The organism is Paenibacillus sp. FSL H7-0942 (genome assembly GCF_045040715.1).
In the GTDB taxonomy this organism is placed as follows: domain Bacteria; phylum Bacillota; class Bacilli; order Paenibacillales; family Paenibacillaceae; genus Paenibacillus; species Paenibacillus amylolyticus.
This window is the reverse complement of sequence record NZ_CP150279.1, coordinates 3,748,640-3,863,982: the sequence shown is the minus strand read 5'-3', so window position 1 is coordinate 3,863,982 and position 115,343 is coordinate 3,748,640. Positions and strand designations below refer to the sequence as shown.

Below are 115,343 nucleotides of genomic sequence, written 5' to 3'. Positions count from 1 at the left end.
ATCAGGTGAAAACGATTTTCTTCGAAACACTGGTTTCATCCAAAGTGTCTGAGACAATCGCAAGTGAAGTGGGGGCCAAGACGGCTGTATTGAATCCGATTGAGGGACTCACCGAGGAAGAAATTGCGGCGGGAATGGACTACATTAGCGTGATGAGACAGAATCTGGAGGCTCTGAAACTGGCACTAAACGAATAATTTAAAATCAGTTTGATGCCTGTCACCGAAAAAGGTACAATAATACAACATGCTGAGGAATGGATCGCCATTCCTTTGCCTTTTTGCAAAGCAGAGAGCACAGTGATGTGCTCTCTCTTTGTTGAATAAGGTGACCGGATCAAGGAGAACAGGAGGACGCATTGCATGAATTTAAATGAGGAACATGAAGTGCTGTTAAGTGAACAGCCTGCCCATCTGTGGAGACGGCGTAAGCTGGAGCTGATGCACTGGACGGAACGTGATAAACATACAGTATCCGCGAAGAAAACAGAGATTTGGAACGGTGTTGAAGTTGATGTCGAACTCGTGAAGGCATTGTCCATACTTCAGAGTGCGGGCGTGAGGACGGAATTTTCATGTGCAGGGGTGAGTCCGCTTGATGAACCTGTCGATCATTCCCTTTATGCTTATGTTACCCTGATACAAAGTGAGGTAGCAGATCAATTCGTGCACTATGCCCTCCGTCGGATGCGGAATCGACTGCTCGTTACGCTAGAGGCCGAAAAGGGCCGCTATGATCTATCTTCTTTTTTCATTGGACACAATCGGAGCTTCTGCTGGTGGATGGAGCACTGTGCCTTACAGTTCGGAAGCCGAAACGAATCGAGTGAAAAAAGCGTAGTATAAAGGATAGGCTTGTTTACTTGATTGTTTACTTTAAGGTAAAGGAGGTATACACGATTGAATAAGTGGGTCAAAACGATACTTTTTCTACTAGGCTCCGTCTTTCTTACACGATTCATCCCATTTTCGTCCTTGTTCCGTAACCTGGATACGATGATTCACGAATTCGGTCATGCACTAATGACACTGATATTGTCCGGTAAAGTGCTGCGCATTGAATTGTACGCTGATCATAGTGGTGTAACTTACTCTTCCATGCTGACGCCAGGCAGATCGATCCTGGTTTCTCTGGCGGGATATATCAGTGCATCACTGTTCGCCTTGCTGTTGTTTTACTTATACCGCAAAGGCTTGCACATGTGGGGACTTGGTATTATGACGGCTGTCGCTCTGGTGTCGCTCCTGTTATATGTAAGAGGAGAGTTCGGCATGTTATGGCTGACCGGGTTCATCGTACTGAACGTTGTCATTATGATTTTTGGTGCCAAGATCGTGAAGTACTATTATCTGTTACTGGCGTTTCTTACGCTGGAAGAGTCGGTTGTTAGTGCTGTATACGTTGGATTTATGTCCTGGACTCAGCCTTCACGGGCAGGGGATGCAGCGAATCTCGCTCAACAGACATTCCTTCCCGCGCTGTTTTGGGGCACGCTGTTTGCTTTGTTTGCACTGTGGTGTGCCAAGGGAGCACTCGGTCTCTTTTTCCGCAAAGAAGGTACTTCGGGATCGTCACGGTCTCGGGGATTACGAAGAGCGTAATGGATATAAAGTTATATCAAAGCAAAGAAGGCACTTCCTTTCTTCATAAAAGGATAGTGCCTTTTGTTGTTGGACTTACTTCTTATATTCAAGCCTGATATTAAAGATATTGAACCTAATCTCCAAGATTATCCCATAACACATAAAAGTAATAAATCTCTTCCATAATCGCCTTATCATCCTCTGCCGCAACGCCGCCCTTGATCCGAGCAAGCGTGCCCAGAATATCATATATCGTTTCACGTTCCACACTGAACTGAATGCGGTTGACGACTTTATCCCAGGCCTTCATTGCGTAATTAACTTGAGACTTGGCTTCAGTCCATTTTTTACCCTCAACCTGTTTCTCTAACGTTTGTATAGATTCAAGCAAGCGATCATCGTTGCCAAAGGGCTTTTTGAGAAAGGCTCCGCTAGCCATAATCGCAACGAATACAAGAATGAGGAAGATCGGAAGCACATATAACAGCCAGAAACGCGTTTTCATTCAACCGCCTCCTTGATGTAAAGAGTTTAGAAAGGCCCCTCATAATCGCCCATGTCGATTTTTTCGGTGATCTTATCCTTGAACAGATCAACATACAATTTGTCATTAGGCAATATGGCGGCAAAAGCAATATCCTGTATCGTGATCTTTTGTTTCTTAAGCTGTTCACTGAGCCAATTAATATCTTTGTGTCTTTCCTCCAGATTTTGCTTAATCAGCAGGCCATCAATGATAATCTCAGTCATCAGCTTACTCTTTGGAGGATGCATATGCATGTCTTTGGCGGTTACAGGCTGATTCTCAGGTTTCAAAACAACCGAGAGGCTGCCATCCGGTTCCAGAATCGCATAATCCAGCGTCGTAATATCAAATACATCCTTTTGCCGCAGCATCATGGTCAATTCGTCAAATTTGACTCGCATTTTACTCAGGTTCTGTTCGAGAATTTTACCGTTCTGGATGATCAATGTGGGGTCTGAGTCCATTAATTTGGAGATGGTGCGATTCTTCAGCGTAATATACTGAAAGATGATCGTAATGATTGTGAAAATGGTCAAGGCCACAAAATGAATCCACGCCTTGGACGAGAGATCGGTTGCAAACGTACCCGCAATGGAACCGATTGTAATACCGTTAATGTAATCAAAATACGTCAAGTTACCCATCTGCTGTTTGCCCAGCACCCTTGTATAGATGATCAGGGTCAGAAAGGCAATAATAGACCGTACGGCAACAACCCATGTTTCTTCCATCATATATGTATCACCTTCCTTTAGTTCACCGTAGCTGTATTAAGAGCTAGTTTGAAAAGTTTGCTTTGAACACGCATTATAACAAGCTTTTCCTACGCTGGAGGATCTTATGCTTGAACGCAAAAAACCGAAACCTGGGTATGTATCCCAAGCTTCGGTTTCATTAAATACCTATATTAGTTGAACTGATTCATTTACACGTTAATCGTTATACACCTGAATAGGCCATAAATCCGCCATCTACCGGAATGACTGTGCCAGTGACAAAGCCGGATTGTCTTTCATCCGCAAGCCACATTAATGTGCCAAGCAGGTCTTCCGGTTTGCCAAAGCGGCGCATGGGTGTATGAGCAATAATTTTACTGGAACGCTCCGTAGGTGAGCCGTCTGGTTGCAGTAATAGATTACGGTTCTGCTCGGTCAAGAAAAACCCGGGTGCAATAGCGTTGACACGAATACCGGATTCGGCCAGATGAACGGCGAGCCACTGCGTGAAGTTGTTAATGGCTGCCTTCGCAGCGCTGTACGCTGGAACTTTCGTCATGGGCGATGGGGCGCTCATGGAAGAAATGTTTATGACAGTAGCGGGAACATCACGCTCTATCATATGTTTTGCAAAGATTTGAGTAGGAATGAGAGAACCGACAAAATTCAAATCCATCACCTGACGAAATCCCTCTACACTTACATCGAAAAATGTAGTGACATCGCTCTTTTCCAGATCTTCCAATCTGAAAATTTCATTGGTGGTGTTGGCACTGGCGTTATTGCCACCGGCGCCATTGATCAGAATATCACATGGTCCGAGCTGTTCCAGCACCGCATCTGCCGCTGCTTGCACACTATCGGCCTGGGTTACGTCACAGGCAATAGCAATCGCTTTGCCACCGGCAGCTTCTATCGCAGATACAACTTCCTGTCCCTTGGACACCGTGCGGTTCAGGATGGCTACACTTGCACCGTGCCGAGCGAGTTCTTCCGCCATGGAGCGGCATAATACTCCAGCACCTCCGGTGATTACAGCCGTTCTGCCTTCGAGACGAGATGAGCGTTCATATTGGTGTTCACTCATGCTTTTGCCCTCCTTTGCAGGGAATCCCAGACGCCCCAGAGATACATGATCCCCAAAGCCCGGTCATAGAGTCCATAACCAGGTCGGCACTGTTCTCCCCAGAGGTGACGACCATGGTCGGGTCTTGCATAACCTTCATAACCGATATCGTGATAAGCCTCAACAACCCCCGCAATATCGACGCTTCCATCTTGACTGCGATGTGACGTTTCAATAAAGTCGCCGTTTTCGTAGATTTTTACATTACGAATGTGGGCAAATGGAATCCGATCCTTGAACTCGTGTATCATCCCGATAATGTCATTATCAGCATTCGCTCCCAAAGAGCCACTGCATAGTGTCACGCTGTTGTAAGGGCTATCATAAAGATTCAAATATTTCCGAACATTCTCCTGACTTGTAATAATCTTTGGTAATCCAAAGATTGGCCATGGCGGGTCATCCGGATGGATGGCCATTCGAATCCCCAGCCGTTCGGCTGTAGGCATAATCTCTTGCAGGAAATAACGTGCGTGCTCCCACATATGATCCTCGGTTACATCCTTGTAGGCTTCGAACAGACCTGTTAAATACTGCAATCGTTCCGGTTCCCAACCTGGCATGGTGAGTGCGGAGTTTTCCGTAATGCGTCGAACGAGTTCTAGAGGTTCTATATCTGCGAGTTTACTGTGCTCATAGAAGAGGGCAGTTGAGCCATCCTCCATTTCCTTGTGCATATCCGTGCGAAGCCAGTCGAAGATCGGCATAAAGTTGTAACAGATGACCTTCACACCAACTTGAGCCAGTTTCTCCATTGTTTTAATATAGTTCGCAATGTATTTATCCCTTGATGGCAGGCCCAACTTGATATCCTCATGGATGTTCACACTCTCAACGACATCCAGATGTAACCCGGCCTTGTCTGCTGCTGTTTTGACAGCGAGTATTTTGTCCATCGGCCATTCCTCGCCAGCAGGAACATCGTGCAGTGCCCACACAATACCTTCAACACCCGGAATCTGCCGGATATGATCCAGCGTTACCGTATCATTGCCTTCGCCGAACCAGCGAAAAACCATTCTCATCACGTTCACCTCATCATGAATAGTAGGAAAAAAATTCAGTCATTGAAAATAGGACGGATATGTATCCTGCAGGACGGCCAAATCGGTGACAGTTAAATGCAAATGTTCCTGCATCAGTCGCTCTGCTGTGTCGGCATCATGCTGCTGAATGGCCTTGACCATAGACCGGTGCTGTTCAATCAGGTGATCCCACTGGTGGTCCGAGGACAGGCGTAACATGCGACTTCGATTCAAATGTACATTCATCTGCTGGATAACAGTCCAGGTGTTGCTTTTGTTGCAGCCTGCAAAAAGAGTGCTATGGAATTCCTCATCCAATTGGAACATTCGTTCATCATCCGGTTTGACCCTGCATTCCTGTTGCCAAGCAAGGTTCTGTTCAAGAGCGATCATCTGTTCGTTCGGAAAGTTCTCGCAGGCGAGCCTGATTACGGCTCGTTCGAGCTGTTCACGCATGAACCGTGCTTCCTCAACGAGATCGACCTGAATCAGAGAGACGTATGTGCCACGCTGTGGATACACTTCCAGCAGACCTTCCTGTGCAAGCCTTACAAAACTTTCTCGAACAGGTGTCCGGCTTACCTGGAACTCCAGCGAAATTTCCTTCTCAGAAATAGCTGTTCCCGGAGGCATTTTCAGACTCAAAATGAGTTGTTTCAGCGTGAAGTAAACGACATCTCGCGTTGAGTAAGATTGCTTATTATTCATGGAAGACATATTGCTCGCAACAGGCAACAAACCGGCTCTGGATGATAACTTTGGGGTATATTCCACAACTTCAACTCCTTCAATGACATACTACCATACTTGTATGGTAGTATGGAAGCGCTTTATAAGCATTATATTAAATTTAGTTGATGGTTTACTTGCAGTTCAAGTGATTAAAGAGTACAATTCAATCATTAGGTTCGAATGTTTAAACCAACAGACATCAAATAGAGAAATATACGTAGAAATAATGAAGAAGAAATAGTATAGAGGTGAAACCATGGGACAAAAAGCAATTAGCGTTTTTCAAACCTGTATTCCGTTATTTCAGGTCTTAAGTGACAACCATCGTCAATCCATTTTGCTGACACTTACCGAGAAGGGCAGAATGACGGTGAATGAAATTACCGAACAATCCAGCCTATCCCGGCCAGCCATATCTCATCATCTCAAGCTGTTGTTAGAGAAAGGGCTTATATCTGTGGAACAGAAGGGGACGCAGCGTTATTATTCGGCTTCATTGAATGCATCGGTGGAATTGCTGAAGGAACTGGTAGCTGCTTTGGAAGAAGAGTGTCTGTAGAGTAATAGTGATCAAACATGCTTTTGCATGTGTCTTATAGGTTCGTAAGTTTAAACGCTTGATCAATAATGAATAGAGGAGTATGTATATATGACAACGACGATACAGGAAGTAACCAGTCATGAAGTTGAACAGATTTTGGAGCAGCAACGACAGTTCTTTCGTTCCGGGGCCACAAGATCGGCAGAAGCTCGAATTGCACGTCTGACCCAACTGAAGCAGGCCATTCAAAAGTACGAATCCAGACTGACAGAAGCTCTCTATCAGGATTTGGGCAAAAGTGAGTTCGAATCCTACACAACCGAGATCGGATTTATGATGGATAGCATCACACACACCATTCGTAAAGTGAATAAATGGGTGAAACCCGTTAAAGTGAAAACGCAAATGGCACTCCTTGGTTCGAAAAGTTATATCATACCCGAACCCTACGGGGCGGTTCTGATTATCGGACCGTTTAATTATCCTTTTCAACTCTTAATCGAACCATTGGTTGTTGCTATTGCAGCAGGTAATACAGCCGTGCTCAAAGCGTCAGAGAATACACCTGCGGTGTCCGCTGTTGTACGTGAAATGATTGCGAGTGTGTTCGAACCGGCATACGTACAAGTTCTTGATGGTGCAAAAGATACAACAACAGCGCTGATTAACGCGCCATTCGACTATATCTTTTTTACAGGCAGTGTACCGGTTGGCAAGATTGTGATGGAGGCAGCTGCCAAAAATCTCGTTCCCGTTACGTTAGAACTGGGAGGCAAAAGTCCGGTCATCGTGGATGAACAGGCGGATATCAAAGTAGCAGCTGAGCGCATTATATGGGGCAAACTGCTCAATACAGGACAGACCTGTATCGCACCAGATTATTTACTTGTGCATGAGCGCGTGAAGGAACCGTTAATTACAGAGATGAAGGCAGCAATCGTGTCTTTCTTTGGTTCGGATATCCAGCACAACAAGGACTATGGGCGAATCGTGAACAAGGGACATTTTAAACGTCTGACGACTTTGATTGAGCGGGATCAGGCCAAAGTGATATATGGGGGAGCTTCGGATGAGGAAGATCGCTTCATTGAACCTACACTGATTGATGCGGAGTCCTGGGATGCAGCAACGATGGAAGATGAGATTTTTGGACCGATTCTGCCGATCATTAGTTATCGTAACCTGGATGAAGCCATTGTAGAAATCGTAAAGCGGCCGAAACCGCTCGCCTTATATCTGTTTACTTCCGACACCCGGGTTCAGGACAAAGTGCTGCGCGAAGTTTCTTTTGGAGGCGGCTGCATTAACGATACCATCACGCATGTAGCGAATCCGCGTCTGCCGTTTGGCGGTGTTGGTCATTCCGGTGTTGGCTCGTATCATGGGCAGTACAGCTTCGAAACCTTCTCTCATCTCAAAAGTGTACTGAAAAAAAGCACCAAGTTGAATCTGCCGATTCTGTATCCACCTTATGATAACAAGCTGAAGTTGATTAAGCGTTTGTTGAAATGAAAAATAAGAAAGACAAACAGCCTGCTACTGGACTTCATTCCAGAGCAGGCTGTTCCTGTCGGTAACGGGAGGGTGACATGCCGGACCAGCGCTTGAATTGACGACTGAAATGGGCAATATCCTTATAACCAAGCATGACAGCAATATTTTGAACGGACAGCTTCGGGTTGCCCAGAAGAAGCTTCGCTTCATGCAAAACCAACTGGGATAATACAGCACGAGGAGACTGACCGAACACCTCCTTGAACACGCGATTACAGTGAGAAGAACTGATGCCCAGCTCTGCTGCAATATCATCAATGCCATAGTGACCGTTGGACTCGTGTCCCTGTTTGAATTGCTGACTCATCAGGCCTTGCAACCGATTACGAATCTGGTGGGCGAGTTCGATCTTCTCGTGTCCGTCGGTAAACCAGTGAGCTGCCTCTTTCGAGACCGCCTCCCACAGATGGCCAAATAGTTCAAATACCGCAGATTGCAGCTGCATACGCTGTACCATCGTATTTGCTGTTTCATCATCCGCAGATGACATCAATTTGCGCAAAACCGGCTCAATCTGCTGTGTAACCGGACTATCCGCACTGAATCGCACTTGTTTGATGCGCGCCAGCAACGATAGGAACAACTGATCATCAATGTCAAAATGCATGCAAAAATACGTGAATCCCTTGCCGTTATGGCTCTGGCTGGAATGAATGCTTCCCGGAGGAATCAGGAGCAGTTCGCCAGCCTTTTGAATGTATAGGGTACCATTCACCATCATGCGTTGCTCGCCTTCCGTGACATAATTCAATTCATATTGAGGGTGCTCATGTGCCGGATAATCCCAGTCCACACCTACACTTCGTAAATGAATGGCGAACAGATTGACCGTTGTTTGCACATCTGGATAAAAAACTTCATGGACACTTTCTCCCAAAGTAGGAGGCAAATACGTTGAAGACATGGAAGATCCTCCTTCATAAGAGGTTGTTCAAAAAATGTGATTTTGATTACGCACGTATATCAAATGGAATGTTTTTTTGTAACCGCTTTAATCTATTATAGTCTATCAGCTTGATTTGGGTAAATATCCGATTGATTTGATCATGGTCGGAGGTGGAACCACGTGTTAGGATGGGGCTAATGAAAACGTATGCAACCATTCTGAGAGGGGTTATGATTCATGAATACGTCCAAATCCATCTTTTATAATGCACATCACGCACCGATTGGTGCTTTTGCGAGTTTTACACTGGGTTACAAAGGAGCCAAAGGCGGGCTGGGTCTTGAACTCGGCAAGCCGGCTGACCAGAATGTATATATTGGATTACAATCTCGCGATGGCGACAATTATCAGGCGCTTCCTTTTTATGAAGCTTCCGAGGATGAGAGCAGCCGCTATGATGTAGAGAAGTTGGAGAATGGGGACACTGCGTCGACAACAGCGACCAAAGTTCCACAACCTCTTATTACGGCTTTTCGCGATGAAGATATTACCCGTGAATTTACCTCAGGTACGGATACGTGGACTGCTGGAGATCTGACGTTCCGTATCTACTCGCCTGTACGTCCAGTACCTGATCCAACGAATGGGGATCGTGAAGAATTAATGGATGCACTCGTACCTGCCGTATTGGTTGAGATGACGATTGACAATACGGAAGGTCAACAACCCCGCAAAGCCTACTTTGGCTATCAGGGCAATGATCCGTACTCTGCGATGCGTCTGATTGGAGGACCGGAAGGTGGCTCCATCACAGGTGTGGGACAAGGTCGACTTACAGCGATTATGTCAGCAGATGATGGACTGTGGCCCGCACGCGGATTTACGCTGGAGAAACTGTTGCAGGAGAAACATCGGGAGAATCTGGCATTTGGACTTGGCTCAACCGCTGCACTACTGATGGAGGTGCCGGCTGGAGAGAAACGTACGTATCAATTCGCAGTATGTTTCTATCGCGGGGGCATTGTGACGACCGGCATGGACACAACGTATTGGTATACGCGCTATTTCTCCGATATTCAGGCAGCAGGAGAGTATGCACTACAACGCTTTAGTGAGTTGACTGCATCCTGTGGAGAGGTTGAACAGCGCCTTGGATCGGCTGCTTTGACCGAAGATCAATCATTCATGCTTGCTCATTCCATTCACAGCTATTATGCGAGTACTCAACTGCTGGATGCCGATGGTGAGCCACTCTGGGTGGTGAACGAAGGGGAGTATCGGATGATGAACACACTTGATCTGACGGCTGATCAGTTGTACTTCGAGCTTGCCTTGAATCCATGGACGGTGCGTAATGAGCTGGAGTGGTTTGTGAAACGATACAGTTATACGGATCAGGTTCGTTTCCCGGGGGAAGAGAAGTTATATCCGGGCGGAATTACCTTTACCCATGATATTGGTGTTGCCAATGTGTTCTCACGCCCTGGACACTCGGCATATGAGTTGGTTGGCATTGACGACTGTTTCTCACAGATGAGCCACGAGGAGCTGGTGAACTGGCTCTGCTGCGCGACAGTATACATTGAACAGACACAGGATCAAGCTTTTGTGAAAAACATGTTGCCTGTTATCGAGGATTGCTTCGAAAGCATGCTTAATCGTGACCATCCCGACGCAGAGCAGCGTAACGGTCTGATGGGTCTGGATAGCAGTCGTACCCAAGGTGGAGCGGAGATTACAACTTACGACAGCCTGGATGTGTCACTTGGTCAGTCTCGCAATAATATCTATCTGGCGGGTAAATGTTGGGCGGTCTATGTTGCATTGGAGAAGCTGTTCGTAACTGAGAAGTTGGCCGATCTGTCCCATCAAGCTGGGCTTCAAGCGGATCGCTGCGCTGCCAGTATTGCTGCACAGTTGACTGATGGTGGCTACATACCAGCTGTTATTGCAGAAAATAATGATTCTCGAATCATTCCGGCGATTGAAGGTTTGGTGTTCCCGTACTTTACAGGCTGTGAAGCAGCACTGGATGTCAATGGTCGTTTTGGACCTTATCTGAAAGCACTCCAAACTCATCTGAAGACGGTTCTTGTACCGGGAACATGTCTGTTCGAAGATGGAGGCTGGAAACTGTCCTCAACAAGTAATAACTCGTGGCTGAGCAAAATCTATTTGTCCCAGTTTATCGCTAGAGAGCTGCTGGGTGTGGAATGGAATGAGACAGGCAAGGCAGCAGACGCGGCTCATGTCAACTGGCTGCTGCATCCGGAGGAATCCTACTGGTGCTGGAGTGACCAGATCCTGTCTGGTGTGGCGGTTGGCAGCAAGTACTATCCGCGTGGTGTAACGTCGATTCTATGGCTACTCGAAGGAAAAGGGAATCACCTTGGGCAGATCTATGCCAGCAAGGAGGCGGTACAATGAGCCAATCCGTCGTTCAATCTGCTTTGTCGGGTCCACAGTACGATGCGTGGCTGGGGTATCACTCTGAATTGCCAAGAGCGAATGAGTTTAACCAAAAGACGGCTCCTGCATGGAGCAAACTGATACTGGCGGAAGAGAACCACGGAGTGATCACAACAGCTCTGACCGAACTTTCACGGGGACTGGAGAGGTTATATGGCGTGAAACCGTCGGTCAGTCATCTGTCTGATGCTCAGGAAAATGAACGGGACAATCTCGCTTCCGCTCCCGCAATACGAATCGGCACTTGGACAGGGAGCGATTCCGTGGCTGGGTTGTTCAGCGAGACAGAGCGTTCAACTGTTCAAGGGGAAGGGTACATCATTCGTGAGAACGAGACCGAGGGTGTACTGGTCATTGGGTCAGAGACTCCCCAAGGTGTGCTGTATGGTGCATTCCATCTGCTTCGAGAGCTGACAATGGATCAAGGGAGTGCACATAAGGCGGATGACGCTGTGAATAAGTGGATCTTCATTACAGAACAGCCAACCAATGCGCTACGGATAATTAATCAGTGGGATAACGTGGACGGCAGCATTGAGCGTGGTTACGCAGGAGACTCCATTTTCTATGATAACGGGGAATTTACGCTGGACTTGGTACGCATCCGGGATTACGCACGTTTACTCGCTTCCACGGGAATCAATGCCATATCGATCAACAACGTCAATGTACACCGCCGTGAGAGTCTGTTTCTGACGGAACGTTATCTTAGTGATGTGGCGAAGGTTGCCGCTGAATTCAGAGCGTATGGCATTCGATTGTTCCTGAGCGCCAACTACGCAAGTCCAATTGAGATTGGTGGATTGCGTACGGCTGATCCGCTGGATGCGCAGGTACGGGAATGGTGGAATATTCAAACGGCCAAGGTGTACGCAGCGATTCCGGACTTTGGCGGTTACCTGATCAAGGCAGACTCCGAGAATCGTCCGGGACCATTCACGTATAACCGTGATCATGCCGATGGTGCGAACATGCTGGCTGAAGCCCTTCGGCCATTCGGTGGATTGGTCATCTGGCGTTGCTTTGTCTATAACTGCAAGCAGGACTGGCGGGATCGTTCTACTGACCGTGCACGTGCAGCCTATGACCACTTTACGCCGCTGGACGGGCGTTTTGCTGAAAATGTCATTTTGCAGATCAAAAACGGGCCGATGGACTTTCAGGTGAGAGAGGCGGTATCCCCGCTGTTCGGTGCCATGGAAAATACAAATCAGGTGATTGAATTTCAGATTACACAGGAGTATACGGGGCAACAACGTCATCTCTGTTATCTGGTTCCCCAGTGGAAAGAAGTATTGGACTTTGACACATACGCCAAAGGCGAAGGTTCAGAGATCAAGCGAATCGCGGACGGTTCTCTGTATAAACGACCATATAGTGGCTTCGCCGCAGTATCCAATATTGGTGCAGATGCCTGTTGGACAGGACATCCACTCGCGCAGGCGAATCTATATGGATACGGAAGACTTGCGTGGAATCCGGAGCTGTCCGCCGAAGAGATTGCTGATGAGTGGGTGAGACTCACATTTGGACATGAAGACGAAGTTGTGCGGCAGGTTACGGGTATGCTTTTGACTTCACTAGATATCTATGAGAATTATACGGCGCCTCTCGGTGTGGGTTGGATGGTTAATCCGGAACATCATTACGGGCCGAATGTAGATGGATACGAGTATTCCAAATGGGGAACGTATCACTTTGCCGATTGTCATGGCATTGGTGTAGATCGAACCGTGAACAGCGGTACAGGATACACTTCACAGTATCACCCTGAGAATGCTGATCGCTATGAGTCTGTAGACACCTGTCCGGATGAGCTGATCTTATTTTTCCATCACGTGCCGTACACACATGTTCTGCATTCGGGTAAAACGGTCATTCAGCATATTTATGATACACACTTTGAAGGTGTTGCGCAGGCGCAGGCGTTAGCCGAGACATGGAGAGGGCTGGAGGGCAAAATCGACCCGGTTATTTTCAGTAAAGTTGCTTCATTACAGGACAACCAGGCCGAACATGCCAAGGAATGGCGGGACATGATCAATACGTACTTCTATCGCAAGAGCGGCATTGCGGATGAACAAGGTCGAACTATCTATTGATTGGTGATGTGAAGAAAGAAGATACCTTGTTTTCTTTGATGTACAATAGACAGCATGGACATACATGAGGAGGAGAACCGTATGGAACAATATCAACTGCCTGAGACCATGAAGGCCGCTGTCATGACAGAGCCAGGACACATTATTATTAAGGAACAACCCGTCCCGCAACCGTCAGCGGATGAGGTGTTAATCCAGGTGATGGCTGTCGGGGTATGTGGCTCGGATGTGCATTATTTTGAACATGGACGCATTGGCAGATTTGTGGTGGAGAAACCGATCATTTTGGGACATGAGTGTGCGGGGATCATTGCTGCTGTTGGCTCGAACGTATCCCGTCTCAAAACAGGGGATCGGGTTGCTATTGAGCCTGGGGTGACTTGCGGACGTTGCACGGCATGCAAAGAAGGTCGTTATAATCTGTGTCCGGATGTACAATTTCTAGCGACCCCTCCGGTGGATGGGGCATTTGTACAATACATGGTGGTACGTGAAGATATGGTATTCCCGATCCCGGATCATCTGTCTTATGAGGAAGCAGCTATGAACGAGCCATTCTCTGTTGGTATTCACGCTGCACGCCGCAGCAAGTTGGCTCCGGGTACAACCCTGGCGATTATGGGTATGGGTCCCGTTGGACTCATGGCTGTGGCTGCTGCCAAATCTTTCGGTGTAGAGAAGATCATTGTAACGGATCTGGAGGAAGTTAGGCTGGAAGCAGCTCGCCGCATGGGTGCCACACATACCATTAATGTGCGGAATGAAGATGCGCTGGCTGTGATTCGCGAGTTAACAGGTGGTGTGGGTGTGGATACCGCATGGGAAACAGCGGGGAATCCAAAGGCGTTACAATCTGCTCTGTATTCACTTCGACGTGGAGGCAAACTTGCGATTGTGGGCCTGCCTGCACAGGACGAGATCGCACTCAATGTTCCCTTTATTGCGGACAATGAAGTTGATATCTATGGCATATTCCGTTATGCCAATACGTATCCGGCAGGAATTGAATTTCTGAGCTCCGGCCAGCATGACGTGATGTCTCTGATTACAGATCGTTATTCACTCGAAGAGACACAGCAAGCGATGGAGCGTGCATTACACAATAAAAGCGGCAGTCTGAAGGTCATGGTATATCCGAACGGTATGTAAGAACAACCTGGAAGAGTCCTGCGGTTCAGGACTCTTTTTTTTGTTTTTTTGCAAAAAAGTATGGGTCAAGCTCCCATAACATGGTATAATTCATGAAGATTTTAATATATAAATGGATACACACCATATTGGTGAATAAGTACTTAGCGAAAGGAACTGAAGGTTGTGAGAGTACATGAATTTATGATACACGCTGATTTTCATCGGGATGATTTGATGTCGGTATCTTCTCAAGCGTCACGTTTTTCCTCGGATATTATTTTGTCGTATATGGAGTCTGAGCATGAGCATCGTGTAGATGTCAAAAGCCTGCTTGGAATGGCGTTACTACCCATTCGATATGGTAGTGTTGTCAGATTACAGACAAGAGGCAGGGATGAACTGGAGGCTTTGGAGTACATGTTGAATGTACTGGAGAAAGGGACGGCTTGACACCTGATTAGGTGCAAAATCACAGATATCATATTTTTTTTAGCTATTCCTCAAAACCTGCTGGTACTTTGTCCAAAAAAAGAGTATAATAAAATGTAGTTTGATTCTAAAGAAGTACCCATATTAAAGGAGTGTAAATAGATTATGCCAAAAGTTGACATCCATCCAAAGACACAACTCGTAATTTTTTACGATGCAAGTGCTGATTTCAAATTCCTGAGTTCTTCCACGAAGTTCTCTAACGAAACTATGGAATGGGAAGACGGTAACTCTTACCCAGTAATCCGTGTGGACACTAGTTCCGCATCCCACCCATTCTTCACTGGTAAACAAAGAAACGTGGATATCGGTGGCCGTGTTGATAAATTTAACCGTAAATACAACATCACCAAATAAGTTTGTCCATACATTACAAAAAAACCTCGGGATTTGTCCTGAGGTTTTTTTGTGTACATATTCAGGGTAAAGGCTAGTGAATTTTACTTGAAATTAATATTTGTAACTATATAAATTGAGATAAACATTTACACAAAACGGAGAGGACAGAAAGAACCTGAAGAAGCGGAGCTAAAAGCTTTCTATGGAAAGCTACTTCGTAAGCATAAACTCGCCTTTATCCCCGGATTTAACCTTTATAGAAGGAATCAAAAAAATCTGGGGATAACAGCGATCGGAAGGTTGTTCTGTCATCGAAGTGACCAGTGTAAATATTCCTTAGTTCAATTTATATAGAAATATCAATTCATAAAAATTAATTCAACCAATTATTGCGCTTACAACACATTCGGATGTACACTAGGAAACGAGTACGAACATATTGGAGGAGGAAATAGAGATGAGCAGCATCACACATATGGTAACGTTTACACTTTACGCGGGTAAAGATACACTGGAGGCCGAAGCCTTTTTGAAGGAAAGTTCGGATGCACTGGCTGTCATTCCTGGCGTAGAGCAATTTCAGGTTCTGAAACAGGTAAGTGAGAAGAATGAGTTTGACTACAGTTTCTCGATGGTCTTTGCAGATCAGGCTGCGTATGATGCATACAACAATCACCCGGTTCACCGTCAATATGTAGAAGAGCGTTGGGAAAAGGAAGTCAGTCGCTTCCAGGAAATTGATCTTGTTCAACATCATAATTAATAGTCTCCACATATAGGAAAAAAGTTGAACTATCATATACAGCATTGAACAATGCTGTATATCTCTCTGAATAACGCGGTAATTAATGAACAAAAGTAACTTATTCCGAAATCGTTTTCGGGCAAGTGAATTTAAGGAGGTTTTCGCTGTTATGCAATTGGATCTCTCAGGAAAAACGGCTCTGGTTACAGGCGCAACCGGACAGCTGGGGAGAGTCATCGCCCGCACGTTGGCAGCCTGTGGCGCCAATCTGGCTCTACATTACATAAATAATGATACCAAGGCTCGGGAGCTTCAAGGTGAGATTGAAGCACTCGGTCGTCAGGCTGTTATTGTACAGGGAGATATTACAAAGCAGGATACAGCATTTCGGATGCGTGATGAGATTCAGTCTGTCCTCGGCGGAGTGGATATCGTTGTTGCCAATGCAGTCATTCAATATGAATGGACAACGGTGTTGGAGCAGTCGCCTGAAGATTACTTGAGCCAGTTTGAATCCTGTGTCATGCAGAGTGTGTATCTTGCCAAAGCTTTCATTCCACATATGCAAGATATCAGAGCCGGTCGGTTCATTGGCATCAATACGGAATGTGCCATGCAAAATTTCGCTCACCAATCGGCCTATACCGCTGGTAAGCGTGGAATGGATGGCGTATATCGCGTACTTGCCAAGGAGGTTGGTGAGTATCAGATTACCGTAAACCAGGTTGCACCTGGATGGACAATTAGTGAACGTGATCGGTCCAGTGAGCCTGGACATGATGAGGCATATACGCGTACCGTGCCGCTGAAGCGCAGGGGTGAAGATCAGGAAATCGCCAATGCGGTAGCTTTTCTCGCTTCGGATCTGTCCTCATTTATCACAGGTGCCTATATCCCGGTAAGTGGTGGCAATGTGATGCCTGCTATCTAGTGTCTGATTTGGATTTGGGAATTCACATGAAATAACAATAAACGTAGTTTAACCGTAATCCGTTTGTCATTCGACAAGCGGATTTTTTGGCATTTTGCTAATAATGAAATAACGGTTCAAGGGGGTGTTTTTTGTTTCATATATCCAGACATACATATTGAGTTGGTTCGGGTTTCAGAAGATTGGGGTATAAGAATAGGTATATTAACCGAGTGGAAACATAATCAAAATGAGCAATTAAAGGAGACTCACCTATTATGAAAAAAACAGTAGCGGACGTTCTGGTTGAATCCTTATTGAACGCTGGCATCAAACGCATATATGGCATTGTTGGAGACTCCTTGAATGCGGTACTCGACTCCATCCGTCGTTCGGGCAAGATCGAATGGATTCATGTACGTCATGAAGAAGTAGCTGCATTTGCTGCTGGGGCGGACGCTCAGGTCAGTGGAAGTATCGCTGTCTGCGCAGGTAGTAGTGGTCCTGGTAATATGCATCTGATCAATGGTCTGTACGATTGTCACCGCAATCGTGTTCCTGTACTCGCCATCGCTGCACATATCCCAAGTGACGAGATTGGCAGTGAATATTTTCAGGCGACCCATCCGGAGTATCTGTTCCAGGAATGTAGCGATTATTGTGAAGTCATTACAACAGCAAAACAGATGCCGCGTTCTCTGACGATGGCCATTCAGACAGCGGTCGCACGGTCAGGTGTGTCCGTCGTTGTATTGCCGGGGGATGTAGCAGGACTTGAAGCAGCGGATCTGCCTGTGCCTGAGCATGTGTATCATGCAACCAATCCAGTGGTACATCCTTCTGAGCCAGAACTCGTGAAACTGGCGGAATATCTGAATGAAGGCAAAAAAATCACGATGTTGTGCGGTGCAGGCTGCGCGGGCGCTCGGGAACCCCTCATGCAGCTCTGTGATCGATTGAAATCCCCGATGGTTATTGCGCTAAGAGGCAAGGAATACTTGGAATATGACAATCCCTATTCCGTGGGCCTTACGGGATTAATCGGGTATTCGTCGGGTTATCATGCGATGATGGACTGTGATGTACTATTGATGCTAGGAACGGATTTCCCATATCGTCAATTCTATCCCGAAGATGCGAAAGTTCTTCAGGTTGACATTCAATCTTCCCATCTGGGTCGGCGCACGAAGCTGGATTACGGCGTATGTGGGGATGTGAAAGCGACCATTGAAACTTTGCTTCCTTATCTAACAGAAGAACACAGTGACAAACATCTGCGTAAAAGTGTGGATCGTTATGTGAAAGTACGCAAAGATCTGGACGAGCTGGCCGTTGGAAAACCGGGTAAAAAGCCTATCCATCCGCAGTACCTGACCAAGGTCATTAGTGATGCCGCAGCTGAAAATGCCATCTTCACCTGTGATGTCGGTACTCCGACAGTATGGGCGGCCCGTTATATCGAGATGTCTCGTAATCGCAGACTGCTCGGTTCATTCAGTCATGGTACGATGGCAAACGCTTTGCCACAGGCCATTGGTGCTCAGGTCGCTGATCCGGGCAGACAAGTCATCTCGTTGTCGGGTGATGGCGGTATTACGATGCTGATGGGTGATCTGTTGACATTGAAACAGCATAATCTGCCGATTAAAGTTGTGGTGTTTAATAATGGAGCACTCGGTTTTGTTGAGCTGGAGATGAAAGCTGCCGGATTCCTGGAATCGGGAACAGAGCTTGTCAATCCCAACTTTGCGATGGTTGCTCAAGCCATGGGCATGGAAGGTATTCGGGTTGAGGATCCGGATGAACTCGAAGGAGCTGTGCAGCGTGCGCTTCAGCATGATGGTCCTGTGTTGATTGACGTGGTGGTGAATCGTCAGGAATTGTCCTTACCTCCGAAGATTGATATCAAACAGGCGGAAGGATTCACCTTATGGATGATGAAAGCCGTGCTCAATGGACGCGGTGACGAAATTATTGAATTGGCAAAAACGAATTTGCTGCGTTAAAGTGTTTTGATAAGCGGATATGCACCGTTTGAAGTTATAGAGATACCGACTTAAAAAGTATTGTATATGTAAAAGAGGAGCATGCAACAAGACGTAATAGTTGTGTGCTCCTTCAATTAAAATGCTGAAAAAGTGACAGGTCATATAGTATGAATACATATTATATGATTTGTTTTTATGTCGAAAGTCTATTAGAATAGGTAAAGTCAGGAAGGTTTTATGCCATTTTTGACCTACATATTGCATCATTGCATGTAAGTACGTTTCATATCGTATTCATCGATCCAATCACAAGATGACACACACACATGGAGGAGATCAACATGAGTCACGCAGGAAAAGTAGCCATTATTACTGGAGCAGGAAGTGGATTGGGCCAAGCAGCAGCATTGAAGCTGGCTGAGAAGGGTGCATCCATTGTCGTTGTGGATCTTGTCGAAGAGACAGGTCTTGAGACGGTTAAGCAGATTGAGAAGCTGGGAAGTAAAGCTATTTTTGTACAAGCAGATGTAAGTAAAGCACCTGAAGTTGAGAATTATGTGAAAAAAACAGTCGAAGAGTTCGGACGAATCGACATGTTCTTTAATAATGCAGGTATTGCAGGTCCTGGTATTAAGCTGATTGAACATACGATTGAGCAGTTTGACCAGATCATTGATATTAACCTGAGAAGTGTATTCTACGGGTTGAAGTATGTAATTACTGAAATGCTCAAAACAGGTGGGGGTTCCATTCTGAACACGGCCTCCACAGCCGGTATTGTTGGTGTACCCGCAGTTGCACCATACGCAGCAACCAAACATGGCGTAGTGGGCTTGACCCGTACAGCTGCAATTGAATATGGAAAGGACAACATTCGTGTAAATGCGATTGCGCCAGGTACTATTGAGACACCGATGGTTGTTCAGTTCGGTAAAGATAACCCTGAAGTGTTCAAAGCAACGGTTGACAGCATTCCATCTGGACGTCTTGGTAGACCGGAAGAGATCGCGAACTTGGTTTCCTTCCTGCTTGGAGATGAAGCGCCTTATATCAATGGTGCAGTATATCCGATCGATGGTGCAGTTACGGCCCAATAAAGAGTTCTGTTTATTGGTAATAGAATAGCCGTTAAAATGGTTAAAGAGAGGCCACTGTATGCATACAGTGCCTCTCTTTTTGGTTTGTCTTTTATACTACGAATTCATATCAGGCAACGTTGTGCGATGTATTGATTTGTGTACTTTTGAGAGGTGCTGAACGATACGAGCCTATAACGATGATGACGGCAACAGCAACCCCGACAGCGCCAATCCAGGTAATGGATGATAATGAAACGCTGCTGACCGCGATTCCGCCAATACCTGCGCCGGCAGCCATGGCTAATTGCATGACCGAACTATTCAGACTTAGCATAATGCCAGAGGATTCCGGAGCCATGGTGACCAGGTTATATTGCTGAGTTGGACCCGAAGACCAGGCGGCAAAAGACCACAAAATCAGAACAAGGAAGACAGCGAGATGAGAGCTTGCCGTTATATTTAACAGGACCAGACTTACGATATGCAATGTCATGCCTGTGATCAACGTACGTTTGACACCCAAACGGTCAGCACTGAACCCTCCAACTTTTGAACCGATCAGACTTGCTATGCCAAATGCGAGTAAAGCTGAACTGAGTAGTGCTTCGCTCATTCCTGAAACGGATACAAGGTAAGGTGAAATGTACGTGTAGGCAATGGAATAACCACCTAACCAGAAAAATGTCACCAGCAGTGCCAGTACAATTCGTGGCTGTTTGAGCAAAGACAGTTGTTTCTTCAGCGGAACAGGCGCTTCTGCTTTGGAAGGCGGAATGGCGGCCGCAATTACCAGCATGGCGAGAACGCCAAGAACAGCGATACCGGCAAAAACAAGCTTCCAATCCCAAGATGCAGCTACAAGCCTTCCGAGCGGAACGCCAATGATCAAAGAAGCCGTAAATCCAGTGATTACTGTGGCGATTGCACTAGCTTGTTTGCCCTCAGCCGCTATTTGAGAACCAACCGTTAATGCCGTGACAACAACAACACCCGCGCCTAAAGCCATCAACACTCGTGCTGCGACGAACAGTCCATAGCCCGGCAACAGGTAAGCAAGAACATTAGCCACAACGAATAGACCGAGGAAGTATAACAACAGCTTGCGACGGTCCCAGCGCGAAGTCAGTGCAATAATGACAGGTGTACCGAGAGCATATACGAGTGAAAAAATCGTAATAAGCTGTCCGGCGGCGATTAAAGAGATATTCATCGTATCTGCAATACGATCCAAAATGCCGGCAATGACATATTCGGACGTTCCCACAAGGAAACTGACCAAGGCAAGAACATAGATTTTGAGCGTAGAAGACATGGAAACATAACCTCTTTCTGATCATTATTGTATTTTTAGAAATATAGAAATAAAGACGATAGAACAAGACATGAATGCTCTGAATGCAACCCATCTGCGCGAATGGTAATGTTACAACCTAGATAATGAATATTGGAATAAGCGTAAACTTAGGTGACCTGGTTTTACTAATAAATATTGTGTGTTGTTTCAATATTTCTAATTATATAGAAATATGACTCAAATTTTTTATTTATTTAGCAGATAGGGAACAAACTTTTGTGCGGTCTCCGTGTTCAGGCTGTAGTAGATATACGTACCTTTCTTTTGCGATGTAAGCAGACCGCAATCGGACAGCTGTTTCAGGTGATGAGACAGAGTCGATAGGGCAACCGTAATAAGGCGGCTCTCCAGATCGGCAGGACACAGGTTGCTTTCGCCCGATAAAATCTGAATGATCTTGTAGCGTGTTTGTTCGCCCAGCGCTTTATGAATTTTGACAACTTGTTCAATCTCATTCGAGTTTGATTGCATAATGATCGGTCCTTTCGTCTTTATTTCTTATTTCTAGTAATATAGAAATAACAGTAGCATATGTCGTTTGAAAAGTAAACTCTCGGACGAAGATTCCACACTTTCTACTGCGTCTGTGTTAACAGCCGAAAGTCTGGAGTAACTTCTCCCGAGAGTTATGTGAGTTGTATATTACCGATCCAGAGAATCAACATAGTCTTTGGCTTCCTTCAACGAAAGACCTCTGGCTTCACGCAGTCGTTTGATCGCCATAATTTTTTTCCCTTGTTGTATAAGTGTAAGCAGTTCCTGATCCAGATCCGTTTGGGCTGGTTGGCTTGTGTGGGAAGGAGATGCTTCCTTCGGCGACAAGGTGTAATTGAAGTCGGAGCGCGTGCCTGTGGTTGAACCATTCTCCAGACGCTCGACATCTCTTTTCAATTCATTCAATTGGCGTTGCAGGCTGGTGACTCTGACCAGTAACACAAAGATCAGAAGCAGCAAAACGATCCATACCAAGGTGTTCATTTCCATGATGTCATGTGCCTCACTTTCATTTATTCATATTTAGCCATTATTTTAGTTGAACCGGGATTTCCTTGACACCACGAACATTCATACCTGGTCTCCATTCCAGTTCATTCACATCTGCCTGAAGCTGTATATTTGGAAAACGATTCAGAAGTGTGCTGACTGCAATCTCACCTTCCAGACGAGCAAGCGGTGCTCCCAAGCAGAGATGAATGCCTTTGCCAAAAGCCAGATGCGAACTCTTCTCGCGTGTGATATCGAAAATATCAGCATCCTTAAACTGCTGTTCGTCCCGGTTGGCGGAATCAAGCGCAACAATGACAAGATCACCTTGAGCGATACGTTGTCCACGGAATTCAATATCTTCCAGAGCCCAGCGGGATGTGCTGAACTCCACCGGTCCGTTATAGCGAAGCATCTCTTCAATGGCATTGTGAATAAGCTCGGGCTGGTTGATCAGCAGTTCGCGTTGCTCCGGATGCTCCAGCAGGGCGAGAATCCCATTTCCAATCAGATTCACGGTTGTTTCATGACCGGCAATAATTAATAAGGAGACAACGCCAAGCAGTTCTCGTTCAGTTAACTGCTGCCCGGATTCTTCCGCAATGACGAGCTGGCTGATCAGATCAGTGCCGGGATCTTGGCGAACTTTCGCAAACCAGGCCGTCAGGTAATCCGTAAACTCCCTGGCATGCTGCTCAAACATCTCGGCGCTCTCGGCTATGGAAGCATCAATTATCGTATTGGACCAGATGCGGAATTTGTCACGATCCTCAAGAGGAACTCCCAGAATTTCACTAATGACAATGATGGGCAACGGGAAGGCAAAGTCATCGATCAGATTCATTTTTTCCTGTGACGGGAGGTTGTCCAGCAGTTCATCAGCAATGTCCTTAATATGGCTCCGCATGTCTGCGACCAGTTTGGGTGTGAATGCTTTCTGCACAAGTCCCCGAAGACGTTTATGATCCGGCGGATCGGAGAACAACATATTATTGGAGAAGATGCTTTGATTGTCAGCGCCGTAACGTCGGACCATATCTTTGCTGAAGCGAGGATCTTTCAGGATATGAACTGCATCCTCGTATCGCGTAATAATCCAGCCGAATTCCCCGTGAGGAAACATGAGTCTGAAAAAAGGCTCCTCTTTTCTTAACTTTTCATACACCGGGTAAGGGTTATGCGTGAATTCTTTGGTAAAAAACGCTGGCTTTGAGGACTCGTTTGGTTCATTTGGGTTCAAATGCAAAATCTCCTCTCATATTCCTGCATAATACCTGCACCCTCTATATATTCAATACACAAGCTTTTGAAACCTTGTTTTTTCTTCATATGGATGATAGAGCAGGAAAATAGAGGAAGATGGAAGAAGACATGGTAGAGAGAATCGGTTATTATGCTTGGTAAAAATGAAAATGAGGTGAACGCTGACATGTCTTACGCACAACTTCCTTTACATCATCACCAGATTCCGGCAAGTCGAATTGTTCTTGGCTGTATGCGGTTTGGTGGTGAATGGGATGGTCTTCCCATTACTTCAGATCTTGTTGTGGAAGGTCATCGAGCGGTAGAAGCAGCTCTCGAAATAGGCATTAATCACTTTGATCTGGCGGATATTTACACACGTGGTAAGGCAGAGCATGTCTTGGGGCGAGTTTTATCCGAAACTCCCGGCTTGCGTGAACAGATCATTATACAGTCGAAATGTGGTATACGTCTTGTGGGTGATGATGAAGGACCGCAGCGTTATGACACCTCAGGTGCACATATTCTGGCGAGTGTGGACGGTATCCTGGAACGGCTCGGAATCGATTATCTGGATATTTTGCTGTTACATCGTCCTGATCCACTTGCCCATCCGCAAGAGATTGGAGAAGCACTGGCTGAGCTGCATCATTCCGGTAAAGTGCGCCATTTTGGTGTGTCTAACATGGGTTCTGAACAGATTCGTCTTCTTCAGCTTCATAGTAAAGTACCTCTGATTGTGAACCAACTGGAGATGAGTCTGGACAAAATCGGATTCGTAGAAGCCGGTGTGACAGTTAATCGGCCCCAAGCCAGAGACAACGTGTTTCCCTATGGCACGATGGAATATTGTCAGGCAGAGCATATTCAACTGCAGGCTTGGGGTCCACTTGCTCAAGGGCGATTTACTGGCAGGATAGTTGAGGGACAGCGCGGGGAGATTGAGCATACGGCTCAACTGGTTAATCGAATGGCCAAGGAGCGTGGGGTGACACCGGAGTCTATTGTACTGGCTTGGTTAATGAAGCATCCAGCAGGGATTCAACCTGTCATTGGTTCGATTCGACCAGAACGTATTCTGGCCTGTCGTGATGCAACGAATATTGAACTTACCCGTTATGATTGGTACGAGCTGTATTCGTCTTCGTGTGGGCGTAGAATGTAAGTAGAGACTTCTGAGAGATTGGTTAGTTTCGATTAAAATTCATAGATGTTGGGTGAAATTTGAACATATAAGAAGACACAGGCTGCTATGGCCTGTGTTTTCTTTGTGATATTCAGCTTCATTTGGTTGAAACACATGATCGAAAGTGTAATGAATCCTAAGGTCATATGGACTACAATGCGTTTGCATGGGTAATAAGCATGCTGATTCGGATCAGAAACCATTGTGTTGGCACGGCTGTAAGGATGTTTCACCTTCATATTTGCGCTAGAGGCTATGTCCATGGACTTAGGAAGAGTGCTGATAAGAAGGACGTTTCAACCATTTTTTTCGTTTTACAGGGTAGTTACTGGAGTGCTGTGATAAAATGATAGGAATAAGAACATACGATCTGTTTACGTGAGAGGAGACACCTTGACGATGGAGATGCTTAAACCACCCGCCGAGACATTATACGAGGTTGAATTACGCGCGCTGCGAGAGGAAGATCAGGGGAAACGTCCCCCGAACTGGCTGTTATCTCCCGCCTATGTGCGCGATTTTATTATTGGCAGGGATAAGCCTGCATTATTAAATGGAGAAGAGATCACGATTACCCGCAAATTCTATGGCAATGACGTGTTAATTGAACGTGCAGTGGTTACTCTGGCAGGCAATCGAGGATTAATGCTCGTGGGAGAACCCGGGACAGCCAAGACCATGCTTAGCGAACTGCTGACCGCAGCAATCTCCGGAACCAGTCTGAATACGATTCAGGGTACGGCAGGAACGACGGAAGATATGATCAAGTATTCCTGGAATTACGCCATGTTGCTTGATAAAGGCCCTTCGGAAGCTGCGCTTGTGCCATCACCGTTATATAACGGCATGAAGAAAGGCATTCTTACCCGTTTTGAAGAGATTACACGTTGTCCCGCGGAAGCGCAGGATAGTCTGATCAGTATTCTCAGTGACAAGGTCATGAGCATTCCTGAACTGGATGGTGGTGTATTGTTTGCCCAACCGGGATTTAACGTTATTGCTACAGCCAATATTCGGGATAAAGGTGTTAACGAAATGAGTGGTGCATTGAAACGTCGGTTCAATTTTGAAACGATCAAGCCCATTCATAACGTAAAGATGGAAGCCAAAATCATTGAATCCCAGGCACGAAGCCTGTTATTACATAGTGGAATTGATATTGAAATTAACCCGGATGTGGTTGAATTGCTGGCTACAACATTCATGGAACTGCGCACTGGCATGACACGGGAAGGATACAAGCTCGATACCCCTCAAGCATCCATGAGTACGGCGGAAGCGGTGTCTGTCTATGTTCAGAGTGCGATGACTTCCTATTATTACGAAGATAAAGCTATTGGGCTGGATCGGTTGGTGCAGAACATGCTGGGGACCATTGCAAAGGAAAACGACAAGGATCTGTCCATTCTCAAAACCTATTTCTCCAAGGTCGTAAAAGAGCGTTCCAGAGAAGAGGGAATGTGGAAGGACTACTATGAGGAGAGAAAATGGATCGGTTAAGAGCAGTACTGGACCCTGATGTTGATCAGTTACAATCCTTGTTCGAGTCCCAAGTATATAACCTGATTAATCATACGGTTTATTATCCAATACGACACCATAGCCCTGCATGTTCGTATCACTTGTTACGATTAATTGAGGAGTACAAGCCGGATATCATTTTGATTGAAGGACCGGAGAGTGGTAATCCATTAATTTCGGTGCTGAGTGATGAGGCAACGGTACCTCCTGTCAGTCTGTACTATACCTACGAGAGTGAATTGGAGAGAGAAGCCTGCTATTATCCGATGCTTCGTTATTCGCCTGAATATGTAGCTTTGAAAGAAGCAAAACGGCTGGATATTCCGGCGAAGTTTATTGATCTGGACTATCAACACTTCTCTACTCGTGCATCCAAATCTGACCAGACAGAACAAAAGGAGATCTCCATCCAGGACGAAACCTTGCTTGCGGGGTCTGATTTCATTAACCGATTATGCCAAAAAACAAACTGCCGCAGTTTTGATGAATTGTGGGAAAAGGTGTTTGAAATTGGCGGTCTGGAGAAATCCACTCGGGCATTCGTGCAGGATGTATTCACGTATTGTACCTTATCCCGAATGTGTTATTCCACGGAACGATTACAGTCTTCAGGTGATCTGGCAAGAGAAGCACATATGAGACAACGTATTAATCAAGCGGTGCAGGAGCATGACCGTGTGCTTGTCATTACCGGTGGATTTCATACGTATGGACTGTTGATGTCAGAGAAACATGAATCCCAATTGGAACGGCCAGAAATGGATAAACGGCATACAGACCAACGTTTGGATGGACAAGGTAAACCAGGAACGTCTCAACAAAGTGCGGTTAATCCAGATACGGTTCACCAACAAATGTACCCAATGGTCTATACCTTTGCTGAAGCGGATCGGCTTAATGGATATGCGAGCGGCATGCCTTATGTAAATTATTACGATCAGATCTGGAACCAGCTGCTTCGCAAAAAGAGTACACCGTATAATCTAACGGCTCTGGACTTGTTATCTCGGCTGATGCGCCAATTACGGGATGGACACGAGCATGTATCAACGAGTGACGCAATTGAGGCATACAGTATGATTCAAGGTCTTGCCGGGCTTCGTGGTAAAAGGGAAGGCGGCGTCTATGAGTTGATGGATGCAGCACTCTCTTCCTTTGTGAAGGGTGAGCTTACCTTGGCGACTGATAAACCGCTGCAAGAGCTGCAACAGTTATTGACAGGAGACGTCATTGGAAGCGTGGCTCCCAATTCATTCAGTATTCCCATCGTGGAGGACTTCAAGGCTCGTTGTACAGAGTACAAACTGCAGATTCGTACAACAGGTCAACACAAGAAAGTGCTGGATCTGTATGCGAAACCGGAGCATCGTCAGATAAGCCAATTGATTCAATGCATCACCTATCTGGTTCCGGAATTCGCGAAACGGCAATCGGGGCCGGACTGGATCGCAGAGCGTGATATGAATCTTGTTCGCGAAACCTGGGTTTATATGTACTCATCCCGCATTGAAGCCAGATTGATAGAGAACTCTCTCTATGGTGGAACACTTGCCGGGGCGGCTACACGCAAAATGGAAGAACAGATGCAGGAAGTACCGGATCATCATAGCGGTGAACTTGCCCGACTCATGCTTCAAGCGCTGCTCATGGGACTTCAGGACACTGCGATGAAACTCTATGAACAGGTCCGCTCAGCGCTGAGAACGGACGGGAATTTTATATCCTTATGTAATAGTCTGCATGTCTTGAACCGAATTCATCAGCACCGCAGGTTGCTGGGATTATCTGACGAGCAACATCTCCCTGACCTGGTATCCGAAGCTTATAGAAACGCCGTGGACAAGTTGTTACAGCTCTCCAGAGCCAATCCGGATGAACATGAAGCTATTATTCAGGGATTGAAGCTGCTAGCCATGCTCGCGGAGTCATCAGAGGGGTATTTTCAGGATGAGACATTCCGAATACATCTGAATGAGCTTCTGTCGGATCAGCAGCTTCCGGCTCAGCTGGAGGGTGTGTGTGTGGCTATTTCCTCAGGGCTAGGTGACAGGCCCAGGGATGAGATTGTTGATCGTGCTCGCGGGTATATCCATGGTACACCGGATCAGACCCGTCAAACGGCACTTTTTTTACAGGGAGTATTCACTGTAGCACGTGACGCTTTTTTATATGAAGATCAGCTGTTGTCTGAGTTGAATTATCTGATTGAACAGCTGTCATACGACGACTTCATCAGTATGGTACCGGAATTGCGGTTGGCATTCACCTACTTTACACCAATGGAGACGGGCTTGATTGCGGAGCGGTTGGCGAGTCTGCATCAGGTTGAACCAGAGGAGATGTTGAGGCCTGCGGTCGATGAGCAGATGCTGATTCAGTCCAAGACGTGGGATGAAGCGCTTCGAAAGGAGTTTGCCGCATGGAAGCTAATATGAATGAAGCGAATCGGACAACGGAAGGAACCGGAGAAATCAATGAAAGTTCCAATCCAGATGGAAGCAACCGAGGGGATCAACATTCTGCTGAAACCTTAAATCGATGGCGTCTGATTCTCGGTGAATCCGCCGAAGAAGGGTTGTGTAATACAGACCAATACACTTCGGCTGAATTTCAATATACGGAAATCGATGAGATTCTGGGGTATCTGTATAACCGTGAATACGGTGAAGAACAAGGTTACCGAAAAGAGGGAGGACGCGGTGCGTCTAACCTGACTGTACCAAAATGGCTGCACAAGGTAAGGGATCTATTCCCCAAACCAACGGTAGAAATATTGGAAAAACAGGCGCTTGATCGTTATGGGCTGACAGAATTGTTAACGGACAAAAAGCTGCTTGAATCCCTTGAACCCAACATGAATCTGCTCAAGAATATTATGCAGTTCAAAGGACGGATGAAAGGTGAGGTATTAAAGAGCGCCAAGGATATCGTGCGAACTGTGGTTGAAGAGCTCCGCAGCAAGCTGGAATCGCAGACCCGAGCGAGTATCATGGGCAAGCGCAGTCGCTATACCTCCAGTTCAGTGCGATCCTTACGCAATCTGAATTTCAAGCGAACCATCACCAAGAATTTGAAGAATTACGATAAAAACAAGCGCAGGTTTGTGATTGATCGTCTGTATTTCGACGGGAATATTCAGCCCCATAACAAGTGGAACATCATCATTGGTGTGGACGAGAGTGGCAGTATGCTGGATTCAGTCATCTACAGTTCGGTGATGGCCAGCATCTTCTACCGCTTGAATGCGCTGCGCACGAAATTATTCATATTTGATACGCAGGTTGTTGACCTGAGCGATAGACTGGAAGACCCCGTAGACGTGCTCATGAATGTACAGCTCGGTGGGGGGACACATATTACCAAAGCGTTGCGATATGGAGAGACGTTAATCGATAATCCAGGCAAAACCATCTTTATTCTGGTAAGTGATCTGGAGGAAGGGTACCCGATCGCGCAAATGTATAAAGCCTGTAAAGATATTATCGATGCAGGATGCAAGCTACTGGTTCTCACCGCGCTCGATTTTAACGGGGATTCAGTCTATAACAAACATGCCGCACAGACATTAACCAATATGGGGGCACATGTAGCAGCAATTACGCCTAACGAACTCGCGGATTGGATTGGCGAGATCATCACTTAAATTCAAGGAGGAATGTGTAATGCTTACCGCAGACCGCGCAGTTGAAACTTTGGTGGAAAAATTCGCAGTAACCTGTTCAAACGAGTATTCATTAAAAACAGATCGAAGCTCCGAAATTATCGATTATGTATTGGGAACGACAGACAAGTTTCCGGATATGATGGGAAATTCGAGTCATTATGTGTATCAAACGATTGATCTGCTCATGAAGCTTGCCAAAAAAGACGATGGAGATATCTTTTACCGTGCCGGGGCTATTGTGATATATCTGGAATCCAATTATTCCAAAAGAAATTCTTGGAGAACGGATGCCTTTACTGTCTGTATGGGAAATGACTCCGAAGCCTACGGATTAAGCGGGAAGAGCAAAAGTGCTGATCGTATGGATGGATTGTTGTCCCGGTTGGAGAAGATCAAACAGTTTGCAGGCGAGAACGAAATTCTGACTGAATTAAAGAGTAAATTAAAGCGTGCCCAGTGGCTTTTTGATTCCAAAAAAGCGGACAGTCAAGGGGACTACCGGGATGTAATTAATGCTTTAATGCTGCTGCAATTATATTCAAGACTCAGTGACACGGCTTCTCATCTTGCAGAGGTTCAATCTTCTGTTCAATCGTTACCAGTGTTGTTTCAACTAATGGCTAATGATGCAGATAAGTTGCGGGACGAGTTACATACGTTGATTGAACCTGTAGTGGTCAGTAATATTCAAGGAAAGCATAACGGATCTTCCCAAGAATTGAAGGATGAATTCCTCAAGGAGAAGCGTAGTCAGCTCATAGTTGAACTGTATCCCAATACGTCTTTCTCTTCAAAAGAGCAATGTTCAAACACAGTATTCCATCAAACTATGGTACTTGTGAGTGGTGCCTTGTTGTACCTGATTAACATTAGTGGAGGTAAACAACGGTTCCTTGATACAAATAGTGAGATTGGGCATGTTTTGCTTCACACAGTACATCAATTACATGAGATTTATCCACTTGAAGTTCGCCGTTACTTGCTGAGTATGGACCCTAGAGCCAAGAGTCCAAATGATCTGCTTGCTGGACTTGTGCCTCTGGATGAACCTTATCAGTTGGTTGAAATGTTGCGGGACGAGCTTAATTCGTACACGGTATCTTGGAACATGTTACAATCCGCGATCGCGAATCGTCCTGAACAAGCGATTCGAGCATACGAGATTATCAAACCGCCATTCCTCAAACTCTGCATTCAGAAATTCATGGAGGATCAAGGATTGACATTGCCTAATGCGGAGGGGTCACTGGAGCAAGCGGTATTTAACGCTCTTCGGCATCCTTTGGACGGGGGACGTCAAGGACTTGCGATTGCAAGATACTTAAGTGGGGAAAACACCCTGGAGGAATATTGGGAGGACCCAAATAGTCGCGGGTTGTTTAATCAACTGAATCGGGATAAGAAGCGTGTTCACAACCTCATTAGTATTAGTTTTCTGCCCTTGGATTCGGAGGCGATGCGCAGGTTTGCAATCTTGACTACTCATCCCGATTGGACACTGGATATTATCTCGGACATGTACAATTCATACGCTTTTAGTGGAGAGCAGCTGCTTCAACGTTACGGGCAAGACCCTGAGGTGCAACGTGAGAAATTGCTAACCAGCCTGATCTCACTTAATGGCATGACCGACTACAGATACAAATCGATGCCGCATGACGAATACCGCCGAATCATTGAGCAGAATCTGGACTATGCACTGACACAGTACAAGAAACTGCCAACAGATACACGCATTTTAATTCTGGAGATTACCTTTGAACAGCGTGATGAGTTATCGAAGAAAATATTGGCCGAAGCGATTCGTGCCGGATTGCAGGATTCTTCCAAAAAGGCCAACGGCGTGGCGTTAGCGGAATTCAACCGAATTCCTGATCAGGACTTGTATACGCTCGTATACCTCTCGGAGAAAAAAGTGGGAATCAAAGAAATGGCTCTAACCGCAATCCGCAGTCTGGAAAACAGCAAGGAACTGTACGGTGAGCTTTTGAAGAAAGAGAAGTCCGATGAGTGGAAGAGCTTGATCCAAATTCTGCTGGATACCGCAGATCTAAGTCCAGAGTATGCCCATGCTGCACTCGCTGATCAGGCGGATGCCAAAAAGTTGTCGAGACTGAGTTGGTTGTCCTTGAAAGATCTCCCTTCACTGATACGTATTGAAGACAATCAGCCTTTAGATGAGCGGATTAAACAGTATGCTTTGGTCCAATCATTGGATCATACATCCGGTCCTAATGAACGGTTGAATGAATTACGAGATTACGTAAGTGAGGCATCGCTCGCTCGTTTTGCAAGTGAACTGCTTCAGGTCTGGATTCAGGAAGGTGCTCCTGCAAAAGAGAAATGGGTGATGTATGTATCAGCACTCTTTGGCGATATTCAGATTGTGAATATTTTAGCTCCGCAAATTAAGGAATGGACAGAAAACAGCCGCGGCGCGATTGCAGCAGATGCTGTGAAAGTGCTCGCTTATCTGAAAGATCCATCTGCTCTTATGGCGATTGACAAGATCAAACGTGGCGTGAAGAACCGTCAGGTGAAAGGTGCAGCAGAAGAAGCGTTGCAACTTGCAGCCGATAATTTGGGACTTACCTCGGAACAACTCGAAGATCGGCTGGTCACCACACTTGGTTTTGATGAAAAAGGAACCATGCAGCTGAGTTACGGAGAGCGTTCCTTCCTGGTTAAGGTCAATGGAGACTTACAAGTCGTTGTCTTAAATGAAGAAACGGGCAAATCCGTGAAGAGTCTGCCTGCTCCTGCACAGAAAGATGATCCTGAATTGGCAGCGCAGTCCAAGGCACGTTTCACACAACTGAAAAAAGATCTCAAATCCATGGTTAACATTCAGGCGCAGCGTCTGGAAGAGTCATTGTCCAAGCAACGTCTGTGGTCTGCCGATGAGTGGAAAGCATTGTTTGTACAAAATGTAATCATGCAAAAATTTGCTGTTGGTCTGATCTGGGGAACGTATGAGGATGGCGCTCTGATCAGCACGTTCCGTTATATGGAGGATGGCACCTTCAATTCTGTGGATGAAGATGAGGTTGATCTGCCTTCAGGTGCGCAGGTGGGACTTATACACCCGCTGGAACTGGATCAGGCGACGCTTGAAGGTTGGACAACGCAGTTGGAGGATTACGAGATCAAGCAGCCATTCGAGCAATTAAATCGTGAGATTCACCAACCAGAAGATGAGGATAAAACGAAGAATGAATACGATCATCTGCCCGAGTCTGATTTTTCACCAACGGCTTTCCCCAAAGCACTGGAGAAATACGGTTGGATCAAAGGACCGGCACAGGACGGCGGCTGGTATCATGAATTTTATAAAGAGTACGGAGATCTTGTTGCAGAATTGCAATTCAGTGGTACGAGCATCACGTATTACGAGGGATTGGATGACATTACCCTGGAATCCCTTCATTTCTTCAAACCGAATAACAAGCAATATTATTATTATGGTGACAATAAACCCATTGCTCTAGGCAACGTTCCAGGTCGCGTGTTCAGTGAAACGATCTACGACATTCTGAGAGCAACGGGGCGTTGATGACGTGAAAGGATTCAAGGAAAAATTCCGGATTTTTTCGAAGCTGTGTACGGAGGATTATTTGATTCGGTATGCCAACAAGGGGTTGTACAAAAGGTCTTTGAAAGAGTTGGACAATGGTGTAAGTGTAACGTACACATGGAATGCATCATCTGTGAGTTGTCAGCTCAGTGACGGGACACAATGTACGCTTGAAAATACGCTGGATCATTGGGAATGCTCCTGCCCGGCCGATCATATCTGCAAGCATGTGCTTATTGCAATTCTGTATGATCAACGGGAATATACGGCAGAGGATTCAATGAATGCAGACGAGAAGCATGCGCTGGATAAGGACTCAGGGATATCGGATAATGATCCGTTGGACGTACCAAAAAACGTATCAGTAACAGAATCAGCATCAAACTTAGTATCAAATGTGGATGATCCAAGCGAAATTCCGCATACGGTGTCACGTGAGATCGAGTCTCGCTTCCGCTGGATGACGGAGTCTGAACTTCCCGTGTTAATTAAATCGTATAGTTCTTCCATGATTGAGGAAGTTGTTTTCCGACTGAGATACCCAGAGGAAATTAAGATCATTGAAGATTCACTTCTTACGGTTCATCTGACCACCCAGAATATCGAGGTGTCTTTTACGGAGGAACCGAATCTTGCAAAAGCACTATGTAAGGTGAAGCAGACAGCCGGGAAAATGGCCAAGCTTGAAGCTTTGTTACGGTACCGGAACTTTAAAGGTCTGGATGATAGGGATGCATTAAGTGGACGGGTGTACGAGGCCAAGTTCTCTCTTCAGACAGTGCAGGAATGTCGGGTTATGCTGGCAGGATTGTTGAAGACGGGACTGGCCCGCCTTCCTCAGTCCTATATGGCACAACTGGAGACATTGGCAATTGCAGCTCATAGTGGCAACCTGCCTGACATAGAACGCAGTTTACGAGGGATTCAAGGAGAACTACAGTTGTTTTTCAACAGACATATACGTTTCTCCATGCAATCCATGTTGGATCGGGTAAGCAAGCTGTATCTTGCACTCCAGGTTCTTGAAGAAGAAAAGGTGTCTGCCATTCAGCAGAGTCAGCTCATTGGCAGTTTTCGAAGTAAATACTATACGGTGCCTTCACTTCATCTGTATGGACTGGGAGCTGACGCGTGGGAGACACGATCCGGTTTCCGTGGAATCACCTATTATTTCTATTGTTTCGATGATGAGGAAATCTACACCTATAGCGATGTACGTGCTGTATATTATGATGATCAGCAGTTCTCGTATACAGAGCATTATGGTGCATTCACACCATGGCTGCCTAATCTGACCTTTCGCCAGTTCGTCGGTGAAGAAGTTCAATTCTATTCAGTAAAAGTGAATGAAGAACGCCGGATCTCTTCCGGGGAAGGTGCCAAGCTTGCGATTTTGCCACGAACGGGTGTGGAAACGTTGAATATGGGCAAAACCATGCAAGACGTAACGTCAGTACTTCAAGAGGAATCGCGATCATTCGACTTGTTTGCTGCTCCCAAAGAACGATTGGCAGTGATCAAAGTTGCTCGAATCGTGGACCATAACTTTGTCAAACAAACGCAGGAGCTTGTCCTGACGGTTGAGAATACCGAAGGGGAAAGACTGGCACTCACTCTCCCGTATTCATCTGACTGGCAGGCGATGATCCAAAGACTGGAGTCAGGATATGGTTCCCAATCGCTTGAACACTTCTATGCCTTTGCGCGTGTGGAACCAAAACGGATTAGCCCAATCAGTTTCCTGAAAGGCAAAACGGTGCTCAGTCTGAAACTGGATATCGGTAATGGGAGGATGGGCAGACTTGGAAGAATATAATCAGTTTATGCAGAAAATTAACGGCTGGTCAGAAGAGTTGCTGCTGCGCGGGTTATCTCAGTTTACGATCCGAGATATTGAGGTACTTGAGCAGCTCACAGCGGAATCCTTGCGGTTGCAGATGAGTTTCCTGCATGAGTTGTTGAATCACCTCATCAAGGAAGGGCGTAGCGTGGCTCTTGGACAAGGTCATGAAGAGTTGCTGTTATCTCAGTATTGTCGTCTTACCCAATATGTACAGCTCAGTGTACAAGAAGAGGCGTGATATTGGTTAGTAATCGAAGCGAAGGCACATGAAGCGATATGATGTAGTAAATAAGATGTATTATAGGATATAAGAAGATTTGCAGAAGACCACAAGGTCACTGCAAATCTTTTTTTATCGTGGAGTAAGTAAAAGTCATTTGCCAAACGAATATAGGTAGGAAGCACGGATCAACACGAGCACTCGTGATCATATGAGCATGGAAGGGAGGGGACATCTAATCGTGGAAGAAGAACAGATACGGAAGGCAGTAGCGAATCGTGATCCTGAAGCCATGGAATGGGTGATGAACCACTACGCAGGTTTGTTATGGAAGATTGCTCATTCCATCCTACATCATGCATCGACAGAAGAGATTGAAGAATGCGTAGCAGATACATTTTTTGCTTTTTGGCAGAATCCGGATGCATTCCAGTCTGGGCGAAGTAGCCTGAAAAATTACCTTGCAACAATCACAAAACATAAAGCGATTGATCGCTACCGGAAACTTAATCGAAGAACTGAGCTTACATATGAAGAGGAGATTCATTCGGTGCAAACGGATGATTTGTTGGTTCAGATGGTCAGTAAAGAGACATATACGGAACTTAATCAAATGATTGAATCTTTTCCAGAACCGGAACGGGAGATTATGAAACGTCGGTTTTACGAAGGACAGAGACCCCATGAGATATCGGAAGCATTGTCCCTACACGTTAGGCAAGTCCATAACAAGCTTTATCGCTCCAGGCAACGATTGAGGACATGGTGGATGAACAGGAAATAAAGGAGGCGATCCAATGCAAGAATCCGAGAAAGAATTCACTGAGCAGAACCTCTTTAATATTAAAAAGTTGTTCTATGATAAATTGGCGATGAATGAACCACAAACCCTTACGAGATCAGATTCATCATTTTATCCACCTATATTATATCCATCCGCTCCATCCGCACAGACAAAGAAGTCCATGAATAAAAGAAAAAGGTATCGCAAAGCCATCTATATTCCTGTAACCGCTGCGTTATCGTTATGTCTTGTTACAGGGGCAGCTGCATCGGTGGGCATCATTGATCTGTCTACTGTTCTTCATTTTCTAGGTGCAGATCGGATTGGCATTCTTCAGCCTGTTCATCAGGTGAGTGAAGATCAAGGGATTCGAATGGAGGTTATAGGTGCTGTCAGGGACGGAGATACAACGGAAATCTATGTTTCATTGTCGGATCTGACGGGTCATCGCATTGACGATACACTGGATGTATATGATTACAGGATAACCGGAGGTAATGCAAACAACGCTCAGATTATTCATTATGATGATGCGAATCAAACGGCTATTGTCCGATTCCTCATTCAAGGAAAAGTCAGCAAAAATCGAATTACAGTTCAGATTAATACGCTGATGTCGGGTACATCTCTTCAAGAGGGTTACAACGTACAAGTGGACTGGAAGCAGTTGTTACAAGAAAAGCAAAACAATAGTTATGAAATCATGGAGCGAGATCGTATAAGTGGCTTGGGAGGTACAACCGATATTCAATTGGAAACCGATCCAATTCCCGTACTGCATCAGGATGTAACGAATGTCCCCGTTGAGGGTATTGATTGGATGCATATTTCCAATATAGGTTTTGTGGAGGGCAAGTTACACATTCAGATTAATCCGAATAATGAGATTGGCGAGTATAATCATGGATATTTCTACTTCACGGATGAGCAAGGTCGAAAGCTCGATATACCTGAATATTCCATTAGCTATGGACATTATATGAAAGATGGGGTCGGGTACGGAGGAGATTATGAGGAGTTTGTGTATGATCTGTCTGCTGTTGACGATTTAGATAAGCTGAGACTTCAAGGCAGCTTTACGAGTATTAGTGAAGTTGTGCGAGGAAATTGGAAAACTACTTTTAACTTGAGTCAAAATGCTTTGAGTAAAACAGGAAACATTCAGCTTGATACAAATGGAGGCTTACAGGCAAATGTTACTCTTTCCCCGGTTGGTGTCACACTTACAGGTGAGGCACTGAGTATGATTCGGATGGAGGATCTGAGTATTGAAGTGCACCTGAAGGATGGTACAAAGTTGACTGGCGAATCCGGTTTCCTCCAGCTGGATCAGGATCTCATTAAGTGGATTTCCCCTAAGACCATTCCGGTGAATGATGTGAGCTACCTGCTAATCAATGGAGAAAAAGTGACTTTGTAAGAAGAATATTTAAAAGGTGAATCAAAGAATCGGGGAATAAGTGCAATCAGAAGGTTGTTCTGTCATCGGAGTGGTAAGTGTGAATATTCTTTAGTTCAACTTATATAAAATGAATTACATGTCATATCCCGATTTATGACGCATACCATTAGGCGAATGCGGTCATAAGGGAGGAAACTGAGATGTCCATGAGCGAACCGCTGTTAACGCAGATTGTGAATCAACATATTCCGGCTGGTGCAACGGTCGTCACTATTGATAAACCTGTTCAACATCCAGCGATCTATGCGGCCGATCTTACCGGTGACGGTATGCCGGAGATTGCTGCAGTCTATCAGTTGAATGGTGAGCTGTATTTGCTCATTCTGAAATTTGTTCAAGGACATTGGATCAAGATGGCACTAATTAAGGGATTGGGGTATGGAGTGACTTTAATGACCGCAGCCCCTGTAACTTCAACGGCTAGGAACAATCTCATTATCGGTTGGCGGATTGGTTCTATCTGGTCTAAGCTTGCCGTATATGAGTGGACGGAATCCGGGCTCAAAGATCTGGCGCCTGACGATCTATACTATAGCTATGCAGAGATTATAGATATGCCTGGTCCGCATGGCCGAGATGGGAAAGTGGAGATTGCACTCTGGATACATGACACAGGGGAAGCCTATCGTGTGGAGATTATACGATGGCAGAATGGGAAATGGGTTCCTGCACCGGACGTATATGCAACCTATTATCCCAAAGTGGTGCAATATTACGAGCAACTAACCCAACAATATCCTGATTATATCTTTTACTGGTATTACCTTGCGGATGCTCAGTACCACGCGGGCCAGTATCCGGCAGCTCTCGCTTCAGTTCAGAAGGCACTCAGCTTCCCGGAAGCGTATCCTTCCAGAGAGGTACTACAAGAGTTGGAAAAGAAAATTAAGCAGGCGATGGTCCCTATAAGCCATGCCCGGGTAACGACATGGTTATATCCAATCTCCGTTCGAACCACGAGTGGGACGCGTTGGGGGTATATGGATGCACAAGGCCACATTCGGCTTGAGCCGGTACTGGATGACGCGCAAGAGTTTCAGCCCAATGGATTGGCTGTGGTTGTGAAGGGTGGTCGTGCCGGCGTTATTAACCTTCAGGGACAGTATGTCGTTCAACCTGTATACGATTCCATCAATTCCTTTTCCGAAGAACGGGCGATAACAATTGATTCTCAAGGATTTAAGATGATTAATGAACAAGGTACAGTCCTGACCAAACGGGCGTACCCGTATATCTCGAATATGAACGACGGTCGAGCATTATTTTACGATTCTAATCCTGGTCAGGCAGATGGATCGGTGAGTCGGTATGGTTATTTGGATGCGTCGGGCAATGAGGTGATACCTGCACAGTTCGCTTCTGCGAATGATTTTCAAGATGGCAAAGCGGTCGTGCAGATTAAGGACAATGAATATGCACTCATTAATCGCAATGGTCATCGGCTCGCAACGTATCCATATGCCTATGTGGGACCACTAGGGGATGGACTGCTTGCTTTTCAAAAAGAAACCTCGGGCAAATATGGGTACATCGACGAACGGGGTAATATTCGTATTCAGCCCAAATTTTCATCGGCATTTCCTTTTAACAACGGGCAAGCGATCGTTAATACAGCAGAGGACTACAAATCGATCTACGGTGTTATTAATACGCAAGGATCGTTTATCATTCAACCCGCCTATAATGACATCCGCGAACTAGGCGAGCATCGTTATGCGCTGGGGCAAGCGATTAACCCGGAGCAACCTTATATCGGCTCAGTGTATGCGATTGCAGATACCAACGGTAGAAGGCTTACGGAGTTCCTATATCGCGAAGTAGGCAATTACAAAAACGGCCTTGCTTCCGCATCGGATGGAAGACAGACCTATCTGTTGGATTTGAGTGGAAGACCTGCCGCTGGGTATCCCCATGTAGAAGGTTCGGGTACGCTGGAGGTCGTGGCACCAGATCTGATTAAGGCCTATGTAGACCAGCGTTTATCGTATGTGAATCGGGCAGGACAGATCATCTGGCGGCAAAATACAATCGTTCCACTTCATCCACCGTACCGTGTACGCGAAGAGAAGTACAAACCAAACAGGGACTACCTCGTATATTATCCGCAGGTGGAGGGATTAACGAACCAAGCGGAGCAAATTGCGCTGAATGCCAAGTTGAAGCAACTCTCTCAGGTTAAACCGATCCCTGCCGATCAGCAGCTGGATTATACGTATACAGGTGATTTTGATGTTACGTTTTATCAGCAACAATTGCTGCAACTGCAACTCACAGGTTATAACTACCCGGCGGGTGCAGCGCATGGTATGCCTACGATGATCTATGCGATCATTAATCTGACAAATGGTCAGTTGTATGAGCTAAAGGATTTATTTAAACCGAATAGTGACTATGTAAAAGTGTTGAGCCAGATTGTGGGGGATCAGATCAAAAATGATCCTCAATACTCGTATGTGTTTCCGGACACCTATACGGGGATTAGTGGGGAGCAGCCGTTTTTTGTCACAGCGGATGCTCTTCATCTCTACTTCAACCCGTATGATATCGCACCCTATGCGGCAGGGTTTCCAACGTTTACGATTCCTTTTGTCCAGATCAAGGATATCATTAATACAGAAGGTTCGTTCTGGAAAGCTTTCCATGAGTGATTGAGGGTACAGCCAACATTTTAACGAAAATATACGCTAGGGACGTTAAGGCACAAAGACAGCGGATTTTTCCTGCTTTAAGCAAATGTCCGCTGATGCTTAGCTTATATAACAGTCAAAATGTTGGCGCTACCCCATATAGAACTACTATAAATCAATCATTCCATCCTTTACATACATCAATCCACTCTGAATAACTAGAGTATTTTTCTAATTGTTCTATTGTAAGTTCAATAGCACTATTGCTACTCCCGCAAGCTGGATAGATTGTCTCAAAACGTTTTAGAGATATGTCTAGATAAACAGAAACATCATTTTTAATAGCAAATGGACAAACACCTCCAATGGCATGACCAACCATATCAATGGCTTCATCAGGAGAAAGCATTTTTGCTTTTGTTTTGAAATACTCTTTGAATTTTTTGTTATCCACTTTTGCATCCCCGGCAGCAACTACTAAAACAGCTTGTCCATTCACCATAAAAGAAAGTGTTTTTGCGATTCTCTCTGGCTCACAACCTAATGCAGTTGCAGCCAAATCCACGGTTGCACTAGATACTTCAAATTCGATAATTTCAGAATCCATACCATATTGTTTAAAAAAATCTTTTACTTTTTCAATTGCCATAATCATCACACCTCATTTTTAAATATTTTCTAGAAGATTATAGATGAAACTTGCCTATGTTCTTGGGTAAAAAATCATGTTGTAAATGACACATGGTTCTTGATAGGGATTATTATAGGAATGAAAAACATTAGCACGAAAGCGGAGTGCTTGATTTTCTTTTAGAACAATTTTTTTTGTGTTGACTACCAGCTCTAACATACCTTGTACCACAAAAACATATTCTTCCACACCATCAAGGTGCCTTTCAGATGGATGGTGACATCCAGGATCAAATTCGATATAAAATATTTCAACGTTACGGGTAGGGTCAAAAGGAAAAACAGGAAATGCTCTCATTTTTCCATCATTTTCAATGATAGCGTCTTTGGACCGTGTATCAACCACATTGCACTCATCTTCTAGCTCTTCCAATAATAAAGATAAAGGAACTTTTAAGCCCACTGCGATTTTCCAAAGAGTTGTAATCGTTGGTGAAGACTGTCCTCTTTCAATCTGTCCAAGCATAGGCTTACTTACATCAGTAAGTTTAGAAACATCTTCAAGTGTAAGATTTCTCGTTGCTCGTATTTCTTTTAACCGTTCTCCAATAGTTAATACTGGCGATTGCATTGCATCACTCCTTTTGTATGTTATAGCATTATAAAATTTAATATAACATACTTATAGTTGAGTTCAATAGGCGGCAGTTAAATGATGTAAGTAACTACTTCACATATTTATCCATACGAAATGGAAAATATTACGGGAGTTACAGATCAAAGAAGTCATATTTATCTATACAATCAAAAACGAAAACTTTCTCCAACAACAATTTTCTTTGCTTGGCGAGAATGTAAATACTTCACCAGTCATTCTCAAGTTACGCGACGAGGTCATATGTCCAATAGGGCTTATAAGATGCTGTGAGACAACAATAATCCGTGATGAGGTATTATTGCTCCGTGAAGAGGTAGTGATCATTCAGGGCTCTATGAGATATTAATGTGCGTATATAGCACTGAGCTATATTGAGAATGATTATTAATATCAGGAGGGGTGAGATGAACAACACATCTGAAGTGTCGGGACTAATGCAAGTAACGAAGGAGCGCAAAGGTCTGCTGATTACAGCAAGTATCTTCTCGACCCTGTCGAGTCTGTTGCAGATTGTTCCTTTTGTCGGAGTGTATAAGATCGTCGAGGAACTGCTAACGCATGCGGGGCAACCCTCTGCCATGGACAAAGATCTGTTGATCTATTGGGGGATCGTCGCATTCGTAGCCCTCATTGCAGGGCTTGTTGCGCTCTATATCGGGGGGATGTGCTCACACATTGCTGCGTTCAACATTTTGTACCAGCTCAGAGTGAGACTTGCGGAACATGTTGCCAAAGTACCCATGGGGTATCACACCCAGACGGCAACCGGTGAGCTGAAGAAGATCATCGAAGTCAGTGTGGAGAAAATTGAGAAGTTTATCGCTCATCAGTTGCCGGATCTGGTAAGTGCGATCGTTATTCCACTGATGCTCTTGGGATATCTGTTCTGGCTCGATTATCGCATGGCGCTGACGCTTTTGGTTCCGATTGGAATCGGGTTCTGGCTCCAAAGTCGCCTTTTCCGCAGCGAAAAAGGCCGTCAGGCTTATCGTGATTTTCAACTTGCCATCGAAGAGATGAATGCGACGGGTGTTGAATACGTGAGAGGTATGCCGGCGGTGAAAGTATTTGGCATTACAGCTGATTCGTTTCTAACGTTTAAACAGGCGGTGACGCGGTACCGGGATATTTCGTTGAAAATAACTGATTTGTGTAAAACATCCTACGGGCTGTTTTTTGTAATCATGATCTCGTTATTTACCTTCATCGTTCCGGTGGGTATTCTGCTGTCGAGTGGAAATGAAGGCAATCAGTCGTTTGCGATCACGTTTATTCTGTTTCTAATCATTACCCCGAGTCTATCTGCTCCGTTATTGAAGTTAATGTATCTGGGTAGTGGGATGCGAGAGATTGTGGAAGGACAGAAACGGATAGAATCGGTGTTTGCCGAGCCGGTTGTACAAGAACCTGAGTTGCCCAAAGTTCCGGATACATATGAGGTTGCCTTTCGGCAGGTATCTTTTGCTTATGAACGTAAGGAGAGCGAAGCATATAAACCTGTACTTGATCGGGTTGATTTTGTAGCCAACGCAGGAGAGATGACCGCACTTGTCGGACCTTCTGGTGGGGGGAAGTCAACCATTGCGAATCTATTGCTTCGTTTCTGGGATGTGCAGGAAGGTGAGATTACGATTGGTGGAATTCCGATTCAGGAGATGGGTACGGAGAAACTGATGGATACCGTGTCCTTTGTATTTCAGGATGTACATCTGTTCTACGATACAATTGAAGAAAATATTCGGATGGGCAATACATCAGCTTCACGACAGGACGTTATAGCTGCGGCTCAAACTGCTTGCTGTCATGAATTCATTGAGAAACTGGATGCCGGATATGACACCAAAATCGGAGAAGGCGGTACGTATCTATCTGGCGGTGAAGCACAGCGAATTGCAATTGCACGAGCACTGCTTAAAAATGCTCCCATTCTGGTCTTGGATGAAGCGACGGCCTACGCGGATGCAGAGAATGAGCACAAGATACAGCAAGGTCTGGCCCAATTGGTTCAAGGCAAAACGGTACTGATTATTGCTCATCGTCTAACAACGATTCGTGCAGCAGAGCAAATTCTTGTGATCCGGCAAGGGACAATTGCTGAGCGTGGGACACATGATCAATTGCGTGCATTAGGCGGAGTATATGAGCACATGTGGCAGGCCCATATCAGTGCGGCTTCCTGGAAGCTTGGAGGTGCAGGACGATGAAGAATTATTTATACAATATATCTGGGGGTAACCCGCGTAGTCTGCTACCTTCGGTAATTGCAGCGATTCTGGACGGGATTGCAAAGATTGTTCCTGCCGCGCTGCTTGTGGATATATTCAATACGATCTATAAGTCTTTCGCTGAACCAGACAAAGGACTGGATATCAACCGAATGTGGGTTGTATGCTGCATCCTGTTTTCCTGGCTTCTGGTGGAGTATGTGGCTTATGCTTCGCTCTATGACAAGACCTATCGGGCAGCATACAGCCTCGCGGCCTCAGGAAGGTTAAAGCTGGCCGAACATATTCGCCATCTGTCGCTAGGATTCTTCGGAAAACGTGATCCTGGGGATCTGACGAACCTGATCCTGAGTGATTATGGTCAGGTCGAGCATACGATTTCTCACAATCTGTCGCAGCTGATCAGCGCGATTGTGCTTCCGGTACTTGCTTTTGGCGGACTTCAGTTGGTGGATTGGAGAATGGCCGTAGCCATGTTTGTTGCGGTTCCCTTAGGTGTGGCTCTGTTATGGCTTACGGATTCGATTCAGGCACGACTGAGTGAGAACCATGTTCGAGCCAAAAACGAAGCCGCCAGTCGGCTACAGGAGTATCTGAGCGGTATTCGTGAGATTAAGGCCCACAATATGGGGGGCAAACGTTTTGAACGGCTACGTCGTTCTTTTGACGAATTGAAATCAGCTTCCATTCGGTTAGAAGGTATTATGGGACCGATGATCATGGGCGCGATGTTGCTTGCACGATCAGGGATGACATGGATGATTCTAGTGGGCAGTTATTTGCTTGCTGGTGAGTTGTCCCTACCGGTATTTCTGTTATTTTTGCTGGTAGGTACAAAGGTATTCGAACCGTTAACGGTTGTACTGATGAGTTATGGGGAGATGCGGTACTCTGCATATAGTGCAAGACGCATTATGGATGTGCAGCAGGAGGCCCCGATGGCAGGAACGGGAGATGTACAGCCCAATCAGGCGATTTCATTCGACCAGGTGACCTTTGGATATGATGACCGGCAGCCGGTCTTGAAAGACTTGTCCTTTACGATTGAGCCGCATACCATTACTGCCTTGGTTGGCCCATCCGGTAGTGGTAAGAGTACAGTCACACGTCTCATTGCCCGCTTCTGGGATGTACAGCAAGGCACCATTCGCATTGGTGGCAGACCCGTTGATCAGATGGACCCCGAGAAGCTGTTGCAGGATATCTCTGTGGTCTTCCAGGACGTGTATCTGTTTCAGGATACGATTGGCAACAACATTCGTGTAGGAAAGAAAGACGCTTCGCAATTCGAGATTGAGGAAGCAGCACGCAGAGCTTGTTGTCATGAGTTTATCTCCAGTCTGCCTCAAGGGTACGATACGCTCATTGGCGAGGGTGGATCGACGTTATCTGGTGGGGAGAAGCAACGTGTCTCCATTGCACGTGCTTTGTTGAAAAATGCATCGATCGTTTTGCTTGACGAAGCCACCGCTTCACTTGATCCGGAGAACGAAGCCGCAGTGCAGCAAGCGATTAATGAGCTAGTCGCGGACAAGACGGTTATTTTGATTGCACACCGACTAAAGACCATTCAGAATGCCGATCAGATCCTTGTATTGGACCAAGGTCAGCTCGTAGAGCAAGGAACTCATGCGCATTTGTTAGATCACTCAGGCATCTACGCTCGGTTGTGGCAATTACAACAGGATGCAGAAGGCTGGCAGGTAAAAGTAAACGTATAATAATGAGTTCGATGAGATAGATAAAGTAACTGAAGCAAATAAGCCTAATGTGGCTAATGAACTGACATAAAAGGAGAATGACAACGATGTTTAAACGAATTCCTGTATGGATTGCACTATGCTGTATGCTCACCTTGGCGGCCTGTGGAACGACCCAGACCACCAGTGAAGTGGCCAGCTCCCCAGAGGGGACTGCACAAGCAACGACCAAATTGATTACCAACCCAAATGGAGAAGAGATTACGATCCCTTTGAATCCAGAGCGCATTGTTGATCTATCCGGCTCTACAGAAGAGTTACTGATTATTGGGAAAACACCTGTGGCCACGATGAGTGCGGATTACGGTAACCCGGAGGAAATCACACCAACCATTAAGGATCAACTGAGTGCAGATACTGTTAATCTGGGCTGGTATGGTTCACCGTTCAGCATTGAAGCTATAGCGGGTGCTAATCCGGACCTGATTATTCTGGGGAAGGATTTCAACACGGATCAATATGAAACTTTATCCAAAATTGCACCTACAATTGCATTACCTTATTCCTATTATGATTGGAGAGAACGTCTGACATTCTTGGCAGATACGTTTGGAGAAGAAAGCAAGAAAGATGAATATCTGGCCAAGTATGATGCGAAATCTGCAGAGTGGAAACAAAAGCTGGGGGCGACTGTACATGGTGAATCCTTTGCCGTAATTGAGACATATCCAAACAACCTGGTCATCTATTCCAATAAAGGGGCAGCTGAGATGTTATACGGTGAATGGGGCCAGAAGCGCACAGAGGGTATCCCTGATCCAGAGGGCTGGGGCGGTAAACAGATCGCACTGGAGGCTCTGGCTACCGTTAATCCGGATCGTCTGTTATTGATGGAGAATAGTGAGAACAAGATGGTCGATAGTAAGGTGTGGAATAACATGAACGCAGTGAAGAATGAAAAGATCTATAAAATCTCTAATGTCGATAATTATAATTATTCGTACACAGCGATGGGGAGAATGGAGCTTATGGACCGTTTGGGTACGATGATTCTGGAAGGTCAGAAGTAGTCGTTGGATTAGAGCAATTGAAACGATAGATTAAATTTAACATTTAACAGAACCTAATAAAGCCTATGTTAATTGTGGAATTGTGTATTTTGTTCGAAATCATGTAACTTGAGCGGTTCTGGCTGCGTTTAGACATTGGGGTGATCTGATGTTGGTGAACGTGGTTCAACGGTACATGGTATTAGGACTTATATTTATAGGTATAAGCTTGACTGCATATCTCGTTCTTGAAAGGGTTGAAGGGTACCATATTACAACGACAGAGTATTACGGCTTACGCAATGCAGGGGGAGTAATATATATTCTTTCGCTTATCCTGGGATTCGGTCACTATTTAGTCGCTTTTTATGTTGTTATTATTAGCCCGATCTCATGGCTGCTGCGGAAATATGTATGCTTTCCTATGGTGAGAACTTTCATCTATATGATTGGGTTTGGATGGGGCGGGCTGTGGGTTTTTGATCTCATGTACAGTCCATATTTCGTGAATGGATACCATCTGAACCGAATGACATCGATATGGATATTTGCCATCGCGGGGTTAGTTTATGCCATTGTGGAGAATAAGATTTGGCGAAGAGAGCAGATGCAGAACGAACAGAAGGCTACTTAACAAATATTGAGTAGCCTTCTTGGTTTACATAATTATTATGGTGTTTTCATTGGGGGCTCAGAGGCCAAATACAATATTTAGAAAGGATTATGTAAGAGTAAATAGTGAACATGTACAGCAGTAAGTTAATTCGATAGTTTGTTATAAAATTCACAAAGGATGCAATTAAAATGAAATAGGAGTTTTAGCGTAAAAAGGTAAAATTTTCTGTTATACTATTTGGGTTGTGTACATAAAGTTAGATATTTTAATGAAGGGAGTTCATGAAGTAAATTAGCCGTTTAGTTTAAAATTGTAGTTTGGAGGAAAGCATTTTGTATAAAGCAGGTTTTTGGATTAGATTAGGAGCAGGTGTATTGGATAGTCTTATTATTTCAATTCCGTTAGTAATTATTGCAGGTGTGCTGACGGGCAACTTTGATACGGATGAGCCGATTGCCAAACTGCTTAGTGCGTTATACTCAATTTTATTACCAGTTTACTGGTATGGTCGAACCATAGGCAAACGTATATGTGGAATTCGAATCCGCCAATACGATACACACGAACCGCCAAAAATTGGTACGATGCTGATGCGAGTTGTTGTAGCTGGACTTGTGTACGTATTAACTTTGGGTATCGGAGTTATTGTGAGTGCTTTTATGGTCGGTATGCGTGAGGATCGACGTGCGATTCATGACTTCGTAGCAGGAACAGAAGTAGTTTGGGATTAATTCGAAGATTATAAAGAATTGCTGTACAGGGGTAAAAATCACTGTGCAGCTTTTAAATCATTAGTACTGTTTCACAAAACTCGTATTTTGTACATATGTACTAGCTAAACAACTAATCCTAATGCTGTTATTATTTTTTTTTTTGTGAAAATTATCTCAATCCGTAAATCTCTCGATACATTCTTTCTTTCATCAACTTCATTCTTTCTTCTCTAGCTTCACGTACAGGCAAATACTTCATCCTCATTTTTTCAGTTAAAAGTTGTTCTTCAGAACATCCCTGTTGCAACTCAAGCCTTAAATCATCAAAAATTGTGAGATCATATTTTATATTCATGAATGAATTCATATCAGGAAATAAATCCCTAAATTGTAGGTCGTCAGAGAAAATTTGTTTTTTCTCATTTGACAACTTTTTGTAGATTGATGGTTTTAACCACCAATAATCTGAATATACTAAGACTTTTTCTACAAAATCCAGAAATGTTAAATTATCACCATTCATCAATTTCGCGATATCTTCTGTTTTTTGCTTCTTCATAATGATAAAATGAGTACACTCCTGATATGGAATTACCGTTACATAAATTTCTATAGGATCATCTTCCCCTTTAACAATCCACCCAATTTTTGTACTTATAGCAACTGGAATTTGAAATTCAAGTCTTTTGTATGCTACATAAATAGGCACTTCTGAACCCGTAAACTCGGTAAGTGTATAGGCATCATCCTCATCACTCATAGTTTCAATAAATTCCATTATTTCTGCCTGAATTTTTTGCAATGTACTTAATCTGTATTTGATTTTTTCTTCAGCTTTATCCAATTGAGCTATAATATTATTTTTGAAATTCGAAGAAATCTTTGCTAAAAAATTATTTTCTAGTCTATTTACCAATTGAGGGCGAATGACGTTAATTAATTCCTCATGGAACAAATCATAGCTTATAGATCGATAACATTGACGGAATATATCTTTTTCCGAAATTATCGAATGATGATCTAATCGATTAAAAATTAAACCATCATGGTAGGAGCAAAAACCTTTAAATGTCGATGCATCATGTATTCCTATACTATCAGTATAAAAATCTTTATCTGGGTACTGACGCAAAGATTTAGGTGAAAATAAATGATATTCCTCTGCAATTTGGCCAAGAGACACTTTCTCTGATATTGTATGAGAATTTATTGTATAGGTATCACATTCCGGATACATACAACTGGATCTTGTATTCTTCTTATAATTATTCACATTTTTTTCGATTTGATTGTCGAACAGAATATCTTCTCTTTTCTCCATGATTTAAAGAACCCCTTTTTAAAAAAAATTGTAAATATTTCATGCTAGAAAAAAAGCAGATCGTTTATAAGCTACTTCATAAACAGATTTACCATGAATCTGAATTCGAAAAAACACGCTCACAGCATCCTTAGTCTAATCTAAACTGTGATAAGTGTTAATGGAACAAGTCCGCACATCTTGTGAAGCATAGTCTTAAGAAAACAGAAAATCACAAAGCCATGCAGGGCTGTTAACACCTGTATGGCTTTGTGTACAATAGTCATAAATCCTTGTTATCTTAGATCAGGTCAGACTGTTGCAGTAATCTTTTAAGAATGGTGGCTGTCTCGGCTCTTGTGATCGACTGCAATGGTGCAATCGTATTAGAACCGCGACCAGTCACAATTCCAGTGTGGATACTGGCTGCGGCTGCTTCCTTCGCCCATTCGGCTACTTGTACTGCATCTGCGAAGCTGGACAATTGCTGCACTGCATTAGCAGGTACCTGGCTGTCCAGTCCTGTAACTTTCATGGCTCATGCGATCAGAGTCATCGCTTCCTGACGGGTAATCTGCTCTTGAGGACGGAATGTGCCGTCCTCATAGCCACTGATCAGACCATAGTCAGAAGCGGTCTTCACGACATCTGCATACCAGTCTGTCTCGTTCAAATCGTGGAAGCTATTGCTCCCTTCACCTGGCTTCAGACCAAGAGCGCGTACGACGATGGCTGCAAATTCGGCGCGTGTAATGCTGCGATCTGGTTCGAACGTGCTGTCCGTTACGCCCCTCACGATCATACGTGAGCCCATATCGTTCACTGCTGTATTACTCCAGTGGTTTGCCACATCCGTGAAAACTTAAGGGTAGTACACAATACCATATGCACTATTGGTCAAGCTGTTAATCTGCGCATAGTACACGCCGTTCTTTGTTGTAATCTTCGTTGGTACATGACGAGCGTTGCCATCTTTATTAATGGCGACGCCTGTTGTCATTTGGTCAGGAGCAATGTTAGTTGGAAGAGCAAGGTACGCTCTACTTAGCTACTAAATTCATTTACGGGTGTAGTGTTACCTTTATAGCTAGCGATTACGTTGAATTCCACAGGTGTTCCGACTAGCGTGTATCCACCTTGCTGTGCAACGGACTTCGCTGCTTCAACCGTAGTCGGATCCACTTGAGCAATTTCTACTTGAAGTTGATGCTCTCAAGAGAGTCGTTACTATTCAATTTAAGCCTGCTCAGCCACGCTTTCAATCTGAATCTGACTTGCTGGTAGTGTGTACGTGGCAACTATTAGCCTTTAATCGGAGAAAATTTTAAGTATCGGTTGTTAGCTGTACAATATTCTTGAAGTGATAATTTCTCTTCTCATTTAGTTTATTTAATTTAATTCGGACCACCTAAGATAGAACACTATGATTATCAAATAAATTAAACAATTGCTGATTTTTCAGATCGTACTCTTTAGTTGACTTTTGCACCTGAACTTGTGCATGTGTTCATAGTATGATGATTGAACAAAATGAACGATTTTTTTCTATGCTCACTAATCTATTCTCCTCTGCCACAGCTGATTAGTGAGTGGCAAATGTGACTATCTGTATCTATTTCCCTTGTACTTCTTCTCATTTCATATGGTCTAATATGCCAGATGTATAATGATATTTCTGCAATTGAGTACTGGCTGGTAACCCCCCCCATTTTTGGACATAGCATCCAATCCAAGGTATTGGAGCGTACTAAATTATTCATTTTAACTTGTAGAATTCATAAGCAATTGTTGTTGCCTTTCACCTAGCATTAATTTATCAAGCTAAATGAGTCCTGAAATTAAGTGGTCCACACTTCTATACTAATTTATTGCTTAAATAGTAGCATCCATCAAATTTGCAATAACTTTATCTTTCAATATTGATCTACTAAGTTAAGAATTGAACTTAAAGTTTAGACAGATTGTCTTCTTACGAATGCATTACAGAGGAACTGTCGTACTTGGCTTGACAATCCGTCCAAAATAAAAGTTCAAATTGCATAGGAGAAATCTGGGAGTTAATAAAACTCTTTCTCTGCTTTCATTTTTGTTACTGTTTCATTAATTCCATTTTTTATATCAACCCATAATTTAATATTATCTAAACTTATATTAAAATTAGTCTGAGTTTTATGATATGGGAATTGATTAAGAGTTTGTAGATTTATTAGAGCTGGATTGAATCCAGCATATAAAACATCTATAAAAATGTCTTTGTATTTTGAACAGAATTCAACAATGTTGCGCTCGTCAGAATTTATTTCCAACATTTTAATGTTAGAATCATATTTACTATCTTGTAGAAATGAATATATAGTTATTGAAGCAGGATGAGTTAGCTCACAAAGATCTTTATAACAATTAGTTATTTTTCTCTGGAGAGACTTGTTTTTTAGCATTGCTTTAATACTGATATACTCTGAATCGTTTTTAGCTTCAAATTCTCCCCATTTCTTTGCTTCAGAAAAATGTAATAGAGCATTTTCAAGATCTTCCGAAACAAAAATTTGATCGGGTAATCTCTTTTGAACAGCCAATCTGATCATTTTGTAATTGTCCGCCAATGTTTTTGAAATGGTATGTAAGCTATGGTAGCTATCACCTGCCGCCACAAGTAACCCTCTAAGTGCTGCTGCGAATGCTAAGAAATTGTTGTTATCTACTGCTATACTAACTCCTTGAAGCCATTTGTAATTTCTAATTAAACTGATACTGGAACACATATGTACACGTTGTAAAAGTTCTGTCCAATAAACATAGTTTGTGAAATTCCCTTTGTTTTGTAAGAGTTCTATTGTAACAAGTTCTTTATAAAATGAATTGTCAAGATAAGAGTAAGATTTTTTGACTTGATTGAAAGACTTGAACATGGATTCCATACATTCCTCATATTTACTTACTTTACAATTGAATAACAAGTCTAAGTTCCCCATAGAATTCTCCCCAGTTCATTATTAAAAGTAGGACTACGTTATTAGAGTGAAGAGTAATTTAATCTCAGAACTTTAATAGAACTGCATCTATCTACTACCTGACCAAACAAGTAGATATTACATAACACATTTCGACACTAGGGATTGATTCCCTGCATTCAAGCTGCGATTTTTTTCCGGAATTTAGTCGGGAAAATGTCGAGTTTGTTTTGGGAACGTTCCTCGTTATAAACTGAATTCGTTATTTGATGGGACAATCTGAAAATTGGTATCTAATAACAAAGTAGCAGTATAGATCCCATTGAAGAGTTCTATACTGCCTATTACTAATCTTCTTTCTACTTAAATTACTGCTTTGGTTTGATATTGAATATTTTATTAAAGGTTTGAGCACTATTTGTAACGTACTCTTCCAACTTTACTAAAAGTGTAGCGGTGAATTTTGAGCCATCTTCTTCTTCAAGCCAGTCAAATCTCAAATCAAAGTGAGGGTGTTCATTAGCATAATCATAGAATGCCTTTACAGAAAGTTTATTTGCCCTTGGCAATTTAGCAAGGTATAGACGGGAACCCACTGGCAAAATTTTTATGTCACCTAAATTCTTAAACTGTTCTTTGAGATTTGGTGGAAGCTTCTAAAAATGCTCCTCAATCTTCTTTAGAACATGAATCTCGCTTTCTTCCTTACTTTTGTTGAAACTTACGCCTAACTGTGCATAATCCTCTCTATACTTTGAATCAATATCGTAATCCTCTGACATGAAATGTATCTGCATCGCTCGAGCGTACTCTTTACCAAATTTATCGATGTTGGAAAGATTGATATAGTCTTCAAGCATCGGTTTCAAGTAATATCTATTAATTGAGTACAGGTCAGGCTCGTTTTGCAGGAGCGCATTGACTATATGAGAAGAACTCTTTAATACTCCATCGTATAAAGATCGACTATATGCTAATTGTTTGCATTCCATTTTCTCAATAATATCTTTAATGTTTTTTTGAAATCATTTCCATTGTAACTACTAAATCGCTTATTAATTGCAATACCCGATTCGCCTCTGCACTCATAACTATCACTCTCCTCAACTAATCCCAACATTATTTGGATCAGGGTTCTACTTCATTTGGTAGCTGAATAGTAATTTGAAGATAGCAAATATTACTTAAAAAAACTCTTTATCAATTAATTAATGGTCATTTGTATTTATTCACTTCAAGGATTGGGAACCATCATTTTGCGTGCGTAGGCTCACTGGCATACAAAAATAATCCCCAACGCAATAAACACGATTAAAGGCGGTTAAATAAACTACTCATCAATCTCGAAAACCTCTTACTGACTCCGTAATGCTTCGCTCAGCCTCTTGATCATATGACTCAGCTATACTTCTAAGGACTACAGCAAACCGATGAAAACCATAATCTTCAATTTCCTCAGCCCGTTGCCTATAACCATTAGCTAATTCTCTTTCCGCTTCTCCAGTTGGGTCTACCCAATGTGCGCCACGAGAATTTAGCTCACTTATACGAAATCCTTGTCTTATGTGTTCAGCATCTTTTTCATTAAGAGCTTCTGCAACATTCTGGTCGATCCACAGCCCATTAGAATCCTGAGGAGAATATATAAGTACATTTCCTAGATGTAATAAGGCAACTTCAAGATGACCAGTTTCCGCACATGTTTCTTTAGTTTGCTTCAACCAAGCATTAAAATTTTCAATTGAAAACTTCCCATCACGATCTGTACCTGGTACAGTTTTCCACACTCCCAACAGTCGATATGCATTCTCAGCAAGTGCCTTTTGATTGTCAGAAGGCTCTTGGTCTACGGACTTCTCATTATTTGACCGATAAATTAAGCGAATTACTTCACAGAAGAAATCCGAATTTGATGCAAGTCGATTTTCCAGTACTCTTGGCTGAGCATTATTGTACTTATTCAAAAGTGGCAAATAGGACCATTCTATTTGGAATAGTTCTTCTTCATTCGTATCGGGATCATCTTGAAGCACCTTTATTAAATCTACAATATTATGAGTATCTGCAGAATAACCTTCATTTGATGAAACTGCTGAATTGAGAGCTTTAATGATATTAGTTTTTTCCAGTGGTTGTTGGTAGTAAAGCATCCCACTTAAAAATTCTACTGCAGAATTTGGTCTGCCATAATCAATTAATTTTTCTACAGCGATCCTGAAATCACCAGAATCTCTTTGATACAAGTTAGTATCTACCCTGCTCCAGTATTCCACTTCATGATCGATTAGTAATGCTTCTGCTCGTATCCAAGTCTCCTCCATAAAAGGGAGCAACGAAAAAAATTGGCCTATTTGAGCTGGGGTCCATTCAAATTTACTAATAGTATCAACCCATTTCGATCCACCGCTGCAGTAACGACCCCAAACAAATGAGGCTGCAAATTGTGATAGAGTTTTGTCATTAACAGTTAATAGATCTGGAAGAATGACAGAATCTGCTGATTCAACTCCAATCATTCCTAGGGAAAATCCCACATTAGATGGTGATTCTACTGTTTTAACAAATTGTAGTAATGCACTTATTCCACCAAACTCTAAGATTTCAGTTATTGCTTGTTGACGACGATTTTCAAGTTGCTGGTGTTGTACTTCCCAATCTCCTTTTTCTTCGAATTGATTAGTGTTACGTAATTTGAATAAGATACGATGGAGATTTAAAGGATTTATTGGAGCAAGTAATTTGGTGACCTCTTCAATTTTTGCAACCATATCAGGTTTAAGTGCCCATTCCGCATCTGAAAATCGTTTATGCTTTAATACGATTGTTGTCAACTCATTCCAAATATCTAATCGTTCATCTTCCTCTCTCTTTGTTATGTCTTGAGAAGATAGATGCTCAATCAATTGGTCAAGAGACTTCTGCGGTAAGTGATTAAGCTTGCGAACAAGTTTTACAAGCCTACCCAAATTATTTTTTGCTATATCGACAGACATCTCAGCATAATTTGAAACTTGTTTCCAATAGTCTTCTCTATTCACGACATCATTCCAGTCGTCAGGAATTATTTTACGCCAATTAGGTTTTCGAGAACCTGTAGAAGTCTGTTGCTGATTAGGAAGCAACTTTAGCAAAAGAGCCCACCCGACTTCTGGGACTTCTCTCGTTAGTGTCTTAATAGCAACTTTTCGTTTATCTATAGATGCTGTCGTTTGTGGAAACCATGGAAGAAAAATATTTGATAGAGAATTTAAAGGTCCATTTGCGGAATTTCCACTTAAGTCATTGTTAATAGCAAGTTCACCAAGGATTACTGAAATACGAACTAAAAGTTCTTTGTTCCAGGCAAGAGTTTCTAATGCTCTAAGTAATCCCGTAAGATAATTCCCTCGATTTATCCTCAAATCCTCCTGTGAAAATTTATCAAAGGGGCAGGGTGATTGTTGTAAAGCAGTTTCAACAGCGTTAATAAATTCTTCAGGTGCTGCCTCCGCAAATAAAGGTAGCAATTCATTCAAACTCCCCCATAAAACCCAATCAGCATTCTTAAAGGTTTCACGAACTGTCAAAATAGAAGTTATTTGGGGTTTGTTTAATGAACAGTTTATTAAATATTCAGGGTAGCTTCCAAGAAGTGAAAGAGTTTCAGCTATACCCCTTCGTAAATACGGTGAATACCTTGGGACGTTTCCATAAGGAGAATGAGCATATTTGGGATCACGCTCAGTAAGGACAGTTAGAGCGAATGTATAGAATCTCTCCAAATCATCATCAAGGATTAGTGGTCCTAAATCCCTCCATAATTTTTCTCTTCTCGAAACAGTCCATATGCCCTTGTTTAATGCTACTGGACTTTCTGATTCATGGATGATAGGCCTTAGTTGCTCCGAAATTGTTTTGGAATACTCCCCTCTAATGAGTTGACCAATCACTTCAATATCCGCGTCATTCTTTTCATTCCACGAGCCCAGAAAGTTCGCAATTATCAAGCCATCTGAAAATTCACTGTGGTTCCAATCTGGCTCTACAGTTAGTATTGGTTTAACCAAATCATCAGGAATTTTCCTTTCCACTGGTTCCTGAAAAGCCGAAAGAATATTTTTCGGAATAGTGTCCAAGGTTATGGATCCAGCATTTTCACTTTTATATGTTATGTCTTGCTCTATTAGAGCCAATAAATCTTCTGAACGGTTTTCAGAATACTGTCCGATTAGTGAATGTAACAGAGATAGAATTACACCTTTAATGTCCAAGTCGTAAATCAACAAGTGAAAGGACTTCATAAATTGCCACAGCTGTTCATCTGTCAGTTCAATATCTTGGTTAGCCTTGTTTAGGTGAAATTTAAATACATCTAATTTTTCTCTTTGCTGATTGCTGGTGAATTTCCCTAATGTTACTCTCTTTATAAAATCATCAGCATCTTTTGCAAATTCAGCTTGTCTAAGTAGCCCCCGTACATGAACGGTGTCCGTAGCATTAAGCGGTCCAGTGATAAGAGCTATTGCATCTGTATCCCGGTTAAAAACTTCTATATTGTTAAAATCATTCCATGCTGATTGAATGACTTCCCCAAAAACAATATCACCTTTGGTTATTTTTACGTAATGTTTAATTTGACCTAACAGTTTTGCTTGTCTATCGCTATAAGATTGTTTTACATAGATAATTAAATCATCCGTATCAAAGTTTTGATATTTCCCTTGAAGCTTTATTTCAGTAATTGGCCAAGTTGGTAGACAAGGCGAAAATCCTCCTGTTAACATCAATACAACAAAAGATGCCTGAACACGATTTTCAAAATGAACACCTCCACCACCGGTAGAGTATGCATTACTTAGTTCTTTCCCTAAATTCAAGTTCTCACCTCTATAAGTATCACGATTTATTGTTCTGGTTACAATCTGGGCTTTTTCCTAATCAACACTCATACTATTAAATATTTTACAAGGAATCATCGTCAGTGGCCCAGAACATATATGGTGTATTTTTAATTTTGGCTTTCCGTCTACGACGCCTCACTGCTGATGCGTACAAAAATCAACAACACTGTGTTTATAACAATTTTTTCATCGCTACTAATCTTTTAATGATTTCCATGTGTGAGGTTCTATATTTTTCTAAACCCTTTTTAGCTTGCTTAGCTAATCCGTGTAACTGATCATACTCCTCTCTAGCGATCACATGGTCTTCTAAATAGCGTACATTTGACTCTAACCATCTTATTGTTTTGCTCTTACCCATTATATCGAATGCAAATTTGTCAGCTTCTAACTCTGCATAGTACACTTCACCACGTGCCATAGCTTCAGCCCGTTCCTGACCAGTATAACCTTTCAAGTGATTCAACTTTATGTGACCCAATTCATGATAGAAAGTGCAAAGTAAATGGTTTTTATTTATTTTAATATCATTAAGCACAATAAATGATTTATCTATAAACTGATCACCATCTTCAATTGTTGCTCCTACAAAACTAAACCTGTACATTGCGAACGCATGTACGAATTCTTTTGCATACATAACAACGATATCCTCGTCGTACCAAAAATAACTATAAGGTCGACTATGCCCATCTTTAAATGTTACAGTCATCTCTTTGTCAAAATTAAAGACTGGTTCCATTTTCGACACCTCATCAATTGTGTGTAAAATCTGCTTTTTCTATAGTTGGAGTGCTGCTAAGTTGATTGGTATGCTTTTATTACATGAGGTTATGTTAATATACTTGGTTTGGAGATCTTAATAATTATGCCTTCATGATCGGCTTCAAAACTTACACCAAGTGCTTCCCATAGATCAACAATAACTTTTGCCAAAGGTAAAAAGTCCTTCATACCTTTCCAGTCAGGATAATTACTGTAGAGTTGCTCTAATTCCTCACTGAAACGAATAAGATATGGAGTGTAATACTCCATTTGCATATGCTCTAAGTATTCCTGCAATTTGAGTCCATGAACTCTTCCTAAAAGATTCCCTGTAATATTTATCAATAGATTCGATTGTTCTTGTATTTTGATAAATACCTTATATGAGTCTCCATCCATAACATATTCATGAAAAGTGTTACCCATTGTCTCTACTAAAGATAAGGCCAGTCTTCGTACATCATCTCTTAAACTGGCACTTTCAGTGAATGAGCTAATTGCCAGCCGGTCTGCAATAAATTCCATCCACATAAATTCACCTAACTTACATGCGATGGTCATACTATCATCTGTACGAGTGATCTCAAATGGCTCATATGAATGGAATCTCATGCTATTGTCGTGAACATGCCCTAATTCGTGATGAAGTGTATGAACCGCCAAATTTTTATATTTCTCATTCTCTTGGTTAAATAATGCCCAGAATAGAGGGGAATCTAAAAAAACCATATATTTCTGCTGAGTACTCTCATCATAACCTTGGCTATTGCTGAACCAAATGAGGTTTCAGTGAATCCCTGCTGAACGTTCTTTAAGCGTTGGAATGAAAGATATCCTTTTTAAACTCACTTGTGTATACAACTGAATCGAGATATTTTATATTTAATTCCGAAGTTAGATGAAGGACAAGGTTATATATAGATTTTGTTGCATCCTCTCTTTGCTGTTGATCCAGATCATTTATTCTCAAATCAATCTCAAACATTCTTCCACCACGTTTCCTAAAAGGTGTATCGTCAATATTAGTTCGTTCCACTACTTTGTGTATTCTGAAGTTGAGGCGATGACAGTAGAGTTGAAAAAAGTCATCATACGCATGACCGAGTAATGAAGGTTTTTTTGCTTAACAATGGAGCCCGTAGTGGAAGTTCACCTAATTGAAGGAAGTTGTTGTCCAGTAGACGAACGAGTAGTTTTAATGTTGGAATCGTGCGATACAGTTCTTTCATTGTTTTATTGTATTTTAGTAAAGATGTGGTAGCTATAGATAGCCCCCTCCTTATACGTAACATAACTCCTAATAAAAGGTATTGTGGCTTGCCAGGTACCCATAAGGAGCAAGATGGCACCTGCAGCAAACCACGCATGGCTACCGCTAATATTTATCTCATGACTTCCTTGGCTTAGGTTTAATTTGGTCCCAGAGATTTGGATTAATGCCACGGCTTCTTCGTAATTTCTTGCCTAGATATGAGTACCATTCATTTATATTTAGCGTATCGGCAGGTGATTTTCTCGATACTAGTTTTACATAGGAGGGATAGGTAATTAGTAATTTGGCAACCATGCGTTTAAACTGTATATACTTTGTGCTAGTTTTTCCAGGACCGAAATTATCATTAAAATCATGGAAAATCTCTGTTCCTCCGTGGACGTACTCCGATCTTAATGTGTACATTTCATTTGTTAGTAAAGCACAGTCAGCTGGATTTAAGTCAGTCAACTTAGTTAAGTTCGGCATTAAGAAGGATAAAGAATAACGTTTAGGCACTCTTTCCGCCAACAATACAGTTTCGCAAGCAATTACGAGGTTCATAATCGGAGAGCCTAATCTTTCAAAGAAATCTTTACGTTCTTCAGATTCAATCGCTTTCTTGAAAAACTTATACCCATTAAGGAACTTATAACTCAATTCGTTAGGGGTTGTTCTCCTCAAGAAGCATTGATAGAGAGAATCGAATAATTTAACATTCTTCTTATCCAGTAGCCAGTCCAAATTAATATTACAATGGGCATTGATCATAAATGGCACAGTCCCGAGTTGCCATTCCATTCTCCCAAATATCATCATGTGATCTGTCTTATTTTCCCTATATCGGTGTGAAAACGGAGGGATCTCGTCCTGACGGTTAAGACTCCAATAAATGGCTTGGAGAAAGGAGATGGAAAAAAAAGCTTGTCTCTGAATGTCGTTTCTAACATATTCGTTATGATCTCGAATACGTATTGCTAGGATGGGATGTTCGAAAAAACCAGGAGACTTTCGAATCAAATGTTCAATGTGCGATTGAAACTTCATAGTTGAGTATCTACAGAGTTTCCTAAGTGTTTCTGTCTTTTCATTAAAATCGCCAGATATAAATCTAAAGTCTTTATACCGAACGGAACAGGTTAGGTATGCATTCCTAAGAGGGATCAGAATCCAGTGGTCTATACGATTAACCCCTAAGTGTTGGGTCAACGCATGCAGTAACGCTTGTATATCTTGCGTACTATAACTAGACTTTTGCCTGATAGAAGGCTCCGACACATATCCACAGAGGAAGTTCTCAGTCAGCTCCAAAGAAATTCGATTTGCAAAGTCTGGATGAGTAAATAAAAAATCGATTAAGTTTTTTAGTGGAGTGTCCCCTCCATAACTCATTTCATTTGGAACTTTACGTTTGCTGTAGTGTAAAAAGCCGAGTATCATTTTATTTATCTTCGCCATGAGCTGCCCTCTACCATTCTATATTTTGTATAATTGTAACATTTCTTGTTTGGAAAACATATTGATGGATTGTGACTGGATTGGTGTTTAGCTTTATTTCTTGAGTAAGCGTGAAATTTTAATCTCCGTGTTAGAGTCAAGGAGCTTGATATACTTTCTACCGTGATTTGATGAGAACCCAACCTCTTCTACTTTGTCTATCCACTTGGTCCCTGACCGTATTACAGAGAAGATATCATACACCCTTTCTTCCGTATATAACGGAAGTTTGTCATCTTTAAACTCGCTTAAGCAGCTGTATTTGGCTTCGATTGTAATTTTAGCCGCGACACCATAAAGGTCGTATAAAGACTGTATGGATCTGATGTATAGCACGTGTAATTGGACTGTACCTTTTAATGGCTACCCGTAATCGTTTGTGCGAATACTTTATTTGATCAGTTTTTTTGAATATTTTTATGCTTATTCCTTTATTTACATCCTGTCCTCTAGCCTCAAAACAATGAAACGTTCCCTTCCCAAATTCATTTGGGATCTCTATGTTTACGTGCCCCAACCTTTCTTCTGATTACCTATTGATTGCTTAGGACTTCTCGTACTTCATCAATGGTATCAAGCAATCTACTTTGTAATGGAATTTGGGGGTTCGGCATGATCAACGACCATATGGATAAATCCTCTCATGATACATATTTTAGATAAACTTGTGTTAAATCTACGGGTGATCTTTCTCATAGAGGCTTTCTTTTAACGATGGGTATTTCTCGCGTCATTTGTAGCCGAAGTCTTTGTGAGTGAAAAGTAATTTTTTAGTGTTAGCGATAACGGCTTCAAAAACTCATTTTCTATACATATGTCTCGACTGTTTTTTGGAGGCATTTATGTTCATCACTTGATTACTCATGTTCAGCATCGTAACTTTTTGTGGTATATATGATATCATTGGTTGAATATCTTGCTTAGCAGTTTCATGTTGATTCGGGCAATTGTTAGTCAACAACGGTTCTCTGTTTTGCAAATGGTAATAGCTGCACTTATCAAAATTTTATTTGAAAGCGACATCTGGAAACGAGCGATCTCTCATTTCCTCAATTTCTTTCCAAGAAGGTAAATTAACTTCTTTACTCCTCTTTCCTGCTATTTCTAACCAGTTACAGAATTCTTACTGAACGCATGACCAGTTTTTCAACAATAGTAGTTATTCTTCAACTTTAAATTGGTTTCAATAGGTGAATGGATGTTTCTCCACATAAAAGGGTTGTTTAATGAATCTAAAGTTTATTCAAATTTGTGATCAAATTTGGAATATGTCAATACTCATATACTTAAAAGACCCCATGAACTTGGGATCTTCTATGCAAAATGATTAACTTGTTAGAGCATTCTATGCTAATTTGAAATTTCTTGATGTATATGAATAATAGATAAAGTTTATATGATTCATACTGCATCCAATAATCACTGAGAGTATAACCATTCATTCACCAACTCATTTGCAACATAAAGCAAACTATTGGCTAGTTCGGAGATATATACACCATGTTGTTCAGGATCATCTTCAAAAAAGCGATTAAGAGTATGTGCAGATATTGCACAAGCTATTGGAGAATAATTTTCATCGAGTTCATTAGTAGACCAGATTTTACTTCTATTTTCGTTAGGGAAGGATTCAAAGTAATCTGCAATAGCACTTAAGTCATTATGAAATGCACCTTCATTACGTGTTACTCTTAAAGCATTTTCCTTGAATTGTGTAGCTTTTTTAGAATTTAAAATATGAACACATTCTTTAAATCTTTCATTATTGCTATAACTTTTTGACTGTGTTACATCTTTTTTTATACAATTATAATTATGTAAGGATTCGAATAGGAAGCCAATATTCATCATCAGTGTAACAGATAACTCATGTGTCAGTGCTGGTGTCCGACCATTTCTCCCTTCAACTATCCTTCTTATGAATCCGTACTTTTCTAAGCCAATTATTATTGCTATTAGGTGTAATTCTTTAATTTCTCCCAACTTCTTTATAGTTTCATTTTTTCTTAAGAACTCTCGATCCAATTGAGTCATCTAGACACCTCCTATAATTATATCGGCAAAAGTTAAGAATTTATTACTTATTAAATGAGATGTTTTTTGAATCTAATTATAAGACCCTTCGTCTATTGAGGACCTAGTCAATTAGGTAGGTAAAATCTAAAAAAACTATAGTAACTTTGTTAAAGAAAAACCTTTTTGCGCTTAACCTAGTAACGTTGCTTCAACCTTATACATAAGCAGATAAGAAAAGTTATAACGGTTTATTAGCTAAGGTTTCAATTAGTTCTTTCGGTGATTTATTCGCCCTTGGCTATAGAAATAGCTGTAGGAATTAACAGCATCCGAGTAAGTCATGTACTAGCTCCTCAGTAAGATGGGTTGCCTCAAAACCCATCGTCATTAGGTCACTATAAAATATAATTTTTAAGCTTCTCCCTCAATGAAACTAGCCGAAGTAAGTATGTTACCACGTCAACATCGTTATAATAAACACCTCCTTCACCTGTTTCATTTACCTGTTAGGCAATAATAGTTATAACCCATTGAGATAAACCTCCATATTCAATTTGTAATAAAAATAACAAATAAATACGGCTGTCATATGACTTGGTAAAATGTTCCCAAAAAAAAGATCGTACTTTAAATATTTCATAAATCGAGAATCACACAATGTAACACGTTTTTCACTTATTTGATAAACTTAAAAATTTATATATCGTGTGTAACACGAGATTGAAATAGCAATGTGACTGCAACTGAAATAAGGTCACGGTCGCCGTCGCCGTATAGAAGATCATCCGATGAATTGCGTCAGGTTGAATCCCAAGGTTCTCAAGAGGTAGACCAGCTTTATCTCCTACACGACGTGTGGTCTGGCGTACGGCAACTCGCATAGAGGCACAATTTGGAATTCCCTCAAAAAGGGAGTCCGATCCTGATAATATAACTCTTAGTAGGTCATAGGTAAAAACATTTGCACCTCCTGCCCCAGTGTTATCATCAACTCCTAGAATTTTCCCGATTTTATTATCCTGAATGCCGCGGAGATATCTGTTGTACTGGTAGCAGCGAGCATCTGTGACCAAGACAGTGTTGCCATTGTATTGTCGTCCTATATTGTTGGTAAGATCAGGTCACTCAATCGGAAAACCTTGAAAGTACACTAAGTCGGTAATAGTAGATAAATCGATAGAAGTAATCCACTGTTTCGCGAATCCAATCAAAGCATCGGAATTAGCAATTGCAAGGGTTACTTCGTTGTTTATAAAGTGTAGTCGTTCAGCTTCAATCCGGCTAGAACTGAAGAGTTGGAGTAATCGTTCGCCATTTATGATGATACCGCCGCCATTACCGCGTACGTCTTGGTTGGATTCTGATTTCTGGGACATGTGATTCATCCTTTTGTGAGTTTTCGATTAATTGGATTTCTTTAAGCTCATTTTTGGTTCTGTTTTTTGCGATTTTCATTTTCTTTGCTTCTAAAGGCAGTCCTAATTATTGAAATCGTTTTTCACTTTCATCTGCCCAATCATAAACAGCAAGTAGTTCTTCTTTGAACTCAGGTCGAGGCACTTTCGCTCCACAACCGAGACAGGCCATTTTAGTTGGACATACAGCATCTATAGTACAGATCCCTCCAACTACCCTAGACATAGTCCCAACTTTCTCACGATAATCATTATATAATTCCTGTAGTTCCTCTCGGCCTCTAAGAACCCCTTTTTGAATATCTATATAGGAAATCCAATTTTCATGAAGAGAAGTAATCGATTCAGTAATTTGCTGATCTGTAGGAGCAGAATAGTAAGAAGTCACCTCAATATCTTTTTGATGTAAAAGAGTCTTCACGATATCCAAAGGAATCTTTTCCGTTTGTACTGCATGAGTTGCGAAAGCATGCCTTAAAAGATGTACCTTTATTATAACTTGTTTACCCTCTACTGTTTGGATGATTATGCCATGTAATAGGAAACGAATAATGGCAGTAAGTGAATTCACATGAATATGTTTAAATTGATACTGAAAAATAAACTTTTTCTTTGAGATCAGATGTTTCCTACTTTCTATATCAAAATCTACTTCAGGTAACAAGTCAGAGTCATAAGAAGATTTTAACATCTTCAGTATCTCATTCATAAATTTGAATACTTCCTCTGGGACATAAAAGTTCTCTGGTTCTTCCCTACCCTTCGGAATCAAACGTAAAATATAATTAGTCCTAGGAGGGCTTACGCTTCTATCTACAGTAACTACACAACAGTCCTTATCATAACTGATCTGAAGCACCTCGTTTATTCTAGCTCCTGAGGATGTAATAATATCTAGCGCAAATTTTGCAAACATGCAGGCGACATATATAGGTTCAATATTAATAAGGAGCTTGTTCGTTGTCTTCATAGTCCGAGTTATGTCAAAGCCTTGGATAAGTACACCTGGATTTCTTACAAAAAATGGCGAGGGAAGTTTCTCACCTTTTTCTACTTCATAACCCCAATGATCAAGAAAATTTGTTAAGTTCTTTTTACGTTCTTCAGAAATTTGCCCCGGAGCAAGATTGCCCAAAACTCTATGTTTAAGGAGTTCTAAAAACTACGGTCCCTCGCCTTCCGATCCATCTTCTAGCTTCTCAGCCTTTACAAACTCAAGTACACAATTTTCATCTTTGAACTCTCTATACGTTTTAGGTTCACCACGGTTTTTACCAAAGGCTTTAATATCTCTAAGGAGAAAATACCAAGTTTCTCCTACATGTTCTGATTCATCGTAGTTAAATTCTATAGGTAGAGATAATTTCTCCTCTCTAGCCTTCATAATAGCTTTACGGAAGGCCTCTCGTAATCGAATCACTTGATTCCACCTAAGGTGTCCTTCAGCTCTTATTGCAGGTAGTAGAGGTGTTATCGCTGAAGTGTCAATTTTCCGTTTAGTCTTTGCATTAGTAACTGCTTTTTTACGAGCACTAAAGTCTCGATTGTCATAAGGAAGATTAGGAAGTTGGTATACAGAAAGGGTAATTTGTTTTTCATGGCTGAATTTGGTCCCTAACCATTTGTCAAGATTAAAATTAAACGTATTATAGCCTGCCAAAAGGGATTGGCGTTGTCGGTCAGTGTGATCAGAGCAGATTTCTCCCACTAAGTAGGATTCTACGTGTGACGTAAGAAATTCATTCATAGACAAAAGTTTAAAATGGCTAAATATATCTCGGAAGCGAGCGTTTAACGAACTTGTAATATTAAAAATTGATTGAGGAGTTAGTTGTCGATCCGATAGGCATAAAATTGCCAGTGCAAAGTGATTCGCCCAGGGATGATCAGCGCAATGACGCAAAAAATATTTAATGTTCTTATCATCAACTTTGTCCCAAAAGTAGCCTCTTCTATCAATTTTTCTATAATCACATCTGCAGTCACTACATTTCCATCCCTTCAAAGAAATCATTCAACCATGGTTGTTTCCCTTCGTTATTAAGTTTTAAATCAATTGACTCACTTGGTTCGCTATGTGAGTGGACTTTAGCTAATTCTAAATACTCTTTTTCTCGTTTCATAAAGTTTGCTTGAAGCTTCATATGCAGGTCTCGAAATTTTTGTTCATCGTGATAATGATCATATACGTTTAAAGTTTCAGTATCCCGCCATTTCATATACTCAACAAGCTGCTTTTTCTTGTCCTCAATCTGGGCAGTTGTATTAGATTGTTCGTAAATTCCCCGTAGCATAGAGGTTACAAACCAGTGTCTAGCTTTATGTGGATTAAGCCTTATTCCGGATTTCTTTGTAATCAATGTCCAATTAGAGTAAAAAGCCGAGTAAGTATATGGAGTTCCTCTAGTTGATAAAAATAAAGGTTCTTGGGCAGGCAAGCTATCAAACTTTGTTTGTGTTTTCGCAAACTGACGACGTTCTGAGTTTACATATCTAATCAATAATTTTAATGTTTCTGGAGAAATTCGAATAAACTTGATTCGCCTTTTATAGCTACCTTTGTTGGTTGCGGCAAATTCATGTAAGTCCGTTCGTTGTCTATAGTCTCCAACAGTAAGTTCAAGTATCTCAGATATTCGCGCGCCTATTTCAAACATGAAGCGAGTAATAACCTCATCTCTTAACTTCCAAATTTGTGAACCTCCAGCTTTATAAATGCGATAGGGCAAATCCCAATCACGTATGATCTCCGGAACCCACTCTTCATTTATAATCTTAAAATATGAATCCGTTTGTTTTCTAAAAGAAGTTTGCAATTCAGTACCAGCTTCTTTATGCACCCTTGGTCTATTCTTTCTTTCACCATGTTGATCCGAATTATTTCGACTAAACTCTAAGCCAACTAACGGATTAGCATAGGCATAGTTCTTTAGACGTATCATGCTCTTATAGAACCCTTTAATTGCTGAAAGAAAAAGTTGTACCGTTTTAGAACTCTTTTTTGTGAGATACACACCTTCATATCCATCTCTAGAACGTATTTTGCAATTCATCTGGTCTAGTAAATATTGTCTTACAGCTTCATTAACAGCTTGAGGTTCATCATTCCAGGAGACCTTTTCTTCTTCAACCAATAAAAAAATGGTTCTAACGTATTTAGATAAGTAAATACAGAGCTTTCACTGATTCTTTTAACTTGGTCATGATAAAACTCTGTTAGCGGTATAAATGCCTCTTTCGTATCATCAAAAACAATAAGACGATATTTACTCTTTACGACCTCTGGACAATATACATGAAAAAAAGAAGTTATATTTTATCACTCCTTTAGTTGTTGTTTACATATCAAAAAGGACTACTCCGTTTCATCAATACGGAATGCCCACATAATGTGTAACACTATATGAAATTACAGTACATATTTAGCCCAGTCAATAAAACTTATAATTTAATATTACATAGCATTTTGTACATATGTATATAGGCCTTTCTTATATATAAGTGAGTTTTACTTTCTTTGTAGGTATATTTACTCCATCCAAACATTCCTGCACTAGCCGGAACCTGCCTGCTATTCGTAGCGAACCCCCAATTAATGAAAGTCGAGAAACGGTACAAGCAAAAATACACCCCCTAGAATTTCATCGGCTAAACTCAGGGGTTTTTCCAATGTCTATTAGGGGGTGCACTTCATTTTCAAATGATGAAACTAAATTCTTCATCCTTTTCTTGCGACATTCTTGATATCTAAAGCTGGCGTTTTTTTGTTTAGCGCGCTTCATGCATTAGTTCTAGTAGCTTCTCCCCTCCCATTTTATATGTAGCATCAATGTTTAATTGTCTATTCCATCAAATCTGTTACTGCACCTCTTGAAGCAGAGGAAACTAATTTAGCATATTTGGCAAGTACACCGGATTTCACTTTCAGTGGCGGTTGTACCCAAGCTTGCGCTCGAGCGGCCAACTCTTCTTCTGGCACTTCAACCTTAATTTCCTGAATGTCGCTATCGATGGTGATAATATCTCCATTTTGGAGCAAAGAGATCGGTCCACCTACTTGTGCCTCAGGGGATACATGCCCGACTACAAATCCATGCGAGCCACCCGAGAACCTACCATCTGTTATGAGAGCAACTTTCCCACCGAGACCTTTTCCTACAATGAGTGCTGTAACGGAAAGCATCTCAGGCATACCTGGTCCACCCTTCGGTCCACAATAGCGTATGACCAATACGTCCCCTTCTTGAATTTCATCATTCATGATCGCTTCTGTCGCTTCATCTTCGCTATCGTACACCTTTGTCGGCCCGGAAAACTGTTGTATCTTCATGCCTGACATTTTGGCAACAGCGCCTTCAGGAGCTAGGTTTCCTCGAAGCACAACCAGTGGTCCATTTGGTTTAAGCGGATTATTGAGTGGACGTATAATCTCTTGATCATTCTGAAGTGGAGCAGCTTCCGCTAAATTCTCCGCCAACGTTTTACCAGTTACGGTGAGGCAATCCCCATGAAGTAATCCCTCAGCGAGCAATAGCTTCATTACCCCGGAAACACCACCAATATCATTCAAATCCTGCATGACATACTGACCACTTGGCTTCAGATCTGCCAAATGAGGAACACGCAAGCGAATTCGTTCAAAATCATCCAAGGTTAAATCCACTTCTACGGAGTGCGCAATAGCTAGCAGATGGAGAAATGCGTTGGTTGATCCCCCTAGAGCCATAACAACGGTGATCGCATTCTCAAATGCTTTCTTCGTCATAATGTCTCTTGGGTAGATTTCCTGTTCAAGAAGTGAGATGACCTGCTTACCGGCTGCTTCGCATTCCAATGCTTTATCCGCTGAGATAGCTGATGTCGAAGAAGAACCAGGCAAACACATACCCATTGCTTCTGCAGCTGCGGCCATCGTATTAGCGGTATACATCCCCCCACAAGCCCCTGGACCTGGACAAACACTGCATTCGACCTTATGCAATTGTTCGTCTGTTATTTTTCCATCTTGATATTGCCCAACGGCTTCAAAAGCTGAAACGATATCCACTTTTTTACCGTCGAGATTACCAGGTTGAATGGTTCCTCCATATACATAAACAGAAGGAATATTCATCCGTCCAATAGCCATCAAACATGCAGGCGTATTTTTGTCACACCCACCGATTGCAACAACGCCGTCAAAACGCTCGGCTCCGGTCACAATTTCAATCGAATCAGCTATAGCTTCCCGACTTGGTAGCGAGAACAACATCCCGCCATGCCCCATCGAGATCCCATCAGAAACGGTAATCGTATTAAAAATTAGTGGAGCACCGCCGTTATTACGTGCGCCCCGCTTAGCTTGCACCGCTAAATCATTGATGTGCATATTACACGGTGTTACTTCACTCCACGTACTTGCTATTCCGATCATTGGCTTTTTAAAATCCTCATCTTGAAATCCAACTGCACGCAGCATCGCTCTGTTCGGTACCCGGTTAGCACCTTCACTGATTACCTTGCTTCGAATGCGAAGATCTTTTTTATTTTCCATGTTTCTTCCCTCATTTCAAAGTATTTCGTTCAGTTCCTGCATCGGTCGAATAAAATTTTGTTTCATTAAATTATGGGCATCGTTGCTATTTTTGCCTTCAAAAGCTTTAATAATCTGATCATGTTCTTCAACTGAAGCTAGTGTAGCCGTAATAGGTTGTTTTAAAAATACGTATTTAAATCGCCTAATGTGAATCTGAAGAGATGTATTAAATGTAGCTACATAAGGATTATCTGAGAGCTCCACAATATAATTATGAAATTGCTCATCCACCTCCATAGCCTGATAAACTTGGCCATTCTTAATGGAACTTGCAAATTCCAAATTTAGTGATCTTAGTTTCTCAATCTGTTCTGGAACAATAATTTTGGCGGTAATTTCAGCAGCTAAGGCCTGAAGAGCAGCCATCGTTGAATACATCTTAAAAATATCGTTTTTCTCAATATTCGTTACTTTTGTTTCTTTTCCTGGATGCATGGACACGAGGCCTTGAACTTCGAGTAACTGAAATGCCTCCCGAATCGGTGTCCTGCTGACTCCAAGCGATTCAGCCATTTCCGCATCAATAAGCTTTTCACCTGGTTGCAGTGTTCCATCAATGATCCATCGCTGAATCTGAGAAAACGCTCTTTCTTTTGCGGACATACGGACTGGTAAGGAAAAATCTTTAGGTATTGGCATTGTTTTCATCCTCAATACAATTATTCTTATATGCAATATATCGCATACACGATCGAGAAGCAATTATTATTTCATTTACTCGCTCAATTAAGTTTATCCAGATAACTACCTGTTTTTATTGAGAGTCTGAGACAAAAAAGAGAACTATAATTTAAGAGTCTTTCTTTGAGAAATGTTACATAAGTAATATATTTTAATGTGAATGTTCTTATATAAAATATTTGGTACTAATGAGGGCTTATGTACTTTTTACTTAAGTACACATCTAATCGGCAATCGGACGATGTTCTTGTCCATTACGGTAATCGGTACAAGTTCTTGTCCTTGGCTTGGGACAAGAACTTGGTTCCTTAAATCAAATAAGCCGCTAAAATAGCGACTTTGAATGGAACAATGTTTGTGTCCCGCGACATTTGGTGATTCTATAATCTTGCCTTCTGGTCATCAGTAAGTTATATTTTCGGATAGTTGAACACCTACCGTCAGCTCAACGACTTGAGCATACTCGATGTGTCGTTTTCTCAAGGATTTGTAAGTGCTATTCTAAAACCAAGATCATCTATTTTAAAATTGGGCATGCTTTTCCTTCTACTCGTAGAACCACAATTGTTCTCCACTTCAGCCCAACTGCCTCCCCTGAAAACTCTATAGTTCCCATATCGTTCAGCATCATATAGATCCCAGCACCATTCCCAGACGTTACCGATCAAGTCATAAAGTCCCCATGGATTAGGAAGCAACTGTCCTACTTTATGAACAGATCCATTGGAATTTCCTTGATACCATGCAATATGATCAATTCTTGCATACCGATATCCCGTTGATCCTGCTTTACACGCATACTGCCATTCAGCGTCTGACAGTAATCGAAATCCATTCGCTATTTTGTTAAATATTGTGTTCTCACTTTCGTTTGTAACTGTGTAACATTCCATCCTGCCAAGCTTTCTCGATAACTCATTACAGAAAGTAATAGCATCCATCCACGAAACTTCCGTAATTGGCAGCTTACTCACAATCGGCTCTATTTCTTCTTCATGCATGACAAAATGATATAACTGCTGTGTTACTGGATACTTCATTACATGGAATGGCTCTATAGCTTCAGTCCACGTTATAGTCTTTTTACTACTTCCTGGGTTAGATAAAGTGTAATCAGTGCTAAGCCATTTATCTGTATTAAGAAAATCGCTTAGTTCAATTGATCCGCCTTCTATGGGTACCATCAAATCCATTATTTCTTTTAGAAAACGTGCCTTGTCACTTCCGTACTTTTCCATATCTTATCCCCCCCCTATTCTAACTTACCGCCAACCAAATTCGACCCAGAAACTGTATTATCCTGCTTAATAGTTGCTAACGACGATAAACTCGTCGATACTTTTAGTGTGGTTCACCGCGTCTAATCTTGAAAGTATTCTATCCGTTAGTTGAATAAAGCAACCAATCACAATGATCGGCTGCTTTTTTTTGTTTTATTGAGCTAACGTTTCCCGTTAGCTTAGTCCACAATAGCTAAAGGTGTTTGGTACAGTTATATAATTGGCATGCCCACTTTTTGTTAGTGTGTGTAAGAATGGTTATAGAAGTATTATCTATATACGTTTTTTGGAAATGTTGTGGCAAAAGATGTTGTAATGACAGCCCAATCCATGCTCCATGACTTATAACTAATATTCTTTTATCAACATATTCTTTAATCAGTTTCTCGAGAAAAGTTAGACCTCGCTTTGCGACCACTTTGAAATCTTCCATACCAAGATTTTGCTCACGCCAATTTGCTCCCCAACGAGTGATACGCTCTTCCTCGGTGGTGCCCTCAATTAGCCCGCAATTAATCTCTCTAATACGTTCATCAGTGAATACGGGTACTCCTAAACATTGCTGAATAATTTCGGCAGTTTGCCTAGCTCTCGTAAGATTACTGGAGAATATAACATCCCACTCTTCGCTTGAAAGTCTTTTTGCCAGTGCAGTTGCTTGCGCTATTCCTTCTTCGTTTAGCGGTATATCAGATATTCCTTGAGCCTTGCTAAGAGTATTCCATTCAGTAACCCCATGTCTAATAAGACCTATTGTGGTCGCCATACCTCCCCCCTTAATGACTACAATTTTCCCATCATTGCCTAAACAAATAGTACCACATATTGGAACTATACTGCCCGTTAGTTTAATGAATTGAAGGGCAAGATGACGATTAAATACAGGCCTAATCGGTAATCGGACTATATTCTTGTCTTTTCCGACAATCGGTACAAGTTCTTGTCCTTGGCTCGGGACAAGAACTTGTACCGATAAAATAAAAAGCCGCTAAAATAGCGACTTTAATGAGACCATGTTCTTGTCCCTCGACAGCAATATTACGGTTGAACGCAAAGACCGCTTCTCTGGCTTTCTCAAAAACTCCATCGCTCTTCCTGCATGATCTCGCTCGATTACCTTGTATACACGGGACGGTGGATAGGAAGAAAGGATGGGATCGTCCTTCCATAAGGAACCATCGATGGGCATTCTGGAATGGACGCCAACCTCCTTCCAATGCTGTTCTACGTCCGCAGGCTTTTGAATGCCTTCCAGCCCTTAGTTTCGGGCTAGATGTTTTTGTTTGTCAGTAAAAAGTATTTTCGTATAACTTCCCCGTATGCGCATCAAGCACTTCGGGCGTCCGCTCGTGCTCGCTACCAATCATTCGATACACTAGTTCGTACGGGGCCTCTTCCGCCCTAGCATTGTGCATCCGTTCCCATTGCAGACGCAGCTTGGCCTGTGCCGTCCATCGGAGGATAGCTGTATGGTAATCAAATGAAGGCACGGTCTCCAGCTTCTTTAACTGTTCTGGCCTTATGGAGGGGGACATCAAACTTTTGACCCTCCCATTAGAGCGGTCAACAGCTAGTTGATAGCATTCATCCCTGACAGATACGTCTTGAACATATACACCAAAGCGAATGATTTCCAAACGATCTTCGTCGTCGGTCTCTTCAGTTAGAAGCTTGAGATACGGCAACATTTCGGTTGCTAGTCCTCGGACATAGTCCATAGCTACTTCTATACATGCGTCTCGATCCCAGGTTAATGGAGCTAGTTGATCTGACTTACCATGCGAAACAAAGTCAATCAGTTGTCCGGATTGGCTGTCTACTCGCGCCTTGACTGCTCCCTCCATCTGATCAGCCCAATAGGCCTTCCAAGACCGGTCATTCTTGGCTGGACGCTCTTCATTCTGTTGCTTCCACACCATCAACTTGGTGTTCGAGCCAATATTTTCGTCTTGTACTAACTGAAATTGGTCGTTGTCTACCCCAATCCACTCTTCTAGGCTTCGTGCGGGCGGGAACTCACCTGGCCACTCGTCCAGAGTTCTTGGGTCAGAGGGGACAGCTTCTGCCCTATAGGCTGTCGGAACTTCCTCCTGTGATGATGCAGTATAGATTAGCCCTCTACTTCGGGGGGCGTAAACAAGATGGACCTGATCGTCACCATCCGTGTACACGGCTTTGTCCAATACGCAATATTCCACATGTAGCAAAAAATTCGCCTTCATACACGCCATCTGTTCCTCTTCTGGTGTGATCATGGTTGGGAGTGCTGGCCCTGGAACGGTTCCATAGTACCTAAATCCGACCACGCGACCGCTGGGATGAACCATAATCAGGCATCCCGTCTCAGGAAGCGGTAGCCCCATCGCCTTCTGCTGTCGTGTGTACACAAACATCCCTTCCATCCACTCCATCTCACAATACGGAAAATCACGCAGTGCGCCGGGATAATGATCTTCCAGGAATTGCTCTGCCTGCTGTTTGAGCTCCTCCTCAGATATCCGTGTCTCGTTGTCCAATGAGGCCCAGGAAATGGCATAGTCTAGCAAGTTGCCGCCCCTGGAGAGCGTGGCAGAAACGGCGTCATCACTCCCCGTTTTAACCCATAAGAATCCCGCTTCTCCCTTCCCTGTTCCCCTCCCGGTGTTCTCTTGATAGTCGTTGACGATCAGATCATAATCCGGTGAAACGGCAAACTGGTGCTCTGCCTGTTGTCTTAACTGCAGGCGTAATGTATCCAGGTCTCGTTCGAGAAAATCTTGAGCCATTTCGTTGCGCAAATGTTCCAGCCCCTTCCGTAATTGTGTTTTTACAGTACCTAATGGCATATCCAGGAGATGGGCGATTTGCTGCTGGGTCAGGTCCTTCTTATATTTTAAGAACAGGAGCTGACGCAGCTTCGGATTCAGACTGGCCAATGCACGCTCCAGATCCAGGGTTTGATCGATATCATTAACGACCAATGGCTCTTGCGCCTGCGGGTCTTCGCTCAGGTGAACACGCTTGGATTTCTTCAAATGATTGAGCGCCCGGTTCACCACAATTCTGGTAAGCCAGCTCTCAAACGCTTCGGCTTGTTGCAGCGTTTGCAGTGACTCATAAGCCTTAACCAGGGCATCCTGAACGATATCCTCCGCATCTTTGGACTCCCGTACATAATGGCGAGCCACTCGGTGCAGCTTATCCGTTCGATCCTTTATAAGAGAAACGAAGGCATCGTGATCTCCGTTTTGTGCGGCGTTGAGTTGTTGCTGTGCATCGATCATTGTCGTTCACCTCCTGTTATATAGACAGCTAACTCGGGGGTTTGGATTTAATTAATGTAACATTATTCTGGAACTGACCGATCAAGTGACCACCCGCATGCGGCAAGCACGGGTGCCAAAGAGTACGTCACTCTTGGCGTGTTCCTGCTGAAGCTCCTTCATCCACTGAAGCAGTTCTTCCAGCCCGGTAAGGGTATTGGAGAACTCACAGTCCTTTCACCGTTCGATTCCCCGGTAGTCGATGGCGCGAGCGACATGGATTTCTTTCGCAATATCCTCATGGGTTCCACGCCCTTGAACGTACACCCAAATCATTAATCTTCCATTATCCATCCACTAATTTGGCCTTCCTGATCGGTATTCTCTATCTCGATATCTGCATTCCACCATTGTTCCTTGATTCCTTCCTTCTGCAGCTCCAGCTCTACATTGGTCATTTTGGTTTTGACGATCGTTAGCGTTCCGCGGCGCTGTTCTTGCTCTAATGCTTTATAAAGGTTTTCAGTCAGATGCGGCTTTGAATTCTTCAAAAAATCATCTTTAGCATTGAACGGTACGTACACCTTCAGAAACTCCGGAATCACTTTCTGAATCTCCGTCTGCATTTCTTCCGTTGGCACTTCTACCTCTTCGGATTGCTTCTCTTCTGCTGCTTGTTCATTCGGGGTGTACTGCCGAACGGGCCGTTTCTCCGGATTGACAGGCTGCTGCTTCGCGGCAGCCTGTTCTTGTTCAATGCGATTCCCTTCAAAGATCGATCCAATAAGTAGTGCAATCATGCCTAATGCAATAATGGCACCAAGCCATTCTTCACTGGCCCCTTCATGACCGATCCCCCTCGCTGCTCGAAGGATGTAACGGAATGCTCTGTACCCGGTTTTTCTGCTGTCTAGAACGTATAGATGTGGAATCGCCATGATCTGCTTCCTGATACTCTGTACTTCTGCCCCCAAGCGATTCCACCTCTCTGGATGTTCGGAACTTCTCAGGCTGCGGTCTTCTTTGGCCTTGTCCTGGTTCTTTATTTGGGCGTTGTACACCAGGAGTCGTATGAAGAGGTACGGTCTGCGGAGCTTGCCCACGGTTAGCCGAACTATTCGGTGGCCGCGAGTCTATCGCTGAATCTTCCTGCGGTAAAGATGCAAATAATGAATCTTCATTTCCAGAATATCTATGGTCGCCAGATAACGACTCCGATTCATTCCGGAAATTCCCGCTCCCACTGAAACTATCATTGAATCTAGTAGGTTCATCATAGTTAACGTTCGCTGATCCTACTCCGCCATGTAATGGAGCAACGTTTCCAGCCCCAGCACCCATACCCTGAACAGTTCCAGGCGTTTGTCCATTAGCGGCCCGTAGTCTTTGACGCATGAAGGCTGGTATAGTCAAGTCTCCAGCTTCAGTGCCGCCCTTCGTATCGTTTAAAGATACGGTTGGTGGTATAGATCCTGGATGCCCACTACTCGTGGAAGTGGCCGCTACTTCTGATAAGGCGCTTCCAGCAGCTCCAGACATTACCCCCGCCATTACTTTAGGGCTCACGCAGCTTCCACTAGCTCTTAGTGGTGGCGGTTCTCCTAAACTTTCTGATTGAAGTGGTGCGTTATCGTCAAGATCGTTATCGGTATCGGCACTATCCGTGACATCGTTATCCGAAGCATTCAGACTTTCATTCTCTAATGCTGCTGCACTACTTGTATCTCTGCCACTGCTCTCCATACTATCTACAACTGCTGTTAGTTGGTTGTCCGCCCGAATATATCTCTTGTTTATAGTTGTTCCCAAATAAGTGCATATGCTGATTATTTAGATATACACCTAATCGGCAATCGTTCTATGTTCTTGTCCATTTCGGTAATTGGTACAAGTTCTTGTCCTCAGCAGCTAGTTTAGTCCAATTTTAATACCTAGCCACGCGTATTTCTCCCCTCTTAATTTGTTAGTTGTCCATAACAATGTGAACATTTTCATGTATTATAGTGCTAAAAAGGTTTTAAGTCCATGCGTGCATTGTTTAGATATACATCTAATCGGCAATCGGACTGTGTTCTTGTCAATTTCGGCAATCTGTACAAGTTCTTGTCCTTAGCTTGGGACAAGAACTTGTACAGATAAAATAAAAAAGCCGCTAAAATAGCGACTTCAATGGGAATATGTTCTTGTTCCTCGACAAAACGATCGAAACATTATGAGGCGTCGCACTCCCAAAAATTTAATACTTCCACACTCAGCCAAGAATCTAATAATTCACTATTCCAATCAGTTTCATCATATAATTTCTCCATCTCTTTTATAGTTCTTTTGTCATTGGGATATCGATTGTCATTCATTAATTCTCCTTCTATAAAATCGTTTAATTGTGCCGCTGTAGATTTGTAATTAAATATAAGATTGAGATACTCTGCCCATTGCCCCTGATGGTAATTTTTTTGTCTCACGTAATAAATAGAATAAAACCAATGCGCATCATTTAGCACATTGGTCTGGCACAAACATTATCTCAATAAGGTTTGCTTAAAATTTCTTTTAATTAAATAGTTCATTCTCAATTATAAAGTCAGAATAAAATAGTAGTAAAGCGTACATATTAGCGTACATAGAATTTCAAATGAGTTTTTTACCGTATGCTCTGAAATAATTATCTTCACGTTGGTCAATCTCAAAGGAGTTTATCCATCCTTTTTCCTTCATTCCCTCTAAAATCGCCTGGTTTGTTTCACTTCGTTCTAATTTTGGTCTTTTTCCATCAAACAACCCAATAAAGTCATGCATGAGCAGTAAATCAAAGCATTTTTGTGCTTGTTTAATTGATAAATGGATCAAAGCTGCAATTAGAAGTTTAAATTTACTTTCCTCCTCTATTTGGTCAGTTTCTATAAGCAAGACAAAAAGACTAAATGGGATAATACTTTCAGAAGCTAGAGTAATTATACTTCCTATATTGGTGATGCACATTTCAAAAATATCCTTCTTAAACTCAACCCCGTTTAATTCGTAATTCCTAATCAAAAACGCGATATCGCTGACGTTCAAGTTGTTACTAATGATGTACTGTTGAACGCACTCTGAGTACATAGCTTCCTGTAATGATATCGGTTGGTCTGTATACTCTAAAAGATGGATCTTATTTTTATCCTCAATTTCGTTATTTTGTAGTAAGATTAACAGCTCTGCTAAATTGAAATTGACTTCTGAAATGATTTCAAAAGTATATTTCTCGATATTATTTAATATGAATAGTAAAACATTATCTGAATAATGCTCCCTCATAAACTGTAGATTTTCATCATTCATCTCAATAATTGAATGTTTGATAAGAATATCTATTCTAGTATCAGGGAGATCTTCATAGGTCATCTTATTAATTACATGTCCGTAACCAGCCAAAAGCATCTCATATTTTTCATCGAATAGATTGTTATTTTTTATAATCGATTCATAAAGAAGTTGTGTTTTTTCTTCTCCATAACTTGAACTAACATCCTCATAATCTAATGCTAATGGAGAAGGGTCTTGATTGATAAATGATATAAAATCATCAGTACATTGATTTCCTTTCTCAAAGTAATATCTAAGAATGTTATGCATTGAATATGCTATTTTTTTACCGTTAATTGATAGGTCCCAGAGTTCTTTCTCTTCAAGATCATCAATGTCCATTATAGGGGTTTCTAAGAAGATCAAATATGTTCTTCTTTGCTCAACAGGTATTTCTGTATGATTTAAAATCTCAAGTGCAGCATCCTCACTATCTATTATTTTTCCAAAACCTTCGAAGAGAAAAACATCTAGGTAAGTAGAAATATTGCCCCGGATGTACTTAGCAAGACTTTCCTCTGGCCTTGAGGTAATCAAAGTAAAGTTTTTATGCTTCAAATCCTCTTCATTTTGTTCTCCATACACATTCTGAAGTATATTAAAAATCATATTCATATTTATCTCATAAAGGTTATTTACGTAAACTTCTTTGAATAATTGTGGATTGGATCGACCATAATCAATTTTTTTTAATCTTACATTTAATAGTTTGAACTTTTTTATTAAAAGATCTGAGTTTATTTCCCCAATAGCTAGGAAGTTTTCGTTATTTGAAATATATGAAGTAAGGATGCCACCATTGTTTACTGCTCTGACCTCGTAATTAGTTGAATAGTATAAGGTACCTAAAGCATAATACTTGGTCTCCTGTTCAGAGAAAAAAGAGCTATTTAAGAGTTCTTTAAAAAGTAAAGGCCAAGCTCGATTCGCTTCTTTGATGAAAAGATCATTTTCACGTTCATCCCCTATAAATTGTTGTATAAAATCAAGTCTAGATTTCTCCTTTAGTTGATTAATGAATCTTTGTAGATATTCATGTTTTTCAAGTAACAAGTAATCTAATAAATCAAAATTCAAAATTTCTTCTTGGTCAAAATCAGTCAATTTTAAACGTGATGTAATAAGACATTTATTTTTCAATGGATAAGTGAAATCTTTTGGTATTTCATCCGTTATGCTGCGAAGAAAAATCTTATCATTACGACTTAGACTGTTTTCGTAAAAATATGTCATGTAGTCTGGATACGTCTCATCAATATATCCATTTCTTATAAGGCACTTTATTAGCAAAAAATAGGGACTTGATTTAACATCAATGAAAAGTTCATCTTCACCGACTTCATTTGTGAAATTCACTGCAAATATTTCATTTATATTAGCTTTACTCACAATCTCCTTTAGTTTTTTGTCTTTAATCACACGAAGTAGATTCTGAATATATTGAATTTCATCATGAAGCTTTTCATTTGCTTCTTTTATTTTATTTTCTACTTTCTCTTTTCTCGCAGTGTATTCAACATTCTTCTCTAGGTTCTTATAATGTTGTTCGAAAGCATAATGACCACGATAATTAGTAGTTTTATAAACGTTGTCAGGGGAGATTTTCAATGCTTTAAGGAAATCCCTTCTTGAGGGAAATTGAGACTCCGATTTCCCATCAATATCCAACTTGTCCGTGTTAAGATAGAGTGCATCTAATTCATCTAAGTTATTGACTAATTCGTCCTCAGATGAACTTATTTTTTGTTGAAGTAAAAGAAGTCTTTCTTCTAACTCATGAATTTCCCCTTCAATGAATGTTTTCTTACTTATAAATAATGTATATACGAATCCCCTATTCAATTGCAACTCACTAAAGTCTTGGGGAAACAGATTTTTATAGGTAATCATCGCCAGCAGTCTATCTGGACTCAGTTCTGTCGACTGAATCCTTTCATGATATATGACATATTCATTGTATATATTTTTCAGCAACCTCATATCGTCAATATATAAAGAGATACCCTGAAGGAAATTAATATCAAAATGTTGAAGAAGTGCTCCTTCTTTAAAATGATCTAAAAATTGGTCATATGAGTTTGATCCATCCACTACGGGCACAATAGGTAATAGAAAATCAAAGAATTTAGTTCTATCCTTTGACGTGAACATATCATCTCTTAGTAGGTAGACAAACCAGAATACATTCTCCGATTTATTATTTAATAACGTGTTTATTTCTCGAAGTTTCTCAAAAATTTTGTTGTCATTGAACCTGTCCATATCTTCAAAAATGAAAACTTGATAATCGGAGTTTTCAAAAAGATAAAGCACTTCATTAAGATATTTATCGAAATAAGAATCATCTTGATTCGAAAAAATTTCTATTTCGTTTCCCTGTACGGTTAGTTTTCGAAATACATTTTTGTTGTATTGGATTCTCATTACATAGTAAATTAGATAAGAAACGATACTAATGACAGCAAGCAGTGCAAAGAAGGAAAATACGTCATTTGTTGTGTACTTCAATAGAGATTTTAGCCAAGGTGTATTTAAACCGCCTACATATGTGTCCCATTTTTTATTGTTGAATAAGAAAATCAACAAAGATACTAATGTAGCAATAGTAAGGGTTCCTAACCATAGACGCGAGGATCGCAACCGTCGTTTCACTTTGAACTGAGTTTGTGGTATCTTCTCAGATGGAACTTGATGAATTAACTGATTTATTATCTTTCCCTCTAATTCTGAATCTTTTATCGTATTTCCATCTTCTTCGTTTCCGTCTTTAACTACATTTGTTTTTTCAAAGTGAGCGAGTGAGATATGTAAAAATTTATGATTGCTTTTCTCTTTCTTGTAAGTCTCAATAACGCTGCTTTTCCCGGCACTGTATGGACCTGTTATAGCTATATTTCTTAAACCATTGAGTTTGTCAAATACAAAGTCTAAGGCTTCTCTATACACTTTTATGTCTGCATTCCCCGTGGGAGTTAACTTTTGAAACTTATAATTGTTAGAATCCGTACTCATGAGATTAGTGATCTCCTTCACATTTCATATAATTCATGTAAATAACATTTCCTCTTTCCCAGTCTAATTTTACCATAGAATGATAGGTGTTACTCTAAAACACGAAGTTTCAAAAGCTACGTACAGAAAGTTATGTGCTACTGTAATTGGATTACGAGTACATGAAGCATACAAGACAACTTACACTTGAAGTAGAGTACTCCCTTGTGTTTCTCTTTAAAGTTCTCCTAACTTTGTCTGAGGACTTATCAATTTAGCAGATATAGAACGAGAAAAGACGCCTGTTACTAGCAGACGTCTTTTGTTCCAGAGATAAACCCTAAATGGAGGTCACGATTAATGAGCAATCTTTTCTCCAAAGAGATCTGTTTTAACAATGTGGCCGTTTACATCGCTTGAACATATAGGGCAGTAGACATTCCAATCATCCCCAACCTGTAAGTAATAATTGCCAAAAGCGTATTTTAACAGTCTAACTTTTGTCTTAACGTGTTGCCTGTTTAAGTCTCGACAAGTATTATTCACCCATATTTCATTACAAACATCGCAAATATATGTTTGTTTGAAATTTTGATCCCTACATGTTGCAATTTCCCCACAGCTCGGGCATATATGTTTCAAGTTCTCAAAATAGTGGAAAAATCTTTTCATATAGATTTGAAGGCCTTCCAAATTACCGGGAACGGCATGAAAATGGCTGAGCGAATAAAGCTTTCTTGCGTCGACATTCCAATTGCTAGTCCGTTTATCCATATGAACAACGGATGCGCTTTTCATGACGATTTTGTTTTTGGAAATACCTAAATATCTCCGACCAGAACGCTCTAGATCATGCTCAAGCACTTTTTTACCCATATCCACGTAAGGCTTATACTTTGCATCCAATGTGTGCGCATGCCATAAGTCTGACATTTGAGTCTTGAAAAGCAAAAGATAATCAGGCTTTACCAGCTTGCTGCTTTCATGCGGTAGCTCACACTCATAATATAGCCAGACGACTTTATCCTCATACGTAAACATATCGCGCCACCCGCTCAATGTACGTTTCTTTTCAAAATGAGAAATGAGTGATTCAGCCACATCCTTACAGACGAATTTCACTCTATTCAACTCACGGATCAATTGAAGGAGTACCCATACTTCATACAAATGAGGTGAATTGGTGAGCGATTTTTCAAACTCAAGTTCCTTTGAAGTCAATATTGGTGCCAACATTCCAACCCTTTCATAAACTTCATATACTGCACGGTATTGTGGATGGCTTGCAAATAGATGTGTCCATTCAGGCTCCAGTTCTTCGACATTAAATAATTCGCTTGTTAAATAATGATTAATGACTGCTTCGAACTGTATCCAAATTACATATCTATCTTCCAACAGGTCTATATCCTTCTTAATTTGCTGCTTACGTTTTTCCAGGGTTTCAAGAACTTTGTTATCTTTCTCATGGCTAGATTTCAATCCCACAATCCCATGTCTAATCTCCATCAGTTGGTGCAACATGGAGGATTCTGTTGTTTTTTCCTGCTCGATTCGGTCATTTACACGTTCAAGCATCCACTTAATCATGCGGTGCTCGGGAACATGAACCTCCTTCAATGACACTCTGGCAGAAATTTTATCCCGAAACGGAAACATCGCTTGTTCAAGGATAGATTTCGCATCCCACCTTTTCAACTGACGAACATGCCTCTTGTCACGCGTCGAATATAGAATTTCGGAAGGGCTTTCTTCTATTTGCTCTAGCCACCGTGCCCATTCACTCATTAAGATCTGCAGATTCTCGATTGGAAACAAAGGTACCTGGAGTTCGCGGATAATATTACGATCTTCATTCTGACCAGGCTGGTAGACTAGCTCTTCAAATAGCTTTTTTATCTCCAGTTGCATTATTCGGTATTGCTCTGCTGACAATAAGCTCGGAATAACCCTGACCTCTTCCGAAGCGAGAAGACTTCTATCTTTCCGGTACGCGAGTATCTTCCACTCTCCGCAGGCATTTGAACCCAAAATTGCTTCTTTTGTTGTCTCGTAGCCGTTTTCCATCCATCCTTTGCGCACGTCGTACCATAGATCTTTCTCATGGATAGATTCAAACAAATTGAATTCATTCCCCCACGTGTCTTTAGCTATGACATAATCAGCCCCAGCAACCTTAACTCCGATTCGCAGCAAACTTTTTTGTTCCCGGCTATATTCTTTCATTACATACGTCTTCTGTTCCCGATCCAATTGCTCATAAATTTGGACGGTTGCCTCATCGTACCGGATCTCGCCAGTTGGTAACAGTCGCTTATTTTCTTGGACTTCTACTTTATACAATTTCATATGTAATCACCAAAAACGGACGATTCGTTTATTTTCAAGCATTTTGCCCAACTTTTTCGCAGAACGCGGATAATTCAACAGTGACTGGTGGAAGTTTGACACGATACTCATCGATTGATCGTCCCGCTGAGAAACTTCAATTCTCGGCAGAATTTTCGTCATGATCAACTGATCATAATATTTCTCAAGGAGTGACTTAGTTAGCTTTTGGTTCGGTACGTGATCTAAGTACAGCCCAATCTGTTTCTTCCCGCGGCTGTTTAATGACGCATTGGTAATTGACTCAAGCTGGTGTGAGATATCCACTAAAGCTTGTGCTTCTTTTTCAAACGCATGTTTAATGTGATAGAAGGAATCAAACTGCTCTAAGCTCACGTCGATGTATCCAGACTTCTTATTTTCATTCAGTTTTTTCTCAATTTCCACTTTTTCTTTAGCATCAATATGATCAACCTCAATAACAAAGCTTCGGTCAATCACCTTTGGGCTGAGTGACTTAACGGTGTGATCCATATTGATTGTTCCGACAAAACGGACATTTTGGGGGATCTCAAACCGGTAAGGGAAACGTTCGATTAGTTCTTGGGCAGCAAACAACTGTTCACGGTTCAGACCATCATCCCCATGCTCAATAATTTCTTTTGCCTGCAGATAAAAGCGCTTGTTATAGAGCTGGATATATTGCTTCTTTTGTTCTCGGATACTGAGAAACTCTGAAAAATAATGCTCAACGTGAGCAAGATTCATCTCATCTAGACAAATTAAGTGAAGATGGTCCTCCTCCCTCGCGGCATCGGCCAATGCCTCCATAAAAGGAGTAGCGACAAACGATTTATCGATTGGATTAAAATACCCAATCAGGTCTTGCGTATCTGTCCACCCCGACTGGATCGGAATAATTTTAGCTTTCGCACCTTTGATGGCATTTGCCGTTCCCGTAACAAGACTAGACTTTCCTGTTCCCGAAGGACCACTCAAAATGACCAGAGTGTTTGTCTGTAATGCTCGCAAAAACATCTCGATGGTTACCTCATCGTATACGAGATCATCTTCTGAATTATGATAAAGTAACGATTGCAGCATCTCGACCGCTTTTTCCGATTCCCATGGATACAACTGCTGTTCTAGTTCCTCTTCATTATCGTTTTCAAGCTGCATATGTCGATCGATTTTATCCAATAGTTGCATCCACTGGATCTGCTTTTCGCTTAATTCTTTCAGTCTCTGATTGTAGGTTTCCTCTTTTTCTTGAAGCTGTTTGAACTGACTCTCTAGTTTGGTATATTTAGATATGTACTCCTGATCTAGAATATCTTGACGATCAAAAAATTTTGTTGAGATCGTTTTTTCCACATCATTACCAAAAATCTCTTCTGTAGCATGTGCTAGCAACGTGTTTCCCAAGCGGTTTAAATGATCAAGAAATGATTCTTGTACATTTCTATATGTTGAGAGTTTAATTTTTAGCAATTCATCAAGATGCTTTTGGTGCAACTGGATTTCATAACTTGCTTCAAACAAAGCTCCCTTTACGAGGGGCTCTTGAAACTGTTTTGGTGAAATAACGGATGACATTTTCCACTTTTTTTCCGGCTCCAACGGATTCGAACAACGCCTATATCCTCCCTCGGGGGTAGGTTCCATTACGAACGCATCTACAGCGAGCATATTATTTTTGGTTGTCCCATATGATTCCACTTCAAATACGATCGTTTCACCAAACAGTTCGTTTTTTAAACGCAGAACCAGTGTGCCAACACTCGCAATATATGCATTGTCTTCGTTACTCTCGTAAAGGGCTTTATGACGTTTAATGTCCTCAATGAATTCTTTGGCATCTGCACTTAACCATTCCCCAAAAGTCTTTGTTGTTATCCCCATGACTATCTCTCCTGACACTGATCTAGAGGTCGCGTGCCTCAAAATCTTTCTTTATTAGGTCTTTAGCATTACGCACCTAATAATCAATTCGACTTATGTGCAACATTATCCTTCTGAAATTTCGACAAATTGGGAGGCACATCTGACTCTCTCTAAATGTGGCTATTAGCTCTCTGTAGGTTTTTTTTATTTGTATCTATATCTTCTATATGTAATATTATGTGCGAAAAATTTGAGAAGAAACAATTCTGGCTAGCTAATTCATCTAGGTCTTGTCTTAGAATTGAAATTAATTCTAAGATGTTGAAACCAAGCAACCGATATAATAAAAAAGTTAAGGAGATGCTTCCATGTCCAAAACAATAAAGAGCTGGTTTAAGCTTCAAAATGATAAGACCTCTAAAAAAATCCAATATCTAAGAGCAGTTCTACTGCGCAAAACTGCTACTAAAAAATTTAGAATTGATCCTTCCAGAATTGGGGAACTAGGGGAGCATAAAATAAATATTCAACTGGATCAGCTGCCCAAAGATACAAAATACATAAGCCATATTATGATCATGAACCCCAAATTAAGAACAGGGCACTCTCAGATAGACCATGTTGTTATTTCGCCTTTTGTCTATTCGTTATTGAAACCAAGAACTACAATGGTGAAATCAAAGGCTCCCATAAAGATAAATATTGGTTACTCCCAACCCAAATCTTCTCTTTATCACCATTAGATCCCAAACTTATTAAGTCCTTCGATATCAGTCGCTTGATTATAGTCGTAGACGATCCCCACACTATACTTCGCTCTAGTCAATGCAACGTATAGTTTTGAACGACTCGTGGGAGGTAATTCAAACTGATTATTTTTGATCCATCTTATAAAGGGTTGCGTTGGGTAAATTAATACTCTTTCGAATGTAAGACCCTTAGATTCGCCAAAATTAACACACTTGTAATCTGTATTTACAGTTTTTCTAACACTATCTCTTAATTGAACTGGGTTGTAACTTTGTAGATAATGTTTAACATCTTGTTTTCTTACTAGAAAGATCCCGTCATGTCCTGTCACTTCATGCTGGTTTGATTGGCATGGATTATATTCAGGAAATAACTTTGAAGAATAATTACAAATCAAAACATTATTTCTATGGGATACATTCAACGAGTCTTCATCAATTTCACAATCTATCCTTCGACATTCGGTTTGAATAAACTCTTTGATGAGCCCTTCTCTATACCGATCATACTTTCTTTCAATGTGGGTTAGATATGTTACCTGACGAGGATCGCCTACGAACAGTATGCTTGAATCGCTCTTCAATAGTAACTTTACAATCTCCAAGTCATACCCCGCTAAATCTTGAATTTCATCGATAAAGATATGTGAGTAGATGCTGCTTAATCTCTTAAAAACAGCGCCATCGCTTGTTTCGTTACATCTAATAACAAATTTTGAAATCTTATCCGAGTAAATTTTTGAGTCGCTTGTAAAGTAATGTTGTTTAAAGTGAGTATTTTCTCCAAAATAAACTCTACGTGTACCCTGAGCATATCTCAAAGCCGATGGTTGATTTACTAGAAGCATTCCTCGAATTGGCTCATCATATAAACCACCTTGATAAGGTCTAATACCATGCTGAAGCAAGGTGGAAAACCACGTTTGAATTGTAACGTGCGATGGAATGCACCCATTCAAAGCAACAAACTTTTTACGGATTTCGGCTTCATTTGCTTGAGTATAAGTGGTAATAAGTACTTTCCCATCACGATGATTTAATGCTTCATTTACAAGAAAAGTTGTCTTACCAGAACCAGCAGCTGCGATAACCAGCTTATTAGTCTTCATACTTGATCACCTTATTGCATCTGCGATGTATTCAGGAAATACCACAGATTCAGCCGTTTCAAAGATTTTCAATGCACACTCAGTTTTATGAGACTTCATATATTTATGCATCTCATCAATATCTAAAGATTCTGTTCCAAAAATAGTATTGAGTTTGCTCAACTTATTAACCTTCAACAGTTTTGGTTCTAATGTATTATAATTAAAAGGGTTCTTCCCAATATGTAAGTCGCCTTCATCTTCAATCGGATCAAAACAAATTTTAATACCTTCTTTTGCGTTATCCCCCAGATAGTCACTGTACTTTCTTTTAACAGCCTCTACGTTTCCATCATTATCTGTAACTACTGTTACAGGTTTATTAAGCAATACTGAGATCTCTAAGAATCGCAAAAAAGATGTGCCTACCGAAATAACATCAATTTCGTCTTGAATAGGTAATTTTCCTTCGTTTGAAATCATGTATGCTTTTTGAACTACCAGTTCATCAGAATCTCCTTCTACCAAAATTGCCTTTTTACAAAGGATGAGCCGAAGGGTATCATAGCCTGCTACCTTCTGGAAGAATCCCCTGGTGTCTTTCTTTAGATCATTCAACTTTATTGCCTTCTTGTCATTTAAAAATATCAAGTTATCTAACCCTAATTTATTAGCTACGAAACTACTATGTGTAGAAATAATAATTTGTTTATCCTGTTGATTCTCTGCGATTTTATTAATAAATTGGTTCAACTTAGTGTGGGATAGGTGGTTTTCTGGTTCTTCAACTAAAATGACTGCAGCTTCTCTTGTTCTCCTATGGCTTAAAGCCAACTCAGTTTTAACAATGCATTGCTCGCCTTTTCCAACAAAGTGAAAAGGCACGTCATCAAGATAAGTAACCAGACTATTTTCCCAAGCATTTTTAGAAAGTAGCTCAACAGAAAGTTCAACCTTCTTTCCTGTCAGCACTGCGGTTTCTTGAATTTTTGTATTAATAGCCTGAATGGACTCCGAACACATGAAATTATCTCGCATTTTTCTATGGGCTTGGGAAATATCAACTATATCTTCGGGCTCAAGATTATCTCTAACAATTCTGGAAATATAAACATCAGAGCCATTTTGGTACCGATTACTCGATGAATCAATCATCGCAGACTTCAGTGGGATGCTTTTTGGCGTTATTCTCTCTCTCTAGCAAATGTAGACCAAAACAAATCGTAATATTCAATTGGAAGAGTCTTTACATCTCCCTTATTTACTAAATGTTCATACTCCGCTTGATACTTTTCATCGAAGCAAATTTTAAGTGCAATCCCGCTCTCCTTAACATGATTGCTATTACCGTTACCTTCAAACAACGCTATACCATCACCACTCAAAAATACTTCAATCAATATGTATGGTAGCTCATGACTTTGTCTTTGCTCCAATTTCGTTAAGTATTCACTAACAATTCTATTGTTGAAATAATATTGTGTTAGCTCATTTTTGATTTGTCTACCATTAAGGAGCCCCGTGAGCGCTAAATGAATAGCTTCAAGAATGGTACTTTTCCCTGCCTCATTGTTGCCAACTAGGATGTTCATTCCTTCACTAAGTTCTAAGACGAATTCCCCGTAAAAACTCTTAAAGTTTTGGATTTTCACCTTTTTAATTTTCATTTGAATTTCCCCCACTTAACCGATCTAAATAAGCTACTACCAAATGAGATATGCTTATCATTAGCTCAGCTTCGTACTGGTCAACAGGAATAGCAGGTAGATTTCCGTTGTCTTTTATTTTTGAGTTGCGATGATGTCCAACCTTATTTAGGTAGGTCGATACTCCGGTTAATAATCCAGTAATTCCATCTCTTTTTTGCTCCGTAATATCACTTAGGAACCCCTCCCAGACTTTCGAGCTGTATGGTCCCCCTCTTCCATTGCCAACGTCAGTATACGATTCTATTACTGAGAGACATTGCCGAAGGGCATCGTAGGTCTTACCTCGTTTCATATGCTCACGAGCATCATCAAGAAGTTCATATGCTTGAATCCAACTTGTGTCTTTTAACAATACTGCTGGAAGGCTTACTCCGTATTTAGTGGAATACCCATAATAATTTATGAACCGAATCCAATCAGACTCTGATATCTTTATTTGTTGGTTTCCAGTTATCGGAATGATTTTGTTTCCGCTCTCCATGACTTCTACAATCGCCTTTACATCAATTGTGAAATACAGGTCACCAGAACGAATCTCTTCTATGGTAGAGATATCGTTTGAGTCAAATATCCAATCCCATTCTCTATAACCAGAGCCTTGATTGAACACACGAATATTAGGTTGGACTTGACCCACAGCTTTCTTTAAGAAAGTAGAGTTAACTTTTGCTGATACCTGAATATCCAAAATGTTTTGAAGTCTGTGTGTTTGATCCGACATCTGAATGTCAATAAACTGGATGCTTTCTGAGATTCTTAAGTCGAAATCAAACTTTATGTATGTATTGTTGTTCAGATGATTAGAGTGCATAGATGATTCAAACAAATTAATTGTATACATGAATGAACTATCTCCTTCTGTTAAAAAATTTTAAGTGTATAGACCTCTTCCTCCGAACATGAACCACAATAAAAATGATTTTCAAACCCCAAAATCACTGTAGGGATGGGTCTGCCTAATGTGCCAGAAATACAAAATCTATGCTGCCCTTGACCTGTACTGTAGTGACCGCATTTATATTTGTATAAATAAATCGGAAACATACGATCCGGTTCTTCTTTCATTAGTTGATTAACATATGGACAATGCTTGGGATTCGATTTGTCTGTATCTTTGTGCTTATCTAGATCTACTAAGCCTTGAAGAAATAATGAGCACCCCTTCAAGGGATCTTTATAAAAATGGCAATTACCAGGATGAAGATACAGGCTGACTGATTTGCCCTTTAAATCAAAGTCCTTTACTCGAACTCTGATTTTATCTAGATTGAAATAGTAATCCAACTCGTCTCTAATTAGCTTCATAGACTTATTGATCCGTCTTCTTCTAAAGAATTTTTTTGTATTGCCGTTCTATTTCGTTTAATCTCAAAAGTGAGCGTACTTAACTTCGTCTATGGCCCCCTCCTAAAACACCTACTATGAAGGTAACCTCTTACCGAATAATCTACCGTTAAACTCAGCTCAGATCTCTTTTCATCTATGATTTTAAATGATGTTCCTTAGCTTTTGTTTCGATTTGTACATCTCTAAAGCAATTTTTTTTGGTGCCTGTCCAAGTAGTCAACATACACAGATTTCCTCTTAAAGTTTGAAGCTATATTTTGTGTTTATCTACCTCCAGAGCACCTAAACACGCCCATTTACTGACAATCGAAGCGGATCTCCCTGTTTAACTGTTTACCGGCCCTGTTTCAGTCATTTGAATCCTATGAGTTAAAATAAAATTATTCCTACTATGAAAACAAGTCAATTATTTTTAGGAACATCTTCTTTGGTAATTAACATCAAGGATTCTTTAGTTATATGTTCCGTCAACTTAGACAGCCTTTTCGAGTGATTCAGCGTTATATCATCAAACAGATTCCGAACAAGACGGCCATTTGCAAATTGATCATCTTTTTCATTTAATTTACTTTGTAACACATTACGGACTTCTTCCATAGCCTCCTCTTGGACAATATAATCATTTTGGTTGCACGTATAAATGAATATTCGAACAAGCTCATCAAGTGAATAATCACTAAATGAAATAAAAGTATTGAATCTTGACTTTAAACCTGGATTGGATTCAAAAAACTTCTCCATCAAACTTGTATACCCAGCTACGATTACAACTAGATCATTGCGATAATCTTCAAGAGCTTTTGTTAACTCGGTAAGACTTTCTCTACCATAACTATCGCTATGATCATTCTCTGTTATGCTATAAGCTTCATCAATAAATAGCACACCGCCCTTTGCACGATTTATTAACCTTTTTACCTTCATTGCTGTTTGTCCTTGATACTCAGCAATTAAATCAGTCCTGCTCGCTTCAATGAAGTGACCTTTACTTAGTAATCCGATAGATTTATACATCCTCCCAAAAATACGAGCCACTGTAGTTTTAGCTGTACCAGGATTCCCAAGAAAAGCCATATGCAAAGTTTTGTTAGACTTCTTCAATCCGTTTTTCACACGTAAATGTTGTATCTGATTATAATCAATCAAATCACGAACTTGTTGTTTCACATTCTCAAGACCGACCAATTCATTTAATTGGATAAGGAACGCATCTAATGAAACATTGGATGACTCTTTAAAGTCCTGAAAGAGTTCATCAATTTTTGATGCTCCAAGATATTTATATAACAACTCAACAATTTGTTCTTGCTTTTGTTCCAAGTTAGGAAAAGATTGTCTTTTAGTTAAGACGCCTAAGTTTTTGATTAGTTCTAGAATTGCTTTATCATTTTGTTCATAAGTTATTTCTCGAACTAATTGTTCAAACGTAGATGTTTGTCCTAATAAAACATCTACTTGCTTAGTTTCTTTAATCAGCTGGTGTTTATAATTCTCTGAAATCATCATAACACCCCATTTAATATCAAAAGTACTAGAATACATAGTATAGCAATACTAGTAAATGAAATAGCTTGGGTAATCTTCAACGCTTTTGATAAGCTTTTTGTGAAGAGACTAAGCTCTGCAATTTCATTATAGGCCTTTGATAATTCAGATTTAAGATATGCAGACATGCTTTCTGCTTTTTGATCGATTCCAGCGTTCAGTTCCTTAATTGCATTTTCAAAATTTATCTTATTGGTTGAAACTTCGTTAGTAGTTGAGACCAGTCTGGCAACGAGCTCAGAATTGTTTCGACTGACTTTTTCAGATAAGATCTGGATATCATTTTGAATTAATTGTTTTAAATCACCAAGTTTCTCTCCATGAATAACAATTTCTTTATTTAGAGCTGCGATGTTAGTCTTATTATCAGTAATTATTACTTCGATTTCAGATATATCTTCATTTTGATTTGAAAAGAGCTGTTTCACTGTTTGAAATTGTTCAACTTGAATTTCTTTAAAGTAATTAAAATTTTCTTGAAAAACTGACAGTGAAGACAACAATGATTTCATTTCATCGTTCAACTCAACTAATGTCAGGTCTTGAGTTTCAATCTTGATCTCGATGACTTTAAGGTTACTTTGCATTGTCGAAAGTTCACCAAAAATTGTATCAACATCAGTTAAATGTTCTATCTTCTCGATCTTTTCCTTGAATTTTTTCAGAACTTGAAGTACTTGTTTTTGTTGCTCTATGATTTGTGTGATCTCTATTTGATTTTCTTTAACGCCGTTTATTCCTTTTAAAGCTTTTGCATTAGCCTCTTCAGCTGCTTTCAGTGAGATTAAAATCCCCTGAATATATTCTTTATCTAATGCGGAAAATGTGTCATAAATAGTGTTAAACTCTTGAATTGTTTTAACAAGAATTTGCTTCTGCTTAATCATTTTATCCTGTATTTTTTCAGTAAGCGAATTTAGGTCACTACCTGTTACCTTATAATCAAACAACCCGAATAACCCTTTCGAAGTCGGGACACTGGGCAAAATTTCTGAATTAGGAAAACTCTTGCTAAATGCCTTCAATTTATTTTTCTTTTCATTGAAAATATTGGTTTTGGTAATCAAAGCTCCTGTAAGTTCGTTATTTGAACTTTGCTCTTTCTGCTTTATATTTGACACGTCTCATCACCTCAAAGTAAATCTTCTAAATCATTTTGCATTTGCACTAAAGCACTCTGATTCTTACTAATACTGTCCTGGTTTTTAGAATCTTTACCCTTATTATCTCCAAATATCTTAATAAGCGATGTTTGCATTGTGTCTTTCGCTAATGCATGGTTCTCTGAAATTCCGCTCATAACATTTCCTTTCAATACTTGTACATGGTTTTCAGCTACAAAAAGTTGCACATGTTGAAGATTTATAATTTCATTTTTGCTCTCTATGATTCGTTGTTCATTCTCTTCTTTTAACTTTTTGGAGATAAACTTATCGATCAAATTTAAAACTATTGCTCCCACTAATCCAGAAACTAAACTTGAGAAAAATAATCCAATCATATTTGCAAGAGAACCAATCAGTGGTAACTCAATTTGCATTCCAGGAATTGTTAACAGTATTTTTTCAAAGATCTCTCCTAAGAAAATCGCACTGCCGCCAACTAATCCGACTGTTACTATTTTTCCGACTTGTGCTACCTTAACGCTGAATGGTTTGTCCTTATTCTCTTTATCACGAAGATAATGAATCGCATCAATCACAGAAGAGATTCCTTGCTTGATTAAACTTGCCAATTTCTTAAAAACACTTACTATAGGACCGAAAAATTCAGATATAATTGTGCCGATTAATGTTGAAGCTCCTGTTTGAAAAACATTGAGAATTTTGGAAAAGAAAGATTTCATCGATTCCCTCATTTCAGATAAAAATCTATTAAATGACTTAGATTTCACTTTGAAGAAACGGATTAAACCGTTCATGATTTCTTTCAACAATGTAAAAAGTGCTGAGATAGCCATTGTCTTTAAAGCATCTTTTCCAGCTTTTTTTCCAACTTCTTTTGTTGCATTCATTCGAATATCTTTATTAATTGCTTTTCTTGCTTCTTTATCAGATTTCATCATACGATCGCTATCAGCAGCAAGCTTATCGTTCAAGCGTTTATTATTTTCTTCTTTTTGCCAACGTTTTTCAGCTTCTGACTTATTTGACTCATCAACCTTTTTATTTGTCTTTTCGTTTTGTTCAATAAGTGACTTTTCCCTAGTTTCACGGGTTTCTAAATACTCTTTATTGCTCTTTGCACCTTTGCTTTTATTTAATGATTCGTTTGTTGGTTTTAGATTTTCTCCTTTATTAGCAAGGTCAGCTACATCTAAATTAGCTTGTTTCCTTCTTTGATTTTCAAACAACTCTTTTCTTGAAATAACATGATCTAAATTCGCTTTTTCTTCATGTTTAAAGTGTTTTCCTGTGTATTCATCCTTTAAATTTCCAGCTAGTTGCTGCTCTTTCATTGCTTTATTGGCATCTTTGTATCGTTGATCTTGCATAACTGAGTCAGCAATATCTTTATACTGTACAGAATGCTCTCTATCATATTTTTGAATTAATGTCTCATTAGTCATGTCGAGACCAATTTGATTTCCGAATTGTTTCCAAACTTCATCAAGAATTATTTCTCCTAAAGAATCGGGATCGGATATGTTCTCTCTATCTTTCTCCAGTAACTCTAAATCAGAAAAGCTTTCTTCTAACTGTTTTGACAAGAAACTGTCAACTTCTTTAAGATCAAAGTCAGTTCCAGTAGTATCGATTTCAATATTTTGATTTGCATTTTTATTAGCCACAGGTTCAAACAATCCTTCCAAATAAGATATTGATTAATTTATTAAATCGGTTTCTCACGAATCAGGCTGACCGATGATTTAAGCCATTGATTTAAAAGATCATTTGGATAAGTGTCGGATATCAAACTCATAAGCTGATATTCAACCGAACCAATGGTGCAAGGAAACCCAGGGATTGGCGGATGAGATAAAACGGAATCTGCGACAATAAATAAGCCGACTTTATATTTGAATATACCAACATCATCAAGCAGCAGAGTACGCCACTCTTTATACAAGCCTTGTCCCCTAGCTAGGCCTTTTAAATGAACTTTCCAGCGATTGAGAGGGTTATTACTTCGCCCAACATACACTGGTACGATGCCTTCTATCTCAGAAACAATATATAAGATATAAATAGTATCTTTAAATCTACCTTTAACTACTAATTGTTCTATTTGTTTTAGAATAATTGCTTGATCTAGATTCACGTTTCCTGGCGAAAAAGAAATATATACAGTTGATGGTTAACCAGCCATTGTTTTAGCAGATCCTTTTTAGTTAACATTCGTGCACTCCAAGTATGTATTAGTGAGTGGAACAATCGAAATTCGTGAGGAAACAAAACAATAAGTGGTTCAAAGAAAATGGAGAGCAAGCGCTCTCCATGGAGTAGTCTAGATTTCAATATTTAACGTGTTAATGCTTGAAGTAAATTTCATGAATGCAGACAAACCTTTAATAGCCTGTACAGGAATGTACGTAATTCCGTTAATGGCTTTTGGAGCTGTACTTAGTGTAGAAGACTTACCATTGTAAAATGCCGTTTTACTGCCAAGCCTTAACGTAACTTTATACTTATCTTTGGTTAAACCGATCGTTCCACTCCCAGCTTTGTATGTAAATGAGGCACCTAGAGCTTTTGAAATGTCACGCAGTGGAACCAAGTTACTTTCTTCATATTGTAGAGGCTTGTTCGCAAAGTCTACTTTCTTATCGTTTACATAAACTTTTAAAGATGATTGTGTGTATTGAGGCTTAGTTTCTTTTGGTTTTGTAGATTTTGATGATGACGATGAACTAGAGCTGCTGGATGATGAGCTACTCGAACTACTAGATGACTTTGAACTTGAGGAAGAACTGCCGCCATGATAATGATATTCTCCATATTCTAGTCCCTATTTGGCACAATTGGTCCAACATGTATGACCACCATTTGCATCGGTTCTCCCTGGATGAGCTAACACACTTGATGTACCTGATAAAAGCAAAAGAGATACTATAGAACTAACCAGCAACTTTTTTTCGCGATTAACACCCTCCAACTGGTACTATTTTCCTAAGTATCATATCATACAATATCTGATAAATAAATATATGGTTACCATTTTCGTGAATTAAATTATCTTTAGAATTCAATAAAAGAATATTCATCAAAGCTCTACTGTTAGGAGCTCTAATAACCTTTAGATTTCTGGAATGGATATGCCATTAACCTTTATCTATCAAAGGTTTAGACACTTTATTAATTCTGAGATAAATCTTGCAGTGCCCGCCTAAGATTGGACAGAATTGATCTTCCTTTTAAGAATCGACTGGCGTTTGTCTAATCACTAAGATGGAAATGCCTTGGACGGCTGCCAAGTTTGTGGACTTCGCAAAACGGCAATATCTACGCAATTAAGTTCATAGAGATTACATTCCATTCTACTCTTACACGCTCAACAATAATGGCACTTTAAGATTGTAATCCCTTTCAGTACGCTCTACCGTTAGTATATCCGCCCGTTGTTTAATGAATTCAAGGGCAAGATGACGATTAGATACACGCCTAATCGGCAACAGGAACATGTTCTTGTCCTCAACAGCTATTTTCAGTCCGATATTTCGCCTTTTTAATACCGAGAAACCGTGTTTATCCTCTCATCTTGTCAGTTGTCACATTACATTTTAAACATTTTCATGTATTATGGTACTTAATAAAGCTTTAAGTGCAAGTAATCAATGTTTAGATGTGCATCTAATCGGTAATCGGACTATGTTCTTGTCCATTCCGGCAATCGGTACAAGTTCTTGTCCTTGGCTCGGGACAAGAACTTGTACCGATAGAATAAAAAAGCCGCTAAATTAGAGACTTCAATGGGTATATGTTCTTGTCCCTCGACAATAATCCTCTAAAAACTGAGCCCTACTCTGTTCAGATATTTTATTTTTCCCAAATGAGGAGATGAATACGGTTTTGAACTAACCTGCCCGTTAGCTTAATGAAACAGATCAATATTTTCATCGACATGGTACCAGGTTCTTAACTTTTCCAGCAAATACTAAGTTCTTGCGTTAGGTCCGAAAAACCTATTCTGGATACAGAAAAATCGTTATTTAAGCGAAGTTATATATTTATGTGGCGTTTATCTCGCCATGAAAGTTCCATCATGATACTACTTAAATATCTACCTAATCCGAAATGACACAATTTTCTTGTCCCTCGACAATAAAAAGTCGCTAAGCAGTTTGATTATAACCTGCCCTATCCTCGGTTTTATTGAGCTATCGTTTCCCGAATCTTTAGATTGCAACTTCTTCCATAACTCGCCTCAATTTCTTTAGACAATACATTTGTTTGTTCCCCTAGATATCTCAACTCGTTAGTCAGAACTGTTGTATCGTCGCCTAACCGAGCCATAACTGATACACTTACAACATTTCGAACATCAACATCATTACTTAAAGCCATTTGTTCAATAAAACCCACAAGTATTTTTTCCTCACTTTTGGTTAATTCATGGTTAATTTAAGTGTGAACAACATTTTTATAATGTAACGTTATCTCTGTCCTCTTTAAGCAAGGTTAGTCTCACTCAACTCTTCGACTTATTTGTTAAACTATCCTGCCCTTATGATACGGTTCGGCGTATTATCTGTAGAGCGAAATCGAAGGCACCCAGTAGGGTGCCTTCGATGTTCTAACTGTCTCTCTTTGGCAAGTTGGATAAACGAACTCAAATCCATCAACCAACCTTGTTGGGACACTCGTTCATAGTAAAGAACGTGCAAGTGCTGCAACAGAGCCGCGGAAATCGGGTCTGCCGTCAGCCGTCCACAAAAGCGCTGTCACAAATGTATGGCGATTCGGATCGTACAGCGGATCTCCTATAATGTTCTTGTACGTTCTTGCGTGAAACACAAATAGCGTCTCTTCGTCGTCCTCTGACACCGTGAAGGAATTATGACCGGGACCATACATTGAGATACTCTCATCTGTCGAGAGAACCGCTGTTTGAGACTTGCGCCATGAGGTGGCATCGAGCAAATCAGCATCCGCATCGGCTTCAAGTAAGCCCATGCAATAATTGAAATCGGTGGCGCTAGCCGAGTAAGAGAGGAATACCCGATTACCCTTGCGAAGAAATGCCGCGCCTTCGTTCACTTTATAACCAATGATCTCCCAGTCATATTCCGGCATCGAAATCATCGTTTGCGACCCAGTCAGCGTCCACGGATTGCTCATTTTAGATATATACAGATTAGAGTTACCTCCGATGTTCGGATCCTTTTGTGCCCATACGTAATAACGGCTGCCATTATGCTCAAAGGTAGTGGCATCGAGGGCGAAGCTTTCCCATTCGGTACGAACCTGCCCTCTTTCCATCCAACTGCCTTCGAGCGGATTGTCATTTTCATTCTCTAGCACGTACATCCGATGGTCGAACAAGCCTTCATTCGTTTCCGTCGTGTATGCGGCAGCGAAATACACGTACCATTTGTCATCAATAAAATGCAGTTCGGGTGCCCAAATATTGGCACTAAGGATACCAGTCTCGCGCTTTCTCCAGATCACTACAGGAGTTGATGTAACAAGCTTCTCAAGGTTCTGGGCTCTACGGATTTCAATCCGATCATACTCCGGAACGGATGCTACGAAGTAATAATAACCATCCGAATGTCTGTAAATAAAAGGATCAGCTCTCTGTTCAATTAATGGTTGAATGTCGTGTGACGCTCGTTGTTGGATTCCCATCTTATCACCTGTTTCATCATAATATAGATTACCCTTTAACAGCGCCTGCAGTCATACCGTCTATGAAATATTTCTGAAAAGCAATGAATAGTATGAAAATTGGAATGATGGAGAAGAAGGAGCCCACGATCAATAAGTCATAGTTATTGCCATAAGGAGTTAACAACGTTTTCAAACCGATTGGAAGTGTATATTTACTCTGATCTCCCAACACCATGAATGGCCACAATAGATTATTCCAGCTATTCATACCATTCAATATGGCCATTGCTGCAAACGATGGCTTCATAATCGGCATAATTAGTCTGAAATAAATCGCATACTCGTTTGCGCCATCAACCCGCCCAGATTGAATAATCTCTTTGGGTATGCTTCGTAGATATTGCCTGAAGAAAAATATTGTCGCGGCATTGGCTATACCGGGCAGAATGATTGCCGAATAGCTATTCACCATTCCCAAATCATTAATTAGGCTGTACAAAGGAACCAGCAGTATTTCGAAAGGCACCATCATAATGAGCAAAACACATATAAAGAGGAAGTTCTTACCTTTAAAAGGATATGCTGCAAAACCATATGCAACAAATGCGCTTACAAAAAGTGTTAAAACCACTTGAACGATTGTTAAAATCATACTGTTCCAAAACCACACAAAATAATCATGTTCTCCAGTAAACAGAAAGATGAAATTATCAAAACTCATGATTTCAAAATCCAAACTTAGGTTAAGACCATATCTAACTAATGATTCACCTGGTTTAAAGGAAGATAGGGCCACTGCGTAGAATGGGATCATAATTATAACGAATAGTATAATGAATAAACAAATAATTACTATTCTAGAGATGAAATCACTCCTCGTCTGACTTCTGCCCACTTTAATCCTCCTCCTTTTTGAACATTCCACTAAATTTCAACTGCGTTAAATTGATAACCATAGCAATGACTAACAGAACGATACCAACTGCAGCTGCGTAACCCAGCTTATTCTGCTCAATCCCTTGTCTATACAGATATCCAACAATGGTTAAGCCAATATTTTGGGGTGATTTGTTACCGTTGAACATCATCAGGCTCTCGGTAAACATTGCTAAACCTGCATAAACACTAATTGTGGTAACATATACCGTGGTCGGCTTCAATAATGGCATTGTGATCGTTCTAAACTTCTGCCAAGCAGATGCACCGTCAATTGAAGCAGCCTCATAATATTCATTGTCAATGCTTTTCAAACCCGATAGATAGTAAAGCATATTAACGCCTGTCCATCTCCAACATGCGAGGATTAACAGTGCTGCCATACTCCAATTTCCGTCTTTCAAAAATTTGATAGGCTCTACACCAAATAGACCTAGGAAACTGTTCATTAATGAACCTTCCATCTCACCGAATGTAAGGCGGAAAATGGTACCCGCAACTGCGACAGATGTCAATGCAGGGAGAAAGAAAGAAGATTTAAAAAACTCTCTTCCCATCATTAACTTACTGTTGATCATAACGGCGAATAACATGGGAAAAGGAATCAACAGCACTAAGGTTCCTAACATGTACACAACGCTATTTTTAATAGATGTCAAAAACACTTTATCAGTAAGTAATTTCGAATAATTTGCTTCACCAATCCATTTAGGATCCTGTCCCAGCATCCTATCTTGAAAGCTCATTACGAATGAATTTACAAGCGGAAAAAACCAGAATATCAAAAATATGAGTATAAATGGCAATACAAAAACATAAGGTGCAACTTTTTGAGAGTATACAAATTTCTTTATCATATTCTCAATCTCCCTTGACTATGGTTAAACCTGCCGACCACTGTACCTGCCGACAGGTTTAATCAAATCATTTACTTATTATATTTATTTCAATTCTTGTTCAATTGCTGCTTGTGCTTCATCCAACGCTTCCTTCACGTCTTGGCCATCTTCAAAGATAGCATTCAAAGTAACCGTATTGAATATATTGCCGATGGTTGGTGAAGCTTTAACGGACTTAATCGCTCTAATTTCGTCTTTGATTTCATTCAAAGTATCAAATGCATTTGTTTTAAAGTATTGGACGTATTCATTTTCAGGGTTTTTCGTAACTGCATCATCTTTCCATACTTCCATGTTGATTGGGTCAAATCCAAGTGTATTCCAGATTTCTGTAGTAGCTTCTTTCGAAAGCTTAGCAAAGGCTACAAATTCTTTTGCCAACTGAACGTCTTTACCATTCTTAGTAACAACTGTGCCAGTACCGCCTAAGCCAACGGAACGAGGATTACCTTCTTCGAATACAGGCAATGGAGCTATTGCATACTTACCTTTAAGGTCTTTCATTTCGTTTACAAAGCGGGACATGTACCACTCAGGCATCAATGCACTTGCGTAGTTGCCTTTGTTATATTCACCTTTTGCTTCTTCTGTGTCGGGTTGTCCGCCAGGGATCGTATGAATAACATTGTTTTTCTGCAGATCGACTAACATTTCATACGCTTTAATCATTTCAGGCGAGTTCACTTTTGGATTACCATTTTCATCTGTAAAATCGGCATTTTGCTGAGCTAGTAGCAGCGATGCTTGCCACGAAGCTGATGTATCAGCAGTACCTAAGTACTTGCCAGTCTTTTCGTAAACCTTGATACCTGCTTGTTTGTAATCTTCCCACGTTTTGATTGTCTTGTAGTCAACACCTGCTTGTTCGAGAATTTCAGTGTTGTAGAAAGCAAGCGTAGCACCTACGTGATAATCAAAGCCATAAACCTGATCAGCTTTGGAGTAAATCTCGACACGTGAAGAAACAACAACGTCTTTGTATGGTGCAAATACATCATTCAAAGATTCCAGGGGAACGTTGTCACCTTCCAAGAATTTAGGGAATTGACCAAGCTCAATATCCGCGATATCAGGAGCACCTTTTCCGCTTGTAACTGCCAATAAGAGCTTGTTGTGCATATCATCGTAAGGCATAACCGTTACATTCAACTTAATCTGTTTGTCTGGGTTCTGTTGGTTCCATAACCCCAGCATTTTATCCAAATGCTTGCCGTGCAAATCTGCGAATGTCCAAAATGATAATTCTGTTGCATTCTCACCGGCATTAGCGCCTAATTGCTGTGTTTCCGTTTTTGAACCAGAAGGATTACCACATGCAGTAAAAACAAGTGACATAATCAGGAGAGTAACGATGGAGATTAAAGCACTACGTTTTTTCATTTGTTCGTCATCCTCTCTTTTTTGTTATGCATTTGAAAAGTCGGCTGACTAGTTAGTTCTGTTAATTTAAGCGGTTACAATCCATCTTGGCACCACCATCCTTAACATAATTCTAACCTTTCAAAGAAAAGACCCCTTCGCAACAATTTCTCAGATTCCATATTGTAAGCGCTTTACATGCCGTATTATAATATATATGAAATAAGCTTTATATAACCAATTGATTATAAAATCATAAAGTTTATGGGGAGATGCTACTCTTTGAAAAAGCTGGCGCTCTACAAACAAATTCGAGAAAACATTATACAGAAAATTAAATCAGGGCAGCTTCGGCCAACGGACCGCATTCCTTCTGAACAAGAACTAATGGACGAATTCAGAGTAAGTAAAATAACCGTCAGGAACGCCCTAACCCTACTAGCTGACGAAGGATTAATTATACGCGTACAAGGCAAAGGCTCATTCGTCTCTTCTAGTCTTGTTGTTTCTAGCATCAATTTCTCGCCATCCCCAAGCAGCGCGTGCTCCATGCCGCTCATCGGCTTCATCATTCCGACGATGAGAACCCGTGTCATTCAGAAGCTCGTTGACTACACGGAACACTTCCTACAAGAAGCCTGCCTCAGCATGGTACTAAGCATCACGCGCGAGTCCTCCTCTATCGAATCAAACGTCATTCGTACACTAACGGAGCTCGGTGTGAAGGGATTGATCGTTTTTCCAACAGAAGATGAGAAGTATAACGAATCATTACTGCGTCTGTCGCTCGATAAATTCCCGTGTGTGTTCATCGACCGCTATCTGCGCAACATTGAGACGTACACCATTACATCCGACAATTACGGCGGTGCGTATAAAGCTGTATCCCATTTGTTATCCAAGAGTCATCAGCAGATTGCGCTCATCTCACCTGAAAATGCCAATACAGCCGTCGAGGATCGCACGCTCGGCTTTGAGCAGGCGTACACAGATCAAGGCATCTCGATTGACAAGAGCTTGTGGTGTCACATCCCTCTCGACATTCTACGCAGCGAGCAAGCATTGGACTATGTAAGCAACTTCTTGCAGAACCACAGTGGAATTTCGGCAGCCTTTTCCTTGACCGAAGAAACAGCACGCCTTACATCCGCCGCTATCAGTCTTCTGAACGTTCACTCAAATATCGACTTGCTATCTTTTGATAATCCACATCTTTCAGGCGTAGCTTATGTGCAGCAGGATGAACAGGAAATGGCACGAACAGCCGTAAAGCTGTTACGTGAACAAATGGATGATATCTATTCTCCTAAGAACGCCGTTATTCCCGTGCAACTCATCTTCCCTTGACACGACAAACGTTGCAGCCTACACAATGATCTTGTCTTCAGCTTGGGACAAGACTTGGTTCCTAAAAACAAAAAAAGGCACCTCTGTGGAGAGATACCTTTAGCTATATTATCCGCAAGACATGTTTCTGGCTGAGCAACGGATAAACATTGAATAATGCTGCAGATTTCAAACACCATAAATAAATTTAGTTGTCATTGTATACAGCCTCCCTTTTTCGCAGTACCACTACGATATCTGTCTGAGGTACAAATAAATTATAATTCGTTACATGCACTTGTCTCGTTTCGGTTACTGATTCTATCTTTAATTCAGGAGGAAGACAGCGCTCTATGTGAGTAATTAATGTATCTTTGGTAAATCTCCAAATTACACCATCAATTGAAGAGTTCGCCATATAACCACCGTCCGTTACAGAACCTGAAAGAGACTTGAGAACAACCGGGTCCGCAATAATGATAGATCCACCGTCACGTAACAGTCTGCAGCTCTCTATGAAGGCTTTTTTGTGATAGCGAATGTGATGAAAGCTTCTTGCAAACAAAATCATATCGCAACTATGATCAGGTAAAGAAGTTGGTTTATCAATGAAAGCATGGATATAAGAATTAAACCTTCCCCACTTCTTTCCAAGTTTTAGAGCATTTATATTCGGATCCATGTTGAGAAAACGAACATCCTTCTGCTTGCGAAGATACTTGTTCAATAAACCTGTACCACAGCCCACCTGAAGAACATCGCCCTTTAAAGGGGGTAAAACTTTGTAAACATTACGAGGAATAGGAAAATTTTGAACGTACATGGCCAATTCGTAGAAAATCGGATAACGCTCTTGCAATCGAACCAATTTACTGGTGTAGAAAGGATTCCGCTTTTTGTGACGTTTAAAGTCCCATTTGTTCAAATAGTAGACAGGGGTTAACAGCAAGAACAGAATAATAAAGACACTTTGGACGCTATAAATTCCAAGTTTACTAAAACGATCATTGGAATTATGAGACATCATTTGTTTAGAAGTATTCAAAATGATCACTCCCCTCTCACAACGCTATAAATGGTGTAGAACCTCTTTAACATAATAAACGAGTATTTTTTGACTCCTTCACCCCCGTCCATTTGAAGCTGACAAAAGAAGAGCCGTTTACGATGATGCATCACATGTGTTTCAACCACTGGATTTGAAAGAACAGGTTCCGTTATATATTATGAACTGTCTGTATAAGCCGTTTTTGGAGAAATCATTTTTTCGTGGAGGCCTCAATTGGACAATGTTTGTCGAGCGGCGTAACGAATTTCGCAACGTATTCTAACAAATGTTACATCAACAGGAGGCTGATGCTACGCCTTAATTAGCTGCTGCTCAATATCAATCATAGTCGTCTTGGTTTGGAATGGTACAATGTTCTTATCCCTCGTCTGAGCATCGAAAAAGCCGCCCACAGGCGACCTTTTGAGCAAGAATACGATTTTCAATTTGAAGTATGATCATCAGGACGATGGATCATATAGGTATGCAACATGTTCTTCGATCCAATCAATTTGCCTGAATCCATAGCCGGCCATCGTTTGCTGCACATCCAGCACCTCTAATTCCGGTGCCTACCAAGGCGTTTTTTTCGTTTCCATCGGTCGTCCCCTCTTTCTGCAAAAACTGGAACCAAGATGCGAGCACCCTTACATAACTTGTGCGATACAAACTTTTAAGATACGATATGTATCTTTGTGAAAATTATAAGACACAATACGTATCTAAGTAAACAACTATTTCATCCCTTTCTATGGGTTAAGTATTTCCCTGTAGCGCTACTGACCCAAGTTAAAGCCCACTCTCCTCTAGATAGCTTTTTTATTTTGATACTCATCTAATCGTTAATCGGACTATTTTCTTGTCCCTCGACAGGAAAAGAAGTTCCCTACTAAAACTCGTCGACACGCGCTTCACGCACTCAACTGGATAAAGCCATTAGGATATATGTGTGTCAACAAAATTCTAATTAAACATAAAGCCTTCTCTCCGAAGGAAAGAAGGCTTTATGTTTAATTAAGATAAATTTATTAATTCAATCAGTATACTGCTGAAGTATTCTTTGTTCAGCAGAGATTTTCTCCAAGTTTGAGTGAAACAACTGATCCTCCTCCTATCAAAAAAGCAGCCCCGTCAGGAGCTGCCTCATGTATTATGCCTTATATTGTAATCTTATCTGTTTCCGCTAACCAGCTAACTTACTCCGCACCCGGATAAGGATTGATCTTCTGGATCGTTCCATCTTCGTTGTAGTTCAGCTCCGAATATTTAACGCAGCGCTTGTGGTTGACGCCTTCCGACAGGGAGCTGTCGTGATAGAACAGATACCACTTGTCTTCAACTTGCACAATGGAGTGATGGGTTGTCCAGCCGATAACCGGAGAGAGAATCTCGCCCTTGAACGTGAATGGTCCCATCGGGTTCTTGCCGATCGCATATACGAGCTTATGCGTGGTTCCTGTAGAGTAGGACAGGTAGTAATAGCCGTTATATTTATGCACCCATGGGCCTTCAAAATATCTCCGTTCCTCATCCCCAGCCAGAATCGGATTCCCGTCTTCATCGACAATCGATATCTCGGCAGGCTTGCCTTGGAAGGACAGCATGTCGTCGCTAAGCAGTGCAACTTGCGGTCCAAGCGCCGGCTGGTCAGGAGCAGGTCCTTCTGCATCTGGCACGAAGCTGCCAGTCTGCCATTTCTCCAACTGGCCACCCCAGAGTCCGCCGAAATAGATGTATGACTGATTGTCGTCATCCACCAGTACGGCCGGATCGATACTGAAGCTGCCTTCCATATAATTCGGTTGCGGCATGAATGGGCCTGCCGGAGACTCTGATGTTGCCACACCCAGACGGAAGATGTCGTCATGATCCCGTGCCGGGAAAAACAGGTAATAGGTATTGTTCTTATAAGCGGCATCCGGTGCCCAGAGCTGCTTGGAGGCCCACGGAATATCTCTCAGATGCAACGCTTCGCCGTGATCAACCACCGGGGAATCGAAGTTGTTCATCGAGAGGACATGATAGTCTTCCATTTTATACTGGTCGCCGTTATCGTTGCTCGGCTCGTCATGATCGAGGTCATGGGAAGGATAGATGTAGATTTTGCCCTCGTAGACATGGGCGGACGGGTCAGCAGTGAAGATGTGGGTTACGAGCGGTTGGTGGGGCTTAGGTAGTTGTTGTTGATTCATAAGGCATCTCCTTTGGTATTGGAATAATAAAATACTTCATGTACGGGATTACGGTAATTCATTGATTGCACCCTCAGAATTAAAAGCAAGCGTTTACAACCTCTAATGTTATTGTATAAGCCCCGCTTATTCTTTCCTAGTACACATAATAAAGATCTTCCCCCGAAAAAATGTACAATTCCCGCCCATCTCATAATTCTTATATTCTACAATGAAGTGATGTTTTTTGCGTTGTCTTGTCATCGGTACAATTTCTTGTCTTTGGCTCGGGACAAGAAATTGTACCGAAAAACAAAAAAGCCGCTAAATTAGCGGCTTCTCCATCTCTTTCAAGCGTTTCTTAGCACAAAATATATGCCTAGTTCTCAAGCTCATCTACTTGGTTACAACTGTATGTTATGACCTGCTGAAATCATCACCAATGTTAAAACAGAATGGTATCGGGGGTAACCCCCTCAGGATACTCTTCTTCCCATACGTTTTTCTCTACATAGGCCTGGTACCACATCTCTGCAATTACATCCGGATCATTAATTGCGCCGGTACCTGACTCCTTGATCAATAAACCTAATGAGCGGTGGCCCACAAAAATCCCTTGAGCAGACAATGAAGTATGAAGATTAGCAACATAATTGCGTAACCCTGCAAGAGCAATACCGATATTCCCCATCATGGACACAGGGTACATGGCGGATAATCCTGAGGTAAAGAGCAAGGCTCCCTCTTTCCTAGCGAGCATATCAGGGAGAACAGCATTGACGACATGGATGGCACTAACCACATTCGCCTCAAATGCATCCCTGGCGTTCTCCGCCGTTAACTCCAATACAGAAGTGGGAGGATAATTGCCTGCTGTTGGACTGAATTCCAACACATCAATCTGACCATACTTTTCTTTCATGTTGGTCATAGCCTGTTCAATCTGTTCCTTGTTAAAAATATCTGCTACGAAATAAGATGCCTCGATACCATCCGCTTTCAGTTCCTCCACCATATCTTGCAGTTTTGCAGCATTTCTTGCAACTAATGCCACTTGGAAGCCGCGCTTGCCAAAGCTCTTCGCAATAGATAATCCTAATCCCTTACCTGCACCAACAATCGCCAGTGTTTTCATTTATGATTCTCCTTTTATGAATGAGTTAGTGAGTTCAATTGACAGTTGTAATTGTAAAACGTACAATTAAAAGACTCAATGGTCGATATAATTCAATGTGTTAAATAAACATCACTTTTGATAAATCTGACTATTATTTATGGAGGGGAAGCACGAATTGGGTAAAGATAAAGTGGATCTGCGCATTCTCAAAACGCGGAAAGCCATTAAAGAAGCGTTTCTGAGATTAGTACAAACCAAAGGCTATGAACGAATTACTGTGCAGGACATTGCCAAAGAAGCGATGATAAATCGCAACACATTTTATTTGCACTATGTAGATAAACCTCAATTCATGGAGAAGTTATTTCAGGAAAACGTGGAGAGTTTAAATGCTTGCTTAAGCCTGGAAGTGAGTTCAATTCATGAGATGGATAAAGATATGTTTGCTACCATGTTAAAAACGATTTTCGACGATATTGAAGCCAATATGATATTTTTTAAGACAATGATCACTCAAAATATTTATCCAAACTTCTCCGTTTACTTGAAAGAGGCTTTTAAAACGATCATTTTTTCGGGAATCGGCGATCATCGCCACGATGAGAAGATAAAAATTGGCATCGAATACATGATATCTGGATTGGTAGGAGTAATTTGTCTCTGGATAGTTGAACCGGAGAACTACAGGGTAGATAACTTTATCGAGCAACTGAGTGAAATTCACTATTCTAACATGGTTGACTTGCTGAAGGATACTTGATAATAAACTAGTATGATCTGAACAGAAAGGCTATTCTTGCCGAATCTGATCTGGCTCGACTCCCTGCTTAGATTTGTCAGAACTAGGCAGGCATAGAATAATGTTTGTAGCCGAGAGAGTTCAGGTTGGTAGGATGGCCCGCCTGTTTCACCATACTTTGAATCAACTTGCTTAATGGGTAATTACCACCACTACAAAGCAGAATATCCCCGTTAAGTATAAATTCTCACTTACATACAATTGATTTCATTAAACCGAAGATTATTTATAATCCATATTTTGTAAAATTAATCTTAATCCAAAATAGCAAATAATCGGTTGCTTCCTTTATGATGTTGAGCTTGAATGCAGCAAGTGTCTTTTTGTACTTATGAAATTTGCATTCACGATCTTAGGTGGAACCCCTAAGCACATATTCGCGTCCCGATGTTGGCGCAGATTGATTGGCCTTTACCAGAAAAAAACTTATTTTAAAAAAAACGTTATTCCACGCGAATTCTTAAATTCATGTGCTTTTTTCTTGCCACATGATCTTCATCATGATGCTATTTAGATAGATACCTAATCCGTAATGACACAATGTTCTTGTCCCTCGACAGTTTTTTTATAAATTCCCCTTTCTTGCTTTTTTTAGCGATGTCACTCTTCGATCGAATTCATAATAACTTTAAGCCTTGCGAAGCATTTGTCTCTCGCTTAGATGTGAAAGCATATCCTTCGTCATGGCCTTCAAGTCGTAGCGAGCATGAAATCCCCATTCTGTTTTCGCTGCCGTTGCATCAATGGAATGCGGCCAGCTATCGGCAATCGCCTGTCTCTTCGGATCAACGTCATAATCGAGGATAAAGCCGGGAAGCTCATCCCGAATCGCTGCAGCGATCGCCTCCGGATCCACGCTCATTGCGGTGACATTAAATGAATTTCGGTGTATCAACCGGGAAGAATCCGCTTCCATCAAATCGATGATTGCGTTCAGGGCATCCGGCATATACATCATGTCCATGTTTGAGTCCTTGGCGATATAAGATGTATACCGGCCAGCCGTCACGGCTGCGTAATAAATTTCCACGGCGTAATCCGTCGTTCCTCCGCCGGGAGGCGTCATATAAGATATCAAACCCGGGAATCGCAGCCCCCTAGTATCCAGACCGTATTTGTGAAAATAATAATCACAAAGCAGTTCGCCGGACACTTTGTTCACGCCGTACATCGTATTGGGCCTCTGAATCGTATCCTGAGGGGTATTGTCTTTCGGAGTCAAAGGGCCAAAAGATCCTATGGAGCTTGGAGTGAAAAATTGGCAGCCGAGCTCCCTGGATATTTCAAGTGCATTCATCAATCCGCCCATATTCAAATTCCAGGCAAGCAGCGGTTTCTCCTCTGCGGTAGCCGACAGCAGCGCAGCCAAATGGATGACGGTATCAACTTCGTACCGCTTGGCGATTTCGAACATCGCCTTATCATTCGTCACGTCCAGCAGCTCGAATGGCCCCGATCGGGTAATTTCGTGGGCTGATGACCTGAGATCCGTAGCAATGACGTGATCCGCACCATAAATTTCACGTAATTTAACAACTAACTCAGAACCGATTTGGCCCAGTGCTCCGGTCACCAAAATCTTGTTCATAAGACATTCCTCCCGAAATGTACTCCCGCGAATGAGCTAAATCAGCTTCATTTCCTTGCCAACTTTCTCATAAACGGAGATCACCTGGTCGAGCATCTCCTTGGTATGGGCAGCTGTCGGCATGTTGCGTATTCTTCCGGTTCCTTTCGGAACCGTCGGAAACAGGATTGCCTTGGCGTAAACGCCTTCTTCATAAAGCCGTTTGCTGAATTTTTGGGTGGTTACTTCATCGCCAATGATACAAGGTGTGATCGGCGTTTCGCTTTGGCCTACATCATATCCAAGCCGGCTCAAGCCATTTTTCAAATCATTGCCGTTCTCCCACAGCTTCTCGATCAGCTCTTTGTCATTCATCAAAATGTCGACAGAAGCGCTGCAAGAAGCGATTGCAGCCGGAGGTAGCGATGTCGAGAACAGAAACGGACGGCTTCTCAGCTTCAACCATTCGATCAGTTGTTTTTTACCCGCCACATAACCGCCGACAACGCCGATCGCCTTGGAAAGAGTACCAATTTGAAAGTCAATGTGGTCGGACAATCCAAAATGCTTCACGGTTCCCGCACCTGCTCCGAGAACGCCCGAACCGTGGGCATCATCCACATAAGTAATCAGATCGAATTCTTCTGCTATTTTCACGATTTCAGGCAGCTTTGCTATATCACCATCCATGGAGAAAACCCCGTCGGTGATGACCATAATTTTATGGTACTGACCGGATTCCTTGGCATCTTTCGCCTGCTGTCTTAAATCATTCATATCCGAATGCTTAAAGCGAATCACCTTGGCTCTCGACAGGCGGCAGCCATCAATAATCGAAGCGTGGTTCAGCTCATCTGATAAAATCGCATCATGCTGGTCCATTACCGCGGATATAGCAGCCATATTGCAGTTAAATCCCGATTGATACACGATAACGGCTTCCGTTTTTTTGAAACGGGCCAGTTTTTCTTCAAGCTCAATATGAAGATCCATCGTACCATTAATTGTTCTCACAGCCCCTGCGCCTGCCCCGTATGTCTGCGACGCCTTAACTGAAGCATCAATCAGGCGGTGATCTGTTGCCAGTCCCAAATAGTTATTGGAAGACAAATTGATTAAGGACTTTCCGTCGATACGAATAACAGGACCATTTGCACCCTGCAGCGTATCGATGACGTTATATAGACCTTTAGTCTTTAGATCTTCGATGTTCGAACTTAAAAATTGGTCCAATGCTTGACTTGACATTCCATTCCCTCCTCGATATACGAATGTCCTCGTACAGGAGACACATAATTCTCCGGGAAAAACCTGTTATAAAAAGGGTTAGATTGATTTTAATGTATCATCTTTTTATTTTTTTGTACACATGTGGCGGACAAAAAAATAAAAATATCCGCAAAAAAAACATAGCGATTGCTTCCCCCATTCCCGGAAGCAATCGCTACTAAATCTTTGCTATACTTTTTGTTACATTCTATACTAATTCATCATGTATTAAACTATTATTATGCAATGAGAAACTCTATTTCAACCTGTGAGGTGATTTGATGAACAAGATTTTAGCGATCTCGATTTTGGGAATGGGTTTAACAGGTGCTGTTTTAATCGTCTCAATTGCTCTGTTGTTTAACCCCCCAATAGGAAGTGTGTTGAAGATGGTTACTGCTGCTTCAACATTATCTTTTATTATATTTGCTGTTTCTGCTTTGATATTTCGTCGGCGATTAGATGATGAAAATAGTGAGTAGTATATTTATACTTCCTCGATTTAGGACGAATGCTTCACAGTTGCAATCCTAACAATGTTTCTGCTTATCTTCAGAAAATAATGAAACATGCATTCCCCCCTACAAGCACCCATGCCAGAAAATAGAATCTTCTGTTTTAAAATATATAGAAGCAGTGGCTTTATATACCTTATTTTTCCATAAAAGTCCAATATAGTTGTACCGTTCTTCCTGTTCGATCCGTTGTTTCTCTGTGTAGAGCGTTTGAATGGTTCTACAAAGTCACTTCTACTAAGCTTACAGCATGTAAGCTACTCAGCATCACCAAAATTATCGATCGGACTGTGAAAAATAAAAACGTCACTTTGCCGGGCAACACCCACTGTTTTCCCTTTATATCCAGGTACGTGATCGCTGACCTGCACTTGGGGCGTCCTAGTCTACGGAGGAGCCCTTTTTCGTGATTTAAATACTCATACGTAAACTATACAAAAAAGGATCGTTAGCATTTCTGCAACGATCCCTGTTGTCAGTCCGCTAGTTGAAATCAGCAGATGATCAATTTGATGCCTTATTAAGTTTGATTAAGCTAACGTTTCTCGTTAGCTTAATCTCGACAATAGATCGCTTTCTTTGTAACGATCTCTCTTAAGCTTTTAGATTCTATAGGATAGCAGTGGAATTAATCTTTAGCTTACTCGAATAACTCTCTGAGCATCCTATCCTTGTTATTCACAAACTCTTTCATAATCATATAATGGTCGGTTTCTTCCAATACTTGGACTTCGATACCATCTGGCTTTAGATTGTAAATAATCGAATCTGGATATGCCATAAGGATTGGGGAATGGGTCGCAATTATAAATTGAGAGTTTTGCAAAACAAGTTCATGGATTCGTGTCAGCATCGCCATTTGGCGAAGGGGAGACAGTGCAGCCTCAGGCTCATCCAGTATATATAATCCATTCTCTCCGAACCGATGAATGAAAGTGGAAAAGAACGACTCTCCGTGCGATTGCTCATGCAAGGACTTGCCACCGTACGAATCTTTAATAGGGCGAATAGGGCGACCGAATGAAGGCTGACTGTCCAACTCATCGATCGTTGTGGCTAAATTATAATAACTTTCTGCCCGGAAAAAGAAGCCATCCCTCGGGCGTCGCGGACCTTTAATCAATTGTATATATTCATATAAGTTCGAGTGAGTAGCCTGGGTTGAGAAGGAAAAGTTGATCGTCCCACCCTCCGGGTTAAATCCCCATGCGACAGCAATGGACTCCATCAGTGTTGATTTGCCCATTCCATTTTCACCTACGATATAGGTTACCTTGGGGTGGAAATCAAGAGTATTTAGGTTTCGAATGACTGCCAAATCAAAGGGGTAACGATTATAGGTGGGTACTTGTTGCCGCTTAAGCTGAATTTGTCGTAAATAGGGATGCTGTATATTAATATAGTTCACTCCCTTTTAAAACTTTGATCGTTATGCTTACCTTTTTTTTGGAAAACACTGACTGATGTTTGTCTCAAGCTTTAGTTTACTCCATCAAACAAATAATACCACATACCGAAAATAACCTGTCCGTAAATCGATATCCGGTAAACATTCACCTCTCTCCACTGCTTTGATCTAAACCTTAAATTTTTCTCGCATAAAACATCCACAGTGCAAAAAATACGATTAAAACAAATAATAAGCAAGTTAGTAAGGTATAGAATATCAAGGGATTAAAGAAACCGGCGATCACGGAGGCAATGCCCATACCAATGAGAATGATTGCTGTGCTGAGTGTGCCGGCTCTCTGGAGTATCATTACACTCCGCTCGTCATTCTCCTCAATATACTGCTTCTTCAGCTCGGCTTCATTATTACTGGCTTTTATATACCTGACTAGGAAAAAAGCGACGGCCACTTCAACCCCGATAAAAGCGCCTGTGTGAAATCCCTTTATAAAACTAGGTAAATCGGGTAGTCCACCTCGGTAAAATATAAGTCCTACATAGATCAATAGGGTAGCAGCGGCTACCAGTGACAGTACGTTTTTGCGAGTTTTTATTTTAATCTTGTACTTGTCCATTTACATTTCCTCCACTTCGCTGAAATCAAAAACATCTTCAATGGCGAGTCCAAAAAAATTGGCAATTTTGTAAGCAAGAATAAGGGAAGCCGTGTATTTTCCCCTTTCAAGAGAGGTAATGGTTTGCCGGGTAACACCAACAATTCGTCCCAGCTCTTCCTGTGACAGCTTATGTTGCTTACGCAGTTCTGCAATTCTTGTCTTCAAGTGATCACGTCCTTGCAATGTTTACTTTTCATTTTTAGCATAGTTCACTTTGCATTTTTACTTACCTCTGAATGCAAAACAAGCTAAGCCCCTCTTTGTAAAAGGAGGGCTTGGCTCGGTTGATTTTTGATTATATAAGATGCCAGAAGAGTTTACTTAAACAGAGCAAATGGTTGAAGCGCTTGGTGTTACCCCTATAGAAACGTATGTAGGCCGTGACTTAATGTTTGTATTGGAAAGTGAAAAAGCGGTTCAAACTGCTACACCTGATCTCTGGAACCATAGATGGTATACTCGTACACTATTTATTCGGGTCTCGGTGCCACTTATCATCTCCCATTATTCTATCAACAATATGATGGGCTCCCCAAGCAGCCGCCATCTCTAACCCTTCACATTCTTCGCGAGTAGAAGGTCTAATCTCTCCCAAATGATATATTTCATACCCTCCTGATATCCTATCAATGATACAGGCAGGTGGGGGCCACGCCTCTTCTTCATTCGGGAACGGACGATTCTCAACGACCGGCCAATCACCTGATTTCAGTACATCATCATATACACCCACGATAAATTGGTATTCCTCTTCTTGAGGTATCTCTTCTATCGTGTCACTTATCACATTATAGATTGCAATGCTGGCATCTTTAAGCCTTCTCCCAAAGGCAAACTTACCGTTAGGCAGAGGTATAGCGTAGATATCACCCAATTTTATTCGTTTACGTCTCTTATTTTTCACGGTTTTCCAAACTCCTTCGTTGAGGTTTTAAGTTAGTATTTTTCAAGTTCTGTCTTTAAATCCTCAATTAGTATATCGACTTCTAATACAGCAGAATCAGCATTATTTAAGAATATTGAAGGTTTAAAACCCTCTTTTTTTAAATTGGGTAGAAAATCGTCTATGAACTCGTACAAATCCATACTTTTACTTGAGTAAATTTCCCAACCATCAGTTGCACAGTATTCCGCGAATTCTTTCTTAGGCCAAAATGGAAGTAATTTATTACCTTTATCATCTTCAGTAACTGACCAACCATTCTCATAAAGCCCCCACACTTCTTCTGAATCCACTACTTTTTTGATGAAGTATTCATAACGAATATTTGCAGGGAGATTGATGACTGATTCAAATTCTTTCTGATTCATATTTCCTCCTAATGATGTTGTCCTTCGACAAGAGTTGCAGCCGATGAACTACAGTATCAAGTCTAAATTTAAACGACCGATTCCCAGGTAGAAATATTGGGAATCGGTCGTAAGCCTATTTTAGAGTATGAGATTTCAGGTCCGGTTTGCCCAGCATCTGTTCCATCTGATCTTCATTCGCTGTATCCGAAATCGCAAATTACTGTTCTTATTACTGTTCTTTATACACGCGTACATAATCCACTTGCATCGTCGCCGGGATATCGGAGGCGTTCGGGGTACGGCCGCCGTCAAAGTTTCCACCGATTGCCAAGTTCATAATGAGGTAGAACGGCTCATCAAAAGGTGCATTGGGATTAT

General features: G+C 41.4%; 98 protein-coding genes and 2 pseudogenes (2 of these 100 running past the window's edge). 34 read left to right on the top strand and 66 right to left on the bottom strand.

Going from position 1 to position 115,343, the window contains the following annotated elements; all coding sequences use genetic code 11:
• From MHI48_RS17160 to MHI48_RS17150, 3 genes are all read left to right on the top strand, one after another.
• Window positions 1-197, top strand: the final stretch of a protein-coding gene (locus MHI48_RS17160; RefSeq protein ID WP_340029253.1) for a metal ABC transporter substrate-binding protein. 904 nt of this gene lie to the left of the window's left edge; the window shows 197 of its 1,101 coding nt (coding positions 905-1,101); the start codon falls outside the window, past its left edge; the stop codon is at window positions 195-197.
• A 165-nt stretch (window positions 198-362) separates the two neighbouring features.
• Window positions 363-845 (top strand): hypothetical protein, encoded by a 483-nt coding sequence (locus MHI48_RS17155; RefSeq protein WP_405141223.1) that lies wholly within the window; start codon window positions 363-365, stop codon window positions 843-845.
• Window positions 846-899: 54 nt separating this feature from the next.
• The gene (locus tag MHI48_RS17150; protein ID WP_405141221.1) at window positions 900-1,601 is read left to right on the top strand and encodes a M50 family metallopeptidase; all 702 of its coding nucleotides are present in this window, start codon (window positions 900-902) and stop codon (window positions 1,599-1,601) included.
• A gap of 115 nt (window positions 1,602-1,716) precedes the next feature.
• On the opposite strand, the gene MHI48_RS17145 is transcribed toward MHI48_RS17150, so the two are convergent.
• The 5 genes from MHI48_RS17145 to MHI48_RS17125 all read right to left on the bottom strand — a co-directional run bounded on the left by MHI48_RS17145 (window position 1,717) and on the right by MHI48_RS17125 (window position 5,693).
• Window positions 1,717-2,088 (bottom strand): DUF4363 family protein, encoded by a 372-nt coding sequence (locus MHI48_RS17145; protein WP_076328606.1) that lies wholly within the window; start codon window positions 2,086-2,088, stop codon window positions 1,717-1,719.
• Window positions 2,089-2,114: 26 nt separating this feature from the next.
• Window positions 2,115-2,843 carry a DUF421 domain-containing protein gene (locus MHI48_RS17140; RefSeq protein ID WP_051447333.1) on the bottom strand — a complete coding sequence of 243 codons (729 nt, stop codon included), beginning with the start codon at window positions 2,841-2,843 and terminating at the stop codon, window positions 2,115-2,117.
• Between the two features lie 205 nt (window positions 2,844-3,048).
• On the bottom strand, window positions 3,049-3,912 hold the full coding sequence (locus MHI48_RS17135; protein WP_036613819.1) for an SDR family oxidoreductase: 864 nt from the start codon (window positions 3,910-3,912) through the stop codon (window positions 3,049-3,051).
• Window positions 3,909-4,976, bottom strand: coding sequence for a mannonate dehydratase (gene uxuA / locus MHI48_RS17130; protein WP_017688206.1), 1,068 nt, complete (start codon window positions 4,974-4,976; stop codon window positions 3,909-3,911). Before uxuA ends, MHI48_RS17135 begins: the two co-directional genes overlap by 4 nt.
• Before the next feature lie 39 nt (window positions 4,977-5,015).
• Window positions 5,016-5,693 carry a GntR family transcriptional regulator gene (locus tag MHI48_RS17125; RefSeq protein WP_076328668.1) on the bottom strand — a complete coding sequence of 226 codons (678 nt, stop codon included), beginning with the start codon at window positions 5,691-5,693 and terminating at the stop codon, window positions 5,016-5,018.
• Window positions 5,694-5,964: 271 nt separating this feature from the next.
• On the opposite strand from MHI48_RS17125, the gene MHI48_RS17120 reads away from it, so the two are divergent.
• Both MHI48_RS17120 and MHI48_RS17115 read left to right on the top strand, forming a co-directional pair.
• Window positions 5,965-6,267, top strand: a complete 303-nt coding sequence (locus MHI48_RS17120) for a helix-turn-helix transcriptional regulator (RefSeq protein ID WP_017688208.1) — start codon at window positions 5,965-5,967, stop codon at window positions 6,265-6,267.
• Window positions 6,268-6,357: 90 nt separating this feature from the next.
• Window positions 6,358-7,761, top strand: a complete 1,404-nt coding sequence (locus MHI48_RS17115) for an aldehyde dehydrogenase (RefSeq protein WP_076328607.1) — start codon at window positions 6,358-6,360, stop codon at window positions 7,759-7,761.
• Between the two features lie 34 nt (window positions 7,762-7,795).
• On the opposite strand, the gene MHI48_RS17110 is transcribed toward MHI48_RS17115, so the two are convergent.
• Entirely contained in the window at window positions 7,796-8,707 is a 912-nt protein-coding gene (locus MHI48_RS17110; protein ID WP_036673718.1) for an AraC family transcriptional regulator, read from the bottom strand.
• A gap of 219 nt (window positions 8,708-8,926) precedes the next feature.
• Here MHI48_RS17110 and MHI48_RS17105 point away from each other — a divergent pair, with 219 nt between their 5' ends.
• The 9 genes from MHI48_RS17105 (at window position 8,927) to MHI48_RS17065 (ending at window position 19,959) form a co-directional block, all read left to right on the top strand.
• The gene (locus MHI48_RS17105) at window positions 8,927-11,116 is read left to right on the top strand and encodes a glycoside hydrolase family 52 protein (protein ID WP_076328608.1); all 2,190 of its coding nucleotides are present in this window, start codon (window positions 8,927-8,929) and stop codon (window positions 11,114-11,116) included.
• Complete coding sequence (locus MHI48_RS17100) at window positions 11,113-13,260, top strand: alpha-glucuronidase family glycosyl hydrolase (RefSeq protein ID WP_076328609.1); 2,148 nt, start codon at window positions 11,113-11,115, stop codon at window positions 13,258-13,260. Before MHI48_RS17105 ends, MHI48_RS17100 begins: the two co-directional genes overlap by 4 nt.
• An 81-nt stretch (window positions 13,261-13,341) precedes the next feature.
• A complete protein-coding gene (locus MHI48_RS17095) occupies window positions 13,342-14,409 on the top strand; it encodes an NAD(P)-dependent alcohol dehydrogenase (RefSeq protein WP_076328610.1) in 1,068 nt (355 codons plus the stop codon).
• Between the two features lie 165 nt (window positions 14,410-14,574).
• Window positions 14,575-14,841 (top strand): HPr family phosphocarrier protein, encoded by a 267-nt coding sequence (locus MHI48_RS17090; protein ID WP_026081056.1) that lies wholly within the window; start codon window positions 14,575-14,577, stop codon window positions 14,839-14,841.
• A 144-nt stretch (window positions 14,842-14,985) separates the two neighbouring features.
• Complete coding sequence (locus MHI48_RS17085) at window positions 14,986-15,237, top strand: type B 50S ribosomal protein L31 (RefSeq protein ID WP_036613829.1); 252 nt, start codon at window positions 14,986-14,988, stop codon at window positions 15,235-15,237.
• 439 nt (window positions 15,238-15,676) lie between these two features.
• Window positions 15,677-15,982, top strand: a complete 306-nt coding sequence (locus MHI48_RS17080; RefSeq protein ID WP_076328611.1) for a Dabb family protein — start codon at window positions 15,677-15,679, stop codon at window positions 15,980-15,982.
• Between the two features lie 151 nt (window positions 15,983-16,133).
• A complete protein-coding gene (locus MHI48_RS17075) occupies window positions 16,134-16,895 on the top strand; it encodes an SDR family NAD(P)-dependent oxidoreductase (protein ID WP_076328612.1) in 762 nt (253 codons plus the stop codon).
• A 257-nt stretch (window positions 16,896-17,152) separates the two neighbouring features.
• Entirely contained in the window at window positions 17,153-18,880 is a 1,728-nt protein-coding gene (gene poxB / locus MHI48_RS17070; protein WP_076328613.1) for a ubiquinone-dependent pyruvate dehydrogenase, read from the top strand.
• A 323-nt stretch (window positions 18,881-19,203) separates the two neighbouring features.
• Complete coding sequence (locus MHI48_RS17065; RefSeq protein ID WP_036673709.1) at window positions 19,204-19,959, top strand: SDR family NAD(P)-dependent oxidoreductase; 756 nt, start codon at window positions 19,204-19,206, stop codon at window positions 19,957-19,959.
• A 109-nt stretch (window positions 19,960-20,068) separates the two neighbouring features.
• Here MHI48_RS17065 and MHI48_RS17060 read toward each other — a convergent pair whose 3' ends face one another.
• The 4 genes from MHI48_RS17060 to MHI48_RS17045 form a co-directional block, all read right to left on the bottom strand.
• Window positions 20,069-21,253, bottom strand: a complete 1,185-nt coding sequence (locus tag MHI48_RS17060) for an MFS transporter (RefSeq protein WP_405141214.1) — start codon at window positions 21,251-21,253, stop codon at window positions 20,069-20,071.
• A 228-nt stretch (window positions 21,254-21,481) separates the two neighbouring features.
• The gene (locus MHI48_RS17055; RefSeq protein WP_076328615.1) at window positions 21,482-21,766 is read right to left on the bottom strand and encodes a helix-turn-helix transcriptional regulator; all 285 of its coding nucleotides are present in this window, start codon (window positions 21,764-21,766) and stop codon (window positions 21,482-21,484) included.
• A gap of 171 nt (window positions 21,767-21,937) precedes the next feature.
• Complete coding sequence (locus tag MHI48_RS17050) at window positions 21,938-22,279, bottom strand: ribosomal protein L7/L12 (RefSeq protein ID WP_076328616.1); 342 nt, start codon at window positions 22,277-22,279, stop codon at window positions 21,938-21,940.
• A gap of 40 nt (window positions 22,280-22,319) precedes the next feature.
• Window positions 22,320-23,519, bottom strand: a complete 1,200-nt coding sequence (locus tag MHI48_RS17045) for a cytochrome P450 (RefSeq protein WP_076328617.1) — start codon at window positions 23,517-23,519, stop codon at window positions 22,320-22,322.
• A gap of 153 nt (window positions 23,520-23,672) precedes the next feature.
• Here MHI48_RS17045 and MHI48_RS17040 point away from each other — a divergent pair, with 153 nt between their 5' ends.
• The 10 genes from MHI48_RS17040 (at window position 23,673) to MHI48_RS16995 (ending at window position 40,423) form a co-directional block, all read left to right on the top strand.
• The gene (locus MHI48_RS17040; protein ID WP_405141211.1) at window positions 23,673-24,686 is read left to right on the top strand and encodes an aldo/keto reductase family oxidoreductase; all 1,014 of its coding nucleotides are present in this window, start codon (window positions 23,673-23,675) and stop codon (window positions 24,684-24,686) included.
• Between the two features lie 420 nt (window positions 24,687-25,106).
• Complete coding sequence (locus tag MHI48_RS17035) at window positions 25,107-26,207, top strand: AAA family ATPase (protein ID WP_076328618.1); 1,101 nt, start codon at window positions 25,107-25,109, stop codon at window positions 26,205-26,207.
• A complete protein-coding gene (locus MHI48_RS17030; protein WP_076328619.1) occupies window positions 26,195-28,663 on the top strand; it encodes a DUF5682 family protein in 2,469 nt (822 codons plus the stop codon). The genes MHI48_RS17035 and MHI48_RS17030 overlap by 13 nt, the downstream gene beginning before the upstream one ends.
• On the top strand, window positions 28,648-29,871 hold the full coding sequence (locus MHI48_RS17025; protein WP_017688225.1) for a VWA domain-containing protein: 1,224 nt from the start codon (window positions 28,648-28,650) through the stop codon (window positions 29,869-29,871). Before MHI48_RS17030 ends, MHI48_RS17025 begins: the two co-directional genes overlap by 16 nt.
• A gap of 19 nt (window positions 29,872-29,890) precedes the next feature.
• Window positions 29,891-33,445: a DUF4132 domain-containing protein gene (locus tag MHI48_RS17020; RefSeq protein ID WP_076328620.1), complete on the top strand. Its 3,555-nt coding sequence runs from the start codon at window positions 29,891-29,893 to the stop codon at window positions 33,443-33,445.
• 85 nt (window positions 33,446-33,530) lie between these two features.
• On the top strand, window positions 33,531-35,282 hold the full coding sequence (locus MHI48_RS17015; protein WP_405141208.1) for a hypothetical protein: 1,752 nt from the start codon (window positions 33,531-33,533) through the stop codon (window positions 35,280-35,282).
• Window positions 35,269-35,547 (top strand): hypothetical protein, encoded by a 279-nt coding sequence (locus MHI48_RS17010; protein ID WP_076328622.1) that lies wholly within the window; start codon window positions 35,269-35,271, stop codon window positions 35,545-35,547. Before MHI48_RS17015 ends, MHI48_RS17010 begins: the two co-directional genes overlap by 14 nt.
• 223 nt (window positions 35,548-35,770) lie before the next feature.
• Window positions 35,771-36,313, top strand: coding sequence for a sigma-70 family RNA polymerase sigma factor (locus tag MHI48_RS17005; RefSeq protein ID WP_074095344.1), 543 nt, complete (start codon window positions 35,771-35,773; stop codon window positions 36,311-36,313).
• A 13-nt stretch (window positions 36,314-36,326) separates the two neighbouring features.
• Entirely contained in the window at window positions 36,327-37,733 is a 1,407-nt protein-coding gene (locus MHI48_RS17000) for a DUF4179 domain-containing protein (RefSeq protein ID WP_076328623.1), read from the top strand.
• Window positions 37,734-37,915: 182 nt separating this feature from the next.
• Window positions 37,916-40,423 carry a WG repeat-containing protein gene (locus MHI48_RS16995; RefSeq protein WP_036673698.1) on the top strand — a complete coding sequence of 836 codons (2,508 nt, stop codon included), beginning with the start codon at window positions 37,916-37,918 and terminating at the stop codon, window positions 40,421-40,423.
• Between the two features lie 154 nt (window positions 40,424-40,577).
• Here MHI48_RS16995 and MHI48_RS16990 read toward each other — a convergent pair whose 3' ends face one another.
• On the bottom strand, window positions 40,578-41,051 hold the full coding sequence (locus tag MHI48_RS16990) for a YbaK/EbsC family protein (RefSeq protein ID WP_036673697.1): 474 nt from the start codon (window positions 41,049-41,051) through the stop codon (window positions 40,578-40,580).
• A gap of 54 nt (window positions 41,052-41,105) precedes the next feature.
• A complete protein-coding gene (locus tag MHI48_RS16985; protein WP_036673696.1) occupies window positions 41,106-41,663 on the bottom strand; it encodes a helix-turn-helix domain-containing protein in 558 nt (185 codons plus the stop codon).
• A 431-nt stretch (window positions 41,664-42,094) separates the two neighbouring features.
• Between MHI48_RS16985 and MHI48_RS16980 the strand changes: the two genes are divergently transcribed.
• The 5 genes from MHI48_RS16980 (at window position 42,095) to MHI48_RS16960 (ending at window position 48,011) form a co-directional block, all read left to right on the top strand.
• The gene (locus MHI48_RS16980; RefSeq protein ID WP_076328624.1) at window positions 42,095-43,894 is read left to right on the top strand and encodes an ABC transporter ATP-binding protein; all 1,800 of its coding nucleotides are present in this window, start codon (window positions 42,095-42,097) and stop codon (window positions 43,892-43,894) included.
• Window positions 43,891-45,636 carry an ABC transporter ATP-binding protein gene (locus tag MHI48_RS16975; protein ID WP_405141204.1) on the top strand — a complete coding sequence of 582 codons (1,746 nt, stop codon included), beginning with the start codon at window positions 43,891-43,893 and terminating at the stop codon, window positions 45,634-45,636. The genes MHI48_RS16980 and MHI48_RS16975 overlap by 4 nt, the downstream gene beginning before the upstream one ends.
• Window positions 45,637-45,722: 86 nt before the next feature.
• On the top strand, window positions 45,723-46,685 hold the full coding sequence (locus MHI48_RS16970; protein ID WP_245838230.1) for an ABC transporter substrate-binding protein: 963 nt from the start codon (window positions 45,723-45,725) through the stop codon (window positions 46,683-46,685).
• Window positions 46,686-47,088: 403 nt separating this feature from the next.
• Window positions 47,089-47,298, top strand: a complete 210-nt coding sequence (locus tag MHI48_RS16965; RefSeq protein ID WP_143781447.1) for a hypothetical protein — start codon at window positions 47,089-47,091, stop codon at window positions 47,296-47,298.
• A 314-nt stretch (window positions 47,299-47,612) separates the two neighbouring features.
• Complete coding sequence (locus tag MHI48_RS16960; RefSeq protein ID WP_083677446.1) at window positions 47,613-48,011, top strand: RDD family protein; 399 nt, start codon at window positions 47,613-47,615, stop codon at window positions 48,009-48,011.
• 151 nt (window positions 48,012-48,162) lie between these two features.
• Here MHI48_RS16960 and MHI48_RS16955 read toward each other — a convergent pair whose 3' ends face one another.
• From MHI48_RS16955 to MHI48_RS16825, 27 genes are all read right to left on the bottom strand, one after another.
• Complete coding sequence (locus MHI48_RS16955) at window positions 48,163-49,314, bottom strand: hypothetical protein (protein ID WP_076328627.1); 1,152 nt, start codon at window positions 49,312-49,314, stop codon at window positions 48,163-48,165.
• Window positions 49,315-49,594: 280 nt separating this feature from the next.
• Window positions 49,595-49,828, bottom strand: coding sequence for an S-layer homology domain-containing protein (locus tag MHI48_RS16950; protein WP_076328628.1), 234 nt, complete (start codon window positions 49,826-49,828; stop codon window positions 49,595-49,597).
• 3 nt (window positions 49,829-49,831) lie between these two features.
• The gene (locus MHI48_RS16945) at window positions 49,832-50,143 is read right to left on the bottom strand and encodes an S-layer homology domain-containing protein (RefSeq protein WP_076328629.1); all 312 of its coding nucleotides are present in this window, start codon (window positions 50,141-50,143) and stop codon (window positions 49,832-49,834) included.
• A gap of 12 nt (window positions 50,144-50,155) precedes the next feature.
• A complete protein-coding gene (locus tag MHI48_RS16940) occupies window positions 50,156-50,293 on the bottom strand; it encodes a hypothetical protein (RefSeq protein WP_179086522.1) in 138 nt (45 codons plus the stop codon).
• 44 nt (window positions 50,294-50,337) lie between these two features.
• A complete protein-coding gene (locus MHI48_RS16935; RefSeq protein WP_179086523.1) occupies window positions 50,338-50,475 on the bottom strand; it encodes a hypothetical protein in 138 nt (45 codons plus the stop codon).
• 875 nt (window positions 50,476-51,350) lie between these two features.
• Entirely contained in the window at window positions 51,351-52,265 is a 915-nt protein-coding gene (locus MHI48_RS16930; protein WP_076328630.1) for a hypothetical protein, read from the bottom strand.
• A 347-nt stretch (window positions 52,266-52,612) separates the two neighbouring features.
• Window positions 52,613-52,846 carry a hypothetical protein gene (locus MHI48_RS16925; protein WP_076328631.1) on the bottom strand — a complete coding sequence of 78 codons (234 nt, stop codon included), beginning with the start codon at window positions 52,844-52,846 and terminating at the stop codon, window positions 52,613-52,615.
• Window positions 52,847-53,581: 735 nt separating this feature from the next.
• Complete coding sequence (locus MHI48_RS16920) at window positions 53,582-57,100, bottom strand: hypothetical protein (protein ID WP_076328633.1); 3,519 nt, start codon at window positions 57,098-57,100, stop codon at window positions 53,582-53,584.
• A gap of 196 nt (window positions 57,101-57,296) precedes the next feature.
• Complete coding sequence (locus MHI48_RS16915) at window positions 57,297-57,866, bottom strand: hypothetical protein (protein WP_076328634.1); 570 nt, start codon at window positions 57,864-57,866, stop codon at window positions 57,297-57,299.
• An 89-nt stretch (window positions 57,867-57,955) separates the two neighbouring features.
• Entirely contained in the window at window positions 57,956-58,618 is a 663-nt protein-coding gene (locus tag MHI48_RS16910; protein ID WP_076328635.1) for a hypothetical protein, read from the bottom strand.
• Between the two features lie 658 nt (window positions 58,619-59,276).
• Entirely contained in the window at window positions 59,277-60,599 is a 1,323-nt protein-coding gene (locus MHI48_RS16905) for a HEPN domain-containing protein (protein ID WP_076328636.1), read from the bottom strand.
• Window positions 60,600-62,057: 1,458 nt separating this feature from the next.
• Window positions 62,058-62,672, bottom strand: a complete 615-nt coding sequence (locus MHI48_RS16900; protein WP_076328638.1) for a hypothetical protein — start codon at window positions 62,670-62,672, stop codon at window positions 62,058-62,060.
• Window positions 62,673-63,775: 1,103 nt separating this feature from the next.
• Window positions 63,776-64,030 (bottom strand): hypothetical protein, encoded by a 255-nt coding sequence (locus MHI48_RS16895; protein WP_076328639.1) that lies wholly within the window; start codon window positions 64,028-64,030, stop codon window positions 63,776-63,778.
• Between the two features lie 106 nt (window positions 64,031-64,136).
• Window positions 64,137-65,204 (bottom strand): site-specific integrase, encoded by a 1,068-nt coding sequence (locus MHI48_RS16890; protein ID WP_405141197.1) that lies wholly within the window; start codon window positions 65,202-65,204, stop codon window positions 64,137-64,139.
• A 27-nt stretch (window positions 65,205-65,231) separates the two neighbouring features.
• Complete coding sequence (locus MHI48_RS16885; protein WP_179086524.1) at window positions 65,232-66,074, bottom strand: hypothetical protein; 843 nt, start codon at window positions 66,072-66,074, stop codon at window positions 65,232-65,234.
• Entirely contained in the window at window positions 66,055-67,203 is a 1,149-nt protein-coding gene (locus tag MHI48_RS16880; RefSeq protein ID WP_245838232.1) for a tyrosine-type recombinase/integrase, read from the bottom strand. Before MHI48_RS16880 ends, MHI48_RS16885 begins: the two co-directional genes overlap by 20 nt.
• Window positions 67,204-67,910: 707 nt before the next feature.
• Window positions 67,911-69,602 carry a dihydroxy-acid dehydratase gene (gene ilvD, locus MHI48_RS16875; RefSeq protein WP_017688240.1) on the bottom strand — a complete coding sequence of 564 codons (1,692 nt, stop codon included), beginning with the start codon at window positions 69,600-69,602 and terminating at the stop codon, window positions 67,911-67,913.
• A gap of 15 nt (window positions 69,603-69,617) precedes the next feature.
• Window positions 69,618-70,283: a GntR family transcriptional regulator gene (locus tag MHI48_RS16870; protein ID WP_340017579.1), complete on the bottom strand. Its 666-nt coding sequence runs from the start codon at window positions 70,281-70,283 to the stop codon at window positions 69,618-69,620.
• A gap of 521 nt (window positions 70,284-70,804) precedes the next feature.
• Window positions 70,805-71,563: a formylglycine-generating enzyme family protein gene (locus MHI48_RS16865; RefSeq protein ID WP_405141194.1), complete on the bottom strand. Its 759-nt coding sequence runs from the start codon at window positions 71,561-71,563 to the stop codon at window positions 70,805-70,807.
• Window positions 71,564-71,798: 235 nt separating this feature from the next.
• Entirely contained in the window at window positions 71,799-72,371 is a 573-nt protein-coding gene (locus tag MHI48_RS16860) for a histidine phosphatase family protein (RefSeq protein WP_405141192.1), read from the bottom strand.
• 520 nt (window positions 72,372-72,891) lie between these two features.
• Window positions 72,892-74,868, bottom strand: coding sequence for a sigma-70 family RNA polymerase sigma factor (locus MHI48_RS16855; RefSeq protein WP_405141190.1), 1,977 nt, complete (start codon window positions 74,866-74,868; stop codon window positions 72,892-72,894).
• A gap of 314 nt (window positions 74,869-75,182) precedes the next feature.
• A complete protein-coding gene (locus MHI48_RS16850) occupies window positions 75,183-75,785 on the bottom strand; it encodes a hypothetical protein (RefSeq protein WP_405141188.1) in 603 nt (200 codons plus the stop codon).
• Entirely contained in the window at window positions 75,691-76,656 is a 966-nt protein-coding gene (locus MHI48_RS16845; protein ID WP_405141186.1) for a hypothetical protein, read from the bottom strand. Before MHI48_RS16845 ends, MHI48_RS16850 begins: the two co-directional genes overlap by 95 nt.
• Before the next feature lie 401 nt (window positions 76,657-77,057).
• Entirely contained in the window at window positions 77,058-77,309 is a 252-nt protein-coding gene (locus MHI48_RS16840) for a hypothetical protein (protein ID WP_405141184.1), read from the bottom strand.
• Between the two features lie 166 nt (window positions 77,310-77,475).
• Entirely contained in the window at window positions 77,476-81,201 is a 3,726-nt protein-coding gene (locus tag MHI48_RS16835) for a hypothetical protein (RefSeq protein WP_405141182.1), read from the bottom strand.
• Window positions 81,202-81,537: 336 nt separating this feature from the next.
• The gene (locus tag MHI48_RS16830; protein ID WP_405141180.1) at window positions 81,538-83,529 is read right to left on the bottom strand and encodes a hypothetical protein; all 1,992 of its coding nucleotides are present in this window, start codon (window positions 83,527-83,529) and stop codon (window positions 81,538-81,540) included.
• A gap of 6 nt (window positions 83,530-83,535) precedes the next feature.
• Entirely contained in the window at window positions 83,536-85,410 is a 1,875-nt protein-coding gene (locus MHI48_RS16825; RefSeq protein ID WP_405141178.1) for an McrB family protein, read from the bottom strand.
• A gap of 350 nt (window positions 85,411-85,760) precedes the next feature.
• Between MHI48_RS16825 and MHI48_RS16820 the strand changes: the two genes are divergently transcribed.
• Complete coding sequence (locus MHI48_RS16820) at window positions 85,761-86,135, top strand: NERD domain-containing protein (protein WP_405141176.1); 375 nt, start codon at window positions 85,761-85,763, stop codon at window positions 86,133-86,135.
• On the opposite strand, the gene MHI48_RS16815 is transcribed toward MHI48_RS16820, so the two are convergent.
• The 15 genes and pseudogenes from MHI48_RS16815 to MHI48_RS16745 all read right to left on the bottom strand — a co-directional run bounded on the left by MHI48_RS16815 (window position 86,132) and on the right by MHI48_RS16745 (window position 101,815).
• On the bottom strand, window positions 86,132-87,250 hold the full coding sequence (locus MHI48_RS16815; RefSeq protein WP_405141174.1) for a UvrD-helicase domain-containing protein: 1,119 nt from the start codon (window positions 87,248-87,250) through the stop codon (window positions 86,132-86,134). The genes MHI48_RS16820 and MHI48_RS16815 overlap by 4 nt on opposite strands.
• 6 nt (window positions 87,251-87,256) lie before the next feature.
• Entirely contained in the window at window positions 87,257-88,384 is a 1,128-nt protein-coding gene (locus MHI48_RS16810; RefSeq protein ID WP_405141172.1) for an ATP-dependent nuclease, read from the bottom strand.
• Window positions 88,385-88,413: 29 nt separating this feature from the next.
• The gene (locus MHI48_RS16805; RefSeq protein WP_405141170.1) at window positions 88,414-88,896 is read right to left on the bottom strand and encodes an AAA family ATPase; all 483 of its coding nucleotides are present in this window, start codon (window positions 88,894-88,896) and stop codon (window positions 88,414-88,416) included.
• Complete coding sequence (locus tag MHI48_RS16800) at window positions 88,886-89,779, bottom strand: hypothetical protein (protein ID WP_405141168.1); 894 nt, start codon at window positions 89,777-89,779, stop codon at window positions 88,886-88,888. The genes MHI48_RS16805 and MHI48_RS16800 overlap by 11 nt, the downstream gene beginning before the upstream one ends.
• Before the next feature lie 20 nt (window positions 89,780-89,799).
• Complete coding sequence (locus MHI48_RS16795; RefSeq protein WP_405141166.1) at window positions 89,800-90,243, bottom strand: hypothetical protein; 444 nt, start codon at window positions 90,241-90,243, stop codon at window positions 89,800-89,802.
• A 444-nt stretch (window positions 90,244-90,687) separates the two neighbouring features.
• The gene (locus MHI48_RS16790; protein WP_405141164.1) at window positions 90,688-91,791 is read right to left on the bottom strand and encodes an AAA family ATPase; all 1,104 of its coding nucleotides are present in this window, start codon (window positions 91,789-91,791) and stop codon (window positions 90,688-90,690) included.
• Complete coding sequence (locus MHI48_RS16785) at window positions 91,788-92,951, bottom strand: hypothetical protein (RefSeq protein ID WP_405141162.1); 1,164 nt, start codon at window positions 92,949-92,951, stop codon at window positions 91,788-91,790. The genes MHI48_RS16790 and MHI48_RS16785 overlap by 4 nt, the downstream gene beginning before the upstream one ends.
• An 11-nt stretch (window positions 92,952-92,962) precedes the next feature.
• Window positions 92,963-94,621 (bottom strand): hypothetical protein, encoded by a 1,659-nt coding sequence (locus MHI48_RS16780; protein WP_405141160.1) that lies wholly within the window; start codon window positions 94,619-94,621, stop codon window positions 92,963-92,965.
• Window positions 94,622-94,662: 41 nt separating this feature from the next.
• On the bottom strand, window positions 94,663-95,091 hold the full coding sequence (locus MHI48_RS16775; protein ID WP_405141158.1) for a hypothetical protein: 429 nt from the start codon (window positions 95,089-95,091) through the stop codon (window positions 94,663-94,665).
• A 186-nt stretch (window positions 95,092-95,277) separates the two neighbouring features.
• Window positions 95,278-95,595, bottom strand: a pseudogene (locus tag MHI48_RS16770) (copper amine oxidase N-terminal domain-containing protein); the annotation flags it as partial.
• Between the two features lie 183 nt (window positions 95,596-95,778).
• The gene (locus tag MHI48_RS16765) at window positions 95,779-95,847 is read right to left on the bottom strand and encodes a YHYH domain-containing protein (protein ID WP_405144679.1); all 69 of its coding nucleotides are present in this window, start codon (window positions 95,845-95,847) and stop codon (window positions 95,779-95,781) included.
• Window positions 95,848-97,634: 1,787 nt separating this feature from the next.
• On the bottom strand, window positions 97,635-98,618 hold the full coding sequence (locus MHI48_RS16760) for a family 43 glycosylhydrolase (protein ID WP_405141156.1): 984 nt from the start codon (window positions 98,616-98,618) through the stop codon (window positions 97,635-97,637).
• Between the two features lie 28 nt (window positions 98,619-98,646).
• Window positions 98,647-99,465 carry a carbohydrate ABC transporter permease gene (locus MHI48_RS16755; protein ID WP_405144677.1) on the bottom strand — a complete coding sequence of 273 codons (819 nt, stop codon included), beginning with the start codon at window positions 99,463-99,465 and terminating at the stop codon, window positions 98,647-98,649.
• 31 nt (window positions 99,466-99,496) lie between these two features.
• Window positions 99,497-100,393, bottom strand: coding sequence for a carbohydrate ABC transporter permease (locus MHI48_RS16750; protein ID WP_100527509.1), 897 nt, complete (start codon window positions 100,391-100,393; stop codon window positions 99,497-99,499).
• A gap of 84 nt (window positions 100,394-100,477) precedes the next feature.
• Complete coding sequence (locus MHI48_RS16745) at window positions 100,478-101,815, bottom strand: extracellular solute-binding protein (RefSeq protein WP_315372013.1); 1,338 nt, start codon at window positions 101,813-101,815, stop codon at window positions 100,478-100,480.
• Window positions 101,816-102,058: 243 nt separating this feature from the next.
• On the opposite strand from MHI48_RS16745, the pseudogene MHI48_RS16740 reads away from it, so the two are divergent.
• Together MHI48_RS16740 and MHI48_RS16735 are read left to right on the top strand one after the other, a co-directional pair.
• Window positions 102,059-102,271, top strand: a pseudogene (locus tag MHI48_RS16740) (GntR family transcriptional regulator); the annotation flags it as partial.
• A 72-nt stretch (window positions 102,272-102,343) separates the two neighbouring features.
• Window positions 102,344-103,141, top strand: a complete 798-nt coding sequence (locus MHI48_RS16735; RefSeq protein ID WP_315372015.1) for a substrate-binding domain-containing protein — start codon at window positions 102,344-102,346, stop codon at window positions 103,139-103,141.
• Between the two features lie 187 nt (window positions 103,142-103,328).
• Here MHI48_RS16735 and MHI48_RS16730 read toward each other — a convergent pair whose 3' ends face one another.
• The 4 genes from MHI48_RS16730 to MHI48_RS16715 all read right to left on the bottom strand — a co-directional run bounded on the left by MHI48_RS16730 (window position 103,329) and on the right by MHI48_RS16715 (window position 107,474).
• Window positions 103,329-104,165 carry a class I SAM-dependent methyltransferase gene (locus MHI48_RS16730; RefSeq protein ID WP_017688250.1) on the bottom strand — a complete coding sequence of 279 codons (837 nt, stop codon included), beginning with the start codon at window positions 104,163-104,165 and terminating at the stop codon, window positions 103,329-103,331.
• A 464-nt stretch (window positions 104,166-104,629) separates the two neighbouring features.
• The gene (locus tag MHI48_RS16725) at window positions 104,630-104,716 is read right to left on the bottom strand and encodes a hypothetical protein (RefSeq protein ID WP_405144675.1); all 87 of its coding nucleotides are present in this window, start codon (window positions 104,714-104,716) and stop codon (window positions 104,630-104,632) included.
• Between the two features lie 648 nt (window positions 104,717-105,364).
• Window positions 105,365-106,360, bottom strand: a complete 996-nt coding sequence (locus MHI48_RS16720; protein ID WP_036613892.1) for a glycoside hydrolase family 43 protein — start codon at window positions 106,358-106,360, stop codon at window positions 105,365-105,367.
• A 424-nt stretch (window positions 106,361-106,784) separates the two neighbouring features.
• Window positions 106,785-107,474, bottom strand: coding sequence for an SDR family oxidoreductase (locus MHI48_RS16715; RefSeq protein ID WP_036673652.1), 690 nt, complete (start codon window positions 107,472-107,474; stop codon window positions 106,785-106,787).
• A 157-nt stretch (window positions 107,475-107,631) separates the two neighbouring features.
• Between MHI48_RS16715 and MHI48_RS16710 the strand changes: the two genes are divergently transcribed.
• Complete coding sequence (locus MHI48_RS16710) at window positions 107,632-108,216, top strand: TetR/AcrR family transcriptional regulator (protein WP_051447337.1); 585 nt, start codon at window positions 107,632-107,634, stop codon at window positions 108,214-108,216.
• Window positions 108,217-108,883: 667 nt separating this feature from the next.
• Here the strand turns inward: MHI48_RS16710 and MHI48_RS16705 are convergent.
• Together MHI48_RS16705 and MHI48_RS16700 are read right to left on the bottom strand one after the other, a co-directional pair.
• Window positions 108,884-109,843 carry an L-threonine 3-dehydrogenase gene (locus MHI48_RS16705; protein ID WP_405141152.1) on the bottom strand — a complete coding sequence of 320 codons (960 nt, stop codon included), beginning with the start codon at window positions 109,841-109,843 and terminating at the stop codon, window positions 108,884-108,886.
• A gap of 36 nt (window positions 109,844-109,879) precedes the next feature.
• Complete coding sequence (locus tag MHI48_RS16700; protein ID WP_340030465.1) at window positions 109,880-111,070, bottom strand: glycine C-acetyltransferase; 1,191 nt, start codon at window positions 111,068-111,070, stop codon at window positions 109,880-109,882.
• A 302-nt stretch (window positions 111,071-111,372) separates the two neighbouring features.
• On the opposite strand from MHI48_RS16700, the gene MHI48_RS16695 reads away from it, so the two are divergent.
• On the top strand, window positions 111,373-111,573 hold the full coding sequence (locus tag MHI48_RS16695; RefSeq protein WP_340030463.1) for a hypothetical protein: 201 nt from the start codon (window positions 111,373-111,375) through the stop codon (window positions 111,571-111,573).
• Between the two features lie 673 nt (window positions 111,574-112,246).
• On the opposite strand, the gene MHI48_RS16690 is transcribed toward MHI48_RS16695, so the two are convergent.
• The 6 genes from MHI48_RS16690 to MHI48_RS16665 all read right to left on the bottom strand — a co-directional run.
• A complete protein-coding gene (locus MHI48_RS16690; protein ID WP_370511418.1) occupies window positions 112,247-112,999 on the bottom strand; it encodes an AAA family ATPase in 753 nt (250 codons plus the stop codon).
• Between the two features lie 190 nt (window positions 113,000-113,189).
• A complete protein-coding gene (locus tag MHI48_RS16685) occupies window positions 113,190-113,630 on the bottom strand; it encodes a hypothetical protein (RefSeq protein ID WP_405141149.1) in 441 nt (146 codons plus the stop codon).
• Window positions 113,631-113,837, bottom strand: a complete 207-nt coding sequence (locus MHI48_RS16680) for a helix-turn-helix transcriptional regulator (protein WP_036613900.1) — start codon at window positions 113,835-113,837, stop codon at window positions 113,631-113,633.
• 301 nt (window positions 113,838-114,138) lie between these two features.
• On the bottom strand, window positions 114,139-114,576 hold the full coding sequence (locus tag MHI48_RS16675) for an Imm26 family immunity protein (protein ID WP_405141147.1): 438 nt from the start codon (window positions 114,574-114,576) through the stop codon (window positions 114,139-114,141).
• 32 nt (window positions 114,577-114,608) lie between these two features.
• Window positions 114,609-114,983: a DUF2750 domain-containing protein gene (locus MHI48_RS16670; protein ID WP_076250519.1), complete on the bottom strand. Its 375-nt coding sequence runs from the start codon at window positions 114,981-114,983 to the stop codon at window positions 114,609-114,611.
• A 211-nt stretch (window positions 114,984-115,194) separates the two neighbouring features.
• Window positions 115,195-115,343, bottom strand: the 3' portion of a protein-coding gene (locus MHI48_RS16665) for a glycoside hydrolase family 16 protein (RefSeq protein ID WP_405141145.1). The gene runs 1,900 nt beyond the window's last position; 149 of the gene's 2,049 nt are visible here — the last part of the coding sequence; its start codon lies beyond the right edge, outside the window — the gene reads right to left on this strand; the stop codon is at window positions 115,195-115,197.

What these genes read in the sequence shown, in the direction of transcription:
- MHI48_RS17155 (WP_405141223.1), top strand. Translation starts at nt 363, where the DNA reads ATGAATTTAAATGAGGAACATGAAGTGCTGTTAAGTGAACAGCCTGCC.
- MHI48_RS17145 (WP_076328606.1), bottom strand. Translation starts at nt 2,088, where the DNA reads ATGAAAACGCGTTTCTGGCTGTTATATGTGCTTCCGATCTTCCTCATT.
- MHI48_RS17140 (WP_051447333.1), bottom strand. Translation starts at nt 2,843, where the DNA reads ATGATGGAAGAAACATGGGTTGTTGCCGTACGGTCTATTATTGCCTTT.
- MHI48_RS17135 (WP_036613819.1), bottom strand. Translation starts at nt 3,912, where the DNA reads ATGAGTGAACACCAATATGAACGCTCATCTCGTCTCGAAGGCAGAACG.
- uxuA (WP_017688206.1), bottom strand. Translation starts at nt 4,976, where the DNA reads ATGAGAATGGTTTTTCGCTGGTTCGGCGAAGGCAATGATACGGTAACG.
- MHI48_RS17125 (WP_076328668.1), bottom strand. Translation starts at nt 5,693, where the DNA reads ATGTCTTCCATGAATAATAAGCAATCTTACTCAACGCGAGATGTCGTT.
- MHI48_RS17120 (WP_017688208.1), top strand. Translation starts at nt 5,965, where the DNA reads ATGGGACAAAAAGCAATTAGCGTTTTTCAAACCTGTATTCCGTTATTT.
- MHI48_RS17115 (WP_076328607.1), top strand. Translation starts at nt 6,358, where the DNA reads ATGACAACGACGATACAGGAAGTAACCAGTCATGAAGTTGAACAGATT.
- MHI48_RS17110 (WP_036673718.1), bottom strand. Translation starts at nt 8,707, where the DNA reads ATGTCTTCAACGTATTTGCCTCCTACTTTGGGAGAAAGTGTCCATGAA.
- MHI48_RS17105 (WP_076328608.1), top strand. Translation starts at nt 8,927, where the DNA reads ATGAATACGTCCAAATCCATCTTTTATAATGCACATCACGCACCGATT.
- MHI48_RS17100 (WP_076328609.1), top strand. Translation starts at nt 11,113, where the DNA reads ATGAGCCAATCCGTCGTTCAATCTGCTTTGTCGGGTCCACAGTACGAT.
- MHI48_RS17095 (WP_076328610.1), top strand. Translation starts at nt 13,342, where the DNA reads ATGGAACAATATCAACTGCCTGAGACCATGAAGGCCGCTGTCATGACA.
- MHI48_RS17085 (WP_036613829.1), top strand. Translation starts at nt 14,986, where the DNA reads ATGCCAAAAGTTGACATCCATCCAAAGACACAACTCGTAATTTTTTAC.
- MHI48_RS17080 (WP_076328611.1), top strand. Translation starts at nt 15,677, where the DNA reads ATGAGCAGCATCACACATATGGTAACGTTTACACTTTACGCGGGTAAA.
- MHI48_RS17075 (WP_076328612.1), top strand. Translation starts at nt 16,134, where the DNA reads ATGCAATTGGATCTCTCAGGAAAAACGGCTCTGGTTACAGGCGCAACC.
- poxB (WP_076328613.1), top strand. Translation starts at nt 17,153, where the DNA reads ATGAAAAAAACAGTAGCGGACGTTCTGGTTGAATCCTTATTGAACGCT.
- MHI48_RS17065 (WP_036673709.1), top strand. Translation starts at nt 19,204, where the DNA reads ATGAGTCACGCAGGAAAAGTAGCCATTATTACTGGAGCAGGAAGTGGA.
- MHI48_RS17060 (WP_405141214.1), bottom strand. Translation starts at nt 21,253, where the DNA reads ATGTCTTCTACGCTCAAAATCTATGTTCTTGCCTTGGTCAGTTTCCTT.
- MHI48_RS17055 (WP_076328615.1), bottom strand. Translation starts at nt 21,766, where the DNA reads ATGCAATCAAACTCGAATGAGATTGAACAAGTTGTCAAAATTCATAAA.
- MHI48_RS17050 (WP_076328616.1), bottom strand. Translation starts at nt 22,279, where the DNA reads ATGGAAATGAACACCTTGGTATGGATCGTTTTGCTGCTTCTGATCTTT.
- MHI48_RS17040 (WP_405141211.1), top strand. Translation starts at nt 23,673, where the DNA reads ATGCTTGGTAAAAATGAAAATGAGGTGAACGCTGACATGTCTTACGCA.
- MHI48_RS17035 (WP_076328618.1), top strand. Translation starts at nt 25,107, where the DNA reads ATGGAGATGCTTAAACCACCCGCCGAGACATTATACGAGGTTGAATTA.
- MHI48_RS17030 (WP_076328619.1), top strand. Translation starts at nt 26,195, where the DNA reads ATGGATCGGTTAAGAGCAGTACTGGACCCTGATGTTGATCAGTTACAA.
- MHI48_RS17025 (WP_017688225.1), top strand. Translation starts at nt 28,648, where the DNA reads ATGGAAGCTAATATGAATGAAGCGAATCGGACAACGGAAGGAACCGGA.
- MHI48_RS17020 (WP_076328620.1), top strand. Translation starts at nt 29,891, where the DNA reads ATGCTTACCGCAGACCGCGCAGTTGAAACTTTGGTGGAAAAATTCGCA.
- MHI48_RS17000 (WP_076328623.1), top strand. Translation starts at nt 36,327, where the DNA reads ATGCAAGAATCCGAGAAAGAATTCACTGAGCAGAACCTCTTTAATATT.
- MHI48_RS16995 (WP_036673698.1), top strand. Translation starts at nt 37,916, where the DNA reads ATGTCCATGAGCGAACCGCTGTTAACGCAGATTGTGAATCAACATATT.
- MHI48_RS16990 (WP_036673697.1), bottom strand. Translation starts at nt 41,051, where the DNA reads ATGGCAATTGAAAAAGTAAAAGATTTTTTTAAACAATATGGTATGGAT.
- MHI48_RS16985 (WP_036673696.1), bottom strand. Translation starts at nt 41,663, where the DNA reads ATGCAATCGCCAGTATTAACTATTGGAGAACGGTTAAAAGAAATACGA.
- MHI48_RS16980 (WP_076328624.1), top strand. Translation starts at nt 42,095, where the DNA reads ATGAACAACACATCTGAAGTGTCGGGACTAATGCAAGTAACGAAGGAG.
- MHI48_RS16975 (WP_405141204.1), top strand. Translation starts at nt 43,891, where the DNA reads ATGAAGAATTATTTATACAATATATCTGGGGGTAACCCGCGTAGTCTG.
- MHI48_RS16970 (WP_245838230.1), top strand. Translation starts at nt 45,723, where the DNA reads ATGTTTAAACGAATTCCTGTATGGATTGCACTATGCTGTATGCTCACC.
- MHI48_RS16965 (WP_143781447.1), top strand. Translation starts at nt 47,089, where the DNA reads ATGGTGAGAACTTTCATCTATATGATTGGGTTTGGATGGGGCGGGCTG.
- MHI48_RS16955 (WP_076328627.1), bottom strand. Translation starts at nt 49,314, where the DNA reads ATGGAGAAAAGAGAAGATATTCTGTTCGACAATCAAATCGAAAAAAAT.
- MHI48_RS16950 (WP_076328628.1), bottom strand. Translation starts at nt 49,828, where the DNA reads ATGAAAGTTACAGGACTGGACAGCCAGGTACCTGCTAATGCAGTGCAG.
- MHI48_RS16940 (WP_179086522.1), bottom strand. Translation starts at nt 50,293, where the DNA reads ATGACAACAGGCGTCGCCATTAATAAAGATGGCAACGCTCGTCATGTA.
- MHI48_RS16930 (WP_076328630.1), bottom strand. Translation starts at nt 52,265, where the DNA reads ATGGGGAACTTAGACTTGTTATTCAATTGTAAAGTAAGTAAATATGAG.
- MHI48_RS16915 (WP_076328634.1), bottom strand. Translation starts at nt 57,866, where the DNA reads ATGGAACCAGTCTTTAATTTTGACAAAGAGATGACTGTAACATTTAAA.
- MHI48_RS16910 (WP_076328635.1), bottom strand. Translation starts at nt 58,618, where the DNA reads ATGGTTTTTTTAGATTCCCCTCTATTCTGGGCATTATTTAACCAAGAG.
- MHI48_RS16905 (WP_076328636.1), bottom strand. Translation starts at nt 60,599, where the DNA reads ATGGCGAAGATAAATAAAATGATACTCGGCTTTTTACACTACAGCAAA.
- MHI48_RS16900 (WP_076328638.1), bottom strand. Translation starts at nt 62,672, where the DNA reads ATGACTCAATTGGATCGAGAGTTCTTAAGAAAAAATGAAACTATAAAG.
- MHI48_RS16895 (WP_076328639.1), bottom strand. Translation starts at nt 64,030, where the DNA reads ATGTCCCAGAAATCAGAATCCAACCAAGACGTACGCGGTAATGGCGGC.
- ilvD (WP_017688240.1), bottom strand. Translation starts at nt 69,602, where the DNA reads ATGGAAAATAAAAAAGATCTTCGCATTCGAAGCAAGGTAATCAGTGAA.
- MHI48_RS16870 (WP_340017579.1), bottom strand. Translation starts at nt 70,283, where the DNA reads ATGCCAATACCTAAAGATTTTTCCTTACCAGTCCGTATGTCCGCAAAA.
- MHI48_RS16865 (WP_405141194.1), bottom strand. Translation starts at nt 71,563, where the DNA reads ATGGAAAAGTACGGAAGTGACAAGGCACGTTTTCTAAAAGAAATAATG.
- MHI48_RS16860 (WP_405141192.1), bottom strand. Translation starts at nt 72,371, where the DNA reads ATGGCGACCACAATAGGTCTTATTAGACATGGGGTTACTGAATGGAAT.
- MHI48_RS16855 (WP_405141190.1), bottom strand. Translation starts at nt 74,868, where the DNA reads ATGATCGATGCACAGCAACAACTCAACGCCGCACAAAACGGAGATCAC.
- MHI48_RS16850 (WP_405141188.1), bottom strand. Translation starts at nt 75,785, where the DNA reads ATGGCGATTCCACATCTATACGTTCTAGACAGCAGAAAAACCGGGTAC.
- MHI48_RS16835 (WP_405141182.1), bottom strand. Translation starts at nt 81,201, where the DNA reads ATGAGTACGGATTCTAACAATTATAAGTTTCAAAAGTTAACTCCCACG.
- MHI48_RS16830 (WP_405141180.1), bottom strand. Translation starts at nt 83,529, where the DNA reads ATGAAATTGTATAAAGTAGAAGTCCAAGAAAATAAGCGACTGTTACCA.
- MHI48_RS16825 (WP_405141178.1), bottom strand. Translation starts at nt 85,410, where the DNA reads ATGGGGATAACAACAAAGACTTTTGGGGAATGGTTAAGTGCAGATGCC.
- MHI48_RS16820 (WP_405141176.1), top strand. Translation starts at nt 85,761, where the DNA reads ATGTCCAAAACAATAAAGAGCTGGTTTAAGCTTCAAAATGATAAGACC.
- MHI48_RS16815 (WP_405141174.1), bottom strand. Translation starts at nt 87,250, where the DNA reads ATGAAGACTAATAAGCTGGTTATCGCAGCTGCTGGTTCTGGTAAGACA.
- MHI48_RS16810 (WP_405141172.1), bottom strand. Translation starts at nt 88,384, where the DNA reads ATGATTGATTCATCGAGTAATCGGTACCAAAATGGCTCTGATGTTTAT.
- MHI48_RS16805 (WP_405141170.1), bottom strand. Translation starts at nt 88,896, where the DNA reads ATGAAAATTAAAAAGGTGAAAATCCAAAACTTTAAGAGTTTTTACGGG.
- MHI48_RS16800 (WP_405141168.1), bottom strand. Translation starts at nt 89,779, where the DNA reads ATGTATACAATTAATTTGTTTGAATCATCTATGCACTCTAATCATCTG.
- MHI48_RS16795 (WP_405141166.1), bottom strand. Translation starts at nt 90,243, where the DNA reads ATGAAGCTAATTAGAGACGAGTTGGATTACTATTTCAATCTAGATAAA.
- MHI48_RS16790 (WP_405141164.1), bottom strand. Translation starts at nt 91,791, where the DNA reads ATGATGATTTCAGAGAATTATAAACACCAGCTGATTAAAGAAACTAAG.
- MHI48_RS16760 (WP_405141156.1), bottom strand. Translation starts at nt 98,618, where the DNA reads ATGGGAATCCAACAACGAGCGTCACACGACATTCAACCATTAATTGAA.
- MHI48_RS16750 (WP_100527509.1), bottom strand. Translation starts at nt 100,393, where the DNA reads ATGATAAAGAAATTTGTATACTCTCAAAAAGTTGCACCTTATGTTTTT.
- MHI48_RS16745 (WP_315372013.1), bottom strand. Translation starts at nt 101,815, where the DNA reads ATGAAAAAACGTAGTGCTTTAATCTCCATCGTTACTCTCCTGATTATG.
- MHI48_RS16735 (WP_315372015.1), top strand. Translation starts at nt 102,344, where the DNA reads ATGCCGCTCATCGGCTTCATCATTCCGACGATGAGAACCCGTGTCATT.
- MHI48_RS16720 (WP_036613892.1), bottom strand. Translation starts at nt 106,360, where the DNA reads ATGAATCAACAACAACTACCTAAGCCCCACCAACCGCTCGTAACCCAC.
- MHI48_RS16715 (WP_036673652.1), bottom strand. Translation starts at nt 107,474, where the DNA reads ATGAAAACACTGGCGATTGTTGGTGCAGGTAAGGGATTAGGATTATCT.
- MHI48_RS16705 (WP_405141152.1), bottom strand. Translation starts at nt 109,843, where the DNA reads ATGAACAAGATTTTGGTGACCGGAGCACTGGGCCAAATCGGTTCTGAG.
- MHI48_RS16700 (WP_340030465.1), bottom strand. Translation starts at nt 111,070, where the DNA reads ATGTCAAGTCAAGCATTGGACCAATTTTTAAGTTCGAACATCGAAGAT.
- MHI48_RS16695 (WP_340030463.1), top strand. Translation starts at nt 111,373, where the DNA reads ATGAACAAGATTTTAGCGATCTCGATTTTGGGAATGGGTTTAACAGGT.
- MHI48_RS16685 (WP_405141149.1), bottom strand. Translation starts at nt 113,630, where the DNA reads ATGGACAAGTACAAGATTAAAATAAAAACTCGCAAAAACGTACTGTCA.
- MHI48_RS16670 (WP_076250519.1), bottom strand. Translation starts at nt 114,983, where the DNA reads ATGAATCAGAAAGAATTTGAATCAGTCATCAATCTCCCTGCAAATATT.